Genomic DNA, 115,343 nt, shown 5'->3' with positions numbered 1-115,343 from the left:
ACTCCACCTCGGAGCTCCCGGCCCGGTAGCCGACCGCGTAGCGGTGCGCCTGCCCCGGTTCCGTGGGCACGTCCATGACGACGCGGTGGATGTAGTGGTCCTCGGGGCGGCTCACCCCGGGGATCACCAGCCGCTCCACGACCGCGTACACCGTGTCGTTGGTGGCGGCGGCGTTGATGACGACGCCGGTCCCCAGATCGAAGAGGTTGACGGTGCCGAAGGCGTCGAGCAGGTCGTACGGCACCTGCCCGTAGGTCCGCACCGCCATCTCCACCTCGAACGCCAGCCGCCCCCCGGCCGGCACGTCGAACCGCCGCACCGACCGGTACATCTGCTTGGCGTTGTTGCGCCGCGGGTCGGTGTCGTGGAAACGGGTGAACGGGTTCACGGTCAGCGTCAGCCGCCCGTCCCCGGTGCGGACCCGGGCGTTGTCGTCCCGGTACTCGTGCCGTACGCCCCCGGCCCCCGTCATCTCCATGACCCGCCAGCGGGCCGGGTCGAGGGCGCCGCGGGTGAAGTCGTCGTAGGTCCACGTGCTCGCCACGGATGCGGAAGTCATACGCCCACCATCGGCGTGCCCGCGCGGCCCGGAACATCCCTGATTCACGCGGTCCGCCCGCCCTCCGACGCCAATTCCCGCCGATGGGGCGGGAGTCAGCCGGTCTCCGGGAAGTGGCAGGCGGCCTCCCGGGTGCCGCCGCCCGCGCGCAGCAGCAGCGGGCGCTCCGTCCGGCACCTGTCCTGGGCCTTGGGGCAGCGCGGGTGGAACGCGCAGCCGCCCGGCGGCGCGGCGGGGCCGGGCAGGTCGCCCTTGAGGACGATGCGTTCGCGGGTGCGCTCCACCGCCGGGTCCGGCACCGGGACCGCGGAGAGCAGCGCGCGGGTGTACGGGTGGGCGGGGCGGGCGTAGACCTCGTCGCGGTCGCCCAGTTCCACGATCCGGCCCAGGTACATCACCGCGACGCGGTCGCAGACCCGCTTGACCACCGACAGGTCGTGGGCGATGAAGAGGTAGGCGAGGCCCAGTTCGCGGCGGAGGCGCTCCATCAGGTTGACGATCTGGGCCTGGATGGAGACGTCGAGCGCGGACACCGGCTCGTCCGCGACGATCAGCCGCGGCCCGGTCGCCAGCGCCCTGGCGATGGCGATGCGCTGCGCCTGGCCGCCGGAGAACTGGTGCGGGTAGCGCTCCAGATGCTCGGCGCCGAGCCCGACCTGCTCCATCAGTTCCGCGGCCCGCAGGCGCGCGGCGCGCGGCTCCGTGCCCTGGACGACCATCGGGTCGGTGAGCGTGCGGAGCACGCGGTGGCGGGGGTTGAGCGAGGAGACGGGGTCCTGGAAGACCATCTGGACGTGGCGGCGCACCGGGCGCAGCGCGCGCTGCCCGAGGTGGGTGATGTCCGTGCCGTCGAACGTCACGGAGCCGCCGGTCGGCTCCAGCAGCCGGACGAGCATCCGGCCGGTGGTGGACTTGCCGCAGCCCGACTCCCCCACCAGGCCCAGGGTTTCGCCCGCCCGCAGGTCGAAGCCGACGTCGTCCACCGCCCGTACGGCGGGGGCGGCGCGGCCGGTGCGGGTGCGCCGGCCGGGGAAGGTCTTGACCAGGTTGCGGGCCGACAGCAGCGGCTCGCCCGCGGCCGGGCGCGGGCCGGGCGCGGTGAGCGCCGCGGGCCCGGCCCCGGGGGTGGACGTCATCGGGTTCCCTCCGGTGCGGGGGTCGGGGCGGGCACGTCGGCGGGGCCGTCCTGGCGCCCGGACGGGGCCGCGGCCAGCGGCAGATGGCAGGACGCCAGCCGCCCCGGCCGCAGCGGTACCAGGTCCGGCCGCGCCCCCGCGCAGCGTGCGCGTACGTCGTCCGCCGCCTCGGCGGCGCGGAAGCAGCGCGGCGCGAACGCGCAGCCCGGGCCCGGGTCGAGCAGCGACGGCGGGCTGCCGGGGATGGTGTGCAGGGGCACGCCCGGGTCGTCGTCGAGCCGCGGCAGCGAGTCGAGGAGCCCGCGCGTGTACGGGTGCGCGGGGCCGGCGAACAGCTCCTCCACCGGCGCCTGTTCCGCCGGCCGGCCCGCGTACATCACCAGGACCTCGTGCGCGACGCGCGCGACCACCCCCAGGTCGTGGGTGATCATCACGACGCCGAGGCCGCGCTCGGCCTGGATCCGGGCGATCAGCTCCAGGATCTGCGCCTGCACGGTGACGTCGAGCGCGGTGGTCGGCTCGTCGGCGATGAGCAGGTCGGGCTCGCACGCCAGCGCCATGGCGATCATGACCCGCTGGCGCATGCCGCCGGAGAACCGGTGCGGGTGGTCCGCGGCCCGGCGCGCGGGCTCGGGGATGCCGACCTCGCCGAGCATCTCCACCGCCCGCCTGCGGGCGGCGCGGCGGCCCGCGCCGAAGTGCACGCGGTACGCCTCGGCGATCTGCTCGCCGACCGTGTAGTAAGGGTGCAGGCTGGACATCGGGTCCTGGAAGATCATCGCCATCCGGCGGCCGCGCAGTCGCGCCAGCTCCCGGTCGGCGAGGCCGCTCAGCTCCCGGCCCGCGAGCGCGACGGACCCGCTGACCTCGGCGCCGCGGTGCAGCCCCATCACGGCCAGGGACGTCACGGACTTCCCGGAGCCGGACTCGCCGACGATGCCGAGGGTGCGGCCGGCCCGTACGGTGAAGTCGATGCCGTCGACGGCCCGCACGGGCCCGGCGGCGGTCGGGAAGGTGACCCTCAGGTCGCGGACGCGCAGCAGCGGCGGCCCGGCGGCGGGGCCGCCGGGGGTGGTGGGGGTGGTGTCCTCAGCGGTCATGTTCAGTACCTCACCCTCGGGTCGACGACCGCGTAGAGGATGTCCACGACGAGGTTCGCCGCCACGATGAAGAAGGCCGCCAGCAGCGTGACCCCGAGGATCACCGGCTGGTCGGAGCGCTGGAGGGCGTCGAAGAAGAGCCTGCCGACGCCCGGGATGCCGAAGATGCTCTCGGTGATCACGGCGCCGGCGAGCAGCCCGCCGAGGTCCATGCCGAAGAGGGTCAGCACCGGCGTCATGCCGGAGCGCAGCCCGTGCTTGACCACGACGACGGACTCGGGCATGCCCTTGGCGCGCGCGGTGCGGATGTAGGGCTGGGCCATGGCCTCGATCATCGAACTGCGGCTCTGCCGGGCGTACATCGCGGCGTAGAGCAGCGCCAGCGCGGTCCACGGGAGCAGCAGGTTCGCGGCCCAGCCGAGCGGGTCGTCGGTCAGGGCGGCGTACTCGGGATACGGCAGCACGCCTGCGACGCGCACCACGCCGTGGATGAGCATGACGGCGGTGAAGTACACCGGCAGCGAGGCGGCGGCCACGGCACCGACCATCAGGGTGCGATCGGTGCGCGTGCCCTTGCGCAGGGCGGCGGCGATGCCCGTGCCGAGGCCGAGGACCAGCCACATGAGCGCGGCGCCGAAGGCCAGCGACGCCGAGACCGGCAGCCGGTCGGTGAGCAGGTCCCACACCGGCAGCGCGTACTCGTAGGAGTAGCCGAAGCAGGGGAAGCCGCACTGGAGCGCCTGCGGTCCCTCGCCCAGTTCGCGGCCCGCGAAGATCCCGGTGAGGTAGTCGGTGAACTGGCGCCACAGCGGCTGGTCGAGCCCCATGGAGTGGCGCACCTCGGCGAGCCGCTCCGGCGTGCAGGTCTTGCCGCAGGCGGCCGCGGCGGGGTCGGCGGGCAGCAGGTAGAAGATGGTGAAGGTGACGAGGCAGATGGCCAGCAGGACGCCGGCGACGCCCACGAGCCGGCGGGCCAGGTAGAGGATCACGCGTGGTCTCCCCGGGGGTCGAGGGTCTCCCGGAGCGTGTCGGCGAGGACGGTGAACGCCAGCACGGCCAGGAAGAGGAAGGCGCTGGGGATGACGAAGTACATGGGGTCGGTCTCGTAGAAGGAGACCGCCTCGGAGATCATCTGCCCCCAGGAGGAGGTCGGCGGCTGCACGCCGACGCCGAGGAAGCTGAGCGCGGCCTCGGTGCTGATCATCCCGGGGATCAGCAGGGTGGTGTACGCGATGACGGGCCCCGAGACGTTCGGCAGGATCTCCCGGGTGACGATCCGCCAGGCCCCGAACCCGCCGGCGCGGGCGGCGTCGACGTACTCGCGGTGCCTGACCGACAGCGTCTCGCCGCGCACCACGCGGGCGATGCCGGGCCAGCCGAAGATGCCGATGACGCCGGTCATCAGCAGCACCCGGTTGACGTCCTGGGCCACCGACATCATCGCGATCATGAAGATGAGCGAGGGGAAGGACATCGTGAGGTCCATCAGCCGGCTGAGCACGGTGTCGGTCCGGCCGCCGAAGTAGCCCGCCGCGATGCCCGCGGCGGTGCCGACGACGACCACGATGGCGGTGGCCGCGAAGGAGATGAAGAGCGAGACCTGGCCGCCGTGGACGACCCGGGCGAACAGGTCCCGGCCGGTGACCGGCTCCACGCCCAGCCAGTGCTCCGCACCGATCCCGCCGAGCGGGCCCTTGGGCAGGCCGCCGAGGTACGGGTCGACGGCGGTCTTGTCGAACTCGGTCGGTGACCAGCCGCCGAGCGTGCTGAGCAGCGGCGCGGCGGCGGCCATGACGACGAGCAGGGCGACGACGACGAGGGCCGCGAAGGCGCCGCGGTCGCCGCGTACCGCGTGCCACGCCAGCCGCCAGGGGCCCCGGCCGGCGTCCTCCTCCGGACCGGGCCGCGCCCCGGCGCGCTCGGTCTGCGTCCGCCCGGAACCCTTGCGGAGTGCCGTCATGACTTCCCCGGGTCCTTCAGCCCGATGACCGCGTAGTCGAACTGCCCGGTCCAGACCGGGTGCCCGAACGCGCCGGCGATGTTGTCGCCGACGAGCAGCGGCTTGCGCTCCCAGAGCAGCGGGACCGAGGGCGCCTTCTTCATGATCCCGGCGTCCAGCGCGGTCCACGCCTCGTTCGCCTCGCCGACGTCGGTCAGGGTGGCGATGCGGTCCATCTCCCGCATCACCTCCTCGTCGCGGAACTGGGCGTAGTTGCCCTTGTTGCCGGTCTCCTGGATGGTGCGGCCGTCGAAGACGAACGGCAGGAAGGTGGCGCCCGAGGGGTAGTCGGGGCACCAGCCGCTGATCGCCATGTCGGGCGCGTTCCTCGTGTCGCCGATGGTGTCGTAGAAGACGGACGGGTCGGCGGTCCGGATCTTCACGGTGACGCCGGCCCGGTCCAGGCTCTGCTGCAGCGCCTCGGCCCTGGTCTTGTCGCCGGTGGAGACGGTGAGGGTGGCGGTGAAGCCGTCGGACTTGCCGGCGTCCGCGAGCAGTTGCCTCGCCTTCTCCACGTCGCCGGCGGGCGGGATGCCGAGCACGTCGCTCTTCTCGCCGCCGGCCAGCGCGGGCGGCAGGTAGGCGGTGGCGACCTCGTTGAGCGCGGGGCCGCCGTTGGCGGTGACCTGGGCCTCGCGGTCGACGGCGGCCATCATCGCCTGCCGCACCACGGGGTCGTCGAAGGGCGCGCGCGAGGTGTTGAGGTGCAGCATGTCGGTGCAGCCGGTGATCTCCGCGGCGAGCCGGGCCCGTACGCCCTCCTTGGAGAGCACCTTGGCGACGCTCTCGGGGCGCATGTCGGCCCACTCCACGGCGGAGGCGTCGCCGCCGCCGCTCGCGATGAGCCGGTCGTCGATCTGGTCGCCGCCGAGGCCCATCTTGACCACGATCCGGTCGGGGTACGCCTTGCGCACGGGGTCGGTGGCGGCGCGCCAGTGCTCGTTGCGTACGAGCACCAGCTCCTTGCCGCGGTCGTAGCGGTCGATCTTGTACGGGCCGGAGGAGAACGGCCGCTGGTCGTACTGGACGCCCTTGTCCCGGGCCGCGGGCACCGGCGCGAACGTCGGCAGGGTGGCGGTGTAGGAGAACTCGGCGATCGGCCGCTTGAGACGGAAGACGATGGTCCGTTCGTCCGGCACCTCGATGGAGTCCAGGTGCTCGCCGTCCAGCGGGCCCGCGTAGCCCTCGGTGCCGGCGAGGTACTGCTGCGCGTAGTCCGGGCCGCCGGTGAGGTCGGCGGCGAAGGACCGCTCGACGTTGTACTTCACGTCCGCGGCGGTGATCGGGCTGCCGTCCTCGTACGTGAGCCCCTTCTTCAGCGTGAACGTCCACACCTTGCCGCCCTCGGTGGGCGTGCCGAGGTCGGTGGCCAGGTCGGGGACGATCTCGGTGCCCTTCTCGCCGGGCTCGGCCCGGAAGGTGGTGAGGGTCCGGTAGAGCAGCCGGATGCCGAAGTCCATGTCGGGCATGGTCCAGTTGCGGGCCGGGTCGAGGTGGGCGAAGTCCTGGTTGGAGAGCACGGTCAGGGTGCCGCCGCGCTTGGGGGTACCGCCGATCACGCCGGTGGCGCCGGGGTTTCGCCCCTTGCCGCCGGAGTCACCCGAGTCGGCCGAGCAGGCGGCCGCGCCTGCGGTGAGGGCTGCCGCGAGAGACGCCGCGAGGGCGGCGCGCACACTTCTGCTGATCATGTTCCACTCCGTCGTGGGTGGGTCCGGGGGGCTGGATCCGAGATCACCGAGGGCAGTTGGGCCGTACGGACCGCTTCCCTCCCCTGGCGCGCTGTGTAACATAATAATGTGCAATTTTATTGGCAAGGGATCAGCGGACTCGTTACGCACCCGTGTCCGGCACCCCCCGCTCACCAGGAGCCGCCCCGATGGACAAGCCCCTCGCCCGCCCGCACACCGGCAGCCACGACCTCGACGTCCCGCCCGCCCTGCAGAGGTTCATGAGCAGCGCGTGGGCGCCCAGCCCGCTGCCGTCAGGCCGCCGCGTCCCCGGGTACGACGCGCTCGCCGGCCGCCGCGCGCGGCTGTCCGCGCGCTTCCCCGGCGAGCGGCTGGTGGTGCCGGCGGGAGCACTCAAGGTCCGTTCCCACGACTGCGATCACCGCTTCCGGCCGCACAGCGCGTACGCCTGGCTGACCGGGCTGGCCGGCGAGGACCAGGCGGGACACGTCCTCGTCCTGGAGCCCGCCGGGGCCGAGGGGCACGAGGCGGTGCTGTACCTGCGGCCGCGCTCGGCCCGGGACACCGACGAGTTCTACCGGGACCGCCGCTACGGCGAGTTCTGGGTCGGCCGCCGCCCCGACCTCGACGAGGCCGCCGAACTGACCGGTGTCGCCTGCCGCGACCTCGAAGGACTCGCCAAGCTCACCGCGGGGCCTCGGCCCGAGGCCCGGGTGCTCTCCGGGCTCGACGCCCGCGTCGACGGCCTCTTCGACCGCGGCCCGCACAGCGCGGCGGAGCCGGACCGGGACGCCGAACTGGGGGCGTATCTGGCGGAGTTGCGGCTGGTCAAGGACGCCTGGGAGGTCGGGCAGCTCCAACTCGCCGTCGACCACACCGCGGCCGGCTTCGAGGACGTCGTACGCGCCCTGCCCACGGCCCTGCGCCACCCGCGCGGCGAACGCTGGCTGGAGGGCGTCTTCCAGACCCGCGCCCGCGCCGAGGGCAACGGCACCGGGTACGAGACCATCGCCGCCTCCGGCGAACACGCCTGCGTGCTGCACTGGATCCGCAACGACGGCCGGCTCGACCCGGAGCGCCTGCTGCTCCTCGACGCCGGGGTGGAGACCGACACCCTCTACACCGCCGACGTCACCCGCACCCTCCCGCTGTCCGGGCGCTTCTCACCGGTGCAGCGGCAGGTGTACCGACTCGTCCTCGACGCCCAGGACGCCGGCATCGCGGCCCTGCGACCGGGCGCCCGCTTCCGCGACTTCCACCAGGCGGCGATGGCGGTGATCGCCGAAGGGCTCTACGACTGGGGCGTGCTGCGCGTCACCCCCGAGGAGGCGCTCGCACCCGACAGCGGCCTGTACCGGCGCTACACGCTGTGCAGCAGCGGGCACATGCTCGGTCTGGACGTGCACGACTGCGCCAAGGCGCGGGCGAGCGCGTATCTCGACGGGGTGCTCGCGGCGGGCCAGGTCCTCACCGTGGAACCCGGGCTCTACCTCCAGCCCGACGACGAGACGCTGCCGCTCGAACTGCGCGGCATCGGCGTGCGGATCGAGGACGACCTCGTGATCACCGAGGACGGCGCCCGGCTGATGTCGGACGGGCTGCCACGGGACCCGGACGCCGTCGAGGAGTGGATGGGGACTCTGCTCGACGGCGGCCGCCGGGCGGTCTGAGCGGGGGGCCGGGCGGTGCGCCGTCCTCGCCCGCGTCCGGCCCCGCCCGCCGGGCCGTCCCACCGCCCGCGGCGCCGCACGGCGCCGCGGGCGGCTCCGCGTTTCGCGCCGCCGCCGGTGCCGCTGGTCAGCCCTCGCCGAGGCGCAGTGCGCTCGCGCGCTTCGCGGCGCTGCGCCGGCCGGCCGCCCACAGGGTGCGGATGTGGCCGAGGTGTCCCGCCATCAGCTCCTGGGCCGCGGTGGCGTTGCCGGCGATCATCAGGTCGAGCAGGGTGAGGTGCTCCTGCGCGGAGTCGACGAGCACGCCGGCGCGGTCGAGGTCGGTCAGGCCGTACAGCCGGGAGCGGTTGCGCAGTTCGGCGACGACGGTGACCAGGTGGTCGTTGCCGGCCAGCGCGAGCAGGTCGAGGTGGAAGCGGCGGTCGGCCTCCAGGTAGCCGATGAGGTCGTGGTCGCGGGTGGCCTTGACGATGTCCTCCGCGAGCGGGCGCAGCGCCTCCAACTGCTCCTCGGTGGCCACTTCCGTCACCCGGCCCACGGTGGGGATCTCGATCAGCTCGCGGATCTCCGTGTAGTTGTCGAGGTCGCCCTCGGTCATCTCGGTGACGCGGAAGCCCTTGTTGCGCACGGCCTCGACCAGGCCCTCGCGGGCGAGGTCGAGCATGGCCTCGCGCACGGGCGTGGCCGAGACGCCGAACTCCGTGGCCAGCGCGGGCGCGGAGTAGATGACGCCGGGCCGCAGCTCGCCCGCTATCAGCGCGGCCCGCAGGGCGTTGGCGACCTGGTCGCGCAGGTGCTTCTGCACCGAGATGAGCGTGCCCCGCTTCGCCTCAGCCATGGTGTTCCCTCCGGGAGCGGCAGGGGCCGGATGCGCGATGTGACATTGTTGTAGCGTACCCCGCCCTTCCGCCCCGGCGGCCGGGGACCGGGACGGAAGGCGGCTGCGGATCCGTACGGGGAGGCGATCCGTACGCGGGTATGGTCCCGACGCGGTCTGGATCCCCTCCCTACGCGGCGGGGCGGCCGGTCAGCCCAGGCCCTCGGCGAGCAGCTTCTCCGTGATGCCCCTCACCACCGCGGCCTGTTCGTCCGCCAGCGGCGAGCGCGGCGGGCGGCAGGGGCCGCCGTGCAGCCCGGCGACGTCCATGGACAGCTTGATCGCCTGGACGAACTCCGGCTTGGAGTCCCAGCGGAGCAGCGGGTGCAGGGCCCGGTAGAGCGGCTTGGCCAGCGCCAGGTCGCCGCCGGTGGCGGCGCGGTAGAGGGTGGCGCAGGCGTCGGGCAGCGCGTTGGGGAAGCCGGCGATCCAGCCGACGGCGCCGGCGACGGCCAGCTCCAGCAGGACGTCGTCCGCGCCCACGAGCAGGTCGAGTCCGGGCGCCAGCTCGGCGAGTTCGTAGGCGCGGCGGACGTCGCCGGTGAACTCCTTGACGGCGACGATGCTCTCCTCGCCGTGCATGGCGGCGAGCAGCGCGGGGGTGAGGTCGGTGCGGGTGTCGTACGGGTTGTTGTACGCCACCACCGGCAGCCCGACCTTCGCCACCTCCGCGTAGTGCGCGCGCACCGCCGCCTCGTCCGCCCGGTACGCGGTGGGCGGGAGCAGCAGGACCGAGCCGACGCCGGCCTCCGCGGCCCGCTCGGTCCAGCCGCGCGCCTCCGCGCTGCCGTACGCCGCCGCGCCCACCATGACCCGGTCGCCGTCGCCGGCCGCGGCCACGGCGGTGTGCACCAGGCGGATGCGCTCGTCGTCGGTGAGGGTCTGGTACTCGCCCAGGGAGCCGTTGGTCACGACCCCGTCGCAGCCGGCGTCGAGGAGCCGGCGTACGTGCTCGGCGTAGGCGTCGAAGTCCACGGTCAGGTCGGTGCGCAGCGGGAGCGCGGTGGCGACCATGAGGCCGTGCCAGGGGCGGGACCGTTCCTGTGGGGCAGAGGTCATGGAGTACTCCGGGTGAGTCGCGGCAGGCAGGCGCGGGCCGCGCGGTCGCGGGCCCTCGGACAACAGTACAATGTCACATGGTTCTCTGGGTACCGGCACCGGCGGACGATCCCCCCGCGCCCGCGCGCCGGGCGCGCGGACGGCCCGGGTGGCGGCGGTGGTGCGCTCCGCTCGCCACCCGGGCTCCCCCGGGTTCCTCCCTCCTACCGTCGTGTCCCTGTGTCCCTACCCGGTCAGTACTCGGTGGTGACCGTGGCTCCGCCGAAGTCCGCGGCGGCGGCGAGGGTGAGGTAGTGGTAGCCGGCCTGCGGGTTGCTCACCGTCAGCGTCTCGCCGTTGCCGGGTCCCGTCGACCTGCTGGTGTAACTGCCGGTCGTGGCCCAGGTGCTGCTGTTGTAGTAGAGGTCCGCGTTGCCGGTGCCGCCCTCGGTGGTGATCTTCAGTTGCCGGGTGCCGGCCGGGAGGTAGACGTAGAAGTACGCGTGGTCCCCCGCCCTCGCGGTGACGCCGCTGCGCCGGCAGTTGCGGTCCATCTGGCGGGTGTCGGCGCCGGTGCACTCGGTGATGCCGCCGCCCCCGCCGCCTCCGCCGCACTCGCCGGCGGCGCACGCGGTCAGCCACGTGTACCAGTCGCCGTCGTAGCGCGAGCCGATGCTGCCGGTCAGATAGCTGCGGGCGGCGCTCCAGTTGCCGCCGCGGTAGTAGCCGAGGACGGTGTCCATCTCGGGCCTGTGGGACTGGAGCATGTACCGGACGGCCAGGTAGCCCCACCGGTAGACGCGCGTCTGGTCATGGCTGTACGTGGTGTCGAACAGCGTGCTGAGCGCGTAGGTGCGCCGGCCCGCCTCGGTGACGGCGGCGTCGTAGCGCAGATTGCGGTACGAGTAGGACACGTACTCCGCGAAGCCCTCGATCCACCAGATCGTCGGGGTGGAGACGTTGGCGGTGAAGTCGCCGTACATGTTGAAGCGGCCGTCGAGGTAGTGCGTGTACTCGTGGTTGAGGTTCCAGATCTCGAACGCGGGCCGCACCCACTCGGCCTCGTAGGCGATGAACCGGGGCTGGTTGCCGGCGGCGGACGGGTCCCCTTCCAGATACATGCCGCCGTTGTTGGTGTCGATGCCGAACATCGCGCCCGCGTAGGTCTGGTAGTCGGTGCTGGAGTCGAACGCGACCACCTCCAGGGTGGTGTTGCGGTCCCCGGCGACCGGCCCGCTGTCGCGCGCGATGCCGTGGAAGTACGCGTCCTGGCCGGCCAGGCTGGCGCACGACTCGCCGAGCTGGGCCGCGGTCATGTCCTGGGCGCGGATGCGCAGGCTGCCGCCGCAGGTGTGGTTGACCGGCAGCACGGCGGCGGCCAGCCGCTCCTGGAGGTTGCAGGTGCCGTAGTAGCCGCAGTTGGCCTTGTCGTAGAAGTCGGCCATCTCGGCGAAGCCGACCCACAGCGGCGCGGTCCTGCCGGTCATGGAGCTCTGGCCGAGCAGCCCCGCGCCCTTCGGGCGCACGTCGGGCCGGAGCGCGGAGTGCTGGAGGAACCGGCCCAGTTCGCGGCCGGCGTTGGAGGTCAGGTAGGCACGGTCGGTGCCGAGCAGGCCGAGGTGGCCGGAGGCGAAGTCGTACAGCGTGGTGAGCACGCTCCGGTCGGAGGTGACCGCGCTGACGAACTCGGGCACCTGGTGGCCGCGGAAGAGCACCGTGTAGACGCTGTTGACCGCGTTGAGCATCCACCAGGAGCCGTCGTACGAGCTGTTGTAGCCGGTCAGCAGCCGCTTGACGACGTGCAGATAGCGGGCGTTCTCCTCGGCGCTGTCGATGAGGATCACCGCCTCGGCGAGCGTCTCGCCGTTGGCGTCGCTGACGTCGAAGGCGTGGCCGCTCGCGAAGAACGCGTCCAGACCCGACCGGATCGCGGTCTTCAGGCCCTGGCCGTACGGGCCGACGGCGGACTCGTTGTACCAGTGCACGTAGTAGCCCGCGCGCAGGTAGAGCACCAACTGCGGCATGCCCGTACTGCTGTTGCCCGGATAGGCGGAGGAGCCGTCGCGCAGCGCATACGCGACGCTCGTCATCTGCGCCTCGCGGAAGGCGTGGTAGGCGTCGCCGCCGGTCAGGCTGAACAGCGTGTTGACGCAGTCCGTGGTCGACGCCTTGATCTGGGCGACCAGGGCGCTGCCGGTGCGGCTGGTGAAGTCGGCGGTGCTGCACGCGGCGGCGGCCGCGTCGGCGCCGGCCCCGCCCTTCCCGGCCGCGCCCTTCCCCGCGGCGCTCCTGCCGGGCGCGTTCTTCCCGGCCGCCTTCATCGACGGCCGGGCGCGCTCGGCAGGGGTCGCCGGGCCGTCGTAGTCGCGCTTCAGCTCGTCCTTCGACGCGGACAGCGGGGCACGCTGCCGCGGCTTGAGCGGGTCCTTCCCGACGTGCCCGGGCTCGTCGCCGTCCTGCGCGACGGCCGCGGACCGCGGGGGTGGCTGCGCCTTTCCGTGCCGCTCCCGCGCTTGCGCCCCCGGCCGGGGCTGCTCCTGCAACTGCGCCTGCGCCGCGGGGCGTTCGGGTGCCGTGCGGGCCTGCGCCTGTGTGGCGAGCAGCCCCGTGCCCAGGCTGAGGGTCACCGCCAGGACGATGAGTCCTGATCCCCGCCGTCTCACCGGTCTCGGTCTCACTTGCCGCCTCCCGGGTTACGAGATTCTTGGCATGAACACGTGCATGACGGTGCAGTAATATGTCACACATCACATGTCCGAGGAAGACGTCGCGCAGGAAGTCGTCGCTCACCTCTTCTTCCGGGCGTCGAGTTCGATGGCGAGCGGGGTGGCGGTGAAGACGGAGGAGTACGTGCCCGCGGCGATGCCGACGAGGAGCGCGAGCGCGAAGTCGGTGAGGGCGCCGCCGCCGAGCAGCGCCAGCGCGGCGAGGATGAAGACGGCGCCCGTGCCGGTGTTCACCGTGCGCGGCAGGGTCTGCAGGATCGCCGTGTTCGCGGCGGTGCGGAACGGCTTGCGGCGGTCGGCGGCGACGAGTTCGCGGACGCGGTCGTACAGGACGACGGAGTCGTTGACGGAGTAGCCGATGACGGTGAGCAGGGCGGCGAGGAAGATGCCGTCGATGGGCTTGCCGAGCCAGGCGAAGACGCCGACGAGGATCACCGCGTCGTGGACGAGCGCCGCGACCGCGGAGGAGGCGTACGTCCAGCGGAAGCGGATCGCGAGATAGACCAGTTGGGCGGCCAGGGCGACGCCGAGCGCGATGAGCGCACCGGTGCGCAGCTCCTCGCCGAGGCTGGGCCCGATCATCTCGTCGCGGACCGTCTCCGCGCCGCCGCCCAGCTCCGCCACCGCGGCGGTGACCTCGGCCGCCTCGTCGTCGGAGAGTTCTTCCGTACGGACGCTCAGCTCGCCGTCGCCCGAGGTGTTGACGACGGCGCGCGGCTGGCCCGCGTCGGCGAGCGCGGCGCGGGCCTCGTCGGCGTCGACGGGCTGCGTGGTGGCGTACTCGATGAGCCGGCCGCCGGTGAACTCCACGCCGAAGTCCAGCCCGCGGACCACGATGCCGCTGCCGGCCAGCAGCAGGGCGACGCCGGAGAGCGCGAGCCAGCGGCGCGAGTGGCGCATGAGCGTCGGGTCGCGCCGGACCAGCCAGGCGCGTACCCGGCCGTGGCCCGCGATCCCGGAGCGGCCGGGGCGTACCCGCAGCGCGCGCCGGCCCGCGGCGTACTCGGCGAGGACCCGGGTGACGACCAGCGCGCTGAACATCGAGGCCAGCACGCCGATGGCGAGCGTGACGCCGAAGCCGCGCACGGGCCCGGAGGCCAGGAAGAAGAGCAGTCCCGCGGCGATGAGCGTCGTGACGTTGGAGTCGGCGATGGCGCTGAACGCCTTGCGGAACCCGCCGGCCAGGGCGGTGCGTACGGTGGGCCGCCGGCCGGCGGCGTACTCCTCCCTGGCCCGCTCGAAGACCAGCACGTTCGCGTCCACGGCCATGCCGATCGCCAGCACGAAGCCGGCGAGCCCGGGCAGCGTGAGGGTGGCGCCGAGGGCGGCCAGGGCGGCGTACGAGATCAGCGCGTAGCAGGCGAGGGCGACGGTGGCCAGGAAGCCCAGCAGCCGGTAGACGACGATGATGAACACCGAAGTGAGGGCGGCGCCGATGAGCGCGGCCCAGGCGCTGGCGGAGATCGCGTCGGCGCCGAGGGTCGGCCCGACGGTGCGCTGCTCGACGGTCTCCAGCGGCATGGGCAGGGCGCCGCCGTTGACGAGCAGGGCGAGTTCGCGCGCCTCGTCCCGGCCGAAGTCGCCGGTGATCTGGGTGGAGCCGCCGGTGATGCCGGTGCGGCAGCCGACGCCGGGGTCGACCTGCGGCGAGGAGATGACCTTGCCGTCGAGGACGATGGCGATGCGCCGCGCCGGATCGCCGGGGGGCGCGCAGGCGGCGGCGCCGGTCAGGCCGGCCCACCCGGAGCCGCCGTCGCCGTCGAAGCCGACGGTGACGAACCAGCCGCGGGCCTGCTGGGTGTCGAAGAGCGCCTCGGCGTCGGCGACGTCGGCGCCGGTGAGCGCGGCGGGCCCGAGGCGCAGCGGCTGCCCGGCCTCGTCGCGCAGCACCTTGCCGTCGGCTGCCTTGCCGTCGGCTGCCTTGCCGTCCGCTCCCTTGCCGGCTGCGCCTTCTCCGTCCGCCGCGGCGCCGAGGACGGGGTGGAAGGTGAGCTGGGCGGTACGGCCGAGGAGGTCGGCGGCCTCGCGGGGGTCCTGGACGCCGGGCAGGTCGACGATGATGCGGTCGTCGCCGGAGCGGGTCAGGGTGGGCTCGGTGACGCCGAGGGCGTCGACGCGGTTGCGCAGCACTTCGAGGGTGTGGTCGGTGGTGTCCGCGTCGGCTTCCGCGGCGTCGGAGTCGCGGGCCTCCAGGACGATCTGGGTGCCGCCGCGCAGGTCGAGTCCCAGGTGTACGGGCACGAGGACGGCGACGGTGACGGACAGGGCGAGCACGGCAAGGGCCAGCACGGCCCGCACGCGGGTGGCGCGTGTCATGGGGTTTGCTCCAGCCAGGCATGGCGCGGTGGCCCGCGTGCGCGGGGCGCGCCGGGGTGGATGAAAAAGGGGGTGGTGTCAGATGCCTGGAGCGGGCGGAGGTGCGCGTTCCCCGCCGGGAGCGGGGCTGAAGCCGGGGAGGGTGCCGCCGTCCGGCGGGGCCGGAGCGGGGACCGAGGGGGTACGGGGGAGGTCGTACGGCGGCCTGGGTGCGGCGAGGAACGGCGCGGAGGGCCGCTCCGCGGGGGCGCCGCGCTGGCCCTGCTGGGGCGCGGCGTGGTCCTCGGGCCCGGCCCCCGGGGCGCCGGCGAGGTGCTGATCGGCGCTCGGGGCGGGCTCGCCGACCACGTCGAAGGCGGCCCCGTACGACGACGGCCCGCCGTGCACCGCCGCCCCGCCCTGCCCGGCGCCGGCCCCGAGCACTCCGGCGACGGCGAGCACGACGGCGAGGACGGCACCCCGCCACCGGCCCCCACCGCGGGAGCCGGGCTGGACCGCGCGCGCGTACCTGCTCATACGCGGTCTCCTAGGTAGCCGGACGGGGCCCGCAGAGCGAGCACGAACAGGCCACCATACTCACCCCCACCCCGCAAAGACACCCGCCCCCTCCGGACCCGGGAGCGGGAACCGGCCCGGCGGACGCGGCGGCGCATGGGCGAGAGATGGCATGGGCATGTCTATACGCGTAGACGCGGCGGGCTGTTCGAACCTGCGTCAACCGTAGAGCAGTTCGGCACCGGCGGACTCCGCCGGCGCTCCGCTCCGTCGCAGACGCTCCTCCTCACCCCCCTGGAGGCCCTGTTGCCCGGATCCCCGGCGATATCCCCGCGCGGCTGGATCGCCGCGCTCGCCCTGCTGGCCCTCGCCCTCGGTGTCGCGCTCGGCGCGGCGCCGCCGGCGGCGGCGTTTCCGCCCGACGTGCCGCCCAAGGCCCAAGTGCAAACCGAGCTCAACAGCCTGACCGTGGCCGCGGAAGGCTCGATGAGCGGCTACTCCCGTGATCTGTTCCCCCACTGGACCACCGTCTCCGGCACCTGCAACACCCGCGAGACGGTCCTCAAACGCGACGGCACCAACGTCACCACCGGCGCCGACTGCTACCCCACCGGCGGCTCCTGGTACAGCTACTTCGACGGCGTCACCCGCAGCTCGCCCGCGCAGATCTCCATCGACCACGTCGTGGCCCTGGCCGAGGCCTGGCGCTCAGGCGCCAGTTCCTGGACCACCGCCCGCCGCCAGCAGTTCGCCAACGACGTCACCGGCCCGCAGCTCATCGCGGTGACCACCGAGGTCAACAGCTCCAAGGGCGACCGCGACCCGGCCGACTGGAAGCCCCCGCGCACCGCGTCCTGGTGCGGATACGCCAAGTTCTGGATCCACACCAAGTACCGCTGGAACCTGAAGATCGACTCCGCGGAGAAGTCCGCGGTGCAGAGCATGCTCAACGGCTGCTCGTACTAGAGCCGCCCACCTGGCAGAGCCGCCCGCCGGGCACCCCGGCCCACGGCCGGGGCGCCCCGGGCGGTGTCAGTTGAGCGCGCGCAGTACGGCCCGTACGGCTGCCGAGATCCCCCGGCCGATCCACCCGAGCACTCCCAGCGACACGGCCACGTCCGCGCCTTCCACGGCCACGTCCGCCCGGCTCGACCCGGCCTTGCACGCCGGGCAGGAACGGGGCCAGCGGCGTTTCCGCGCACCGCACTTCCTGCATGTCGCCACGAACTCGATCTCCCCGCTGCTCCCGGCCCGAGGCCCCCTACGGGCGCCCGGCTCACCCTACACAGCGGGGGGCGGGCCCTCCCGGGTCAGGTCGCGCCGGTACCACGTGCCCGGCTTGCCGCCGAGGTGGGCGGGATCCGCCGGTCCCGCGTCCGTGAAGCCCGCCTTGATCAGCACCCGCCGGGACGCCTCGTTCCCGTGCACGATGGCCGCCCGCAGGGTGTGCAGGCCGTACGCGGCCGGCGCCCGGCGGCACAGCTCGCGGACGGCCGCCGTGGCCAGCCCGCGGCCGGTGACGTGCTCCGCGACCCGGTAGCCGAGTTCCGCGTTGCCGTCCTCCAGGTCGATCAGGTTGAACCTGCCGAGCACCGCGCCGTCCTCTTCGACGAGCACGTGGAAGGCGCAGACGCCGGTCTCCTGCTCCGCGAGCAGCGCGCCGAACCGGTCGGGGAAACGGTCGAAGAAGGCGTCACCGCGGTCGGGGACCGCGGCCGCGAAGTAGGCGCGGTTCGCCAACTCGAAGGCCAGCACCGCCGGCCCATGTCCGGCACGCAGCCGCTCCAGCTCGGGCATCACCCGACTCTATCCACGCACCCGCCCGAAAGCCCCCGGTTTTCCGCCGGACCAAGCGCCGTTCGGCGACCTCGCGGCCCGAGGACGGAGACGCCCCTTCCACGACGGCGTCACGGGCGGGGCGGGAGGCCGAGGAGGGTCAGGTGGTACTGCTCTACCTGGGGGAGGCGTTGTTCCGTCAGGGTCCTGAGCATCTCCCGGTACGCCTCCGGCAAGTTGTCGTGGAGGTCCCGCGGGAGGCTCGTCAGCGTGTGGGAGGCCGCGATGCGGGTGCCCGGGTGGCGGGTCTCCAGGTCCGCCGGGGCCGCGCAGGCCCACCGCATCCGGGCCTCGACCCTGCTCAGCGCGTCATGCGACTCCTGCGCGCCCACGATCCCCGGCCCCGCGGTGTCCAGCGCCAGCAGGGAACCGGGGAAGCGCGCGGCCATCAGCTCCACCACCCCGTGCGCCTCCCGCTCGGTGAGGAACGGCAGTACCGCCTCGGCGGCGAGGAAGTACGGGCCCCCGCCGCCCAGCGCCACCGCCTCGTCCGCCCAGGACGTGCCGGTCACCGAGGCCGCCGCCGTCCTGCGGCGGGCGGTGCCGGCGACGAGTGCCCGGCGCAGGGCGATCACGTCCGGCAGGTCGAACTCCAGCCAGCGCGCGGTGCCGTTGTCGACGCGCTCGAAGCGCGTGTTGAGGCCCGCGCCGATCTCGACCACCGTGCCGTCCGGGTGCGCGGTGAGGAAGTCCCGTACCCACGCGTCGAACAGCGCCGTGCGCAGCACCGTGCCGGCCAGGCTGGGCAGGCCGTCGAAGCGGGCGAAGTCGTAGTCGAGCGAGGCGACGATCTCCTCGGCCCGCGGGTCCCGCAGGGCGGGTTCGGCTTTGCGGCTTTCCACGGCGCGTCCGTACAGCGGGATCAGCAGCGTCTCCTGGACGGTGCCCAGTGCCACGCGGTGCCGGGTCACGAGTGCCTCCCGCCACGGTCCCCGAAGTTCAGCAGGCCGCGTGCGCAGGCCCGTACCAGGTGCCGCGGTACGCGGTGGGTGACGCCGTCGACCGTCACCGGCACCAGCGCCGGGGGCGTCGCCTTCCACTGCGCGCGGCGGTGGCGGGTGCGGCTGCGGGAGAGTTTGCGCTTGGGTGCGGCCATCTCCGGCCTCCTTCACCAGCTCGACTTGCGGACGCCCGGCAGGTTGCCGGCGTGCGCGTGGGTGCGGACGTTGATGCGGGACAGGCCGAAGGCGCGCAGGTAGCCCCGGGGGCGGCCGTCGGTGCTGTCGCGGTTGCGCACCCGCACCGGGCTGGCGTCGCGCGGCTGGGCGCGCAGCTCACGCTGTGCCGCCGCGCGCAGGGAGGGCTCGGTGGTGGGCTTGCGGATGAGTTCCTTCAGCTCCGCGCGGCGCGCGGCGTAGCGGGCGACGACGGCCCGGCGGCGCTCGTTCTTCGCGATCTTGCCGGTCCTCGCCATCAGATCCGCTCCCCCCGGGCGCGCATCCGCGCCACCGCGCTCTCGATGCCCATGGCGTCGACGGCCTTGATCCCCTTGGCGCTCAGCGTGAGGCGGACGTAGCGGCCCTCGCTCGGCAGCCAGTAGCGCTTGCGCTGGACGTTGGGGTCGAAGCGCCGGCGGGTGCGGCGGTGGGAGTGGGAGATGCGGTTGCCGAAGCCGGGTGTACGGCCGGTGAGCGGGCATCGGGCGGACATGGACGGTCCTTTCGGTCGGTGGTCCTCCGGTCACGTGACGGGACCCTACATGGAAATGAAAACCGTTACGATGTACACTGCGGGCATGGCCGGCAACGAACTCCGCCCGGTGATCAAGCTCCGCTCCACGGCGGGCACTGGGTACACCTACGTCACCCGCAAGAACCGCCGGAACGACCCCGACCGGCTGCACCTGCGCAAGTACGACCCCGTCGCACGCCGCCACGTGACGTTCCGCGAAGAGCGCTGAGCAGAGCGCGCAGAAAGGAGCCGATCAGCATGAAGCCCGGCATCCACCCCTCCTACGGCCCCGTGGTCTTCCGCGACCGGGCGGCAGGGTTCGCCTTCCTCACGCGGTCCACCGCGACCGGCGGGCAAACCGTCGTCTGGGAGGACGGCCACACCTACCCCGTCGTCGACGTGGAGGTCTCCGCCGCCAGCCACCCCTTCTACACCGGCAGGACCAAGGTGCTGGACACCGCCGGCCGCGTCGAACGGTTCCGCCGCCGCTACGCCCCCCGGGAGCGGTGAGATGGCGGAGGATCCCTCCCCGCTTCCGGTGGTCGTGGTCGCCGGCGGGTGGCCGGTCGTGTGTGTGGGTCGAGCCCCGGTGCGTGGTGGGGCGGGAGTGGGATGTTCGCGGCGCCGGGGGCGGCGGCGTGGTGGGGGCCGGCCCTTCTCGCCGGGGTGGCCGGTGTCGTGGGGGAGGCGGGCGTCGGGGTGGGCGGTGTCGTAGGCGAAAGGCCCGACGTGGGTTTTGGAGCATCGGGCCCCCCACGCCGGAGCCCAGCCGCATCCCCGAAGGAACCCGCTCCGGCCGCAGCGGCGATCACACGCAACAACCCGCGCCCGCCGGCACCCGGAACCCGCCCACCCGGGGAAGCGACCAGCAACGAGGCCACCCCCGCCGTGTGCACCACCGGAACAACGCCACGGCACGCCGGGGCTCTGTCCGTGGCGCGATAGGGGAGAGATTGAGTCGTAACTCGCGGTAACACCCCCGGGTGAGGCCCGAATCGGCCCTTCCGGGCGGACTTTCGCCCGCCCGGACGCACCCACCCGGCCATCCGCCGCTCCAGGCGGCTCGGAATGCACGTGGCGGGTGAACTCGCGGCAACCCACCCGGAGAACCAGCCCAAATCGCCCATCGGCCTCGACTTTCGCCCACGCGCGTGCACTTGCCGACCTCGGGCGGTCCTGCGGGAGCAAGGGTCGCTCCGATTGGAGGTGATCGAGCGAAACTCGCGGCATCCCTCCCGATGAACTGGGGCAAATCGCCCCTGTGGGTCGACATTCGCCCATCGACACGCACGCAGCCGCTTCGAGACCGGGCAACCGCCAGCGGCGGGGGTGGCCTCGTTGCCGGTCGCTTCCCCGGGTGGGCGGGTTCCGGGTGCCGGCGGGCGCGGGTTGTTGCGTGTGATCGCCGCTGCGGCCGGAGCGGGTTCCTTCGGGGATGCGGCTGGGCTCCGGCGTGGGGGGCCCGATGCTCCAAAACCCACGTCGGGCCCTTCGCGCCTACGACACCGCCCACCCCGACGCCCGCCTCCCCCACGACACCGCCCACCCCGACGCCCGCCTCCCCCACGACACCGGCCACCCCGACGCCCGTCTCCCCCACGACACCGGCCACCCCGGCGAGAAGGGCCGGCCCCCACCGCGCCGCCGCCCCCGGCGCCGCGAACATCCCACCCCCGCCCCACCACACACCAGCCCCCCGCCGCACGGCCAGTCGCCGGCCGCCACAACGCCAGTCGCCCCCGCCCCGCCACGCACCTGCCCCCCGCCGCACCGCCACCCGCCGGAGCGCCGGTCGCCCGTCAACCCGGCTGTACGAGGCGGGTCTCGTAGGCGAAGATCGCGGCCTGGGTGCGGTCCCGCAGCCCCAGCTTCTCCAGGACGCGGCCCACATGAGTCTTGACGGTGGACTCGGCGACGACGAGATGAGCCGCGATCTCGGCGTTGGACAGCCCCTGCGCGATGAGGGCGAGGACCTCGGTCTCGCGGCCGGTGAGGCCGGCCACGCGGGCTTCCGCGGGGAGGTTCAGCACCGGCTTGCGCTCGGCGAAGACGGTGATCAGGCGCTTGGTGACGGTGGGTGCCAGCAGGGCCTCGCCGGCGGCGACGACGCGGACGCCCTCGGCGAGCTGGCGGGCGGAGGCGTCCTTGAGGAGGAAGCCGCTCGCGCCGGCGCGCAGTGCCTCGTAGACGTACTCGTCGAGGTGGTACGTGGTGAGGATCAGGACCTTGGTGCCGAGCCCGGTTCCGGCGATCCTGCGGGTGGCCTCCAGCCCGTTGACCTCCGGCATCCGGATGTCCATCAGCACGACGTCGGGTGCGAGCAGGCGCACCTGGTCCACCGCCGCGCCGCCGTCGGCGGCCTCGCCGACGACCTCGATGCCGGGCTGGGCGTCGAGCAGCACGGTGAAGCCCTCGCGCACCATCGACTGGTCGTCGGTGATGAGCACCCGGATGGTCACGTGCCGACCGCCTTCTCACGGACGGCGTCGGCTGGTTCGGCCACGGCGGCGTCCGCGGAGGTGCCGGCGGGGCCTTCGAGGGGGTCGTCCGCCGGTTCGTCGGTGAGGAGCAGCACCGCCACCTCGTAGCCGCCGTCCGCGGTCTCGCCCGCGGTCATCCGGCCGCCCAGCATCGCGACGCGCTCGCGCATCCCCGCGACGCCCTGCCCGGCGCCGGGCGACGACGGCCGCTCACCGGCCGGCGCCTCGTTGACGATGCGCAGGGCGAGACCGCCCAGCACGTACGACAGCTCGACCTTCGCGGCGGCGCCCGGGGCATGCCGCAGGACGTTGCTCAGGGCCTCCTGGACGATGCGGTAGGCCGACAGCTCGACGCCCTGCGGGAGTTCACGCCGCGCGCCGGTGACGGTCTTCCCGACCGTCAGGCCCGCGTCGCGGACGTTGCCGAGCAGCCGGTCCAGGTCGGCGAGGGTGGGCTGGGGCGCGGACGGCGCCTCGTAGTCCTCGGTGCGCACGACGCCCAGGACGCGGCGGAGTTCGGCGAGCGCGGCGATGGCGTTCTCCCGGATCGTCGCGAAGGACGCGGTCAGTTCGGGCGGCGGGTTCTCCACCCGGTAGGGGGCGGCCTCCGCCTGGATCGCGATGACGGACATGTGGTGCGCCACGACGTCGTGCAGCTCGTGCGCGATGGACGTGCGCTTCTCCAGCCGCGTACGCCGGGAGCGCTCCTGGGCGGTGAGCGCGCCGCTCGCCTGGGCGCGGAGGCTGGCGACGGTCCAGCCGCGTATCGAGACGGCGACGGCGATCACGACGGCCGAGGCGACGGTCATCTGGAGGACGTTCACCTCTTCGGCGGGCCGCAGGCTCAGCCAGAACGCGACGAGACCGCTCAGAGCGGTGAGGAGCCACATCGCGATGGCGGCGCCGATGCTGCGGTGCAGTGCGGCGATCGTCAGCACGACAAGGTGCGAGACGAACGTCGGGTCCGCCCAGGGCCAGTCGTCCGCCGAACTGTTCGTCACCGCGATGGCGAAGCACACCACCATGGACAGCCACCAGGCGCCGACCGGCCGGAAGAGGACCAGCAGCAGAGGGAGCGCCGCGGCCAGGCTGACGGGCAGCCCGATGTTGCCGCCTTCGAGGGTCAGGTAGTGCGGCTCGTAGGACCCGAACTCGTCGTAGTACTCGCTGTCGCTGATCCCGTACCAGCCGCTGCCCCAGCCGAACAGGTACAGGGCCAGCGCGACGATCGCCATGTGCGGAAGCCAGACGACCACGCGCCTGACGGCGGGGGGCATGTCTCTCACCATCGGCGCGTCCGAGGACAGCGCGGGCAGTGGCATCAGCGCGAACGCTTCCTTGAACAGCTCGCGGCGCGCCCTGGCCGTCCGGAGGCCGAGCAGCCGCCAGCCGTCCCGGATCACGTCGAACTCGCCGCGGACGCGGGGGGCTTTGCGCGTGGACTCGATCACCCGCACACCGTACGGGCGTGCGGGGCGCGGTGGCGTCCTCCGGGATACGGATCCGGGCGGGTCCTCCTCAGGTACTACGCGGGGTCGCACCGGCCGGGCCGGGCGTAGACGGTGACGCGCGCGCCGTGGACTTCCGTGCTGCCGCAGACGCGGAAGTGCGTCCGCAGGACGTCCCGTTTCGCCTTCTCCCGCGCGGTGTCGTCGACCGGCTCACCGGCCGGCTCGCGCAGCGCGACGATGCGGTCGGCCGCGAGCATCCGCCCATGGATGGCCGCGGGCGGGAGCTCCACCCCGTAGAGGGTGTCGGACGAGCGCGGGTCGGTCCGTTCCGCGAGGTCTACCAGGCCGGTGAACGCCTCGGGCTCCGCCGCCTGCCAGATACGGAGCTTGCCCGGCATGAAGAGCAGTCCGTCGCCGGGCCGCCCCTGGGTCCCGACGGCGCGGGCGATGCCGCTCAGGTCGTCCTTGCGGCCCTCCGGGCTGCGGAGATGCTGCCCGACCTGGGTCAGCGCCACCACCGCCGACGCGGCGACGAGGAGGGCGAGCGGCAGCCGGTGCCACCGGCGGCGCCAGAGGTGGTCGAGGGCCGCGCCGAGGAGCAGCGCCAGGCCGGCCTCCTCGTAGAGGACGTAGCGGGAGATGTAGAGCGGGTGGAGCGCGGTGGCCAGCAGCAGGACGCCGCCGGGCAGGATCAGCAGCGGCAGGGCGAGGACCCGCAACTGCCGCCGGGCCGCCGGGAGGAGGGCGGCGCAGAGCAGGCCGGCGAGGGCGGGCACGAGGTAGCCGAGAAGCGCGCCGGGGCCGGGCGGGCCGATCCAGGCCACCTGCTCCGACTGGAGCGAGCTGACCACGGCGAGCGGGGCCAGCACCGCCGCCACGGCGGCCGCCGTCCACGTCCAGGCACGCCGGTCCTCGCGGGAGTGCGGTGAGAGGCACAGCGTGACCCCGTGCGCGGCGACGGCGAGCACCGCGAACTCGTGCAGCAGACAGGCGGTCAGCGCCAGGGCCCCGTAGCCCAGCCACAGCCGCAGCCGGCGTTCTTCCAGGGCGCGTACGAAGAGCCAGGTCGCCCAGGTGACGGCGGCGCAGACGAGCGCGTACGAGCGGCCCTCCTGCGCGTAGCGCTGCACCGCGGGCAGCAGCGTGAACGCCAGACCCGCGAGCAGCCCGGCACGGGGACCCGCCAGCCGGCCGCCGAGCACCGCGACGCCGGCCGTCGCGGCGGACATGGCGAGCAGCGAGGGCAGACGCAGCGCGTACAGGCTGTCGCCGAACAGGGCGAACACGGCGTGCATCAGGAGGTAGTAGAGGCCGTGGACCGCGTCCACGCTGCCGAGCGTGTGCAGGAGTTCCGGCAGGGTGCGCCTCGCCATGTCGTACGTGGCGGCCTCGTCGCGCCACATCGACCCGCCGCGCTCCAGCCCCCACAGTCCGAGGACGAGGGCGACGAGCGCGGGGATCAGGGCGAACGCCCGTGGCGGCCGGGCGGAGGGGACGGGTGGGCCGGCGGTCTCCGGCCGGAGGTCGGGGGCGGGCCGGGTGAGGGTCATGTCGGTCTCCTGTACGGGGGCCACCCGTACACCGCCCGCCGTTGCCGGCTACCGGCCCGCGCGGCCCGGCCGTTTCAGGGCAGGGGGCGGTAGGGCAGCGGCGGAGCAGGGGTGCGGGTGAGGCGGTGGCGGAGGACGGGCGGCGGGCGCTCCCACTCGGGAAGTGAGGGCCGCGGCGCGTCTCTTCGGTACGAATGCTCGGGTTTCGGTCCCGCCACAACCTAGGACGGCGGCGGCCCCGGGCACCTCCCCCTCGATGCGGAACCCCGAAGGTCCGCCTCAGGTGCCGGACGTGAACGTGATCTCCGCAGATCTCAGCCTTTCAGGTGCTTATGCGCTCTTGACATGTGATCTGCCGCCTTCACCTCCCTAATCTGAGCCGCGACTACTCAGCTCGGCGGCCCTGGAGGGGCGTATGGGTGAGGGGCAGAACGGTGCCGCGCCGGTGGCAGGCGACCGGGCGGCGGGCGGCCAGGAGGCCGGGGAACCGCGGGAGTTGCCGGCGCTGTCGCTGCCCGTGGCCGGCGGCGCGCTCCGGGGCATGGGAGAGAAGTTCACGACCGATCCGGTGACCGGCACCCCCGCCCTCTCCGTGCCGCTCGCCGTCTCGCCGGCCCGCGGCGCCGAGCCCGCGCTCACCCTCGGCTACGACTCCGGGGCGGGCAACTCGCCCTTCGGCCTCGGCTGGTCGCTCGACGTGCCGTCCATCTCCCGCCGCACCGACAAAGGGCTGCCGCGGTATCTCGACGCGGACGTCTTCCAGTTGTCCGGTACGGAGGACCTGGTGCCGGCCGCCTTTCCCGCCCCCCGCACCGCCGGCGCGTACGACGTCAGCGCGTACCGGCCGCGCACCGAGGGCGCGTTCGTGCGGATCGAGCAGTGGCGCCACCGCGGCAGCGGCGACCTGCACTGGCGGGTGACGTCGAGGGACAACGTCACCAGCGTCTACGGCCGCGACGAGGAGGCCCGCGTCGCCGACCCCGCGGACCCCGGGCGCCGCGTGTACCGGTGGCTGCTCCAGCGGACCGAGGACGACCGCGGCAACGTCACCGTGTACGAGTACAAGGCGGAGGACCGCGCCGGCGTCGACACCTCCGCCCCCGAGGAGCGCAACCGCGCCCAGGTCGCGAACCGGCACCTGAAGCGCATCCGGTACGGGAACACCGAGCCCGGCGCCGCCGCCGGCTTCTGCTTCGAGGTGGTCCTCGACTACGGGGAGCACGACGAGGACGCGCCCGCCCCCGGCGAGGTCCGGCCGTGGCCGGTGCGCGCCGATCCGTGGTCCACCCGGCGGCCCGGCTTCGAGGTGCGCACGTACCGGCTCTGCCGCCGCGTGCTGACGTTCCACCGGATCCCCGAACTCGGGCCCCGGCCACGGCTGGTAAGCGCCCTGCTGCTCGGGTACGCCGAGGACCCGGCCGCCACCAGGCTGGTCTCCCTCACCCACCGCGGCTACGTGCCCGACGGGCAGGGCTACGCATACGCGGAGCTGCCCCGGCTCACCTTCGGGTACACCGAGCGGACCGTGTCGGCGGCGGTGGGCACCCTGACGTCCGACGACGGCGACGTACGGCTCGACGGGCCCTACCAGTGGGCGGACCTCGACGGCGAGGGGATCGCCGGGATCCTCGCCGAGCAGGGCGGCGCCTGGTACTACCGGCGCAACCTGGGCGGCGGGCGGGTCGGCCCGCCACGGCCCGTCGACCCGCTGCCGAACGGGGCGGCGGGGGCGGCCGGGACCGCCGGAGCGGCCGGGGCCGCCGGGGGGCAACTGCTCGACCTCGACGGCGACGGGCGGCCCGCGGTCGTCCGCCTCGGCGGCGGCCCCGGCGGCTCCGGGCCGGCCGGCGGCACCGCGGACCCCGGCTACCACGAGCGGACCGCCGACCGCGGCTGGGCCGGTTTCGCGACCTTCCGCCACCTGCCGTCGCTGGACTGGGACGACGCCAACCTGCGGTTCGCCGACCTCACCGGCGACGGCCTCGCCGACGTGCTCGTCACCGCCGACGACGGCCTCACCTGGTACCCGTCCGAAGGCGCCGACGGGTTCCGCGACGGCGAGACGATCGCCGCGGGGCGCACCGAAGAGCACGGCCCCCGGCTGCTGTTCGCCGACGCCGAGCAGAGCGTGTACCTCGCCGACATGACCGGCGACGGCCTCACCGACCTGGTGCGGATCGGCAACGGCGAGATCGCGTACTGGCCGAGCCTCGGCCACGGCCGCTTCGGGCCCAAGGTCGCCATGTCCCACGCGCCCGTCTTCGACCACCCGGACCGCTTCGACCAGCGGCGGATCCGGCTCGCCGACGTCGACGGCAGCGCGCCCGCCGACGTCCTCTACCTCGGCCCGGACGGCGTGCGGCTGTGGTTCAACCAGGCGGGCAACTCCTTCGGCCCGCCCGAGCACGTCGACGGCGTACGGCACACAGGACCCCTCGCGCTGGCCTCGGTCGCGGACGTGCTGGGCCAGGGCACGGCCTGCCTCGTCGTCGCCGAACCCCGTCCCGACGGCGAGCCGCAGGTGCGCTACGTGGACCTGATGGCCGGCGGCAAGCCGCACCTGCTGAACCGGACCGACAACGGGACGGGCCGGGTCACCACCGTCCGGTACGCCTCCTCCACCTCCTTCCACCTGGCCGACGAGGCGCGCGGCGAGCCCTGGCTGACCCGGCTGCCGTTCCCCGTGCAGGTCGTCGCCGGGACCGTCACGTACGACGCCGTCGCGGACACCGAGCTGGCCGCGGCGTACCGCTACCGGCACGGCTACTTCGACGGCGCGGAGCGGGAGTTCCGCGGCTTCGGGTACGTCGAGCAGCGCGACGCGCTCACCACCGCCACCGGCGAGCTGCACCAGCCGCCCGCCGTGGTGCGGCGGTGGCAGCACACCGGCTGGTATCCGGGCCCTGACCGGCTCGGCACCCCGTACGCGGACGAGTACGGCGGCCCGCTGCTGCCGGGCACCCCGCTGCCGCCCGGGCTCACCCCGGCCGAGGAGCGGGAGGCGGCGCGGGCGCTGCGCGGGCAGGTGCTGCGCGCGGAGACGTACGCGGAGGACGGCACGGCGGCGCAGGAACGCCCGTACGCCGTGGTCGAGTCGAGCCCCCGGGTACGTCTCGTGCAGCCCGCGGGCGCGGCCGGGCACGCGGTGGTGTTCGCCCACGCCGGCGAGGCGATGACCGTGTACACCGAGCGGCGGGCGGACGATCCGCGCACCGTCCACGAGGTCACCCTCGAGGTCGACGCGTGGGGCAACGTCCTGAAGTCGGCGCGGATCGCCTATCCGCGCACGTCCCCGGCCGATCCCGAGCAGGGGCGGCTGCGGCTCGCCCTGACCGAGCGGTCCTTCGCCGACGACACGGAGGCGGCGGACCGCTGGCGGATCGGCGTGCCGGTGGAGAGCCGCGACTACGAGGTCGGCGGGGTCGCGCCGCGCACCGCGGGCGAACCGTTCACGGCGGACGACCTCCTCGCCGGCCTCGCGGAGGCGGCGCGCCACGAGGTCCCGTACCAGGAGGAGCTGTCGGGCGCCGGGCCGCAGCGGCGGCTGGTGGCGCGCACCCTCACCACGTACACCGCCGACGACCTCGCCGCCGAACTCCCGCTCGGCTCCCCCGGGCTGCGCGCCCTGCCGTGGCGCAGTTACCGGCTGGCCTTCGCGCCCGGCCAGACCACCGCCCTGTACGGCGGCCGCCTCGCCGACGCGGAGCTGCGCGAGGCCGGCTACGTGCGGCGGGCCGAGGGCGCCGGCTGGTGGGCGCCTTCCGGGCGGCAGGTGCCCGACCCGGGCGAGTTCTACCTGCCGACGCTCTACGTCGACCCGTTCGGCGCCGAGTGGGAGACCGAGTACGACGAGCACCACCTGCTGCCCGTCCGGGTGTACGACCCGCTGCGCAACATGTCCGAGGCGCAGCCGCACTACCGCGTGCTGCGGCCGTGGCTGCTGACCGACCCCAACGGCAACCGCAGCGGCGTGCGCTACGACGCGCTCGGCCTGGTCGTCGCGACCGCGGTGCTGGGCAAGGAGGGCGGCGCCGACGGCGACGTGCTCGACACGTCGGTCCCGGAGGCGGCCCGCGGCGACGACCCGACCGCCAGGGTGACGTACGACCTGACCCGTACCCCCGTGCGCTTCCACGTCTCCGCCCGCGAGCGGCACCGCGACCCGGACTCGCCCCGGCAGGACACCTGGACCTACCTTGACGGCAGCGGGCGCGTCATCCTGACGAAGGGCCGCGCGGAGCCCGCGCCGGGTACGGGCGCGGAACGCTGGGTGGGCACCGGGCGCACGGTGTACGACAACAAGGGCAACCCCATCCGCCAGTACGAGCCGTACTTCGCGCCCGACAGCGGCTTCGACACCGAGGACGAGCTGGTCCGCCGCGGCGTCACCCCCGTGCTGCGCTACGACCCGCTCGGCCGCCTGGTCCGCACCGACTTCCCCGACGGCAGCAGGGCCGAGACGGTGTTCACGCCGTGGGAGCGGCAGGACTGGGACCGCAACGACACCGTGCGGGACAGCCGCTGGTACGCGGAACGGGCCGGGCTGCCGGACACCGATCCGCAGGGGCGGGCCGCCCGGCAGGCACTGGCGCACGCGGGCACGTACACCGCGATCCACTCCGACACGCTCGGCCACCCCCACCTCACCGTCCAGGACAACGGCGGCGGCCATCTGCTCACCACGGAGGTACGGCGCGACGTCCAGGGCCGGGAGCGGGCCGTCGTGGACGCCCGCGGACTCCTCGCTCTCACCCAGGACTTCAGCATGCTGGGCCACGCCGCCCACACCGCCGGCGCCGACGCGGGCGAGCGGTGGAGCCTGGCCGACGTGCTGGGCAAGCCGGTGCGCGGCTGGGACGGCCGCGGCGGCGAGATGTGGTGGGCGTACGACGAGCTGCGGCGGCCTGCCTACTCCAGCGCCACCGCGCCGGGTGAGGAGACCGAGCGGCTGCGGCTGCGCTACTACTACGGCGAGTCGCTGGCCGACGGCCGGGCCCGCAACCTGCTCACCCGGCTGTGCCTGGTGTTCGACGGGGCCGGGGCGGTGCGCACCGAGGACGCCGACTTCAAGGGCAACGTGCTGGCCACCGAGCGCCGGCTGGCCGCAGAACCCGCGGGCGAGCCCGACTGGGCCGCGCTGGCAGCGATCGACGACCCGGTGGCGGCGCTGGCGCGGGCCGCCCCGCTGCTGGAGTCCGCCGCCCACCGGTCCGTGACCGCGTACGACGCCCTCGACCGGCCCACGGTGGCGACCGGCCCGGACGGCAGCCGCACCCTGCCCGCGTACAACGTGGCGGGGCTGCTGGAGCGGGTCGAGGTGGCGGTGCGGGGCGCCGGCACGCCGACCCGGATCGTGGCGGGCGTCGACTACGACGAGCGGGGGCGGCGGACGCTGGTCGAGTACGGCTGCGGCGCCCGTACGGCCTTCGGCTACGAGCGCGACACGTTCCGGCTCGCGACCGCCGACACCACGGCGGCGGACGGCGCGGCGTGGCAGCGGCTGGCGTACGCGTACGACCCCGAGGGCAACGTGGTGGTCGTCGACGACCCGGCCCGGGACACCGTCTTCTTCCGGAACACGGCCGTGGGCGCCCGCCGCACCTACGTCTACGACCCGGTGTACCGCCTGGTGGCGGCGACCGGCCGCGAGCACGTCGGGCAGACGGCGCAACCGGGCCCGGCGGACGTGCCGTTCGCGCCCGTACCGCACGCCAACGACAGCGGGGCGCTGCGCCCGTACACCGAGACGTACCTCTACGACGACGCCGGCAACGTCCGCACCGTCACGCACACCGCGAGTGGCGGAAGCTGGACCCGCCACCACGACACCGCGCCCGACGCGGACCGCCTGCGCGCCAGCAGCCTGCCCGGCGACCCGGAGGGCACCTACTCCGCGGTCTACGCGTACGACGCGAACGGCAACGTCACGGCGATGCCGCACCTGGCGGCGCTCGGCTGGGACGTGGAGAACCGGCTCGCGCACGTGTCGCTCGGCGGGGGCGGCGACGCCTTCTACCAGTACGACGCGGCCGGGCGGCGGGTGCGCGCCATGGTCCGGCGCGGCGGCACCGCCGAGACGCGGACGTATCTGGGGAGCACCGAGACGTACCGCAGGACGGCGGCCGGGCGGACCGTCGAGGAGCGCGAGACGCTGCACGTCACGGACGGCGCGGGGCGGGTGGCACTGGTGGAGACGGTCACGGTGCGCGACGGCCGGGCCGTGCCGGAGCCGCGCCCGGTGGTGCGCTACCAGTTCGCCGACCACCTCGGCGGTGCCGTGCTGGAGGCGGACCAGGACGGGGCGGTGCTCAGCTACGAGGAGTACCACCCGTACGGGACCACGTCCTTCCACGCGGAGACCGGGGCGGTGAGCCGCAAGCGCTACCGGTTCACGGGGAAGGAGCGGGACGAGGAGACGGGGTTCGCCTACCACGGGGCGCGCTACCTCGCGCCGTGGCTGGGGCGGTGGACGAGCCCGGACCCGGCCGGCTTCGCGGACGGGCCGAACGTGTACGCGTACGCGCGGAACAACCCGGCGGTGCTCTCCGACCCGTCCGGCACCCAGTCGCGCCGCGAGACGCAGCCGCAGGGGCCGCGGACGGGGTCGACGACGGAGGCACCGCCGGGCGTCCACGTCATCCCGGAGGTGGTGATCGTCGGCCATCCGGACTGGTCCGGCGAAGTGCTCACCGACAGACCCGCACCCTCCGGGCCCATGGAGGTCCGGGAGGAGGGTCTTACCGAGCGGCTCACCTCGCTGCCCCTGGTCGAGGTCAGGACGGGCACTCGCACCCAGCTCATCTCCCTGGAGACCGCGAGGCTCATGAAGTCCCTGGGGGTGCTCCAGGGCAGCCAGGTGACCGTCCGCGAACCGCAGGTGTCGGAGGCCGAACTCGAAGGCATCGAGGAGGAGAGCGAGAAGCTGCGGGCGGAGTGGACCGCCAGGGCCGCGCTCCAGGACACGTACCGGGAAAAGATCCGGCAGTCCCTGAACGAGATGACGGGCGGACGCTTCCCGGTCACACCGCCCCGCGAGATCGATCTCGGCGCCTTCGTGCTGGAAGCCCTGGAGCTGCCCGCGCAGGAGAAGGGGCGGACCGACGCGCTGACCACCAACGGCGTAAGGACCGACCACACGGCGAAGACGCCCGGCTCCCTGGAGGTCTACAACATCGCCCAGGGGCTGGCCGGTTACCGGCTGCGCTCCCAGGGCCCCAGGGACTTCGGGGTGCCCGGCAGCGCCGACGCCTCGCACGCGGAGAAGAAGGCCGCGCTGTTCGCGCCGCTGACCCTCAACCCGATCACCGGCCTCGTGCACCAGACGGAGATCCGGGTCAGCCGCGACGCCTGCCCGTCGTGCCAGGGGTACTTCAGCGCGCTCGCCCGGCAGACGGGCATCGGCTACCGGGTGCGCGGCCCGGCGGCGACCTTCGTCTTCAACCCCGGCCTGACGCTGGAGCTGCGGGCGGTTCCGGAGTTCCGCGGCATGCCCGCGGCGAACGTACAGCGATGACGGCGGGGAAGCGGGGCCCGGCGCCGCAACCGGCGGGAGGGACAGAGCAGATGGGGAAGACACATGTCCGCTACGCACACTGACGCCGGCGGGTCCTGCGGGCCCGCGCCGTACGTCCTCACCGGGGCGGTGACGCGGCACGACGGCTCGCCCGCCGCCGGGGTGGCGGTGACCGCCGTGCTCCGCCGGCTGCGGTCCGAGTCGCCGGCCGGGCACGCCGTCACCGGCGCCGACGGCGCGTACCGCCTCACCTATCCGGCTCCCGGCGGCCCCGCGGACCTGCTCGTCCGCGCCGCCGCGCCGCGCCCCGGCGGCGGCGAGCAGAGCGCGGAGCTGCTGCGGACCGCGCCGGGTCCGCGCGAGCGGGTGGAGCTGGCACTGCCGCCCGACGGCACCACGGAGTACGAGCGGCTGCTGGCCGAACTGACGCCGCTGCTCGACGGTTTGACGCTGGCGGATATCGGCCCGCGCGGCACCCCGCGGGACCTCGGCTATCTGGCGCGCGCGACGGGCCGCAGCGCCGCCCAGATCGGATACGCGGCCACCGCCGCCCGGCACGCCGCCGCCACCGGGTTACCCGCCGGACTCTTCTACGGGCTCCTCCGGTTCGGCCTGCCGCCGGAGTTGCCGGCGCTGGCGCGGACCGCCCCGGCCGGGCTGCGGGCCACGCTGCGCGCGGCCGGCGACGCGGGCGTGATCCGCGCGCCGGGACCGGCCGCCGCGGACTTCGCCCGCGGGCTGCGGGACCGGGAGGTGGCCGCGGTCGCCGCGCCGGCACCGGGATCCGGCACGCCGGTCGCGGAGCTGTTCGCGCTCGCGGTGCCCGCCTCGGACCGGCGCGCGGAGGTCTACCGCGGCTGGCTCGACCGGGCGGACGGGCCGGCGTTCTGGTCCTGGCTGCCGCCCGCGGAGGCGGACCGGCTGCGGCTCACGCTGCAACTCGGCGCGGCCACCGGGGGCAACGTGCCGCTCGTCCGGGCGCTGCTGGACCGGTTCGGCCCGGACGAGCCCGCGGACCCGGCCCGGCTGGTCCGGCTCGGCGGCGCGGACTGGGCCGCGCTGGCCGCCGAGGCGGGCGTCCCCGACTCCGTACGGACGCTGCTCGGCCCCGCCGGCGACGGCACCGCCGCCGAGGGCGCGTACGGCGAACTCGTCGCCGAACTCGTCGCCGAGGCGCACCCCGGGGCGCACCTCGCCCACGCCCTGACCACCGCCGCGGCCGGCTCGCCGGCCGCGCGGTTCCTCGCCGGGCACCCCGGCTTCGACCTGACGGCCACCCGCGTCGACGCCGTCACCGTGCCCGACGAGCGCGCGCGCGACGAACTCGCCGGCATCCAGCGCCTGGCCGCCCTCACCCCCCGGTACGACGCCGTGCGCGCCCTACGCGAGAAGGGCTATCAGTCCGCGTACGAGGTGGCGAAGGCCGGCCGGGACACCTTCGTGCGGGACCTCGCCGACGACCTCGGCGAGGATCGCGCCCGCGCCGTGCACGCCCGCGCCGGGCAGGTGCACGCCGCGTCGGTCACGCTCGTCGCCGACCTGCGCACCGCCGCCCACTTCGACCTGCCGTGGCTCTCCTCCCCGGGGGACTCCGCCGCGCTCACCGCGCGGATCCCCGACTGGGAGGAGCTGTTCGGCTCGGTGGACTACTGCGCCTGCTCCGACTGCCGGTCGGTGCACGGCCAGGCCGCGTACCTCGTCGACCTGCTCCTCTCGCTGCGCGACATCGGCATCCGGGGCGACCCCGGGCCCCCCGGCGACGAGGGCCACGTCGCCAACGAGCTGTACCGGCGCCGGCCCGACCTCTGGGACACCGAGCTGACCTGCGACAACACCAATCTGCAACTCCCGTACGTCGACCTGGTGAACGAGCTGCTGGAAGACGTCGTCTCCCCCGTCCACATCCCGGCGACCGCGCGGCAGACCAGCGGCGACCCGGCCCAGTTGCGGGCGCAGCCGCAGCACGTGAACGCGGGCGCGTACGAGGTGCTGCGCCGGGCCGTGTACCCGTTCGGCCTGCCCTTCGACCTGTGGCGCGAGCAGACCCGGGTCTCGCTGGCCCATCTCGGCGTACCGCGCGAGGAGTTGCTGGCCGCGCTGCGCCCCGCCACCGCGACCGGGACCGCCGTTGCCGTCGAGCGCGCCGGGCTGCCGCCGGTGGCCGGGCGGATCGTGACCGGCGAGCCGCTGGATCCGGCCCGTACGCTCGCGGAGTTCTACGGGCGGCCGGCCACCACCGACCCCGAGGCGCTGGTCCTCGACCTGACCGTGGTGCGGCGGATGCTGGACGCGACCGGCCTTCTCCACGCCGAGCTGGTCGCGCTTCTCGACACCCGGTTCGTCAACCCGAACGGGACCGTGCACATCATCGGCAGCGACGGCGGCCCGGCCTGCGACACCAACAACCTGTTCCTGGCCGGTCTCGACCCGGCCGTGCTCGACCGCCTCCACCGGTTCGTCCGCCTGCGGCGGGTACTCGGCTGGCCCATCCCCGACCTCGACCTCGTGCTGATGTCCGCCGGCACCGGGGGCCGGCTCGACGCCACCGCGCTGCGGGGCGCCGTCGCCGTGCGGCGGCTCGCCGACCGGCTTCGGCTCACCCGCGAGCAGGTGCTCGTCTTCTACGGGCCGCTGCCCACCCACCTCTACGCGACCGCGGACCGGCCGCCGCTGTACGACCGGCTGTTCCTCGACCCGAGCGTCGTGCAGCTCGAACCCGGGCAGGTCGGCCCGTTCGCGCTGAACGCCGCCCGCACCGAGCTGGCCGTCGTCGGCGACCTGCTCGCGCCCGCCGTCACCTCCGCGCTGCTGGCCGTCCTGGAGGTCACCGACGCCGAGCTGGCCGAGCTGACCACGGGACCGCGCTCGGTCGCCCCGAACCGGCTGCTGACGCTGGCGAACCTGTCCGCCCTGTACCGGACCGTCGTCCTCGCCCGCGCGCTGGACATGTCCATCGCCGACCTGCTGCGGCTGATCGAGCTGTACGGGGGCGGCGGCCCGTTCCCGGTACCGCCGGACCGGTTCGGCGGCGGGGAGCCGGAGCTGAGTTCCGGGCTGCCGATGGCGCACCCGGCGCACCCCCTGCTGCCCGTACCCGGCGGCGACGAGCCCGAACTCGCCACCGGCCGGGCCCTCACCAGGCCGGGCCACCCCGATGCGCCCGCCGCCGCGCTGCCGCCGGTCGACGCGCTCGTCTTCGCCACCGAGCGGTTCCTGGACGCGGTGGACGCGCTGGCCGCCCGCGGCTTCACCGTGCCCGAGGCCGACGCGGTGCTCACCGCCACCGTGCCCGCCCACGACAGCCCGGTCCCGGCCGCGGACGCCATGTCGGCGACGCTCACCGCGCTGCGCGGCGCCCTCCAGGCCGTCTACCGGCAGACCGCGCAGACCGACGACGAGAAGGGCGAGCTGACCAAGAAGGACCTGGCGCTGCTCGGCTGGGACACCGCCCTCGTCCAGGAGGCCCTCTCCACCCTGCTCGGCACGCTCGCGTACACGGTCTCCGTCGACGCCGTGCCGGACGCGCTGTACGGGCTCTCCGGCTTCCCCGTCCGCTACGACGCCGAGACCGGGCTGCTGGTGTTCACCGGGCCGATGACCGACGCCCAGCGGGACACCCTGACCGGGCTGCCCGGCGCGACCCCCGCCTGGCGCGCCGCGGTGCGGACCCTCTACGACGCGCCCCGCACCTTCGCCGCCACCCGGATGAAGGCGCTGCGCCCGCCGCTGTACGCCGCGCCCCTGGACACCGAGCCGCCCGCGCTGCGGCTCCCCGAGCGGCTGTCCGGCACGGTCTTCTACGACGTGTCCCGCCGGGCCCTGTGCACGCGGGCCTACCTGCCGCCGGACGACCTCGCCGCGGTCCGCGCCGCCTGGGACGACGACGCGTACCGGCAGGCCGTCGACACCCTGGCGCGGGTCCAGGACGAACCGCCCGCGCCCGCCGACGTGTTCCTCACCGCCGCCGACCGACACGCCCTCTTCGACGGCCGGACCTCGCCCGCCGCCAGGTTCCAGCTCGTGCTGGAGCGGCTGAACCCGTATCTGCGGCGGGTGCTGAGCGAGATCACGGTGAAGCAGCAGGTGGGCCAGGCCGCGGGCCTGGACGCGGCGAGCGCCGACGCGCTGCTCGGCACGTATCTGCGGTCGCCGTCGAAGCCGACCGCGCTGCAGGACTTCCTCGCACCGCGGTTCGTCGGCAGCGACCCGGCGGTGGCGGTGACGCCGGAGGGCTTCCCCGAGCAGTTCACCACGCTGGAGCTGGTGCACCGGGTGGCGCTGCTGCTGTCCCGGCTGTCGGTGACCGCCGAGGAGATCCCATGGGTCTTCGGCTACGCGGCGTCCGCCGGCTGGCTGGACCCGAACGCGCTGCCGACGGAGGTGCTGCCCGGCCCCTCGCCGCTGTTCGCACGGTTCGTACGGCTGCTGGGCCTGGCCCGGCTCCGCGACCGCGTGCCCGGCCGGGCGCCCACCCTGCGGGCCGTGTTCGCCGCGGCCCGCGTCCCGGGCGCCACCACCGCGGACGTACTCGCCGAACTGGCCCGCCAGACGCAGTGGGACCGCGCCGACCTCGACGTGCTCACCGGCGCCGGCCTGCTGGGGCTCACCGCCCCCGCCGACTTCTACGGCGAGGAGGGGCTGCTGCAGTTGCTCGCCGCGATCACGCTGGTGCACAAGCTCGGCGTGTCCGCGGAGCGGGCGGCCGAGTGGCTGCCGCCCGATCTCGCCCCGGAGGCCGCGCAGTCGGCCTGGCAGGCGGCGAAGGCCCGGCACAGCCTGCGCGACTGGCCCGCGGCCGGCGGGACGCTGCGCGACGCGCTGCGCGAGAAGCAGCGGGCGGCGCTCGTCGGCCACCTGATCGCCAACCCCCTCCTCGACCACGAGGACGAGCCCTACTGGCACGACACCAACACGCTCTTCGACTACTTCCTCATCGACGTGGAGATGGGCCCGGCCCAGCTCACCACCCGGATCGCGCAGGCGATCTTCAGCGTGCAGCTCTACATCCAGCGCATCCAGCTCAACCTGGAGGACCTGTTCCTCTTCCCGGACGCGGAGTACTGGCGGCGCTGGGAGTGGATGAAGGCGTACCGGCTGTGGGAGGCGAACCAGAAGGTCTTCCTCTATCCCGAGAACTACTTCGAGCCGGATCTGCGTCCCGGCAAGTCGCCCCAGTTCGCGGAGCTGGAGAACGAGCTGATGCAGAAGGAACTGACCGAGGCGCACGCGGAGAAGGCGTTCCTGCACTACCTGGAGAAGCTCGACGCCCTCGCGCACCTGCGGCCCATCGGCTCGTACCGGCACACGCGGCCCGACGGCGAGACCGTGTACGTCTTCGCCCGCACCGAGTCGTCGCCGGGCGGCTACTACTTCCGCCGCTGGGAGGACCGCACCACGTGGTCCGCGTGGGAGAAGGTCGACCTGGACTTCGAGACCGACGCGCTCGTCCCGATCGTGTGGAACGGCCACCTGTACCTGTTCTGGACCACGCTGACCGAGCAGCAGGAGAAGGTCCCCTTCAAGCTCGACCAGGGCGCGGAGCTGCCGGACCCGCTGAAGTACTGGAAGATCCAGCTCCACTGGAGCCGGTACGCGGACGGCGGCTGGGAGGCCAAGAAGCTCGCCGACGGCGCACTGTTCACGCAGCTCAGCTTCGGCCTGCCGGCGGCCGCCAACATCGACACGTACGTGCTGCTGCCCGAGATCGACGCCGGGACCGGGGACCTGCTGCTGTGGCTGGTGTACAGCGACACGATCTCCCCGAACCCCACGCACCACATCTCCGGGAACTTCCGCTTCAGCCTGCGCAACAGCATCTACGGCTACCCGATCGAGCTGAGGCCGAGGGAGACGTACACCGGCCCGATGCCCGTGCCGCGCACGGACTTCAGCAGCATCTCCTACAACGAGCGCGTCGAGGACGAGATCGTCCCCGGCGTCGCCTGGGGCCACATGTCCGTCATCGACCCGACCGCGCCCCCGGGTGAGCCCAGGAGCGTCTACCTGCTCCAGGCGACCCCCGGGCCGCATCTGTACCGCACCTACGAGTCGCAGCAGTTCGGCGACCCGGGCCAGCGCTACCTCCAGTACTTCTCCGACGGCAGGCGCACCTACCTGCTGGAGGGGCAGGACGTGCCCGGCCCGCCGGCCCTCGGGCCCGGCCCGGCCGGGGGCGGGGAGGCGCTGGGGGACGGCGCCTTCGGCGCCGCGCTGGCGACGCAGGTCGACTTCCGGTTCGTACCGCTGTACCACCCGCACACGAGCGCGTTCCTCTACGAGTACGCGCGCCACGGGCTCACCGGCGTGTACGACCGGAACCTCCAGCTCCACCCGGACCGGTGGACGGGTCCCTTCGACTTCGCCTCGCCGGACATGTACGACCCGCACACCGGCGACCGGGACCGGATCGTCAAGCCGTACCCCACCGAGCCCGTCGCGTTCGAGCTGGGCGACTCCTACGCCGAGTACAACTGGGAGCTGTTCTTCCACGTGCCGCTGCTGATCGCCGAGCGGCTGTCGGCCGGCCAGCGCTTCGACGAGGCGCTGAAGTGGTTCCACCGGATCTTCGACCCCACCAACCGGGACACCGACGCCGACCGGCCGCAGCGCTTCTGGATCACCAAGCCCTTCTTCGAGGCGGGCGGCGACACCTACTACGAGCAGCGCATCGAACAGGTCCTGGAGAGGGTCGCGGGCGGCGACGAGGAGACGCTGAAGGCGGTGCGGAACTGGCTGGAGAACCCGTTCCAGCCGGACGTGGTCGCCCGCACCCGTACCACCGCCTACCAGAAGGCCGTGGTCATGAAGTACCTCGACAACCTGATCGCCTGGGGCGACCGGCTGTTCCGGCAGGACACCCTGGAGACCATCAACCAGGCCACCCAGCTCTACGTCCTGGCCGCCGAACTGCTGGGCCGCCGCCCGGAGGAGATCACCCGCCGCACCCCGGCCCCGCAGAGCTACCGGCAGCTCCTCAACAACGACCGGCCGCTCGCCGACGCGGTCGTGGCCGTCGAGAACCTGCTCGCCGGCGGCGCCGCCGGCGCGTCCGGCACCCCCGGCGAGGTGGCGCCGAACCTGCTGCCCGGCGTCAACCTCCGCTGGCTGCAGTACTTCTGCCTCCCCCGCAACGAGAAGCTCGCCGGCTACTGGGACACGGTCGCCGACCGGCTCTTCAAGATCCGCAACTCGCTGGACATCGACGGCGTACGGCGCGACGCGGCCCTCTTCGGCCCGCCGATCGATCCCTCCCTGCTGGCCCGCGCCGCGGCCGCCGGCGTCGACCTGGGCCAGGTCCTCGACGACATCAGCGCCCCCCTGCCGTACTACCGGTTCGCGAGGGTGGCCGCCCAGGCGAAGGAACTCACCGCCCAGGTACGGGAGTTCGGCGCCCGGCTGCTCGAAGCGCTGGAGAAGCGGGACGGCGAGGCGCTCCAGCGGCTGCGCGCCGGGCACGAGATCGCGCTTCTCGACGCGGCCCGCGCGGTGCGCGAGCAGCAGGTGCGCGAGGCGAACGAGGCGTACGACGCGGCGGTACGGGCCCGGGCCGTCGCCGAGCACCGGCGCGAGTACTACGCGAGCCGGGACTACATGAACGGCTACGAGACCTCTTATGCCGACCTGTCCGCCACCGCCAAGACGTTCCAGTACATCGCGACCGGTGTACAGGCGCTCGGCACCGTCACCAGCCTGCTGGGACAGGCCAAGGTGGGCTCCCCGTTCACGACGGGCTTCGAGTTCGGCGGCAGCAACCTCACGAGCGCCCTCAACAGCTCGTCGGGATCGCTCAGCTCGTACGCCTCGAACCTGACCACCCAGGCGGCGGTGGCCCAGACCCAGGGCGGCTTCCAGCGCCGCGCCGAGGACTGGGCCTTCCAGGCGGACCAGGCGCGGCTGGAGGGCGCCCAGCTCGACAAGGAGACCGCCGCGGCCGAGATCCGGCACGCGATCGCCGAACGCGAGCTGGAGAACCACGACCGGCAGCGGGAGCAGGCGCGGGAGGTCGCGGACTTCCTGAAGGGCAAGTTCACCGGCACCGAGCTGTACGACTGGCTGGCCGGGCAGCTCTCCACCACGTACTTCCAGGCGTACCAGCTCGCCTACGACGTGGCGAAGCGCGCCGAGCGCTCGTGGCGGCACGAACTGGGCGCCGCGGACTCGGACTTCATCACCTTCGGCTACTGGGACAGCCTGCACAAGGGGCTGCTGGCCGGCGACCGGCTGGCCGCCGACCTGAGCCGGATGGACGCCGCGTACCTGGAGGCCGACGCCCGCGAGTTCGAGCTGACCAAGCGGGTCTCGCTGGCGCAGTTCGACCCCGGCGCGCTGCTGCGGCTCAGGGAGACCGGCCGCTGCTACGTCTCGCTGCCCGAGGCGCTCTTCGACGTCGACGGGCCGGGCCACTACCAGCGGCGCATCAAGAGCGTCGCCCTGACGGTGCCGTGCGTGGCCGGCCCGTACACCTCGGTCAACCTGACCGCCCGGCTGCTGCACAGCAGCGTCAGGACCGACCCGCGGATCGCCGAAGGGCAGCCGTACGGCCGCGACAAGGAGGCCGACCCGCGCTTCCGCGACCACACGGGCCCCGTCCAGTCCATCGTCACCAGCACCGGCCAGGACGACACCGGGCTCTTCGAGACCGACCTGCACGACGAGCGGTACCTGCCCTTCGAGGGGGAGGGCGTGATCAGCGAGTGGCAGCTCGAACTGCCCGCGAAGTTCCGCCAGTTCGACTACGCCTCCGTCACCGACGTGGTGCTGCACGTGCGCTACACCGCCCGCGACGGCGGGCCTGCGCTGGCCGAGGCCGCCGAGGACGACCTGCGCGACGGGCTCACCCGCTGGGTGCACGCGGGCGGCGGCAAGGGCCTGTTCCGCACGTTCAGCGGGCGGCGGGAGTACGCGGACCGCTGGGCCCGCTTCCTCTCCCCCGCCGGTACGGAGCCCGCCGCGCTGGAGTTCGCCGTCACGAAGGACCGCTTCCCGTACCTCTTCCGGGACTTCGGCATCCGCGTCGGCCGGGCCGAGGTGGTGCTGGTGCTGTCGCGGGACACCGCGCCGGGCACCGACACCCCGTACCTCCGGCTCTTCGCGGGTCCGCTGCCGGTCCTGGTCACCACCTCGGCGGGCGGCAGGGGCGACGGCGGGCTGGCCGCCGACCCGGCCCTGGACGGCCAGCCGCACGCCGTGCTCACCGGGGTGACGCTCCAGGTACGCGACGACGCGACGGTGACGGTGACCGTGGCCCGCGAGGCGATCGAGGCGCTGCCCGAGGCGCTGCGCAGCGGCGACCGGCTCAACCCGGAGGCGGTCACCGACCTGGTGCTGGTGTGCCCGTACGAGATCGCAGAACCCCCGCCCGCCGCCCGACCCGAGGAGACCTCCCCGTGAGCACCCACCGTTCCCTGGCCGCGGGGCAGACCCCGGCCGCCGACGCCGCCGCGGCCGCCGGCACCTGGACCGCGGCCGGCGAACTGCCCGGCGAGGTCTACTGGGCCGGCGCGCAGAGCGGCGCCGTCCCGCTCGCCGACGGGACCGTCCTGATGGCGGGCGGCGAGGACCGCGGCCGCAACGCGCAGGACACCGCCGTCCTCTTCGACCCCGCGGCCCGGGAGTGGCGGCCCACCGCCGCGCTGTCGGTCACCCGCAGACTGCACACCCTGACGAAGCTGGCCGACGGGCGGATCCTCGCCGCGGGCGGCCTCAGCGGCCCGTACGGCGGCGTGTCCCAGACGGGCGTCGCCTCCGCCGAGGTCTACGACCCGGCCACCCGCGGCTGGACCGCCACCGGCGCGATGCACGAGAGCCGGTTCGCGCACTCCGCGACGCTGCTCGCCGACGGCCGGGTGCTCGCCACCGGCGGCATCGCGCCCCGCTCGGCGCTCTCCCAGAAGGTGCTCGCCTCGGCGGAGGTCTACGACCCCGCCACCGGCGAGTGGACGCCCACCGCGGAGCCGATGAACGACGCGCGCGGCGGCCACCCCGCGGTGCTCCTGCGCAACGGCACCGTCCTGCTCGCCGGCGGCATGGTCCCGATCGGCCGCGGGCTGTACGCGGGCCAGTCCTTCTGCGAGGTGTACGACCCGGCCGCCGGCACCTGGACGCCCACCGGCGACCTCGGCTCCGTACGCAAGAGCCACCAGGCGACCCTGCTCAGGGACGGCACGGTGCTGGTCACCGGCGGCGACAGCCCCGGGCTCCAGGACGACTGGACGTACAACCCCTACAGCCAGTGGACCGCAGAGCGGTACGACCCGGCGACCGGCGCGTGGAGCGCCGCCGAGGGGATGACCACGGGCCGCAGCCACCACCGCGCGGTCCTGCTGCGCTCGGGACGGCTCCTCGTGATCGGCGGCACCGACGACTCCACCTTCGACGTCGGCTACCAGAACGCGGAGGTCTACGACCCGCAGGCGCGGACCTGGACCCCGACCGGCGGCATGGTCGAGGGCCGGTGGGCCTTCGCCGCCGCCGAACTCGCCGACGGCGGGGTGCTGGTGGCGGGCGGGCTGGTCCGGTCGGGCGCGGCGGTGCCGGACAGCGGGGACGTGGTGACCGCAGGCACGGAGGTCTTCACCGCCTGACTGGCGGACGGCGGGACGGTACGGGCGGACAGGACGGGCAGGGGCAGGACGGGCAGGAGACGGAGACGGAGACGGAGCGATGACACGACGTACGAACCTCACCGCGGGCCTGCACCGGGCGGCGCCGGACGGGGCCGCGGTCCCGCCGCCGCCGGGCGCCTGGTTCCCGGCGGGCGAACTGCCCTCGCCGCGGCGGTGGTCCGGCCCCGCGGAGGGCGCGGTGCCGCTGGCGGACGGCGGGGCGCTGGTCGCCGGCGGCGCTCTCGCGGGCGGCGAACCCACGGCCGAGGCGCTGCTCTTCGATCCGGTGGCCGCCACCTGGACGGGCACCGGAGCCCTCGGCACCGCCCGGCACGGCCACAGCACCACCGTGCTCGCGGACGGCACGGTCCTGGTCGCCGGCGGGATCGGCACGGGCGGGCCTGAGGCCGGGCGGCTGGCGTCGGCGGAGGTGTACGACCCCGCCACCGGCGTCTGGACCGCCACGGCCGGCGAGATGGCCGCGGCCCGGTCGTTGCACGCGGCCGCGCTGCTGCCCGACGGGCGGGTCCTGGTCGCCGGCGGCGAGGGCGACCGCGCCCCGCGGGCGCCGGGGCGCAGCCTGTCCGCCGCCGAACTCTTCGACCCGGCCACCGGCGAGTGGTCCCCCGCCGCGCCCATGGCCGACTCCCGCATCGCCCATCCCCTGGTGCCGCTCCAGGACGGCCGGGTGCTCGCCGTCGGCGGCCGGCGGAGCATCGGCAGCGGCCGGGGCATCGGGCAGGGGTTCTGCGAGCTGTACGACCCGGAGGCCGACGTCTGGACGCGCACCGGCAGCCTGGCCGCCGCCCGCGCGGGCCACCAGGCGACGCCACTGGCCGACGGCACGGTGCTGGTCACGGGCGGCGACAGCCCCGGCATCCGGTTCGAGCGCGGCTTCGTGCCCTTCAGCCAGTGGCGCACCGAGCGGTACGACCCGGCGACCGGCGCCTGGACCGCGGGCGAGAACATGCCGGACGGCCGCACCTGCCACCGCGCCGTGCCCCTGCCCTCCGGCCGGGTACTGGTGCTCGGCGGCACCGACAGCGCCACCCGCACCACCGGCTACGCCTCCGCGGCGCTGTACGACCCCCGCACCCGCGAGTGGACGCCCACCGGGGGGATGACCACGAGCCGGTACCTGTGCACCGCCACGCCGCTGCCCGACGGCTCGGTGCTCGCCACGGGCGGCACGGTCTGCTCCGGCCGCGCCACCCCCGCGCCCGGCGCGGACGAACTGACCGCCACCACCGAGGTCTTCTGGATCTGACCCGACGCGCCGCACGGGAGCGGGGCCCGGGCGTACGGACCGAGTACGGCCCAGGTGTATCGATCACGAGCGTTGTCAACGGTCGTGATCAATACACCTGGCGCACGGGCGGCGCGCCCGTGCCGCCGCCTGCGGGCCCCGGGCCGGCCGCTCCGGCCGGATCCCCGGCCCGGGTCTCGGCCAGCGCCTCGGCCAGGGCGCGGACGCCGCGGCGGATCCGGCTCTCGTTGACGTTCCCGAAGCCGAGCACCAGCGCCGGTCCGAGCGGGCCCGGCGGCCGGTCGCCGGGTCGTCCGGCAGGGACGAGGTAGTCGCCGAGTCCCCGCACCACCACGGACCGGCGCCGCGCCGCCGCCACGACGGCGGCTTCGCGGGTTCCGGGCGGCAGCCGCAGCAGCGCGTGACACCCGGCCGCGAGCCCGGTGAGCGGCAGTCCCGGCAGTGCGCCGCCCAGGGCCTCGGCGAGCGCGTCGCGGCGCGCGGCGTAGAGCGTGCGCATGCGGCGCAGATGGCGGTCGAAACGGCCCGACTCGACGAGCCGGGCGAGGGCCAGTTGGTCGAGTACGGGCACGCCGCGGCTGGTGAGGCGCTTCTCCTCCAGCACCGCCGGCACGTACTCCGGGGGCGCCAGCACCCACCCGATCTTGATGGCCGGCGCGAGGGTCTTGCTCACCGAGCCCAGCGCGACGACCCGGTCAGGCGCGAGCCCCTGCAGCGATCCGACCGGCCGGCGGTCGTACCTGAACTCCGCGTCGTAGTCGTCCTCCAGGATCAGCCCGTCGACCTCCTCCGCCCACGCGACCAGCTCCCGGCGGCGCTCCGGCGAGAGCAGCGCCCCGGTCGGGCACTGGTGCGCCGGCGTCACCAGCACGGCACGGGCCGGCGAGGCGCGCAGCCGGGCCACGTCGAGGCCGTGGTCGTCGACCGGCACCGGGACGACCCCGAGGCCGGCGCGCAGGGCGATCCGGTCGTGCTCGCGCGGGCCCGGGTCCTCCAGGGCGAGGTGGGTGATCCCGCGGCGCGCGAGGGTGGCGACGACGACGGTCAGCCCGTGCCGGAACCCGCCGACGACGACGGCGTCGGCCGGTGCGGCGCACCCGGCGCGCAGCCGGCGGTGGTACGAAGTGACCACCTCGCGCAGCCACGGCGACCCCGCGTCGGCGTCGTCGCCGAGATGGGCCGCGGGCACCGTACGGGCGGCCTCCGCCAGCGCCCACGTCCAGTCCCCCATCGGGAACGAGGCGAGGTCGGGAATCCCGTACGCGAACTCCACCGGGTCCGGCGCGCCGCCGCCGGGCCGCGCCCCGCCCGGCCGCGGGAGGGGGCGCCGCCGGGCCGCCGTGACGCTGGCCGCCACCCGGGTCCCGGCCCCCTTCTCCGCGGCGAGGTAGCCCTCGGCGCCGAGTTGCTCGTAGGCACCCACCACCAGGCCCCGGGAGATGCCGAGTTGCTGCGCCAGCCGGCGCGAGGACGGCAGCCGCTCGCCCGGCCGCAGCCTGCCGGAGCGCACCGCCGCCCGGAGCTGCTCCTGCAACTGCCGGCCGAGCGTCTCCGGCGCCGCCCGGTCCAGGTCCATCAGGAAGCCGGGCCCGTCGCGCCCCCACCGCACCGTCACGGAGCCACCGTACGAAAACGTCCGGTGCGCCGCCGGGTGGTCCACGGATCCGCGCGCCGAGTGGACCTTCAGCCGGGGCCGCGGCTGCCCGAGGCTGGGAGCCCAACCGTTCCTCCGGCCAAGGATCCGAGCATGCGTAAGATCATCAACTCCAGTTACGTGACCCTCGACGGCGTCGTCGACGGACCGCACACCTGGCCGGCGCTGCCGGGCGGCGCCGCTAAGGAGCACGAGGAGATCCAACTCGCCCTCCTGGAGCAGTGCGACACCCTGCTGATGGGCCGCAGGACGTACGACGTGTTCGCCGGCGCGTGGCCGGAGCGCAGCGGCGATCCCGTCGCCGACCGCCTCAACTCCATGCGGAAGCTGGTGGCTTCCACCACGCTCCAGGACGCGGCCTGGGAGAACACCGAGGTGGTCGCCGACGGGCTGGCCGGGCGGATCGCCGCGCTCAAGGCGGAGAGCGGCGGGCACATCGTCCAGTACGGCATCGGCCCGGTCACCCACCTGATGGTGCGCGAGGGCCTGCTGGACGAGCTGCATCTGTGGCTGTATCCGCAGTTCGTCCGGGCGGGCACCGGCGACCTGGTCTTCGATCCGGAGAGCCGGGCGGACTTCGACCTCCTGGGTTCCCGGACCCTCGGCAACGGCGTGGTCGTCCTCCGCTACGCCGTCCTTCCCTCCTGACCCGTACCGCCTCCGGCCTGCAGTTTCCGCACCGGCCCCCGCCTCGGCGGGGGCCGGTTTCCGCTTCCGCCACCTGGCCGGGAAAGCCGAGGCTTCCCCTTCCCGCCCCGGTGTGGCATCTTGTACGTACAACAGATACGTACAAGTTCGGCGCCCGCGCCGTTCCTGATGCCGACGAGGAGGTTGGCGTGAGCGGTCCAGAGAAGTCCAGGGTCCCCCTGTTCGCCACCATGCAGCGCATACCTGGCGGACTGATGCTGATCCCGCTGATCCTCGGCGCGATCTTCGGCACCTTCGCGCCGGGCGCCCTCGGGATCGGGAGCTTCACCACGGCGCTCTTCGAGGACAGCGCGCTGCCGCTGATCGCCCTGCTGATCTTCGCGACGGGTACCCAGGTCTCCCTCCGTACCGGCGGCCCGATCCTGGCCCACGCGGGCACGGTGCTGCTGATGAAGAGCCTGATCCCGGCCACGCTGGTGGTGCTGCTCGGGCTCGGCGTCGGCCTCGACGGGCTGCTCGGCGTCTCGCTGCTCGCCCTGCTCGCCTCGATGGACAACAGCAACGGCGGGCTCTGGCTCGCCTTCTCCGGCCAGTACGGCGACGAGCGGGACCGCGGGGCGTACGTCGCCAGCGCCGTCAACGACGGACCCTTCCTGACGCTGCTCTTCCTCGGCGCCTCCGGCCTCGGCGACATCCCGTTCCTCGCCCTGCTCGGCGCGATCGTCCCGTTCCTGCTGGGCGTGCTGGTGGGCAACATCGACGCCGAGTGGCGCCGGGTCGTCCAGCCGGTGCCGAACATCGTCATCCCGTTCTTCGCGTTCTCCCTCGGCACCGGCATCGACCTCGGCGACATCGTCACCGGCGGCGTGACCGGCCTGCTCCTCGGCCTGGTCATCGCGCCCTTCACGGGCTACCTGGTCTACGTCGGCTACCGGTACATCCTGCGCCGGGGCACCATGTCCGGCCTCGGCTTCGCCGCCGGCACCACCGCGGGCAACGCCATCGCCACCCCCGCCGTCGTGGCCGCCGCCGACCCCCGGTTCGAGGAGTACGTCGGCACCGCCACCGCACAGGTGGCGGCGTCGGCCCTGGTCACGGCGATCGTCGCACCGCTGCTCGCGGCGTACATGCTGAAGCGGAAGGGCGCCCTGCGGCAGGGCGGCGTCCCCGACGAAACGGGAGACACGACCGGCACGGCCGGGACCGACGATGCGGCCGCCTCCCCGGACGGCTCCCGGGACGGCTCCCCGGGCGGCTCCCCGGACGAGACCGTGCGCGGCTCCGCGGGCGGCCTCGCGGACCGCCCGGAGCAGGAGCAGCGCGCATGACGTACGAGGTGGCGATCGTCGCCGACGACCTCACCGGCGCCGGCGACACCGCCGTGCAGTTCGCCGCGGCGGGCTGGCCCACCCTGCTGCGGCTGGGCGGCGACCGGCCCGGGGACGCCGACGGCGGCGGCGGTGACGTCTCCGTCGTGGCGATCACCACGGACTCCCGGGCCCGGCCGGACGCCGGGGCGGCGGACCTCGTCCGCGCCGCGACCGCCGGGCTGCTGCGCGGCGGCGTGACCCACCTGTTCAAGAAGGTGGACTCGACGCTGCGCGGGCCCGTCCGCGCCGAGATCGACGCCATGCTCGACGCGCTCGCCCCGGGCACCGTCGCGCTGGTCTGCCCCGCCTTCCCGGCCGTGGGCCGCACCGTCGTGGACGGCGTCCTGCTGGTCGAAGGACGCCCGGTCAGTGAGACCGCGGCCGGCCGCGACCCGGTGACGCCCGTGACGGTCAGCCATCTGCCGACGCTGCTCGACGCGCCGCTCGTACGCCTCGACCCGCGGGGAACGCCCGCCGCCTGGGCCGCGGAGGTCCGCGCGGCGGGCAGCCGGATCGTCGTGCTCGACGCCGCGAGCGACGGGGACCTGGACCGCATCGCCCGTACGGTCGCGGACCTCGGCGAGCAGGCGCTCCCCGTCGGCTCCGCGGGGCTCGCGGGCCCGCTGGCCGCCCGGTGGCGGCCGCGGGCGGCGCAGCCGCCCGGCACCGCGCCGGAGGCCCGCCCGGGCGCCGTACCCGCCGGGGACCCCGCCGGCACCGCCCTCGTGGTGGTGACGAGCCTGCACGACGCCTCCCGCGCCCAGGCCGAAGCCCTCGCCGCGCACTCCGCGGAGCACCTGCGGCCCACCGCGCGGGACCTCACCGAGGACGACGCGTGGGCCGGGTTCCTCGACCGGGTGCGGACGGCGGCGGCCGGCCGGCCGGCCACGCTGCTGCTGAGCACCCCGGACCGGGGCGCCACGGCCGTCGACCCGGAGCTGGTCGCCCGCCGGCTCTCGGACGCCGCCGCGCACGCGGTGGCCGCGGGCGCGGTCACCGGCCTCGTCGCCACCGGAGGCGACGGCGCCCGCGCGGTCCTGGAGCGCCTCGGCGGGACCGGAATCAGGCTGCACGACACCGTCGAGCCGGGCGTACCGCTCGGCGTCGTCGTCGGCGGCCCGGCCGCCGGGCTGCCCGTGGCCACCAAGGCCGGGGGCTTCGGCAGCCCCGATGTACTGATCAAGGCCGCGCAAGCGGTGCGAACGGAGAGGAGTCACCGGTGAACGACCCGCAGGTGCCCACGCTTGCCCTCACCCTGGGCGACGTGGCCGGAATCGGACCGGAGATCACGGCCCGTACCCTGCTGCACCACGACGAGCTGCGCGGCGTCAGCCGCCCGGTCGTGATCGGCGACGCCGACGCAGTCCGCGGAGCCGTCGAGCTGATCGGCGAGGACCCGGCCGCGGTGCGCGTCGTGGACTCGCCCCGCGACGCCCGGAACGAGCCGGGGACCATCGACCTGGTGCAGGACGGTCCTTCCCTGGGCGCGGTCCCGTACGGCGAACTCAGCGCGGCGGCCGGCGACGGCTCCGCCCGCTTCGTCAAGCGCGCCTGCGCGCTGGCCCGCGACGGACTCGTCGACGGCATCGTCACCGCGCCGCTGAACAAGGCCGCCATGCACGCCGGCGGCCACCTCTGGCCCGGGCACACCGAGCTGCTGGCGCACGAGTTCGGCGTCGAGAACTTCAGCCTCGTGCTCTCCGCCGGCGAGCTGTACTTCTTCCACCTCACCACCCACGTGTCCCTCACCGAGGCCATCGCCGGGGTCTCCCCCGCGCGTACGGACAACGTCCTCGGCCTCGTGGGTTCGTTCGCCCGCGCCCTCGGCCTGCCCGAGGAGCCCATCGGCGTCGCCGGACTCAACCCGCACGCGGGCGAGAACCGCCTCTTCGGCGACGAGGACGCCGACGTGCTGGCGCCCGCGGTGGAACGGGCGAACGCCGCCGGGATCCGCGCGGTCGGGCCGCTGCCCGCCGACGCGCTCATCCCGGCCGCGGTCAGGGGCAAGTGGAAGTTCGTCGTCGTCTGCTACCACGACCAGGGCCACGCCCCGTTCAAGGCGGTGTACGGCGACGACGGCGTGAACATCACCGTCGGCCTGCCCGTCGTGCGGGTCTCCGTCGACCACGGCACCGCCTTCGACATCGCGGGCAAGGGCGTCGCCCGGGAGGCGAGCCTGGTGCTGGCCACCCGGCGCGCCGCGGAACTGGCGCCGGGCTGGGGCCAGGTGTGGCGGACCGCGCAGGAGGGCGAGTCGGCCGCCGCGGCCGCGGCGGCCGCCGTGGGGCGGCCGGGGACGGCCTCGTAGACTCCGGGCGATATGGCAGTCGACAGAAATGACCCGCGGCCCCTGCACCAGCAGGTCGCCCAGTCCCTGCGCCAGCAGATCCTGGGCCACGACCTGCCGCCGGGGGCTCCTCTGCCGAGCGAGGCCGAGCTGTGCGCCACCTTCGGCGTGGGGCGCAGCGTCGTGCGCCAGGCGGTGGCGGGACTGGCCGCCGACGGCCTGGTCATCCGCCGCCAGGGGCGGCCGACGCTGGTGGCGTCGCCGGCAGAGTACCGGCGGCTGGTGCAGCGGGCGACCGGGCTTTCCGACCAGTTCGCCGTCGCCGGGCAGGAGTTGCACACCGTCGTCCGCACGCTGGGCCCCGGCACCCCGCCGCCGCGCGCGCAGGCATTCCTGCACACGGCGGACGCGCTGCGGCTGGAGCGCCTCCGCCTCGTCGGCGGCGATCCCCTGGCGTACGTACGCACCTGGCTGCCCGCCGCGAAGGTCCCCGGGCTGCGCGCCGCGGACCTGACGGACGCCTCGCTGCACCGGCTGCTCACCCGGAACTACGGGCTGCGGCCGGTCAGCGGACGGCGGCAGGTCCGCGCGGTCGCGGCCGACGACATGCTCGCGGAGGCGCTGCGCACCGAGCCGGGCGGCCCGCTGCTGATGCTCGAAGGGGAGACCACCGACCAGCACGGGCACGCGCTGGAGTGGTTCACCACCTGGCACCGCGCCGACCGCGTGGTCTTCGACATCGACGTCTCCGAGACCACCGAGACCGTACGGCTGAGCGCCCTCGACGCCGAAGGCACCGAGGCTCCGGAGATCGGCCCTGCCACCGGCGGTACGGGCGCGCCGGCGCCCGCCGACCTGGAGCGGGCGCGCGAACTCGCCGGGGAACTGCGGCGGCTGCTCGGCTGACCGGCCCGGCGGCCCCGCGGCCCGGCGGCCCCGGGTCAGTACCGCCGGCGGGTGGCGTCGACGGTCTCGGCCCGGGTGCGGCCGGCGAAGAGACCGTCCTCCGCCTCGCGCACCGCGAGCAGCGCGTCGAAGAGGTGGTCCCCCATCGCCTTGCGCAGCACCACCGAACCCCTGAGGTGCCGTACCGCGTCCGCCAGACCGGCCGGGAGCCGCTCGATGCCCTGCTGCGCGAGTTCGGCGGGGTCGGCGTGGGCCGGGTCGTCGGTGAACTCCCCGGGCAGGCGCAGCGCGTCCTCGCGGCCCGCGAGCCCCGCGGCGATGACCGAGCCCACCACGAGGTACGGATTGGCCGCCTGGTCGAAGCACTTGAGCTCGGCGTTCGCGCGCTGGGCCGCCTCGCCCGCGGGCCCGGTGATGAAGCGCAGCGCCGCCTCCCGGTTCTCCCAGCCCCAGCAGCGGTAGGCGCCGGACCACGAGGACGGTGCCAGCCGCAGATAGCTGGCCGGGGACGGGCAGCCGACGCCGGTCAGGGCGGGCAGCGACCGCAGCAGCCCGGCGAGGAACGCCTCGGCGTCCGGCGTCATGCCGCGCGGGCCCGTACCGCCGTGCATCAGGTTCTTCTCGCCGCGCCACACGCTCAGGTGCACGTGCCCGCCGTTGCCGATGCCGGAGTGTCCCGGCAGCGGCGCGAAGGAGGCACGCAGCCCGTGGGCGTGGGAGACGGCCCGCACCGTGTGCCGGACGAGGACGGCGGTGTCGGCGGCGTCCAGCGGGGCTTCGGGGACGGTGGAGATCTCGAACTGCCCCGGCTCGTACTCCGGGTGGATCTGGAGGACCTCCACGCCCTGCGCGGTGAGCGCGTCGACGATGTCCAGGAGGTACGCGCCGGAGTCCGCCAGCCGGGCCAGCCCGTACGCCGGTCCTTCGCCGAGGGCGCCGGGGCCGACGCTCCACTCGGTCTCGAACCCCATCCGCAGGCTCAGCCCCTGGCCGGCCGCGGCGCGCACCATGCGGTTGACGAAGGACCGGTGGCACCCCGGGTACGGCTCGCCGTCCTGGCTGTACCGGTCCGCGGGCGCCCACGCCCAGCCGGGCTGTGCGGCGAGCCGGGTGAGCCGGTTCAGGTCCGGCAGCAGGAGCAGGTCGCCGACGGGGCCGCCGTAGCCGTCGGTGCGGGCCATCGAGTCGTCCACGAGGAAGGTGTCGAACACCGGGGACATCCCGACGCCGTGCACCGCGAGTCGGGGAAGCCGGGCGAGCGGCACGGTCTTGACCCGGCCGATGCCCGCGTTGTCGACCCAGCTCAACGCGATGAGTCTGACGCCGGCCTCGGACATCGCGGCCATCGCCCGGTCCACCGATGCCGCTCCGTCAGCGGTACGCACAGTCATGCCCACATGATTGGGCCGGACGGGTCACCGCTCGTCCCGCCACTCCGACAGCGGACACGGCGTTCACCCGATCGGCGGCAGCGGCCGTTCCGCGCCGGCGGGTCAACCCGGGGGCCCGGCGGGCTCGTTCAGCCCGGCAGGTCCTCGGGGCGCTTCTTCGCGAAGTGGCCTTCCAGCATGCCGGTGGCCTGGCCCACCTCGATCAGGTAGCCGTCGGGGTCGCGCAGGTAGCAGCGCTTCTCCGCGCCGCGGTCGATGGGCGGGGTGACGAAGGTGGCCCCCTTGGCGCTCCACTCCCGGTAGACCGCGTCGATGTCGGCGACGCGGAGGTTCATGAAGCTGGAGACGGTGTCGCCGGGCTCGTAGTCCACCACCGTGATATCCGGCTTGTCGGGGGTCGGGCCGCCACCCGGATTCATGATCACCCACGAGTTGGCGAGCTTGACGATGCAGGGGTTCTCCTCGAGGACGACCTCCCCGCCCAGGACCTCGCTGTAGAAGGCCCGGGAGCGGGCGATGCGCCGGACGGTCAGGAAGAGCGTCACGACCATCCCGGTCTCGGGAGCGGGCAGGTTCTCCAGGTCGACGGCCGGCTTCTGGTCGGTCATGGCTCTCCTCTGTCAGCGCGGGCCCGCCCGGCGGGCGGGGTCGTCCTCCAGTGCGGCGCGGTCCCAGTCGCCGTGGAGGGCGGCCGCCTCGTACGTGGACTGCAGGAAGCCCAGCAGCAGGGCGTCGGGGTCGGGGGCGGTGCGGACGGTCTCGTACGGCAGGAGGAACTGCTTCCACTCCTGGGAATAGGCGCCTGCCGGGACCGGGTGGTCGCTGAAGCCCGGCGGCTCCGGATAGGCGTACGCGTAGAACATGCCCTCGCCGTCGCCGCCCGGCCAGAAGCCGGCACTGCTCAGCTCGTGCGAGTAGCCCTCGGTCATCACCCAGTCCGGGCAGTTGGGGGTGCCGCCGGCGTGGACGGGCGCGGCGCGTCCCGAGAACCGGGTGACGGCCATGTCCATCCCGCCCCAGAAGAAGTGCACGGGGCTGACCTTGCCGATGAAGCGCGAGCGGAACTCGCTCAGCACCCGCGACGCCTGCACCAACTGCCCCCAGAAGGCGTGCGCGTGCCCGGGATCGTACGCGGTGTGGGTACGGTCCTCGGCGAACGGGATCGCCACCTCCACCTCGACCGGGCGGGCCAGGATGGAGACGTCGACCCCGGCCCGCTCCAGGGCCGCCATCGTCTCCCGGTAGAAGTCGGCGACCGGCTTCGCCTCCAGCGCGACGGTCTCCACGGCGCCGGCCGTGGTGCGCAGCCGCAACTGGTGGTCGACGAAGTCGAATTCCATGTCGAACGTGCGGCGGCCGGGAATCGCGGACGTCGTCAGGCCGCGGGCGGAGACGTAGAACGCCACCTGCCACCAGTGGTTGACCATCGGCGCCAGCGCCAGCCGGACCTTCCCGACGATCTGGGTCCACATGTGCAGGGACTCGCGGGTGTCCGCCCAGTCCGCGACGCGCAGCGCCGGCCAGGGGTCGGCGGTGGGAAGCACATTCGTCATCGACAGCTCCAGGACGCGTCAGTTGAGGTGCTGCTGCCAGTCCGGCGGAACCTTCCCCGCGGGCCCCGGCACCGGCTGCTCGTCGGGGTGCGCGTGCGGCGGGCTCATCGCGGGCCCGTCGACGAACTGCCCGGTGTCGGCGTTCCAGAACCAGTCCTCGCCGGGCTCGAAACTGGTCAGCACCGGATGCCCGCTCTCCCGCGCGTGCCGGCTGGCGTGCTGCGAGGGCGAGGAGTCACAACACCCGATGCGCCCGCAGGCGGCACACCGCCGCAGGTGGAACCACCACCCGGGCCCCTCCCCGGCCGCACACCCGGCACACCCTTCCCCACTGGGGCTGGAGGCAGGATCGATCCCAGACATCCGCTCGGCATCCATACCCCCATGCTGGGCGCCCGGACCCACGGCAGCCTCCCGGCAGACCCATTCGGGTACCGCAGCCCGCGCGGCGGTGCCCCACTCCCGTCGCGAAGTCGCGGCTCGGACCGCCGGTGTGGGGGTACGGACCGGCAGTCCTTACCCCCACACGGCTACGCGTCGTGCCGCTCCCGGAGCGGGCCTACGGCGTGCCTCCCCGGGTTCCCAGGGAGAGGCGGTCGAGGTCCGGGGCGGAGTCCGAGGTGTTGCCGATCCTGATGGTGTTGGTGCCCGGTCGGAGGGTGACCGGGAGCGACGTCGTGCGGGGGGTGTTGTTGCCGATGTCCGTCACCGTCGCCTCCGCCGGCGGGCCGCCGTTGACGCTCACCTCGAACGTGCGCGTGCCGTTCACCGTGTAGTCGACGTACAGCGTCCGCTCACCGCCCTCGGCCACCTCCACGTCCGGGAAGACCACCGACGCCCCCGCGCTGCCGCCGATGTTGCGGATCTTCTCGTCGCCCGAGCAGGGGCCGCACCCGGTGATCCCCGTCGTGCCGAGGTCGTTCGCCGAGTCCTCCGCCTCGCGCATCCACGCCCGGTCGCCCGGCAGCGTCCGCAGCGACACCTCGTCCGACACGCTGTTGCCGCGCCCGAGCACGTCGAAGTCCGCCGCCACCGGGATGTCCGCCGAGCCGGCGTCCTGCCCGGGGGGTGAGGTGACCGTCCAGCTCGCCTCCAGCGTCTGGCCCAGCCGCAGCGACGAGGCCGTGGCCGGCCCGCCCGCCGCCGTCCAGCCGGCCGGCAGCCGCGGCGCGAGGCGGACGTCGGTGAGCTGCTCGTCGTCGTCCAGCCGGAGCTGCGCGGTGACCGTGGTCGAGCGCTGCCCGGGGCCGGCCCACTGCAGGCCGTGCGGGCGGACCGTCAGCGTCGTCTTCGGCCGGTACGAGGCCGGGGGCAGCGGGCCGACCGAGATCCGGTCCAGGCCGGGGCCCCGGCGGTCGGTGCTGAAGACCTTCACCGTGTTCGCCCCGGCCTTCAGCGGCACGGAGACCGCCGTGCTCTCCGGCACCTCCACGTTGCTGCCGGCGACGGAGACGACGGCCGGCGCCGCGCCGTTGACGCTCACCGAGAGCGACGAGTCGCCGCGGGCGGTGTGGTCGAGCTGGAGGCGGTAGTCGCCGTCCGCGGGCGCACGGACGTCGCGGTACGTGACGGAGCTGCGCTCCCCGCCGCCGAGCCCGGCGACGTGCCGGGCGCCGGAGCAGGCCCCGCACCCGGTCGCGCGCGCCCCGCCCTGGAGCCGGTTGTCCCGTGCCTCGGCCTCCAGCGGCAGCGCGGTGCGGGTGGCCGCGGGGCGGCCGTGGGCCACCTGGATCTCGTCGACCCGCAGTTGCCCGAAGAACTCCGGTGCCTGCGGGCCGCCCCAGAGGCTGCGTACCTCCAGCCTGAGGTAACGGGCCTTCTGGTCGCCGATGTCGACGACCTGCACCCCGCGGGCGCTGCGCATCGCCCCGGCGCGTACCTGCCTGAAGTGCTTGCCGTCGTCGCTGGCGTAGACGCGGTAGTCCTTGATGCGCGCGGAGTCCTCGGGGCGGCCGAAGGTCGTACGGGCGTGCGTCGGGGACCACTCGCGCTGGTTGACCGCCAGCGCCGTGGCGGGCTTGCGCGCGCCGAGGTCCAGGGTGACGGAGGCCGGCAGTCGGCCGTCGCTGTCCCAGTACGTCTCGTAGTCGCCGTCGGTGAGGTCGGCGGCCGGGTGGCCGGCGCGCGCGGAGGAGGCGGTGGCGGTCACTCCCGCGGCGTCGTAGTAGGGCTGCCCGCCGTCGGTGGTGACCTTGAAGACGGTGTCGTACGGGTCCCAGTCGCGGATGTCCAGGATCGACAGGTGGCCGCCGGACTGGCTGAAGCGCATCTCCTCGCCGGTGCGCAGGTCGGTCACCGCGGTCGCGCGATAGCCGTTGTCCCGCAGCCGGACGGAGTCGGTGCGGGGCCGGGTGAGCACGTGGACGTACTGGGTGCGGGTGCCGCCGTCGCCCCGGCCGACGGTGACCACGCCGTGGGCGCCGTCGTTCCAGAAGCCGGGCTGCATGCCGCCGTACATGTAGCCGCCGCCCTCGACGCCGTAGACCGACTCCCTGACGGGCTCGACCCACCGGCCCATGAAGTCGTTGAACGCCTCCTGCTGCGGCGGCATCTTGCCGTTCACCATCGGGGTCTCGGCCATGAGCGACTTCATCGAGGCGCCGGCGTTGGTGATGTAGCGGCCGGTGCTCAGCCGCGCGTCGACCTCGTGGTCGCCGCCGTCGTACCACCAGCTACCCGTCGTGGGCAGCTTGTAGTCCGCCTCGGTCAGCCGCGGCATGGGCACGGTCACGGCGGACGGGTAGTCGTACGAGGGGGTCATGCCGGTCTTCTGCTCGTTGCTGACGGTGTCCATGATCGGCGTGTCTTCGTTGTTGTTGCTCAGCAGCCAGTCGGGACGCCGCTCGCGGATCTGCTCGTAGAGGTCGTTCTCCTCCCAGTACTCGTTGTCGTTGTCGATCCAGAAGCCGGCCAGGCCGGGGTAGTTCTCCATCAGCTCGAAGAACAGGTCGTAGCTGTACATGCCGAACCCGGCGCGGGTGGTCAGGTCCACGTCCCGGCCCTTGTGGGCGGAGTACGCGGCCGAGTCGAGCGTCTCGACGCCCTGCTCGTTGTGCCACTGCGGGTCGTCGGTCATATACATGATGATCTTGACGTCCTTCTCCTGCCCGGCCGCGACGAGTTCGCCGAGCAGGTCGCGCTCCGTGGCGCAACTGCCCGGGATCTCCGACGGCCACGGGCGGGCGTAGCCGAGCCGGCTGTGGAAGGTCGCCAGCACGATGTACGAGGCGCCGAGCTTCTTCGCCTCGTCCACCCAGTAGTCAGCCGACCAGCCGCCCCCGGTGACGTCGCGCTCCCACTCCTCGCAGTCGAGGTGCCTGGGCGCGGTGAACATGCCCCAGTGCAGGAAGAGGCCGGCGGTGGAGTCGCGCAGCCACTCCTGCCGCGGATGCTGAACCTCCGCCTGGGTGGCGGGAGCGGCAAGGAGGCCGGCGGCGAGCGCCAGGACGAGCGCCGCGAACAGGGCGCGCCAGCGGGAAAGCGGTGCTCTTCGCCGGCCGCGGTGCGAAAGCCGTGCTGCCATGTGTGTCACTCCTCGGGTCCTCGGTCCCCGGCCTCGACTTCGGGTGGTTCCCGGTGTCGAAGGTGCGGCAGGCAGGGTGGTCACCGCCGGGACGGCCGTGCCGGGCGTGGTCAGGGAGGTGCGCTTGTGCCTGTTCACGGGGGCCTCCTCGTCGGTGGTGTGGCGTGGCGTCAGGAGTCCCACGCGATCGCCGAGCGGGTCACGAACTCCGCGGTCAGCGGCCGGTCGACGGCGAGCTTGAGGATCATGTCCGGCGTGGACTTGGTGAACGTACGCAGATCGAGAAGCAGATCGCCCTTCTCGTCCTCGGTGTACGGCACGGCCCGTCCGTCGAAGGTCCTGACGGACCGCACCCGGGCGTTGAGGCGGGGCAGCCGCAGCCTGGCGGGCCCGAGGTCGTCGGTGAGGTGTACGTAGACCGTGCTGCCGCGGTACGTCGACCCGCCGATGGCGCTCGCCCGGAACGGCCCACCGTGCGTCCCGACGATCGCCTCGCGCCCGTACTCCGCCATCCAGCCGCCGACCTCGCGCAGCGTCGCGGTGACGCCGTCCTCCAGGTAACCGGTCTTCGTGGGCGGTACGTTGAGCAGCAGGTTGCCGTCGCCGACGGCCGTCGCGACGAGGGTCTCGACCACGGTCGCGAAGTCGGAGTGCGGCCGGCCCGGCTGCCAGGACCAGTGCGGCGGGGTGATCGTGATGCACGACTCCCACGGCCGGATCGGGTCGAACGCCCCGACGCGGTGCTCGGGGGTGCTGTAGTCCCCGGCGAGGGTGGCCGGCTTCGGCTCGAAGCCCATGGTGGCGTAGCCGCGGTCGTTGACCAGCAGGCCGGGCTGCAGCTCCCGGGGGTCCGTGAGCAGCAGCGGGGGGCGGAACGGCGCCATGTCGGCATAGGGGATGTGGTCGTACCAGAGGAAGTCGATCTCCCCGTACCGCGTCAGCAACTGCTCGACGTGCTCGCGCATGTAGGCGTAGTACGCCGCGTAGTCGCCGGCGGCGTAGTCGGGCTGGGTCCAGTCGCGGGCCGAGTAGTAGAAGCCGACCTTCAGGCCCGCGGCCCTGGCGGCCTTCGCCACCTCGCGGGTGAGGTCGCGTCCCGACCGCCCCATCGGGGTCGCCGCGTAGTCGGGGTAGAAGGACCGTGTGACGTTGGCGGTGCGGAAGTTCGGGTATCCGTCGTGGTGCTTGGTCGTGAAGACCAGGTAGGTCATCCCCGCCGCCCTGGCCGTGGCGGCGAGCCTGGCCGCCCAGTCCGCCTCGGGCAGGAAGTCGCGGTAGGCGACGTCGTACACCGGGTCGTCCGTCACCGACGGATCCTCGTACTGGTTGCCCGGCGGCTCGCCCGGCCGGTAGGCGTTGCGGCCCCAGCCGATCTCCCTGCCGACCACGGCCGACGGGTTGAAGTGCACGAACATGCCGAACCGCAGGGAGGCGAGCTTGTCGCCCGCCCTCCGCGGATCCAGGCCCGCGACCGGGCCGTGCGCCGCCCGCGGCCCGCGGCCGGCCGCTCCCGCGGCGGAGCCGGCCGTGACGACGAGGGGCACGCCGAGCGCGGTCGCGAGCACCCCGCGCCGCCCGAACGCTGCAGACATCCGACTCTCCTGTCAGGGGATCGCGGAGGAACGTAAATGCGGGTTCATCGGATGTCAATGGGCTGCGCCGTCATCAAGTACGGGGCAAACAGCCCGACTTGGGACGCATTAATCGGAGGTCTGACCCACGCGGCGTGCACGGATCACCCATCCAGATATCCCACAGAAGCAATCAGAAAACAACAAGAGGGCTCGCGAACCTATTGACTTGAACATGACCGAATGGCAGTCTGCGCATGGCTGCGGGCCTGGCCGCCACTCCCTCCTCCCGAAGGGACACGGCACACCATGACCAGCGATGTGCAACCCCCCAGCAGACGGTCCTTCCTTGCCCGTTCGGCGGCCGTCGCCGGCGCCGCCGCGGGCGTGCCACTGCTCCAGCCCGTACGGCAGGCCGCGGGCGCCGGCGCACCGCCGGTGGCCCCACCGCAGGGCGTGTCCGGCGTCTATCCGTCACTGGCGATGTTCAACGACGAGGGCGAGTGCGGCACCGGCGCCGTCGTCCCCTGGGCGGGCCGGCTCTGGGCCGTCACGTACGGCCCCCACCTGGTGCGCGGCTCCAGCGACAAGCTGTACGAGATCACCCCGGACCTCCGGCAGGTCGTACGGCCCGAGAGCGTCGGCGGCACCCACGCCAACCGGATGGTCCACGCCGAGTCCCGGCAGTTGTTCATCGGCCCGTACGTGATCGACGGCTCCGGCGGGGTCCGGGTGATCCCCCGCGACGCGATGCCCGGCCGGCTCACGGGAACCGCCCGGAACCTGACGGCTCCCCGGCAGCGCGTCCACTTCGCCACGATGGAGGAGGGCCTGTACTCCGTCGACGTCGACACGCTGGAGGTCTTCGGCCACATCAAGGACGGCAACGGCGGCCTCACGAGCCCGGACCACCCCGCCACCGTCGACTCCGCGCTGCCCGGCTACCACGGCAAGGGGCTGTTCACCGGCCCGTCCGTCCTCGTCTACAGCAACAACGGCGACGCCGCCCCCGAGGCCCTGACCGATCCCCGCACGACCTCGGGCGCCCTCGCCCAGTGGCACGGCCGGGGCGACTGGTCGCTGGTACGCCGCAACCAGTTCACCGAAGTGACCGGGCCCGGCGGCATCGCCGGCGGCAACGCCGGCCCCGACGACCCGGTGTGGGCCGTCGGCTGGGACTACCGCTCGCTGATCCTGATGGTGCTGCACGGCGGCACGTGGCACACGTACCGCCTGCCCAAGGCCAGTCACTGCTACGACGGCGCGCACGGCTGGAACACCGAGTGGCCGCGCATCCGCGACATCGGCGAGCGCACCCTGCTCATGACCATGCACGGCGCCATGTGGCACTTCCCGCCGGGCTTCAAGCCCGGCGAGACGGCCGGGATCGCGCAGCGCTCCACGTATCTGAAGGTCGTCGGGGACTTCTGCCGCTGGGGTGAGGACGTCGTCTTCGGCACCGACGACACCGCCCGCCAGGAGTTCCTCAACAAGCGGCGGCACAAGGGGAACATCGTCGGCCCCGGCCAGTCCCAGTCCAATCTGTGGTTCGTCCGCCCCGACCGGCTCGACCGCCTCGGGGTCCGCCGCGGCCAGGGCGCCGTGTGGGACGACGAGCCGGTCGCGGCCGGCAGCGTCTCCGACCCCTTCCACTTCGCGGGATACGAACGCCGCGCGCTCCACCTCACGCACACCGCACCGGGCCCGGTGCACTTCAGCGTGGAGGCCGACCGGGAGGGCACGGGGTCATGGACCCCCGTCACCCGGGTCACCGTGCCCGCGGGCGGCTACCGGTGGACCGGTTTCCCCGCCGGCCTGCGCGCCGAGTGGGTGCGCCTGCGGACCGACCGCGACTGCCCCACCGTGACCGCGACGTTCGCCATGTCGGACACGGACCGGCGCCCGGGCGCACCGGCCGCCGTCTTCGACGGCCTCGCCGGAGTCGGCGACACCGCGGTCACCGGCGGTCTGGTCCGGGCCCGCGGCGGCGGCCTGCGCACCCTCGCCCTCGTCGCCGACCGTCCGGCGGCCGGTTCCGGCGGGCAGGAGCCGGTCGGGTACTACGAACTCGACGGGGAACTCGCCCTCCGCCGGGTGGACGACCCCGCCTCCGAGCAGTACCACCGCGACAACGTGGCGATCCCCACCGGTGTCCTGACCGTCGACGCCGCGTCCGTGCTGGTCGTCGACGACGCCGGCCGGCGCTGGCGGCTCCCCAAGGGCGACCCGGCCTTCGACGGCGACGGGCCGCTGGGCCCGGAGCGCCTGGACCGCGAAGTGGTCACCGAGCGCGACCTGTTCAACTGCCACGGCACGGCCTACGAACTGCCCGCCGAGAACGCGGGCGGCTTCGCCAAGATGCGCCCAATCGCCACCCACGACCTGCGGATCAAGGACTACTGCTCCTACCGCGGCCTCGTCGTCCTCTCCGGCGTACGGGACGACGCCCCCGCGGGCGCGCACATCCGGCGCTCCGACGACGGCCGGACGGCCCTCTGGGTCGGGGTCGCGGACGACCTGTGGCAGCTCGGCCGCCCGCGCGGAGAGGGCGGCCCGTGGCGGGAGACCCGGGTCGCGGCGGGCGTGCCCTCCGATCCGTACCTGATGACCGGCTACGACGACAAGCGCCTCCGCCTGTCGCACGACGCGGGGGGACCGGTCGACATCGCGGTCCAGGTCGACCTCACCGGAGACGGCAGGTGGTGCACCTACCGGACGTTCACGGTCGGTGCCGGAGCCACCCTCCGGCACTCCTTCCCGGACGACTTCTCCGCCTACTGGGTGCGGTGCGTCGCGCACCGGGACTGCACGGCCACCGCTCTGCTGAGCTACGGGCAGCCCTGACGCCCGCGCCGCCGGCCGCGGTGTGCCCGGACGGATGTGAGGCGGTCCCCGGTCGTCAGTCCGCCCCCGCCTCCCCACCGGGTGCGGTGCGGGGGCGGGGGGCGACCGGGGTGCCGCCGGGGTCCGCCGACTGCGGTGCGGCGGCGGGGCGTTCGTGCCGCGCACGTACGTCGAGCGGGCGGGCCTCCGCGTCGACCCGGGCGCGCAGCAGGGTGGTGAAGGGGGAATCGGGAGAGAGGACGTCCAGCAGGGCGTGTGCGCGGTGGCGCAGTTCGGCCAGGAGCCGGTTGCACGGGCGCAGCACGTCCGGGGACGCGAGGAGTTCCGTCAGCTCGCGGTGGTCGGGTTCCGAGGCGGCGGCCCGGCTGAACAGCAGCCGGGCCCGTTCCCTCTCCGCCCGGTCGGGCCGGTGCAGCAACTGCGCGAGGCGGTAGGTGGCGGTCCCGTTCCGCAGGTCCGCGCCGGTGCCGTCGCGCAGGTCGTCGTGGTCGTTGCGGAGCTGCGCCAGGATCCCCAGGACCTCGCCGAACTCGCCCCACGCCGCGGCCTGGTCCGCTTCCGGCCCCGGCCCGGCCGACCCGGCGCCGTGCGCCACCCGGGCGGCCAGCACGCAGGCCATGGCGTAGACCGCGCCGCTCTTCTTCCGGTAGACCTCGCGCACCTCGTCGGGGCCCACCTCGTGCGGTTCGTTGAGCAGGTCGCCGAGCTGCCCGTCGGTGGCGGCGGTCCAGCTTTCGAGGTAGTCGGCGGTCAGGGCGCGGCGCAGCGGCTCGGGCGCGGGCAGGGTGGCGAGCACGCGCAGCGGCAGTCCGTAGCCGCACTCCAGGGCGGCGGTCAGCGCGGCGCTCCCGTCCATCCCGTACGTCCGCGGGCCCGCGTCCCCGTCGACGACGTCGTCGAGCGCGTTGGCCGCGCGCCACCACAGCGCGTGCACCGCGGCGACCGGCTCGGCGGGGCCGGTGCCGCCGCGGATCGCCGCGTGCACGAGGAGGGGGAGGGAGAACTCCTGGGGGTCGCGCCGGCCGCGGGCGACGAGCATCTTCAGCGAGGCGTGGAGCGTCGGGTGCGGGACCGCGTAGGAGCGGTCGATCAGCTCGTCGAGGTACTGCCGTACGCGCGGAAAGGCGGCCCGGAGGAGACTCTCCGGGCCCGGCCGGGCCTGGACGGCCGGGCCGTCGCGGTGGAATTGGCCAGAGGGCGGGTGGGACAACCTGGGCTCCGGGAGTCGAGGGCTGCGGCGGGCATCGCACGCGTCGGCAGCCGGCGTCACTCACGCTGACGGCACGGGCCGGCGGGAGCCGGCGAGCCGTATCGGCCCCTGCGCGGAGAGCGCGCACCCGCAAGGGAACTATCGCCCGGCCGCGCCCGCCCCCGATCCCGGCGGGGGTTGGCCCAACAGGGCTAACGGCGCCACCCCTCCGTACGCACACGACCGGGGCATGGCCACCTCGCCGCTGCCCGGCCGGAGCACGGGACCCGACTTGCCCTCGCCCTGGAGCGGGAAGCACCTGCGTCCCGGCGAGCACCCCGTGGGCAGGGGACGCCGGTCACGGCGCGTCCGCGGCGCGGTGGCGTTGCCTGTCGCGGCAGCGGCGGGCTCTGACGACGCTGCCGCAGGCGCATGCCGCGGCAGCGGGCGGTGCGGTTGCGTGATTCGTCGCAGAAGAGCCACCGGCACTCGGGGGCGTCGCACCCGTCGCACCCGTCGCACCCGCGCCAGGCCGGGCCGCGGGCGCGGACGACGTGATGACCGGCATCGCCCCGGCCTTCCAGGCGGCCCTTCACGGACGTGGCCGCCGCAAGAAGGACCGCCCGGCGATGCGCCGCGCCCTCACCGGCGCCTGACGGCCACCATCGCCCTCGGCAGGGCACGGCGTCAGTTCGGGGCGGACCGAGGCGGCGTGGACAGTCGGTGGGTGAGGCGGGTCAGGGCGCGGTCGGCGTAGCGGGAGCGGATCGTGCCGTTCAGGTGGCGTGCCTGGCGGGCCAGTTCCGTCGCCGCGCCGTGGTCGTGCCGGCGCAGGTGGCTGTGGGCGAGCCACGCGGTGTAGAGCACGGTCTCGCGCACGCGCCGCGGATCGCAGGCGGCCAGCGCCGCGCCGATGCGCTCGCCGCCGCGCCGCGGGCGGCCGAGGGCTACGTCGAGGCGGCCGGCGATGATCTGCATCTCGTCCGGGGTGAGCCAGTACGCCCAGGCCGGGTCCGGGTCGGTGCCCGCGCGGCGTGCGCCGTAGGCGTCCTCGGCGCGGCGGAGCGCCTCGTCGGCGAGTGCGCGTTCGCCCGTCACGGCGTGGGCCCAGGCGGTACGGGCGTGGAGGAGCGCGCGGACGGCCGGCGTCGCCTGCGCCGCCTCCGCGCTGCCGTGGCCCACGGCGTCCAGGCGGGTAAGCGCGGAGCGGGTGACCGTGACTGCGTCGCGGCCGTGGCCGTGCTCGGCCAGGTGGTAGCCGAGGCTGGAGACCAACTGCGCGGCCAGTACGGGCGCGTCCGCCGCGTGTGCGGCCTTGATGCCGTGGACGTGATGGCGCGTGCCGGCCCCCTCGTCCCCCGCGTCCGCGGCCGACCAGCCCGCGAGCTGGCACAGCTCCGCGAGGAGCCGCAGCAGGTCGCGGCCGGTCGCCGCGCTGGACGACGTGGTGCGCAACAGGGCGGCCGTACGGGCGAGTTCGTCGCGGACGGCCGGGTACAGGTCGCCGCCCGCGACGGTGTCGTCCGTCCGGTGGAGATAGCGCAGCCGTGCGCGTACGCCGTCCAGCTCCGTCGCGCCGATGCGGCGGGGGCGTCCGTGCGAGCGGTGGGCGTGGGCCGGCGGGGGCGGGGTGATCAGCCACTGGTGTACGACCTCTACGGCGTGGCCGTGCCCGCCCTCCCCTCCCCCCGGCTCCGGCGCCGTGCCCGGCTCCGGCGGCGCGCCCGCACCGAGGCGTACCGCGAGGTCGTCGCGCTCCGCCGCGCCCCAGATGTCCTTGATCAGCACCGGGTGCTCCTGGTGCACGCCCTGCCGGGCGGCGGGCGGCACGGTGGCGGACGGCGGGCCGAGCAGGGCGGCGAGGCCGTCCAGGGTGACGGCGAGTTCCCCCGCGAGCGCCCGGCGGACACCGGGCGAGGGGGTGGAGATCCCGCGCTCCCAGCGGGCGACGCTGGAGACGTCCACCCCGAGGCGCTGCGCCAGCGACTCCTGCGTGTGGCCGCGGCTGCGGCGCCGGCGCGCGAGGGCGGAGAGGCGAGGCATACCCCGAAGCGTAACCAGCCGCCCGCCGTCGGCCCGGCGCCCGCGGTCCGCGCGGCGGGTGCCGGATGACGGCCAAGTGCCGGGTTGCCGCCCTGGTCGGCGGCGGCCGGAGCGGGTGGACTCGGTGCCGTTCACCCCCCGCCCCGTACGTCCAGGGAAGGAGCCCCATGCCGCTGCCGCGCGACCCCGCGCTCGCCGGGGAGGGCGCCCGGAAGATCGACTTCGCCTACGTCCGGATGCCGGTGCCGCGCGCGCCGACCGCGCGGTGGGCGGAGGAGAAGCCCCTGCCCGGTGCCCGGATCGCCGCCTGTCTGCACGTGACCACCGAGACCGCCAGCCTGTGCCGCGGGCTGGAGGAACTCGGCCCGCGCCGGCGGGACCACCTCGCCTCCTGGCGGACCGGCACATGACGGACGGCGGGATCACCCATGTCGTGTGGGACTGGAACGGCACGCTCTTCGACGACGCGGACGCCCTGATCGCCTCCACCATCGAGGCGTTCGCGCGCCAGGGGCTGCCGCCGGTCACGCCCGAGCGCTACCGGGCGCTGCACACCCAGCCCATCGACACGTTCTACGACCGGCTGCTCGGCCGCGCCGTCCCGGCGCCGCTGCGCGCCGAGTTGCACGCCGCCTTCCACGACGCCTACCTGCGCCGCAGGCCCGGCATCGGCCTCGCCCCCGACGCCCTCGCCGCGCTGCGCACGGCGGCGGAGGCGGGGCTGACGCAGTCCGTCCTGTCCATGCATCCGCACGACGTGCTCACGGAGTTGACCGAGCGCTTCGCGCTGGGCCCGCACCTGGTGCGCGTGGACGGCCAGCGCGGCGCGGACGCGGGCTACAAACGCGATCACCTCGCGGCCCACCTGCGCGCCCTGGACCGTACGCCCGGCGCCGTGCTGCTCGTCGGCGACAGCGTCGACGACGCCCGTGCGGCGGCGGCCGTCGGCACCCGCTGCGTGCTCTACGCCAGCGGGCTGCACTCCGGCGCCGCCCTCCGCGCGGAGGGATTCCCCGTCACCCGCACCCTGGAGGACGCCTTGGCCACCGCTCTCGGACCCGCCCGATGACGGAACCGGAGACCGCGCGGGCCGACGGCCGGCCCCGGGAGGTGCGCGGCGAGCGCCGTCAGCTTCGCCCTCACGGTCTCCGCCGGCGCCGCCGCGCACCCGTCGCCGTAACCGGGGCGCCGTGGCGGACTGTGCGCGCGTCAGCGCCCGTTCGCGACCGGATACGTCAGCGTGACCGCGACCGACGCCTCGGCCGACCCGCTGAAGAGGACGACGTTGCCCTCGCTGGCGATCGTGATGCCGAACTCGATCGACACCGACTCCGGCGCGGTGGCCTGCTCCGCCAGCTCGCCGACGGTGCGGCTGAACCGCTCGGCGACGACGTGGATCGTGTTCTGGACGTGGTCCAGCGCCTCGGTCGCCTTCTGCCCCGCGACCCTGCGCAGGTTCGACGAGGTGGGCTCGGAGCCGGGGAGCCGCTGGACGGCGATGTAGACGTCCCGGCCGTCGATGACGGTGGGCAGGGCTTCCTTCTGGGGGTGCACGAGCCGGCTCACCCCTCTTCCAGCTTGTAGGTGCCGCGGAACAGGAGTTTCCCGTCCGGGTAGAGGTAATAGCCGGTGCCGGCCGGTTCCCTGTCCCACCGCCAGTAGTGCCGCACCGCCGCTCCGGCGATGTTGATCAGCCTGCCGAGCGGGGTCGCGTTCCTGAGGTTCCGCAGGAACCGCGAGTCGAGGAAGGCGTGGATGGCGTCCCGTAGCGGCTCGAAGCTCCGGTCGGCGTGGTCCAGGGCGAACATGTGGCGTACGCCGTGGTCGTCGGTGAGGACGAACGCGAGGATCACTCCGGTCTCGCGGTGTATGTAGGCGTCGCCGGACTCGATCCTGATCGAGTCCGGGGTGCCGTCGTCGAGGACGGCGGGCAGGGGCAGGGGGACGCCGTTGAGTCGGGAGACGTTCATCAGCCAGCGGCCGTAGTCGCTGTCGTGCGGGCTCTTGTCCACCTCGGGTGCCTTCCGGTGACGCGCCGCCGGTCCCCGCGCCGCTCGCGGCCCGGGTGAGCGGCGGCCTACAGGTAGTCCAGGATCCAGCGGGTGACACGCTCCAGCGCGCCCTGGGTCACCTCCTCGACGACGGCGTCCGGCACCGACTCGCCGGACCCCCCGGTCACGGGCACGTCCGCGGCGCCCGTACCGCCTCCGGAGTGTGCGGCGGGCGCCACCGGCTCGCCGGGCTCCCGGCCGGGCGCGGGGGCGGAGTCCGTACGGACCTCGATGACCGGGTCGTCGCGCCGCTTGCGCAGCATGTCCTCGGCCACCGCCGCCGCGGCGCCGCCGCCGGCCGCGGCGGCGGTGGCCGGGAGGCCGGCCCACCGGCTCGCGCCGAGGTCGACGTGGCCCGCGCAGAGGGCGCGCAGGTCGTCGGCGCGCCCCGCCCACACGCTGTTGGCGAGCCAGCCGTCGGCGGTGTTGTAGCGGGCGGAGACGACGCCGACCACGCTGTCGTCGCTCCGCTGCCGTACGGGCGCGCCGCTCATGCCGGGCAGCACGTCCCGCGAGTGGAAGCGCCCGAGGGTGACGTCGTCGGTGCGGCGCACCTCGCCCTGCCACTCGCCGAGTGCCTCCACCCACACGACCGGTGGCGTGCCGGCCACCTCGTACATCAGGGCGTGGCCCACCACCGTGACGGGCTCGGCGTACGCGACCGACCGGGAGCCGCGCAGCAGCCGCGCGCTCCCGGGGAAGGCGGCGTCCGCCGCGAGCAGCGCCAGATCCGCCTTGCGGTCCTCTGCCAGGACGCGCGCGGTGATCCGGTCGGCACCGGGGTCGCGTAATCGGTCGACCGCCAGCACCTCGTCGTCGCCGAGCGCCAGCGTGCCCTGGACGACGTGCCAGGCGGTCACCAGAAATCCCGGCGCCAGTTGGAAGCAGGTGCCCTGGGGCACCCCGGAGGAAGAGAGGATCCGGCCCACGTAGTCCGGTACGGGATGGGTGTTCTTCACGCCTCCACCTACGGGTCGGGCCACGGGCGTGCGTCGGCACGCAACCGGTGGAGGGGGGTGGGCGGAGCGCCGGCCGGTCGCGTGTCCATGGTGAGCCAGTGCGGGACAACTCGTACGCGACTGAGCTAAGTTGTGCGACCTTGTCCGTTCATGTCGCGATGTACGGGGACCGTACGGACCTCAGCGGTGCCCGCCGGCGTCCGGCCCCCGGCGCAGCAGCCGCCGCATCCAGAGCCAGCCCGCGGCGAAGCCCGGTACGGCGGCGCCCCAGGTCACCGGCAGCGGGGAACCGGCCCCCGTGAGCGCGTGGGTGACGGCCGTGGCCGCCAGCCAGCCGCCCGTACCGCCGACGAGCCCTGCCAGCAGTGCGCCGGTGCGGCCGGGACCGCGTTCCTGCGGCGGCGTGGCCACCCAGAGCACGAGCGTCGCCAGCAGCAGGGCCAGCGCGCCGAGCAGCGCGATCAGCGCCGGCACGGCCGGGGGTGCGACGAACGGCAGCTCGTAGGCGAGGGTCTGCACCGCCGCCAGCACCATCAGGACCGCGCCGAGGAACGCGCTCTGGAAGAGATTGACCCTGCTCTGCCGGCGCTGCGCCAGTTCCTCCGCGCGCAGGGTGGCCTCCCGGCGCTCCTGGAGGGCGAACTCCGCCTCGGCGGTGAGCGCGGCCAGCGCGTCCCGGGCGCGCTCCCGGTCCGCCTCCAGATAGAGCAGGCCGTCGGTCAGCCGCTGCGAGAACCACGCGGTGAGTGCGGCGTCGTCGGCGAAGGGCCCTTGCCCGCCGTCCGGCAGACCGGTCTCCTCCCGCCGCGCCCGCATGTTGGCCTCGGCGATACGCACCGTGGCCCGCATCTCCGTCAGCCTGGTGATCCACTGCGTGAGCCCGGCGGGGCCGGAGACCAGCATGAGGAGGCGGCTGCGCCAGTCCGGCAGCTCCCGGCCGCGTACCTGCGCGCCCTCGCCCGCCGCGGCGACGCTCCGCTCCAGCGCGGCCAGGGCGCCGGCCACGGCGGGGCCGGCCGGGGAGCCGAGGTCGCTGTCGTGCGCGGCGTGCACCCGCATCTCGTAGCGCACCTTCGCCGCGTCCGCGAGGTAGCGCGCGAACGGGGGCGGGGTGCCGGTGCCCTGGGTCCACAGCCAGCGTTCGGCGGCCGCCGGTTCCGCGCCCCGGTCCGCCGCCACGGCGACGAAGCGGCGCGTCCGCCCGGCGGCGTACGGGCCGGACGGTGCCTGCCGCGCCGGGTGACCGCCCGGCTCCCGCGGCGGGACCGCCTCCCAGAGCACGACCGGCGGGTGCGGCACCGCCGCGGGTGCGCCGAGCCGTAACGGCAGGGCGCTCCCCGGTGCTTGGGGCACGTCAGGCAGCAACGGCCGTACGGTGGCGGCGAGGCGCGCCGCTCGGCCGTCCCGGTCTCCGGGGTCCGCGGGGTCCTCGAGGTCCGCATGTCCGCCGTGCGGGCCGGGGGCCGCCTCGTACGCGACGTACACCCTGGCCTCTCCCAGGGCCCACTCCCCGCCGCTTCCCACGGCCTCCGCCCACGCCCGGTCGAAGGCCGCCCACGACCCCTGGCCGCCCGGCGCGGGCGACAGCGCCACGGAGAGGAACAGCAGGTCGTGCCGCCGCCGCACGATCGCCTGGCGGTAACCGGACGGGTCGCACCGCGCCGCCAGCCCGCCGCCGTCCGGCAGCGCCGGAGCCTGCTGCGGCAGCGCCACCCGCAGGCCGGTCGCGGGCACGGGCCGCGTCATGCCGAGACGCCGCCCGCAGGCCGCCCACACGGCGCGCAGCCGGCGGTACGCCGTGGCGCGGTGCGGCCCGGTGGTGCTGACGAACAGGTGGACGACGAGCGACTGGTCGGTCAGCGGTACGGGGTCAGTCCCGGCCACCGGCGTCCGGCCCGGCCCCGGTTGCGTCGGCGGCACCGGGCTCGGCGGTGAGCGCGTGCACGGTCCGGTTGAGCAACTCCCGCAGTTCGGCGGGGGCGGTCCCGGCCGCCGCGTCCGCGTCGCCCGGCTCCTCGCCGCCGGCCGCGCCGGTGCGGATGCGGGCGGGTTCGACCAGCTCCAGTTCGCCCGTCGCGTCCCGCAGGGCGCCGGTGTCCCGGTCGCGCAGCGCCGCGTTCACCGCCTCCACCGCGCGCCGCGCCTCGGCCCAGCCCTCGGCGGGCAGTCGCAGCCCCGCCGCCACCCGCAGCGCCGTCAGCGCCTCGGCCCGCGCCTCCGCGTCTTCCCCGGTCCGCGCCTCCGGTGTGTTCATGTCGTCACCCTATGACCGCCCGAGGGGGACGATGACCGAAATCACATGGTTCGCCCACGACCTGCTACCGCAGGAGGCGTAACCCGGGGTGAACTTCCCGCCCCGGCGGCTGATTTCGCCCGCGGGCAGGAACCCGTATGCAGGAGGCTCGACGCGGCCGGGGCCGGGCCGGCGGCGGCCGATGCGCGGTGGGGCGGTGCCGGCGGTACGAGGGGGGAGCCGGAGTGCGGGACGAACTCGCCGCGGTGGACGCGCGGGTCAGGCGTGTCGAAGCGGGCCGGGACCTCGCCCCGGCCGTGGAGGCCGCCGCGGCCCGGGAGGCCGCGGCGCTGCGGGCGGTGATCGGCTCCGGGGAGGGCGACGACCGGTGCCTGGTCGCGCTGGGCTGGCTCCACTGGTACCGGTTTCTGGCGTACCGGAGCGACGGGGCGGACGGCGGGGGCGGTGCGGCGGGGGACGCCGAACTGGAGGCCGCGGTCGGGCTGTTCGTCCCCTGCTTCCTCGTCGACCGGGACGGCATACCCGAGGAGCTGAAGCCGGCCGTCGCCGCCGCGGCCGTCCCGCACGTCGCCCGGATGTACGAGGCCGCCGAGGCCGACGCCGGACCGCGGCCCGCCGTCGCCACCGCCGCGCTGCTCCGCCGTATCACCGACGCGCTGTCCCCGGCGGCGGGAGCGCAGTGGCAACCGGTGCGGGCGCAGCTCCTGTCCGACCTCGCGGCCGTCCACCAACTCGTCTTCGAACGCACCGGCAACACCGCCGACCTGACCGCCGCCGTCGACACCGCCCGCCAGGCCCTGGCCGACACCCCGGAGAACGGCCCCGACCGCGCCATGTGCCTCTCCAACCTCGGCACCGGACTGCGCCGGCGCTTCGCGCACACCGGCGACCACGGGGACCTGGACGCGGCGGTGAGCTGCCTCAGGCAGGCCGTCGACGGCCTGCCTGAGGACCACCAGGACCACGCCGGGGCGCTGTCCAACCTCGGCAACGCCCTGCACACGCGCTTCCAGCACACCGGGGCGCTGGCCGACCTGGAGACCGCCCTGCGGCTCCAGATCCGCGCCGTCGAACTGCTGCCCGCCGGGCACCCGGCCCGGTCGGCCACGCTTTCCTGTCTGGGGACCGTGCACCAGACCAGGTACGTACGCACCGGTGACGAGGCCGACCTGACCGCCGCCGTGGGCGCGCTGCGGCGGGCGGTGGACGCGCTGCCGCCCGGGCACCCGCAGCGCGCGGGCATGCTCTCCAACCTCGCCTCCGCGCTGCACGACCGCTTCGTACGCTCCGGCGCCGCGGCCGACCTGGACGCCGCCGTGGACACCGCGCGGCAGGCGGTGACCGCCACCCCGGCCGGGCACGGCGACCGCGCGACGTATCTGTCCAACCTCGGCACGGTGCTGCGGGCCCGGGCCGAACACACCGGCGAACAGCGGGACTTGGACGCGGCCGTCGAGCGGACCCGGGAAGCCGTCGACGCGCTGACCGCTGGGGACCCGGACCGGGCCCGCTGCCTGTTCAACCTGGGGAACGTGCTCCAGGACCGGTACGAGCGGTCCCGTACCGGCGGCGAAGGAGGCGACGGCGAAGGGGACGCCCCGGACGGCGGCCCCGCGGGGACCGGCGCGGCGGCCGACCTGGCGGACGCGGTGGCGGCGCGGCGCGCGGCGGCCACCGCCGCGGAGGCGGCGCCCGCCCTGCGGATACGGGCCGCGCGCGCCGGCGCCGTGCTGCTCGCGCGCACGGACGCCGCGGCGGCGGCCGACCTCGCGGAGACCGCCGTACGGCTGCTGCCCCGGGTGCCGTCGCGGCGGCTGGAACGGGCCGACCAGCAGTACGCGCTGGGCACGTTCGCCGGGCTGGCCGCGGAGGCGGCGGCGCTGGCGCTGGCCGCCGGCGGCAGCGCCGGGGACCGCGCGGCCCGTGCGCTGCGGCTGCTGGAGACGGGGCGCGGGGTGCTGCTGTCCCAGGCGCTGGACTCGCGGAGCGACCTGACGGACCTGACCGCCCGGCACCCGCGGCTCGCCGCCCGGTTCACCGCCCTGCGGCGGGAACTCGACCGGCCGGCGGGTCCCGGCGGCGAAGGCGGCGACCGGCACCGCACGGCCGCGGAGTTCGAGGCGCTGCTCGCCGAGATCCGCGCCCTGCCCGGCCTCGCCTCGTTCGCCCTGCCGCCACCGCTGGCGGAGTTGCTGGGAGAGGCGGCGGAGGGCCCGGTGGTCGTCTTCAACGTCTGCCGCTACCGCAGCGACGCGCTCCTGCTCACCACGGACGTCGTCACCCCGCTGGAACTCCCCGGTCTCACCGTGCGCGCCCTGCTGGAACGGCAGGACGTCTTCGCGACGGCGCTCGCCCGGCCGGCGGGTGCGGCGGCGCAGCGGACCGTGTCCGCCGTCCTGGAGTGGCTGTGGGACACCGCCGCCGGCCCGGTCCTGGAGGCCCTGGGCCACGGCACGGCCCGTACGGACGGCGGGAACGGCCCCGGGCCTGGGGTGTCTTCGCCCTGGCCCCGGGTGTGGTGGGCGCCCGGCGGGCTCCTGGGCAGGCTTCCGCTGCACGCCGCCGGCCACCACGGCGACGAGTCCGGCGACCCCGGGCGCCGTACGGTGCTGGACCGGGTCGTCTCCTCGTACACCCCCACCGTGCGGGCGCTGCGCCACGCCCGCGAACGCACCCGCCGCGACGGACCCGCGAGCGGCGGTACCGGGGCGCCGCTGGTCGTCGCGATGCCGACGACCCCCGGGCTGCCCGGCGGCGGCCGGCTCCACGCCGTACCTGCCGAGACCGCGGTCCTGCTGCGGCACTGGCCGGACGCCGTCCTGCTCACCGAGCCGGACCGGGATGGCGCGGACACGGCGGGAACGCCCCGCCCGTACGGTACGCACCCGGCGGGTGCCGCGAACGGCCCGCGGACCGCCGCGACCGCCGGCGGCGACCGGCCCGTACCGGCCGCCGCGCCGCCCACCAAGGCCGCGGTGCTGGCAGCGCTGCCGCACCACCGCATCGTCCACTTCGCCTGCCACGCCGAGACCGACCCGGGCGACCCGTCGCGCAGCCGCCTGCTGCTGCACGACGCGGACACCGACCCGCTCACCGTCGCCTCGTTGTCACCCGTCGACCTCGAACGGGCCGAACTCGCCTACCTCTCCGCCTGCCGGACCGCGGGCACCAGCGGGATCAAGCTCTTCGACGAGTCGATCCACCTCGCCTCCGCCTTCCAGCTCGGCGGCTTCCCCCGGGTCATCGCCACCCTGTGGGAGATCAACGACAGCGCGGCGGCCCGTATCGCCGAAGCCTTCTACACCCACCTGCACGCCGACGACGGCCGCCCGGACCCGGCCCGTGCCGCGTACGCCCTGCACACCGCCGTCCACCGCGAGCGCACCCGCCGCCCCCACGCCCCGCTCCTCTGGTCGGCCCACCTCCACACCGGTGCCTGACCCCGCCGCACGGGGACCGTCGAGAACCGCACTCCTCCGCCGCCCTCCCCGGCGGACGCGATCAGCTCCTCCTCCGGGTCCGCGTCCGTGAATCCGTATGCCGACGCGACGAACCACCGACAAGCCGGCGCTCCCGGACTCCACGGCGACCTGCCCCGGGCCGGCGGGGCAATCCGCGGAGACGTGTCCGGGTGGGGGGCCGGGGTCCTACGCTGTGGTCTCGTTGTTGCCGTGGGGGACTTGGGGAGGGACGGCGTGGTGCAGGTGATCGAGTTTCCGCTGGCCGGGGACGGGGCCGGCAGTGTCCGGGTCGAGGCGGACGAGGAGGCGGACGGCATCGTCCGTGCCTCCCGGCCCGGGGAGGTCGCGGCGAGCGCGGGGCGGACGCTGCAGGACGCCCTCGACGGCATCCGCCCCGTGGCGGCGGCCGTGCACGAGCGGTTGCGCGCGCTGCCGGCGGCGCCGGACCGGGTGACCGTCGAGTTCGGCGTCAAGCTTTCGGCGGAGGCCGGGGTGATCGTGGCCCGGGGCACGGCGGAGGCGAACTTCACCGTGACGCTGGAGTGGGAATCCGGGCAGGGCCCGCGGGACCGGGAGCCGGACGGCGATCCCGGCACGTGACCTCCCGTACGTTCCGCCGCGCGCTGGCGCAAAACCACTCGGTGGCGCCCCGGGCGCGCGACGCCCTCTGTTCTGCCCGCCGCTGACGGCGCATCATAGCCTCAGGGCACGTGTCGGCTTGAGGACAGGGGGTACCGCGCAGTGGAGCGGTACGAAGAGTTCATCGAGACGGAACTGGTGGACGTGGCCGGACTGGCGCTGGATGAGGTCCTCCTGTGCGATAACGCCGCACTGGAGAGTTCCACCAGGCGCGTCCTGCTCCAGGTCGACCTGCCGAAACCGCTGGTGGCCAGCAATCAAGTGGGATGCTGAGGCCCGGCCGATCGCCGAAGGCTCCGGAGACTCCCGTGGTGCCGAGTCCCGCACCGCCGTCGTCCACGAACCGGCCGACGGCCCCGTTGCATGCCCCGGCCGGCGAAGGGCTCGGCACACATCTGCTTCCTGCGCGCATGTACGCGCAACTCGCCGCCGGAGGCGGTGACCGCGAGACCGCGCGACTCCTCGGCCGCGCCCAGCGCAGCAAGAGGCTGCTCCTGTTGCGCATGGTGCACGACGCGATCGCTGAAGATCCCGCGGTCACGGGGCGATTACCGGCGCCCGCGGCCGCGTGGGAGTTGCTGACCGGAGCCCAGCGCGCCGACGCCGCCGCCTTCGACGCCGTCCTGATGCATCCGTCCACCGGCGTGTGGGCGTCCGGGCTGCTGCGCCGGCTGCGCGGTGTCGCACCGGACGACGTGCCGCTGTGGGTCGAGGCCGGGCACCTGCACACGCTCGCCGCCGCGGCGGCGATCAGGGCCGGAACGGATTTCGAGATCAAGGTGCCGGTACGGGACGGCCGTTGCGTCCATCTGCCCTCGCTGGGCACCGTAACCCTTCCCGGCGACCTCCCCAACTCCGCCCGGCGGGAGGAGGGTCCGGGCAGCCCGGGCATCGCCGGCGTACGGCGGGCCGGTGGCAGCGTCGCGGTGATCACCCCCCGGCTGGCGTGTGTCCTGCTGCCGGACGACGTACGTGCCGAGGCCCGCGGCTGGCGGCCCACACCGGCGGTCCAGGCGACCGCCGGGACGCGGCAGTGGTCGGTCGGGCTGGACGACGCGGACCCGTACGGCCCGTTCACCCGCGGCCGGGAGGTGCCGCGGCTGAGTCCACAGCGGCTGCGTAGCTGGCGGTCGTTGCTGGACGCGGCCTGGGAGTTGCTGTCCCGGGACCAGCCCGAGCTGGCCGGCAGCCTCGCCGAGACGATGCGCTCCCTCGTACCGCTGGCGCCCGCGGTGCGCGGCGAGCCGTACAGCGCGAGTTCGCCCGAGTCGTACGGCAGCGCCATGGTCGGCCTGCCGCGTACGCCGACGAGCCTGGCCGTCGCCCTCGTCCACGAGTTCCAGCACGTCAAGCTGGGCGCCCTGCTCGATCTGGCGAGCCTGTGCCGTCGGCACGGCGAAGAGGTGCTGTACGCGCCGTGGCGCACGGACCCCCGGCCCGCGGCCGGCGTGCTGCAGGGCGTGTACGCGCACGTGGGCATCACCGCCTTCTGGCGCGGCCGGCGGCGGACGGCACCGGAGGGGGCGGCGAGCCTCGCGCACTTCGAGTTCGCGCTGTGGCGCAAGGGCACCCTGCGGGCCCTCGACGAACTGGACGCCGGAGACGAACTGACGGACCTCGGGCGGGACTTCGTGGCACGGCTGCGCGCGGTCGTGGCGCCCTGGTGCGAGGAGTCCGTACCGGAGCGGGAGGCGGCGGACGCGTGGCTGCTCGCTACGGACCACCGGGCCATGTGGCGCCTGCGCAACGCCGAACCGCCGGCCGATGCCGTCGGGAGGCTGGCGCGGGCCTGGGCAGGGGGCCGGGAAGGACCGGGAGCAGCGGCTCCCGAACTGGCCGCCTTCCCGATCCGTGCCGGGGTGCTGCCGGGCGAACAGTCCCATCGGGCACGGCTGGTGAAGTCGCGCTGGCACGATCCGGACGAGTTCGCGTGGTGGAGCGCGCGGCCCGAGCGGTCCGGGGCGCCGGCCGCGGACGTCGCCCTGGTGGAGCGCGCGTACGCGGCGGCGGCGCTCGGCTACACGGAGGAAGTGCGGCAGCGGCCCGAGGCGTCGAGCCCGTGGGTCGGCCTCGGCCTGGCCCTGGCCGGCCTCGGCGAGGAACGGGCCGCCGCCGCGCTGCTCACCCGCCCCGAACTCGTACGGGCCGTCTGGCTGCACGACGACTCCCGAACCGGGTCCGGGGCAGGAGCATCGCCGGTGTCCCTGGCGGAATGGCTCGGCGCCGCAGGCTGAACGCAAAGCGGCGGAGGAAGACTTCTCCCTCCGCCACACCATGCCGGCGTAGCCGGAACACTCACCTCCGTAGCGGAGAGCGTGCCCCGGCCCGCCTTCAGATCACCATGACCTCCGCGTCGCAGTCGGCACGGTCGCCGCGCGTGGCCGCGGTCGTCGCGGGGTGCGCCTGCCCCAGGCTCTGCCGCATGCTGGAGAGCGCGGCGGCGTAGAGCGTCTCGGCCCGCTTGCTCTTGCCGAGCGTACGCAGATCGGCGGCGAGGTTCAGGGCGCAGGCGAGCGTCGTCGGGTGACTCGCGCCGAGCGCCTGGTGGGTACGCCGGTAGGTGTCCTCGTCCAGCTCGGCCGCCGCCTGGTCCTGCCCCTGGCGGGACAGGTCGCTGGCGAGGTTGATGGCCGCGGCCAGCGTGTAGGGGTGCTCGGGGCCCAGGGTGGAGCTCAGCCCGTCGACCGCCTCCTGGTCGAGCGCGAGCGCCTGCTCGGTCTCCCCGAGGTGGCGCAGCGCGACGGCGAGGTTGGTGCCGACCGCGTAGGTGTACGGGTGCGTGTCGCCGAGGTTCCGGCGCAGCCGCTCCAGCAGCTCCTGCCCACTCCTGCGGGCCTCTTCGACCTCGCCGGCCTGGCGCTGGGCGATGGCGAGGCTGGACGCCGCGCACTGGGTGTCGAAGTGGTCGTCGCCGTAGCGGCGCCGGTAGCGCTGCCACGCCTCGTGGCAGGCTTCGAGCGCGCCTTCGTGGTCGCCGGCCTTGCGCCGCGCGACGCCGAGGTGCCGCAGCGCGAGCAGGGTGGCGGGTGTCTCGATGCCCGCCAGTTGCTCGAACCGCGTCGAGTTGATCTCCTGCACCTCGCTGGCCCCGACGTAGTCACCGCACTCCCGCAGGTCGACCGCGAGCAGGCTGCCGAGGAGCAGGGTGAGGAGCGCGTTCTCCCCCAGCACCTCGACGGCGAGCTGGAGGGTCACGGCGTCGAGGTCGCGGGCCGTCTGGAAGTCGCCGACGGTGCGCAGCGCCGTGCCGTAGTCGACGGCGCTGCCCAGGGTGTACGGGTCACGCTCGCCGAAGGAGCGCATGGCGCGGTCGTAGGCGTCCTTGTTGAGCTTCACCGACGACTCGAAGTCACCGGCGGCACGCAGGTCGACGGCCACCGCGCGGGCGGCGAGCAGGGTGTCCTCGTGCGACTCGCCGGCGATCCGGCGGAGCCGGTCCAGGCTGTCCTTGTTCAGTTCCGCGGCTTCGGCGTACCGGCCCAGGGAGCGCAGCGCATGGCCGACATGGCGGGCCACGGACAGCGCCTGCGAGTCGTCGGGGCCGTGCGTCTGCCGCCATGTCGTCAGCGCCTCTGTGCCGAGTTCGCGGCACGCCTCGTGGTCTCCCCAGGTGTAGAGGTACACGACGGTGTTGGCCACGAGGCCGCGGACCCAGCGGTCCTCGCTCTTGACCGCGTCGGACGCCCGGATGTGCGGCAGCAGTTCCGCGTACCTGGCCCAGTTCGCGGTGACGCCGGGCTCCCTCGGGTCGCCGCCGGCCATCAGCAGGTGCGCGGCGTCGCGCATGGAGACGCGCTCGTCCTCGGTCATCTGGTCGATGAGCACCGCCTGGACCAGCCGGTGGAGCTGGATGCTGTTGGTGCGGTGGTCGATACGGGCGAGGGCGTACCGGTTGACCTCGCGGAGTGCGTGGCCGAGCCGGATCGGGTCGCTCAGCACGTCGCCGAGCAGGCCCGGCAGGGAGGCGTTGCGCCCCGCCATGAACAGGGTCCTGGAGACGGGCTCCGGCGCGAAGTAGGCGCACACCTGGAGAAGCTGGAGGGCGGCGGGGTTGGTGTCGCGGAGGCGGTCGAGCGATACGTTCCACGCGGCCGCCACCGGGAGCTGGTAGTCCATCGGCGGGGCGAGTTCGAGGAGTTCGCTGCGGCGGTTCACGAACTCCGCCCGCTTGCCCTGGAAGAGTTCGAGATATTCCTCGGCCGGCATGCCGGTCTCGGCAAGCCAGACCGCGGCCTGCTCGATCGCCAGCGGCAGGTCGCCGAGTTCCTCTGACAGGTGGTCGGCCTGCCGGTCGGTCAGCTCGGGACCGCGGCGCCGCAGCAGCGCGACGCTCTCGTCACGGGCGAAAACGTCCACCTCGATAGTCCGCGCCATGTTGACCCATTGTCCGTTCCGGGAAGTGACGAGAATCCGGCCCGTACCGCCCTGGGGGAAGAAGGGGAGCACGGACTCGGGATTTTCGGCGTTGTCGAATACGAGTAGCCAATTGCGGTACGGCTCGCCCAGCCGGAGCGCTTCCAGCACCGCGGGAATCGCGGTGTTGGCCTCCGCCCCGGTCGGAAGTCGCAGCCGCTGCGCCAGGTCCACGTATCCCGCGCGGATCTGAGCAGGCTGCCCGGCCGGAATCCACCAGACGATGTCGTACTCCGAACTGTGCCGGTAGGCATACTCGATCGCAATCTGGGTTTTTCCGACTCCGCCCATCCCGTGCAGCGTCTCCGGCAGCACCGCGGTGGTCCCCTGCGTCAGCCTGTTGTGCAAATCGCGGAGCGCGTCGACGCGGCCGATGAAGTTGACATTGCGGGGCGGCACATTACCCCAGACAGGGGGTGGACTGCCGGACTTGCGCCGGTCGGCGATGGCCCGCTCCACCACTCCCGGCCGCGGCAAGTGCCTTCCCACCGTCGCACCCGATTCGAGATCGGATGCCCCGCTATCGTTCCTGGACAGTGGACTCTCCGCTGCTTCAGCCGGGGTGCCGGGATCAATTAAGGGATTCTCGGGCACAGCAACCGCCTCATATCGTAGCGTAACGGACTTATCAACAGGAGCAGTGCGCGAGCGCGAGTCGCCGCCGGAGCGCGTCACCGGCTCGCCCCCGGAAGCCCGCAGACTGCTCAACCGGCCCGCCCACGGGCGGTAGGGCCCGGACAGCGCGTGCAGCGCCCGGACGACCGGAGCGTAGTAGTCCCAGTGCTCGTCCCCCGCCGGCATGCGCACCTCGCCGGCCACCCGCGAAGGTTCCGCCAGCACTTCGCCCAGCTTCCGCAGCTCGGGCAGCGAGGGCGTGAGGTGGTCGATGACCCGGCGCATCACCTCGGCGGTCTCCGTCCGCCGCCCCGAGGCCAGCAGTTCCTCGGCGACCCCCGGCAGGAACGTGTAGCGCACGGTGTCGAGGGCCGCGTCCCCGGCGGCGGCCGCCTCCGTGGCGACCAGCAGGCCCGACGTGATGACCTCGGCGAGATCGGCGGGGCGGGAGCCCGGTTCTGCGAAGAACTGGACCATCTCCATGACCGGAAGGGACAGCGGTGCGACCGCCAGGTGCCGGGCCAGCCGGAACGCCACCGGTGAGGCGGCGGCGCGGAAGCCGACGACCCGCTCGGCGGGGGTGGGCAGCGAACTCTCCACCTCGTCGTCGTCCGCCTCGGGGACCGCGGACAGCACCCGGGCGCCCGCCCACTCGCCGCGCTCGCCCGTCAGCAACTGCGCCCAGCGGCCGAGCCAGCGCGGCTCCAGGCCGACCACGGGGACGACCGGCTCCTGCGGACCGGCCCCGGTGCCGGGCTCCGCGCCGGTCGCGAGCCAGGGCTCGGCCTGCTCCGCCACGATCCGCAGCCCGGACGCCCGCAGCCGTGCGGGGCGCGTACCGAGCCAGGTTCTGTGCCACGACAGATGTGACAGCAAATGAGTGATGACGACGGGGACGCTTTCGCCCCAACGGGTGACGAGGCGCTGGCCCGCACCCGAGCGCCAGGCAGGCCCTATCCCGTCGGTGAGCACCATGACGATCCGGCGGCCGGCCGCCGCCGGATCGAGAAGGCCGTAAGCCGGCCCGCCGCTGCCCGGGCCGCGCAGGGCGAGCCGCGAGTCCTGCTCCGCGTCGGTGTCCAGCAGCCGGACGGTGACCGTACGGAACGCTCCGATGCTACGCAGCAGGTCGGAGAACTCGGCCACGGTGTGCCGCCACACGGCCATCGACGCACCGGCGTCGACGACCAGCACGAGGTCGAGCCACCGCTCCCGGGCCGGGCGGAACCGGGGCAGCCGCGGCTCGGGCTCGACGAGTGCGTCCGCGGTGGCCTCCTCGTCCAGCTCCGTCGCGTGCACCGAGGGGACCGTCCGGCGTAAAGGGCGTAACGACCGCTCCAGGAGCCGGTGGTCGGTCAGCCCCGGTACGGCCGGCCAGGCGACCGGCGCCTCCTCGGCAGGGACGGGGTCCGCGGACGCGGCGCCGGAGCCGGGGCCGCCGGGGCCCGTGAAGCCGTCGTGCCACGCCCCGGCCCCGCCGGGGCTGCCGTGCCCGCCGTGCCCGCCGCCGAAGCGCTCGCCTTGCGGCGACGTGCGCTGAAGCGGGAGGTGCGACCCTGCGTCGGGCACCAGCCCGCCGGCGTCGTGTCCGGGCTGACGGCCCTCGCCCGGGCGGCGGTCCTGCGCGCGGCTGTGTTCGCCCCGGGGGTGTTCGTCGTGGGGACGGCCGTCGTGGCGGGACTCGCCGGGGCGGGGCTGGTCGTGACGGGGCTGGTCGTGACGGGGCTGGTCGTGGCGGGGCTCCGGGCGGCCGGAGCGGCCGGGCGGCGGTGCGGCCCGGCGCGGGTACGCGGAACCGCCGGGCCACGGGCCCGGCGGCAGCCTGTCCGGCGGACGGGTGCGCCCGGCCAGGCACATGGCGAGCCACAGCGCGTCCGCCACCTCGCTCGGGGAGAGGTCCTCGCTGTGGAGTGGCTCCGGCGGAGGGTCGGGTGCCGTCCGCCCGGTGGTCATCCCGGCCTCGCAGCATCGAAATTGCGCCAGAGCGAGGCCAGCAGCCGCTCCCAGTCGCCGTCCGGGGTGAAGCGGTCGGAGGTCGCCAGATAGACGCTGTTGAGCAGTTGGTCAGCGGGCAGGCCGCCCTCGCGGGCGCTGCGGGCCACGAAGAGACGTACCAGCTCGTCGCCGCGACCGCCTGCTTCGAGACCGAACCTGGCGGCCACCATGGCGGCCAGCTCCTCCTCGTCGGGCACGGGCATCTCCAGGCGCAGACACCGCCGGAGCAGTGCGGGCGGGAATTCCCTCTCCCCGTTGGAGGTGATGATGATCAGCGGGAAGGCACGGCAGCGCACCCGGCCGTCGCGGATACGCGCCGTCACCCCCGGGTCGTCGGTGAGGACGGTCGCCTCGGGCTCGCGGGGAGCGCTCCGGACGAGCTCCGGAATGGTGTACTCGCCTTCCTCGAAGACGTTCAGCAGATCGTTCGGCAGATCGATATCCGATTTATCGAGTTCATCGATGAGAAGCACGCGCGGCAGCCGGTGCGGCAGAAGAGCCGTGCCGAGCGGGCCCAGTTGTATGTAGTCGCCGACCCTGGCCTTGTCCACGATCCGGTCGTCGGCGCTCTCGGCGCCCGCCTCGGCGGCGGCGCGGTAGGTCGCGGCGTCCTGGGCGCGGGCGATGGCGTCGTAGTCGTACAAACCCGACCGGAGAGTCGTTCTCGTCGTCACGGGCCAGCGCAGCACCCGGCCCAGCCGCAGTTCCCGGGTGATCCGGTAGGCGAGAGCGGACTTGCCCGAGCCGGGCCGGCCGGTGATCAGGAGGGGGCGCCTCAGATACAGGGCGGCATTCACCATGTCCGCCTCGTCCACGTTGACCGGGCGGCCGGTGCCGGAGCCCTGGCCGGCGGGGCCGATACGGCGGGTCACCTCTGCCTCGTCCTCGGGCGGACGCGGCTGCAGCGGCTCGCCGTCGAATCTGCGCCACGGCGGCGGGCCCATCAGCACCTCGTCGAGATCACGCGCGGCGAGCTTCCCGCCGTCGCCGCGGTACACCCACCACGCAGGGGGGTTGCCGGCAGGGCCGGTCCCGCCGCCGGTGACCGGATCCGGCCCTTCGCGGGTAGGCCGATCGTCATTCATCGCTCTGTCCTCCCCATGACCCTCGGCGACTGCCGACGCGTCGGCTGCGTATAGATGTTGCCCGGGTCGTCGTGGAGCAAAATCACCCCGCCCCGGATCTGCGAACCCCGCCACTCGTGGACGCGCGCCGGCAGGCCGGCGATCACCCCGCCGTCGAACAGGTGCTCCGCGAGCGCGTGCACGACGTCCCCTTCCGCGCTGTCGTTGTGCCACAGCATCGCGGGGATTCCCTCGCGTAACGCCACGTCGTAGGCGTGCGGTGCGGCGGCGCGGGGCCGGCGCGGCGCATCGGCCAGGGCGACCGCGACGACGCGCGTGTCCGTGTCCTTGTTCAGGATGTCCTGGAGGCCGGCGGCGCCGATTCCCTCCGGGCCGCCGCAGAGTTGCCATCCGCAGTCGCCGGGATTCTCGCTCATCGTCCGCCAGCGGCGGTTCCACACCCGTTGCAGCGTCCGGTCGCGCTGCCGCTCCAGACACCGCAGCACGACGGGGTAGTGCTGGACTATGGGCCGCGGCAGCCCCGACTCGCGGTGGGTGGCCCATTCGTCGACGGGCAGCCAGATCAGCTCCCGGCCGAGCAGGAACTCCACCTGGACCTGGATGTCGAGGCTCGCCAGCGTGTCCTCGCCGGCGGCGATGACCTCCGCAACGGCGCTCTCCAGCTCCTCGCCCGTGCACCGGTAGTGCGCGTAACCGGGGACCGCGGAGGACGACGCGTCCTCCTTCGTCCAGGACGACAGCACGTACTCGTCCGTCTCCACGTCGAACCACTCGACCTGTATGGCGAGATAGGCGGTGGGCTCGCCGGCGGACGGCGGCACCGGAGCCAGGGTGCGGCGCAGTTCCTCCCACGCGGGGAGCAGGCCGAGCGCCGTCGCCACCGCGGCGTTCCAGTCGCGCAGCGGGCGGGCGGGCCCGGCGGGCGCGAACGCGGCGACGTGTTCGACGTAGACCATGCAGGGCAGCAGGCCGTCGGAGCGCGCGTTCGCCTCCAGCAGGTGCTCGAAGGCGCGCAGGACGTCGGGGGGACCGGGGGGCAGCCGCTCGTAGACGCCGCGCGCCGCCCGGTGCAACTCCGCGACAGGCAGCCCCGGGAGCCCGGCCAGCCCGGTCAGCAGCCCGCGGATCTCCGCCAGTTCCTCCGTGGTCAGCACCGGCTGGGCGGGCACCTCGAAGACCAGTTGCCTGAACGCCTCGGTGGACCGGGCCTCGGGGGCCAGGAACTCGATCGAGTCGGCGAGCGCCCTGAGACCGCCCCTGCGGTCCTGCAGATACCGGACCACCTCGTATAACTGCCCGCGCGGTGCCGAGACCGTCCGCAGCACGGCGACAAGGTTGACGCTCAGCCGGTCCCCCGTGATCTCCAGGCACTGCCGGCGCAGTTCAATGTCGCTCATCGGTCTGGTCCGTTCCAGGGCCTCGACGAGTCTGCTCACACGCTGCCAGTCCGACTGCCCACTGAGAGCGTGTGTCATGCGAACCCCCTTTGGCCCTGCGGCCCGAGACGAAACCGATCGCGTCTGAATCCCGCCGCCCGCTCATGCCGGCGCCTCGCCCTTGAAGCGCCGGACGGCATCCGCCACGGACCGCGCGGCCGCCGATCTCCCGACCAGGTCTTCGATGGCCTGTACGAGTTCGTCGACTCCCCCGTCGTAGTCGGTGCTGGTCCGCACGATCTGATACATGTGCGGCACCGGCTCCGCACGCTCGGCGATCAGCAGCCGGATCTCGGGCCGCAGCAGCGACACGAGGTCCTGCCGGCCGGAGAGGGACGCGAAGAGCGGAATCGCCAGGATGAAGTGCGCCAACTGGGTGCACTGGCGCGGCGACAGCTCATACGTGCCGTTCGAGCGCCCTTCGACCGGACTTCCGAGCATCCCCGCGAGCGGGCGCCACTCACGGGCGACAGCGCCCAGGGGGAACATCCAGGAGAGCTGCTCACGCCCGGGCCCGTACACCGCGACGAGCAGCCCCACGACGCTGCGCAGCCGCGGGTCCCACACCCCCGCGCCGCTGAAGCCCTGCTGTACGGGGACGCCGCCCCCGCCCGCGCCGTCGAGCTGCCGCCAGGCGTGGTTCGGCCCACCGGCGCCGGAGACCCGGACGTCGCGCCACACCCCGTCCGCCAGCCCCGGGTTGGGATACCCGTAGACGCTGACTGCCCCCGGCTCCGCCCCCTCCCCCGCGGCCAGCGCCGCCGGCCGGGCGGCGGGCGGCGGCTCACCGGACTCCAGCGCGAGGACGGCGATGTCGCCGGAGCGCGCCGCGGGCGGGAACCAGCCGCCCGGCACCACCCGGGCGGGCCGCGGCTTGAGGTCACCGACGGCGGAGAAGTCGGCGTCGACGGGGCGGCCGGGCACGGAGGGGTCAGCCTCGGACCGCCCGAGGGCGGTGTCGACGACGTGGGCACAGGTCAGGATCAGTCCACCGGGAAGCAGCACCCCGGCACCGCACACGACGTCGCGACCAGGGATGCATAACCTGACCCGCCACTCGCCCGACACCTTTCGCCCCCTCTGCGCCACGTGCACGGCTCCGCCAGTGCCTGCGAACGCCCGTACGCCAGACCTGAGAGCGTAGTGAAAAGGCTACGCACACCAGGGCGGTTAGGCGAGATCCCGACCAACTGATTCGACCGGTACCCGGACAGCAAAAACCTGCGACTACCGGGGGCCGGCCGCACCGGCCCTCCGGGCGTCGGTGGGTCCAGTCCGCTACGGCAAGTCGCAGCCGGGGTCGGGGGCGTCCTCCGACAGCGGTGCACCGTGAGGGAGGACGTAGAGCACGTCCAGGACGACGGGTGTGGTGCCGAGATTGCGCCCGATGTGGACGTTCTGCGCACCGGACGGTTCGGTCAAGGCACTTCCCGCCTCGTAGACGCCGTCGGACTTGCACGCGGAGTCGAAGTGGCTGAGCGTCCCCTCCTCGACGAAGCCGTACAGAGTGCCGTCATGGAAATGCCAGCCGGTGCCCTGACCGGCAGGGATGGTGATTCGACGCAAGATGTGGTCCTTGCCGCCCACCGTCGTCTGCGCAATGGTCTTTCCCGTCACGCCAGGACCACCCGGCGTCGCCCCGGCCGTGGCGACACCCGCCAGCGTTGCCGTCGCGACGGCAGCCGCGACCATTCCCGCTCGCATCCGCTTGCTCATATCGATGTCCTTCTTTCCCGGCGGCCCTCGCCGCCCGCGGAACACGTCATCGCCTGACCTCACGGTCCCGAAACACGGTGCGCGCGGCCTGTGTGCGGGTCCGCCACTCTCGCGGGCGGACGGATTCGAACGTACGAGTCGGGGGTGACGGCCACTCGTTCGGCCGTGAAGGGCCCGTTCGCGCTGTCAAACTCCCCAGAGAGAACGCGCTGTTGGGGACGTGGGCGAGGCGGGAGCGGCGAGCTGGCGCTCCGGACGGGCGGGACCGGGCATGACGGACTACGGCGTCCCGCGCGCACGCGCGGTGACGGAGGACCGGCCGAGCGTGCCGCAGCGCGGTGGCAGACCCGGCGAGCAGCGGCCCCAGGAGAAGGCCACGCGCGCCGGGCCGCGGCACGTGGCCTGCGTGATGGACGGCAACGGCCGCTGGGCGCAGCGGCGTTCGCTGCCCCGTACCGCGGGGCACCGGGCCGCGGTGACCGCCGTCATCGACGTCGTCGAGGCGGCCAGGACCAGCGGTGTGGAGTGGCTCAGCATGTACGCCTTCTCCACCGAGAACTGGAACCGCCCCGGCACCGAGGTCGAGTTCCTGATGCGTCTGGTGCGCCGGGTCGTGCGCAAGCATGCGCCGCTGCTGCTCGCGCGCGGCATCCGCTGCCGTTTCCTCGGGGTCAACGACCCCCGTATCCCCCGTGAACTGGCCCGCGACTTCTACGACGTTGCTGCGCTCACCGCCGGCAACCGCGGCATGACGCTGACCGTCGCCTTCGACCACGGCGGGCGCCGGGACATCGTCGAGGCCGCACGGTCGCTGATCCGCAGCGGGACGCCCGCCGACGAGGTGACCGAGCGGCTCTTCGCGGACCACCTGCCCTTCCCCGACACCCCCGACGTGGACCTGGTCATCCGCACCTCGGGTGAGCAGCGCATCTCCAACTTCATGCTCTGGCAGGTCGCCTACGCCGAGTGGGTGTTCCCCGAGGTCCTCTGGCCGGACTTCCGGGCCCCCGACTTCCTCGCCTCCCTGCACGCCTACCGGCGCCGCGACCGCCGCTTCGGCGACGTGCCCGCCCGGACGAACGGAGAGCCAGTATGACCACCGACACCACGGGAACGGCCGACGGGGCATCCCTGTTCGGCCCGGAATCGCAGTTCAGCGCCTTCTTCGACGACCCGCGCTGGGCCCTGGCCATCATCCGCGCCACCGTGCTGGAGGCCGCCCACCCGCAGGTCGGCGCCGCCCTCGTCGACAACTCCGTCTTCGTCGCCCACCCCTGGCGCCGACTGCGCAACACCTTCCTCAGCATGCGGCGCATGTTCGGCCCCGACCCGGCGGTACGCGCACGGGAGGCCGCCCGGCTCAACCGGCTGCACGCCCGCATGAGCGGTTCCGACTCCCGCGGCCGCGCCTACGACGCGATGGACCGTGCGACCCGCGCCTGGGTGGTCGCCACCCTCTTCGAGAGCGCCGTCACCATGTGCCGGCTCAGCGGCCAGCCGCTCGACCAGGACACGATGGAGCAGATGTACGCCGAGTACCGCGGGTACCTCGCCGCTCTCGACGGCGACGCCGCGGAACTCCCCGAGGACCTGAACGACTTCTGGCCGTACTTCGACCGGGTCGTCGAGAACGAGCTGGAGAACACCGAGGCGACCCGCGTCATCCTCTACCGGCTCTTCGACCACCTGCCCGCCCCCGCGCTGCTCGACGGCGCGCCGACGCTGTGGGCGGCCGGCCGCGCCGTCGCCGGTCCGCTCATCGGCGCCATCACCGTCGCCTCGCTCCCCGAGCCCTACCGGCGCCGGGCCGGCCTGCCCGAGATGCCCGGCGCCCCGACCCTCATGCAGGGCGCCTACCTCGCCGCGGGGCTCACCCGATTCCTGCCCAAGGGCTGGATCGACCCCGAGAACATCATCGAAGCGCTCTCACTCCGGCCCGGCAGCGACGACCCCCGCGCCCGTACGGTCACCGCGCTGCGCACCCGCATGAAGCAGGCATCAGCGCTGCTCCGCCTCCTCACACCACTGAGCGGCGACACCGGCCCCGGCCCGGCACCATCGGCGGCCACGGAGGGGAACCGACGCTCGGCGGAGGAGTTCTTCCGCCGGGTGCTGGACCAGACCGGCGACGGCCACCTCGACTGGCCCGACCTCGCCGCGATGGCACGCGAACTCTCCACCCGCCTCGACCTGGACGAACCCGAGGAGGCCCGACTCTACGACGCCTTCGCCGCCTGGTGGCGCGAGCTCCAGGCCGCCCTGGACACGGACGGCGACGGCCGCGTCAGCGCCGAGGAGTACGCCGCCGCCGTTCCGTCCCTCGCCGGACCGGCGCTGATCCGCGTCGCCGAGGTCCTCTTCGACGCCACCGACAAGGACGGCAGCGGAAGCATCGACGCGGACGAGTACCGCGCCCTCTTCCGCACCGCCTTTCACCGCGACCTGACCACCACCGACGGCGCCTGCGGCCGGAGCGCCTTCGTGGGCGACTTCCTCTCCTTCATGGCGGGCCGCCGCACGAGCACCCCGTACGACCCGCTCCTCGCCGACGCCTGAGGAGCAACCCCGACGTACGCGCGGCCCCCGGGACGGGATGGGGCGAGCCGCGCTCCGGCCCAACCGGCACCCCGGCCGCCGTGACCGCTGCGCCACGGTCCGGCCGGGAGCCGGCGGCGGAACCCGCGGTCAGCGGGCAGGAGTGTCGCCGTGGGATTCGAGCACCGCGGCGAGCGTAGCCGCGAGGCGCCGGCGATCCTCCAGGTCGAGGCCGTGCAGCAGGCGGGCCTCGTTGGCCAGGTGGAGGGGGAGGATCCGGTCGATCACCTCCAGGCCGTTCGGGGTGAGGCGGATCTTGACGGAGCGGCGGTCGATCGCGTCGGGCACGCGGGTGACCAGGTCCTTGGCGGCCATGCGGTCGACCCGCAGGGTGATGGCCCCGGTGGTGACGAGCGAGGACTTGAGGAAGGTCTTCGCGGTCAGCTCGTAGGGCTCCCCCGAGCGGCGCAGCGTGGACAGGATGTCGAACTCGCCCGGTTCGAGGCCGTGTTCGGCGAGGAAGTCCTTGATCTCCTTGTCCCACAGCCGGGACAGCCGCATGATCCGGCCGACGACCGCGATCGGCGTGAAGTCGAGATCGGGGCACTCCCGGTGCCACTGCTCCAGCACTGACTCCACCGCGTCCGCCATGGGGCCTCCAGTCGCGTCGTAGATAGCTTAGCGCTCATTTAATTGACACTCACCTAACCGCCACATATCTTAGCACTCACTTAATCAGCTCTCACCGAAGGAGACGGCTGTGCCGTTCACCGCTGCCCGCAGCTCCCGCGTCCACTACGAAGCCGACGGCCGGGGCCCCGGCCCCGCACTCGCCCTGGTGCACGGCGTCGGCGGCGACGCCGAGAAGGTCTTCGGCAACGTCGTCGGCCACTTCGCCGGCACCCGTACCGTCGTCCGGCCCAACCTCAGCGGCAGCGGCCGGACCGAGGACGACGGTGCGGAGCTGACCGTCGACCTGGTCGCCGACCAGGTCACGGCTGCCGTACGCGACGCCTCCGCCGGTCCCGTCGACCTGCTCGGCTTCTCCCTCGGCGCGGTCGCCGCCGCCGCGGTCGCCGCCGCCCACCCCGGGCTGGTACGCCGGCTCGTGCTCGTCGGCGGCTGGACGCACTCCGGCGGACCACGCGACGCGTACTACTTCGAGACCTGGCGCAAGCTGCTCACCACCGACCGCGAACTGCTCAAGCGGTTCTCGGCGCTGACCGGGTTCAGCCGCGCGACGCTGGACCTCTTCGGCCACGAGGGACTGGCCCAGTCGCTGGCCGACCCCTGGCCGCCGGCGGGCATCGCCCGCCAGATCGACCTCGCCGGACAGGTGGACATCAGGCCGCTGCTCCCCGCGGTCACCGCGCCCACGCTCGTCGTCGGCTTCGGCGGCGACGCCATGATCCCCGTCGAGGGCTCCCGGCAGCTCCACGAGGGCATCGCGGGCAGCCGGCTGGTGGAGATCCCGGACGCGGGCCACATGGACTGGTTCGCCGACCCCACCGAACTCGTCAAGCTCACCCGCGACTTCCTGGACGGCTGACCCCGGCTCCCGACGCTTCCGTCCCGACCTTCCCGTACGCCCCAGGAGTGACCGTGTCCTACCCCGACCCCCGCTACTTCGGTGCACGCGGCGAGACCAACGCCGACTTCCGCCCCGCGACCGCCCCGCCCGACTTCGTCTCCGGGTCCGCCGCCCGGGGCACCGCCTACCACTACCTGTCCACCACCGTCTCCACCGGCGGCGAATACGGCCTGTACCGGGTGGACATGGGTCCGGAGTTCGGCGGGCCCAGCACCCACTTCCACAAGGCCATGTCGGAGTCCTTCTTCATCCTGTCCGGCACCATGCGGCTCTTCGACGGCCGGCGCTGGCTCGACGCCACCCCGGGCGACTACCTGTACGTGCCGGTCGGCGGGCTGCACGCCTTCCGCAACGAGTCCGGCGAACCCGCCTCCATGCTCATGCTCTTCGCCCCGGGCGCGCCCCGCGAGGACTACTTCGAAGGCGTCACCCAGCTCGACGGCCTCAGCGAAGAGGAGCGGGCGGAGTTCTTCGTACGCCACGACAGCTTCTTCGTCTAGTTCCCGTCGATCACGCAAACGGAGACCAACCCCATGACCAACGTGGCCGTTATCTACTACTCCTCCACCGGCAATGTCCACAGCATGGCCCGGGCCGCCGCACAGGCTGCCGAGAAGGCCGGTGCCCGCGAGGTGCGGCTGCTGAGGGCAGCCGAACTCGCCCCCGCCGCGGCCGTCGAGAGCAACCCCGACTGGGCCCGGCACGCCGCCGCCACCGCGGACGTCGCCGAGGCGACCGTGGCCGACGTGGAGTGGGCCGACGTCATCCTCTTCGGCACCCCGACCCGGTTCGGCCTGCCCGCCGCGCAGTTGAAGCAGTTCATCGATTCCACCGGCGGCCTGTGGTTCCAGGGCAGGCTCGTGAACAAGGTCGTCTCCTCGTTCACCTCCACCGCGACGTGCCACGGCGGCCAGGAGAGCACCCTGCTGGCGCTCAACAACACCTTCTACCACTGGGGTTCGATCATCGTCCCGCCCGGCTTCGCCGACCCCGTCCAGTTCGACGCGGCCAACGGCAACCCCTACGGGGCGAGCAGCATCTCCGGCGACAGCCCCGACAACGTCGCCGAGGCGAACCTCGCCGCCGTCGGATTCCAGGCCCGCCGCGCGGTCGAGACCGCCGCCGCGCTGCTGCGCGGCCTCGCCACCGCCGCCTGACCGGCCCAGCCGCACCCAACCCACCCCCGGAAGGCGGATTCCCATGCCACCGACCGCCGGCGCGACCGCGCCGCCCGCCAAGGCCGGTGCCCGGCAGTGGCTGGGCCTGGCCGTGCTCGCCCTGCCCACGATCCTGCTCGCGCTCGACCAGAGCGTGCTCTTCCTGGCCCTGCCGCACCTCGCCGAGTCCCTGCGGCCCACCGGCAGCCAGACCCTGTGGATCATGGATATCTACGGCTTCATGATGGCCGGGTTCCTGGTCACCATGGGCACCCTCGGCGACCGTATCGGCCGCCGCAGGGTGCTGATGATCGGCGCCACCGCGGTCGGCGCCGCGTCCGTCGCGGCCGCCTACGCGCCCAGCACCGAGATGCTGATCGTCACCCGCGCCCTGCTGGGCCTCGCCGCCGCGGGACTCATGCCGTCCACGCTCTCCCTGATCAGCAACATGTTCCCCGACCCGGGGCAACGCGGCCGGGCCATCGCGGTGTGGGCCAGCTCGTTCATGGCGGGCACGGCGCTCGGGCCCGTGATCGGCGGCGTGCTGCTCGAATACTTCTGGTGGGGGTCCGTCTTCCTGCTGGGCGTGCCCGTCATGGTCGCGCTGCTGATCGCCGCGCCCTTCCTGCTCCCCGAATACCGCGACCCCGCGGGCGGCCGGCTCGACCCGGTCAGCGTGGTGCTGTCGCTCGGCGCGATCCTGCCCGTCGTCTACGGGCTCAAGGAGTTCGCCCGCCTCGGCTGGCAGCCGCTGTCCCCCGCGGCCCTCGCCGCCGGCCTCGTGATCGGCACGGTCTTCGTACGGCGCCAGCGGACCCTGGCCCACCCGCTCCTGGACCTGCGGCTGTTCCGCTACCGCGCCTTCACCGTCTCGCTCCTGGTGCTGATGCTCACCATGACCACGATGGGCGGCAGTTACCTCTTCATCACCGGCTTCCTGCAGATGGTCCAGGGCCTGTCGCCGATCGAGGCCGGGCTGTGGATGGTGCCCTCCGCGCTCGCCTCGATCGCGGCGGCCATGACCGCACCCGCGCTGGCGAAGCGGCTGTCGGCGGGCGCGGTGATCGCGGGCGGACTCGGCGTCGCCGCCGCGGGCTACCTGCTGCTCGCCCTCGTCGGCGCCGAGGGCGGACTGCCGCTGCTGGTCACCGGCTTCGTCCTGGCCTTCTTCGGCACGGGCCCGATCGGCGCGCTCAGCCAGAACCTCGTCATCAGCTCCGCGCCGCCGGAGAAGAGCGGCTCGGCCGCGGCCATGTCCGAGACCAGCGGCCAACTGGGCGTGTCCCTCGGCATCGCCGCACTGGGCAGCCTGGGCGCCGCGGTCTACCGGACGGAGATCACCGTGCCGCAGCAGGTGCCCGCGGAGGACGCCGAGGCGGCGCGCGGCGGCCTGGAGAGCGCACTGGCGACGGCGCAGGGCCTGCCCGACCGGCTCGGGGACCAGGTGCTGACCGCCGCGCGTGACGCGTACACCAGCGGCCTCAACGCCGTCGGGATCACCTGCGCCGCGCTTGTCGCGGGCACCGCGGTCCTCACCGCGATGTCCCTGCGCGGTACGGACGCGGCGGAGCCGCCGGAGGCGGGGCGGGCCACCGCGGAGCCGCCGGAGGAAGAGGAGGAGGAGCGGGCCGGAGCCGTCTCCGTACGGCCCGGCCGGCACGCGGCGGCGCGGCGCACCTGAGCAGCACCCACCGACATCGCGAACGTGAAAGGCGTACCCATGCCCTCCGCACCCTCCCAGCCCCGCCTCCGGCGGCCGGGGTGGAGCCTGGCGCTGCTGGCGCTCGGCCACCTGATCATCAGTCTCGACTTCACCATCGTCTACGTGGCGCTGCCCGACATCGCCGCCGACATCGGCTTCACACCGCACTCCCTGCAGTGGGTGGTCACCGCGTACGCGGTCCTCTACGGCGGGTTCCTGCTCCTCGGCGGGCGGCTGTCCGATCTCCTGGGCCGCCGCCGGATGTTCGTGCTCGGCATGACGCTGTACGGCACTTCCTCCCTGCTCGGCGGCCTCGCCACGACGCCGGCGGTGCTGCTCGCGGCCCGCGGGCTGCAGGGCCTCGGCGGAGCGGTGCTCTTCCCCGCGGTGCTGGCCCTCGTCAACACCGCCTTCACCGAGGGCAGACAGCGCGACCGCGCGCTCACGATATGGGCCATGGCCGGCGCCGCCGGGCTCACCGCGGGGTCCCTGGCCGGCGGCGTGCTCACCCAGACGCTGGGCTGGCAGGCCGTGTTCCACGTCAACGTCCCGCTGGCCGCCCTCGGCATCGCCGCCGCCTTCGCGCTGCTGCCCGCCGACGGCCGTGCCACCCGGGGCAGCATCGACGTCCCCGGCACCCTGACCGGCACCGCGGGCGTCACCCTGCTCATCTACGCGGTCGCGCACGGCTCCGAGGCCGGCTGGACGCAGACCGAGGTACCGGCCGCCGCCGCGCTCGCGGTGCTCCTGCTGGCCGCGTTCGTCCGGATCCAGGCGCGCGGCCGGAACCCGCTGATGCCGCTGCGGCTCTTCCGCAACCGGTCGCTGAGCGGTGCCGTCGTCGTCATCCTGGTCTTCGGCCTGACGATGAACGCCGTGCCGTACTTCCTGACCCTCTACTACCAGGACGTGCTCGGCTTCAGCGCGCTGGAGACCGGACTGGCGTTCCTCGGCTCGACCCTGTCCATCACGGCGGGGAGCTTCCTCAGCGAACGGCTGATCCAGCGCACGGGCACCCGGGGCGCGCTGCTGACCGGGATCGCCGTCAACGCCCTGGGCGCCGCACTCCTCGCCCCGGGCCTGCGCGCCGAGGGGTCCGTACTGACCACGCTCGCCGGTGTCGTCGTGGTCGGCCTGGGCATGGGCAGCACCTACACGGCGATGTGGAACGCCGCGGGCACGGGCGTGGCCGAGCACGAACAGGGCCTCGCCTCCGGGGTGGCCTCCACCGCACTGCAGGTCGGTACGGCCGCCGGGCTGGCCCTGCTCGTCGCCGTCGCCAACGACGACCTCGCGGGCCTGAGCGGAGAGGCCCTGCGCGCCGCCTCCGCCGAGGGCATGCGCACAGCCGTCTACACCCTGGGCGCCGTCATGCTGCTGGCCGCCCTGGCCGCGCTGAAACTCCCCCGCCCCCGCGCGCGCCTCACCGCCCGCGGGACCCCCTCCCAGCCGGCCCCGGCCGGCGACACCGCCGAACTGCACCACGCGGACTGAACCGGCCAACGGAATCCGGACGGCGCGGCATCACAGCACGGCACAAGGGCCGCTGATGCCGCGCCGGCCGGGATCCACCACCTCATCGTCCGTGTGCCCGCCGAACTCGGCGACGCGCACCTCGGCATTGTGCTCGTGGAGAGCCACCAGAGCGAACGTCGGCTGACCGTGCCGGTCGTGGCGGTCAGCCAGTGGTGTGGACAGGGCCGGCGGTGTGCCTGCCAGGCGGCACGAGCAAGGGGACCAGAGCGTCCGGACGCGCGGCGACCAGGTGGGTTCCGGCACGGACACCGGCGCGTGCGCCCCATGCGGCGTGCACGCCCCGCGCCCCTGCCGCGCGGGCGCAGCCGAGGTCGACTTCGGCGTCGCCCACGTACGCGGTCGCCTCGGCCGGAACTCCGAGCCTTCGCGCGGCCAGCACCAGCCCGTCCGGCGCCGGCTTGGGCCGGTCGACCTCGTCACCGGCGACGACCACCTCGAACCGCGTGTCGATTCCGGCGGCCGCGAGCATGCTCGCGGCCACTCGCCGCGTGGCCGCCGTGAACACGCCGAGCCGCAGACCCGCGTCGCTGAGGTCGTCGAGCAGGGCGGGGATGCCGGGGAAAGGGCGCAGCCCGGCGACTGCCGGGTCCAGGTACGCGTGGAAGCGTTCGACCCCGGCGGGGCCGCATGCGCGGCCGAGGAAATGTGCCAGTACCAGTTCCGTGTGGCCGACATGCCAGCCGGCGACCACCTCATCCGGCGTCACCTGCGGGCCGCCGAGCGATCGAATCGCGTCGGCGTATGCCCGGGACACCGTGGAGACGCTGTCCAGGAGCGTCCCGTCCATATCGAAGACGACTGCACGCATGGCTCAAGATCCTGACCCCCGTGGCCCGTTGGACGCCAGGGCCGCTTGGCGGACACTGGCCCCTCCGCCTTCCGCACGGATGGTGAGAAGCATCGGCGCGGGCAGCGCGGCGAGTGCGGTCATGGCGCGCACCGCGAACGTGAGGTCATGGCGAAGGTCTGCGGCCCGGAGGATCTGCTCGTGGCCGTGACCGAAGCGGCGTCGGATCCCGCCACCTGTACGGCTCTGGAGGAAGCGGGCGTGTGGGTGGTGCGGACGGACCCGTACACCGTGCGCTGAGCGCGGCCCGGTCTCGCGGCGGGGGTGTGTGACCGGTCGCCCTTGCGGGTGTCCGGCGCGGGTCGGGCATACACAGGAAGACTCCCGTTCCATCCACGATGTCCGGGCCCGGTTCCTGTGACACGGTCGCGACCGCCGTCTCCGGAAGGGCTCGCACCCGGCCGTTGCCTCATGCGCGTGTCGGTCGGCGTGTCCGTCCGTTCATCGGATACGAACGGTGTCACAGACCGAACGCCTAGTCGGTCCTGCCGGATGACGACCCAGGCGAGCGGAGTGGACCGTGGCTCTCACCGAACGACGTCTTTCGACCATGGTGCTGGTGATCGGCACCGGAGGAGCCGGGCTGCGGGCGGCGATCGAGCTGGCCGAGGCCGGTATCGACGTCCTCGCGGTCGGCAAACGCGCCAAAGACGACCCGCACACCGTCCTCGCCGCCGGCGGCATCAACGCCGCCCTGGGCACCATGGACCCCGAGGACTCCTGGCAGCAGCACGCCGCCGACACGCTCAAGGAAAGCTACCTCCTCGCCGACCCACGCACGGTCGAGATCGCCACCCAGGGCGCCGCCCGCGGCATCGACGACCTGGAGCGCTACGGCATGGAGTTCGCCAGGGAAGCGGACGGCCGCATCTCCCAGCGCTACTTCGGCGCCCACACCTTCCGCCGGACCGCCTTCGCGGGCGACTACACCGGCCTGGAGATCCAGCGGACCCTCGTCAGACGCGCGGAGCAACTCCGCATCCCCGTACTCGACGGCGTCTACATCACCCGGCTGCTCACCCACGACGGCGCCGTGTTCGGCGCGTACGGCTTCGCCCTCACCGACGGCACCCCCCACCTCATCCACGCCGACGCCGTCATCCTGGCCACCGGCGGCCACACCCGGATCTGGCGCCGCACCTCCTCACGGCGCGACGAGAACACCGGCGACTCCTTCCGCCTGGCCGCCGAAGCCGGAGCGCGGCTGCGCGACCCGGAGCTGGTGCAGTTCCACCCATCCGGCCTCATCGCGCCAGAGAGCGCGGCAGGCACGCTGGTCAGCGAGGCGGCACGCGGCGAGGGCGGAATCCTGCGCAACGCCTCCGGGGACCGGTTCATGACCCGCTACGACCCCGACCGCATGGAACTGTCCACCCGTGACCGAGTCGCCCTGGCCTCCTATACGGAGATCAAGGAAGGGCGCGGGACGCCCAGGGGAGGCGTGCTGCTCGACGTCACCCATCTGCCGCGGCAGGTCGTCATGTCACGCCTCCCCCGCGTCTACCGGCTGCTCATGGACCTGCAGATGCTGGACATCACCCGCGAACCGATCGAGATCGCACCGACCGCGCACTACTCCATGGGCGGGGTCCTGGTACGCCCCGAGGACCACGGCACCGAGGTACGGGGCCTGTACGCCATCGGCGAAGCCGCCAGCGGACTGCACGGCGCCAACCGGCTCGGCGGCAACAGCCTCATCGAACTGCTGGTCTTCGGCCGAATCACCGCACAGGCCGCCGCGGCCTACTCGCTCTCACTGACCACCCAGACCCGCTCCCCCACCGCCGTCGCGCAGGCCCGCGAGGAAATCGACGACCTCCTCGCGGCGGACGGACCGGAGAACGTACGCGCACTGCAACGCGCCGTCCGCAACACCATGACCGAGCACGCGGGAGTCGTACGGGACGAGGAAGGACTGCGCGCCGGGCTCACCGAACTCGACGGCATCGAGGAGCGGATGCGGTCCGTCGGCATCCACCCCGACATCGCCGGCTACCAGGACCTCGCCCACGCCTTCGACCTCAAGGCCGCCGCCCTCTCCGCACGGGCCACGCTCGAAGCGGCCCTGGAACGACGCGAAACCCGCGGCTGCCACAACCGCAGCGACTACCCCGACACCGACCCGGCACTCCAGGTCAACCTCGTATGGTCCCCCACCGCCGGCATCACCCGGGAGACCGTCCCGGCCATCCCCGCCGAGATCACCGCCCTCATGCAAGAGGTCTCCAGCGAAGGAAAACTCGTCGAATAAGGAAGCCGGGCACGAATCAGCGTCGATCCCGGGGAACCCGCTGCCCAGGCCGGCCGATCTCGGCACTCGGACGCCAGGATGCCGCCCGCACTGCAGACGACGCATCCCGCACCGGGGCCTTCCCAGGCGTTCATCTGGGACCGGTCGATCTCCTGGACGTCCGGCAGCGGCATCCGTCCTTCGGGGTCCGGGACTTGGATGAGGTGCCCGAGGCCCCGTGACCAGCGCAAGCGCTGAGGACGTGTCGGGGCCGGTATGGCCGCATGCTCGACGAGTCTTTCGGTCGGCTTTCGCGTCAGTGCGGGACGCTCTGTCCATCGAGTCGGCCGAACCCCGCGGAGGATGACGTGACCCCGAACCCCGATCGACGTCGCGTACTGCGAGGTACCGCCGCCGGCGCCCTGCTCACCGGAATTTCCACGGCGGGTGCGCTCACTCCCTTCCCGGCTCAAGCGGCGCAGGACCATGTCGGCGCCGATCGGCACCGTGACCGGGTACTGCGGGTAGGGAACGCGGCGATGGACGCCTTCGACCGCGGCTGGCGCACCGGGGTCTGGTCGGGGTTCCTGGCGATGCTGACGGACGACTTCGGCTTCTGGTTTCCGGAGAACCCCGCGCGCGGAAGGTTCGAAGGAAGCGCGGGCCGGCAGGCGGTGGTCGAGTGGACGGCATTCCATGCCGCGAACGGCAATCGCGTCCTCGGTACGCGCCGCCGGACCACCGTGGCCGGAGACAGAGTCTTCTACGAGTACGACTCCGTGGGTGCGTCGGAGAACACCGCGTCATACCGGAACTGGGAGATCATCGTCGTGGAGGTCCGCGGCAACCGGATCTGCGCTCTGCAGGAGTACTGGGGCGACGCCCGCCCCGCCGCCGGCGGGGCCGTCGGGGCCCCATAGGGCCCACCGCACCTCGACGGGACTGGCAGTCGACCACGCACCCGGCAGCGGACTGATCGGTGGCAGCGGCCGAGCAGTCAGGAAAGCAGCAGGTGACCACCGTTAGGGTTGCGCTGCCGCGCCCTCGCTTCCTCCAACCCGCCTGCTGCCTGATCGCCCTCCGGCAACTCAGCTCATTGTGTTGGTCGTTGTCACATCATCGCGGCCAGGGAGGCCCTGCCTTCTGCATCGACCTGCACAGTGAAATTTTCGAGATCCAAGGTGAGCGAATCCCTGAGTTCGGGGGGGATCTCCACCTCGTGCACCGTCTCATCAGGTCCCAGTACGACTCCGACGCTGGTGGGATCCCCGGGCTTCCGCGGTTCCGGCCACAAGGCAGCTACGATCCGACCAGACCAGTTTGTCACCACTTGCAGCTTGGCGTTTCTCGATGCAGTTTCCACTCAAGCCTCCTAGCCAAGACGGACACCACAGAGCACGAATTGACAACTGCTATCGCTGTCGTTGCGCACGGTCACCCAATAGGAGATTTTTTCTGACGGGAAGTCATAAACCCCGATGTTTCGGATACCGTATGCGATGATGTCGAGGCGAATCCCGTGTGAGAACGGCTTGGCCTGGATATACTGCAGCCCTCGCCAGGTGTCACCCCAGCTAACCCAGAAATCCTTGACCTCCCCCGCCCCCAGCGACAACATTGACGTCTGCCACACCATAACGCCCTCCTCGACCGAAAAATTCAGGTGACCGCGTTCTTCTTTCCCGGCAGCCCCTGCTGATGCGGAGGTTGAGCGTTCGGTCCGGTGTGGGAACGTTGCCGTAGACCGTGTGCATGCTGCACATCGGTATCCGGTGGAGTGCAGCAGTCAGGCAGGCAGGACATCGAAGTCGTAATGTGCAGGGAGCGCGGTCTCTTGAGAATGGCCCCACTCGCGGTTGACCTCACCACGCAGTTCGAATTTGAGCGCATCTCCGGAATTATTGTTGAAACCTTGTGATCCGCCTTCGGCGTTCGCCGTTCCGGCCGCTGCTGAGCAGAAGACCAAGAATACCGTTGCAGTGACACCGATGACGCTTCCGGCCTTGCGCATGAACGCTCTCCCCAGGACACTTTGATGAAACCTCTGCGCGTGATTCGCGGGTCAAGGAATGGTCCCACTCATCGACCGTGGAGTCTTTCGCGTGCAGTGACCGGTAGATTGACGTTGCGTCCACAGGGCGGCGGTCACCGTCCATGACCTCGGGTCATACGAGGGCCGGTGTGACGAGCGGCCTCGCTGTCGATGCCGACTCGGGGCCGGCAGCGTCACACACCGCCCCCCAGGGCAGGCGTGCGCGGCGGCGGTTCGACGGGGCTGCGACCGGCCGTGGCCTCATGCGCGGGAGCCCGGAGTGGGCTCTGCGTAGCGCAGGATCCACGCGATGGTGGTCGTCGGCGGCCTGCCGGATGGTCAGGTGGGCGTAGTCGGCGCTCGGCGGGCGTGAGACGCCGAAGTAGCGGTGTTCTACTTGGAGTTGGTTTCCGCGGAGTACGGTGGCGGGTTCGGTACGGCGAGGCGTAAGCACCGCCCCGTACCCGGTGGTGTATAGGACCATCGGACGGTCGGTGGCAGTGTGCAGCAGGGTGAGCCGCTGCTCGAACGTACCGGCCGTACGGTCGGCATGGTCGACCGGCTGGCGCAGTTCCAGGACGAAGAAGCGGTATCCCGGCTCGGCGCCCGGTAGTTCCTCGATCACGCGCAGCCCGGGAAGCGCCCGAAGAGCGTCCTCAATGCCGTCGCCCCTGGGTCCGCTGCTTCCCCGGCGGCCCCCTGCTGCCGCGTACGTCGGTGCTGTGACTGCCGTGGCGGCCAGGCCCACCGCCCCCGCGGTCGTCGACAGCAGCAGATGTCGTCTCGTCCAGGCACGCATGATGATCAACCTCCCGTAGGGCGGCCGGTCTGTCCGTACGTCCAGTACAGCCGCCTCGCGCCTTAGGCAGCTCCCCCCAGCGGGGGGAGCTTCTCCCCCGTATAGGGGAGAGACCCCGGCCAGGCGTCGCCGTCTGGGCCTGAGGGGTTCGAGCGCGGGATCCTGGCCGAGCCCGAACAGGGCCCGTTCACCCGGCCGCGTCCGTACACCACCCGGCATCGCCGAAACCTGCCCGCTCACCCACGACGAGGCGCGAATCCGGCACCTGCTCTCATACCGCCCTCTCAAGGTCAACATCACCGGATAGTCTGCGACGCTGGAGGGCGCAGGCGCTCGCAGCGGGGGGCTCAAGTGATCGAAACGCGGTTTCACACCGACGACCTGGACCCGGCGGACCGGTTCGCCAACTGGCGCGATCTCATGGCGAAGACCATCGTCCCGATGGACACCAGCAGCGAGTTCGCCGACCTGTATGCGGGGCGGATGCGCCTGCTGGACCTGGGTGGACTGGCCGTGTGGTCCACGAGTTTGCTGCCATTACGGTTCGTGCGGACGCCAAGACTGATCCGGCAGTCCGACCCCGGGCTCTACCACCTCACCCTCCCCATGCAAGGCACAGCGAGCATCGCCCAGGAAGGCCGCGAAGACGAGCACGGCCCACGCGAGCTGTACCTCGTCGACACGTCACGGCCCTTCGACTGCGTCGGAGGCAACGGCTCCCGGGGAATCGTCCACGCGATCTCCCTCGAGGTGCCGAAGACCATGCTGCCCCTCCTCCCCCAACGCATCGACCGACTCCTGACCCGGCGAATATCCGGACACGGGCCGGTCGACGCACTCCTGGTGAACCTTCTCATCCAGATGTTCCGCACCAAGGGCACTTACCAGCCCTCCGACGGTCCCCGCCTGAGGACGGTGGTCATCGACCTCCTCTCCGCCGTCATCGCCCAGCACCTGGACGCCGAGAAGGCTCTCGAACCCGAAAGCCGCACCCGGACACTGACCCTGCGCATACGGGACTTCATCCGACACCACCTGCACGACCCGGACCTCACACCCAAGACGATCGCCACCGCACACCACATCTCGGTGAGCTACCTCCACCGCCTCTTCCAGGCACACGGCTCCGGCACCCCGGTCTCCGCATGGATCCGCGCACAACGCCTCGAACGCGCCCACCACGACCTGACCGACCCCGCCCAGGCCACCACCCCGGTCCACGCCATCGCCACCCGTTGGGGCTTCACCCACCACACCTCGTTCACCAGAGCCTTCACCAGCCATTACGGCCACCCCCCAGCCGACTTGCGCCAGCAGATGTCAGAACCACAGCCCGCCTCCCCACCCCGCGAGGCCACAGCCCTCGCGCCCTGACCGACATGCCCCGGCCTCGACGCCGGCCGAGGAGAACAGGCTCATCGGTGGGCGGAACGAAATGGAGAGCCCGCTCACCTTCCATGCGTTCGGCACGTGCCGGTAGAACTTGGGTGGGACGACAGTGCCCAGTGGCATCCCCATGCACTGCGCCGGCCGGAACTCGACCTCATCTGCCGCGCCACCGCCCTCGCCAACCCGGACGCCGGGTATCCCGGGCCCCACTTCGCACTGATAAGCCGGTTCGCTCCCGTGTGCACCGAAGCCGACGCTGCGGTGGCCGACCCGCTCCTGCACGAGGCGTTCGCCGCACTGCCTGGCCTGGACGCCTACCAGCGCCGCACCTACGCCGCGCGAAGCGACCTCCATGCCTGGGGTGTGCGCTGGAGAAGGGACGCAACCTCCGCCTGGTGGTACCCAGAACAAGACGGAGGAGTCGACCCCGATTGCAGCCTGGTGCCGGACGACCCGGACACTGAGGACTACTTCACCGGTTGCTTCTATTCCTCACATACGCTGGAAAACACGGACTTCCCCTCGCCGAATTGGCCACAACGGTGAGCCAGGCCCGCCTCCGCATAGAAACGCTTCGCAAGCAGCCCTAGGCGGTGGCTGAGACGGTTCAGATAGCAACCGAAACGTTCGGTGACAACCCCTCTGGCACACACCGCGCGCTCGTGGCCCACGCCCGGCAAGCCGCCAACTGCACGGACCAGGCTGTGCTTCGCGCACTGGCGCCCGATGCCCACCGGCGGGGCACGCGCCGGCCGGGAGTGACGGTCCCTGCTCACCCCCGGCCGGATGAGGTCATTCCAGGTAGGGGGCGGAAGCGCAGTGCCGGCCCGAGGGATTGGTGCCCGCGCCGTCCAGAAGGTTGATGCCCCAGGGGTTGCCGCCTTGGCCGGAGGTGTTGCTGCACCGGCCGTAGGGGGTGTCTCGTGGGTCGCCGCCGGGGAAGCTGCCCGGGTAGGGATTGGAGAAGGACACGAAGTCTCCCTCGCGGATCGGCCGGGAAGAGCCGGTGTACTCGCCGTCCAGGCCGATGGCGTAGCCGTTGCGGTAGAGGTACTGGCTGGGCATGAAGCTGGACCGGAACAGGCTGTAGCCGCTGGGCGCCCGCAGCGTGCCGTCCGCGCAGGACCAGAAATGCAGCTCCTGCCAGATGGGGGGTGCGTTGCGGAAGAGCGCCGCCAGGCCGTTGCTGAAGAAGTTCTCGTAGATCTCCGTCGAGAGTCTGGCCACGGCATCGGGGACGCCCTTCTCGGCGCCGCTGCTGCCGTGGAACTGCGCCTGCCAGACCGCGGCCGCAGTCTCCACGCCGGTATCGCCGCTGATTGCGGGGCGGTACCCGATGGAGCCGCCCGACGTGGTCTGGACGGCCACGCACTCGGCCGGGACGTTGTCCGAGGCCGGCTGGCCGTTCGCGTCGATGGCGATCGGGCCCGAAGAGACGGGCTCGTACGCTCGCCCTGGCAGGACACCGGTGGCGTTGGTGCTGGTGGTGGTGGTCCGCCCATCGTGCTCGTTGAGGTCTACCGCCGAGTAGTCCAGGTTCGGTGGGTGAATGCCGTAGTCGAGTTCGGCGGCCGCGAAGAAGTCCCGCATGAACTGCGGCAGGTGGGTGTCCCCTGTGCGGTCGTCGAAGTCGGCCGTCTCCGTGCCCTGGATGATCTCCCCGGTGTCCGCGTAGCTGACGTGCGAGACGGTGGCACTGGAGCGGATCTTGTAGGCGCCGTCGTCAGTCTGGAAGTGGTCGGGCATGGTCTGGTAGGTGGGCCGCTGGGTGTGGGAGTTGGAGAAGCGCAGCCAGGCTGGGATGGACTTGCCGGCGGGGTGGTCGACCGGGTCGGTGCCCGCGGCTTCCACCTCCGCGAGCCAGTCGGCCATGGCCGCTCTGGTGCGGGGCATCGAGCAGCCGCCGAACGGCCCGCCGCCCTCGGGGCAGTGCGGCAGGTCAAGGACGGAGCCGGCGAGGGCGGTGGCCCAGTCGTAGAGCTCCTGACGGCCGGCGAACGGGGTGCCGAGGAAGTCGGCTGACCCGTGCGCGTCGATGTTCTGGTTCTCGTCGAAGTACGCGACTGCATCCACGGTGTCCTCGGTGTACTCGCCGTCGAAGGGGATGACCATCGCCGCGTCGAAGGCGACGTTGTCGTCCCCGGCGCCGCCCGGGACCATGTTGTCCAGGCGGAGCTCGGGCTGCCCGTCGAAGAGATAGGCCCCGAGGACGACCCAGCGGTTGCCCGCTCCGTGCTGCCGGATGACGCGCTCACGCGTACCGGTGGCGGTGTCGATCTCGTAGCGGGCGTAGGTGGTGCGGGCGCCGTGGTCGGGCAGGTGGACGGCGACGAGCGCCGGACCGTCGACCGAGCGGTTGAAGTGCCAGGTGCCCTCCACGCGCAGCCGCTGGCCCTGCGTGCCGGGGTCGCGGCCGTGGGCGAAGAAGAAGTTCGCCCCGAAGCCCGCGCCGAGTTGATGAAAGTCCACCTTGCCCGGCCACACTTGCCGGCTCGGCTCGCCGGTGCCGGGGTCGCCGCCGGTTGCCTCGCCCACGCCGAAGTCCGCTGTGAACGTTCCCGCGTCCGTCCACGACTTGGTGCAGCCGGGACGGGCAGACGGGGAGGAGCGTGGCACGTTGTCGACGATCAGTGCGTTGACCGGGAGATCGCCGATGCCGCAGTTGGGCGGGTACGCGGTGCCGTCGGCCTCCTCCGGATAGCTGGCGTTGAACCGCACCAGCTCGTTGCCGCAGGAGTAGGAGCAGTCGTCCTTCCAGGTGGCCGACTCGTTCCACCAGCATTTCGAGTCGGAGCGCCCGCACGGCCCGGACGCCGATTCGATCTGGCCTGGGTCGCAGTCGTTGTCCGCGAGAGTGCAGAACTGGTCGATCGGGGGCCGGACCTGGGCTCGGTGCCATTTGGCGCTGCCTTCGACCGTGGCGTCGCCCTCGGTGCCGTTCCACCACGCAGCGCGGAAGCCGGCGACGGTCACGCCAGGCGACTCGAGGGACTCCAGCGGGTGGGCGGCGAAGCCGAGCACCTTCTCGGGGTAGGGCCAGTCCTGCGGGTGGGCGGCGTCCGCATACTGGGGGTTGCCGTACCGGTCCTCCATGAAGTTGTCGCGTGCCGGGTTCCATTCGGGGTTGGCGGGGTTGTTGAACCAGCCCACGCCCCAGGCGCCGCCGTTGGACGGCGCCTGGCTCTGCGGGTAGAAGCCGGAATTGTAGGCCCACAGGGCGAAGAACCAGTTCTCCAGCTTCGCCGGGTTGCCGTTGTTGAGGACCATTCCGGCGTCGTACGTCTGATTCCACTTCTCGGTGAGGATCTGCAGGCCGGCGGAGATGTTGGCCGTGTAGTCGAGGGCTGCGGCCCGCTGCTTGTCGTACGGCCAGGCCGCGGGTGCGCCATCCTCCCGCCCGGCCAGCCGCATGTGGTCGGTGACCTGCATGATGCCGTAGCCGCAGTCGGCCTCCACCCAGTCGATGTCCCAGTCGTTGGCGGTGTTTCCGTCGTAGTAGTCGATGCCGTAGTAGTTGCCGATCAGCGGATTGCCGGTGACGCCCGGCACCGTGTAGCGGGACGCCTGCCAGAGGTTGGACTCCTGGGCGGCCACGCCCAGGAGTATCTGGGCCGGGACCCGCCCGCCGCCGGAGAGTGCCCGGAGGGGGAACATCGTCTGCGACTGCGGCTGGTAGGCCGGCATGCCGAGGTTCTTCCAGTTCGCGGGGCGGGAGACGTGGGTGTTGAGGGTGCCGTTGATGGCCTGGTCGACGGCCCACTCCACCTGGCGGGGTTTGGGCTGCATCGTCTGGTTCGAGGCGCTGTTGCGTGGCACCGAGCAGACCCGTTCGCTCTCGACCAGTTCGTCGCGGGCAGCCAGTGTTGCCGCTTCCCCGCCGTCCCCGGATGCGGTCCGGCCGCCGTCGGCGGGCGGGGGCTGAGGAGCCACGGTGAAGGACAGTTCCTCGTCGGTGTCCGTGGCGGTCAGCTCGATCGTCACCGGCCGGGTGGCGCCCGGTTCGGGGGCGGCCGTCCGCGAGTCGCCGCCGTCGGCCCACCGTACTCCGGTGAGCAGGGCCTTCCCCCGGGTGGAGACGCGGGCATCGAACGCCACGCCGGGTAGTACTCGTACGGCCGCGGGCAACTCGCCGCCCGCCGGCTCCGTCTTGCCGGTCACCCAGACCTGGCCGGCGGCCGTGCGAGTGAGCCCGGTTGCGGTCAACGGACCCTCGGCCAGTACCCGGGGGGTGTCCACCGGACCCGCAGAGGATATCTGGCGGGCAGTCAAGCGCTTCGCACGCGTCGTACCGTCGCCGGAGCGGTCGAGGAAGACCAGGCCCCCGTCGTCATCGGGCATCAGCCGGTAGGGCACGGTGTCCGTGCGGGCGACCGTGGTCGGTTTGCCGTTCTCGGCGATGCGCACCACTCGACCGCCGGCGGCGCCGAGCAGCCGGTCTCCGACGGGCACCGCGGAGGTCACCTGGCCGGGCACCTGGATCGGCTCGGCGATCGGCTTGGCGTTGGGTACGTCCAGCACGGTAAGGCGGGTGGCGTCGAGGTCCTCACCGCCGGACTGGGTCAAGACGGCAGTCTCATCGTCCTGCGAGACGCCGCAGCCTGGGTTGTAGTACGACAGCGAAGAACGCGTGGCGAGGCGGGTCGTCTCGCCAGAGGCGAGGTTGACCACGGCGGTGAACGCGCCCCGGGACATCAGCACCGGATCGTTGGTGAAGGTGCGCGGGGCGTAGACCACGACGGCCCAGTCGCCGGAGCCGGTCACGCAAGCGTTGCCGATCCAGGAGTCGGCGTCGAAGCCGGGCTCGGAGAGCGTGGCCGCGGTCCGCCAGGCGTAACCGTCCCGCTCGTCGGCGACCAGGATATGGAAGCCGGTACTGTCGCCGGTGGCGGTCCAGGCCCGGTCGGCGGACGATGCCCAGTCCGTGCCGAGTAATTCGGTGCGCCGGCTGCGGTCGACGGAGTCGTCCGGCGGGGCGGTGTCGGATGTCCGGCCGGGGACGGCTGGTTCGAGGGCATCCGACAGGTCGTAGACGGAGGTGAGGCGGTCGTCGGGTTCGTCGGCTCTGGCCGAGGTGCCCGGTGCCTGGAACAGGCCGGCGAGGAGGAGCATGGCGAGGCCGCCGGTGACCCAGGCGCGGCGGCGTCGGTGTCTGGAACCGTGTGGACGTTGCATTGCTGCCTCTCCATGACACAGCCAGAGCCCCCCGGCATATCGCCGGAGGGCTCCTGGCACGGGTGGTTACTCGATGGCTTCGGCAGCCGCGACGACGGCGACGTTGTGCTGGGCTTCCTGCTCCAGTGCGGTCCGGTGCTCCGCGATCAGGTCCTGCTGGATCTCCGATTCCACGCGGTACCAGATCCCGACGAGATCCGTGCTCTCCTTGCAACCGATGTCCGCCACGGCGACCTCTTGGGTGGAGGCCGTGGTGATGTTGGCGGCGTTGTAGGGGTGATCTGTCTCGTAGCCCTGGTCGGCCATGCAGGCCGACCAGGCGGCGACGGCGGCGACGACATCAGGGTGGGCCTCGGAGGTGTTCAGAGACTGCCCGGCGAGTTCCCCGGCCAGTGAGTCGCCGAGGTCGCCCACGTCCTCGGCGGAAACCCCCCTGCAGCCGCCGTCCGGTACGTCGATCCCCGCTACCTCGGCAACCGGCTTTCCGGCGGCATCGTGGCCCTTGAGGACCGCAGCTTCGACATCGGTCGGGGTCGCCTCCTCCCCCGAGGAGAAACTGCTGGGCAGCGGGAGATCGTAGCCGTGCTGCTTCGCCTCCGACGCGATCGTGATGCCGTAGCGGCGCGGGGTGTTCATGGCGTTGTACGAGAAGGACGGGTCGACGAAGAGGACCGGGGGCGTCCAAGCAAGGCCGAGACCTGTCATGCAGTCCTTCTCGACCTCCCGCCTCGCGGTGTCCACTGCCACCATTTCCCGATAGGAGGGCAGATATTTCTCCAACGGCAACGACAGATCCCTGGCCAGGCCCGAATCGGCGACGGCGCTCGGCCACCCCTCGTTGAGCAGCCGGACCGCCGGGACGTCGTCAGCCACCGGTTCACTGCGGTCTCCGGAGGTCGCCCCGGCAACCGTGCCGGCCGCCAGCACCAAGACCAATCCGCTCGGCAGAGCCAGACGAGCCAGGGTGCCGAATCGGGGACGCGAGAGACTGTTCATGAGCACGTCCCCCTGCGGTAGTGAGACTCGTTGGTGTTCAGTACCGAGGAGTTGAGAGGCCCCTTGCTTCCTGAGCTCAGGATATGGGAGCCGCCCTGGCCACTGGTGCCGGAGTAGACCTGGTACCGGACGCAGTCGTCGTTGAAATAGGACGCGGCGTCGTTGACGAGGGCGACTCCGCTTCCGGATGCATAGTTGCAGTAGGACGTGGCGTTGTAGGTCCGAAACACGTACCGCACAATCTCCGTGCCCTGCACAACGCCCCAGTGATTCGTCATGGTGCGGGAGCTCATGTGGCAGGCTCCCCGAGGACGCAGATAGGTTGGATCGTACGAGTTGTAGTGCAGGTACAGGCAGCTCTTGTTGTCGGAGTACGAGCACGTATCACCCACGTAAGAGGTGGCCAGTGCCCCCGCATCGCCGCTGCGCTCGTCGGCTGCGCTGCTCTGCGGCGCCTGGATGAGCGCAAGGGCAACGACCGCCGCCCCCATCAGTCCCAGCCCAGGTAAAGATCTCTTGCCGGTTGCCATGAGTTCCCCTCAGGAAGGTCTTGGATTCACGGTGATGAGACACCGCCGGCCGCAAGGGAGGGTTCAGGAGCCCACTGTGCAGCGAGGCAGGCGCTGACGACTCGGTGCCAGGCGGGGGGCCGCTGAGGACGTCCGGGCTGGACATGCCCGCCCCCTGGCCCGATCGGCCCGCTACTTGCAGTACGCGTCGACCAAGGTCTTACTGGCTCCGTCAATCCGCCCGCTGTAGTCGACGCACTGCCCGCGCGCGTAGGTGTACACCGGCCCGGCATACGAGGTGTACTTACCTTCGTCTTCGACCCAGGAGCCGGCCGAGCTCCGCTTGATTCCCGCCGACATCGTCACGGGGTGCCCGACGTCGCTGACAGTGACAGCGCACTTGTATCCGGTGGAGTCGTTGTAAGTAAGGAACAACCTCCCCATGGAACTGCCCGACATGCCGGTGATCGGGGTCGACTGAACCTGTTGGTACCCGCTGCCGCACGCCCCGTTGTACGTGGCTGCCGACGCCGCTGGCGCGGTCGCCAGAACCCCGGCAACGGCGAGAGCAACCGCGGCGACACCCGCCGCGGCGGTACTCACCGGGGCGTCCCATGCCATTCTTCGAACCATAGCCATCCGTCTCCGTAGGGGAGCCGCCGGAAGGCGGCGTCCGATCAGGAAGTCCGTTCGAAGGATGCCCTGGATTTACCTGCGATGTCTTTGGCCCTCCGTGGCAGGCCACTTGACAATCCGTCTACAAGAACCTCGACAGGCCCGGCACGTAGTTCACAGACCCGGCACGAAGCCTCGCCGCGAGGCTTCCCGAATTGCGCAGCAGAGTCATGCGCGATGAGGGCATTCTGGGCGACGAGGAACAACGGCTCACACAAGAGGCGGAGTTGCCGCAGAGTGATGCCGAGGCAGCAGGCGAGTTTGACGAAGCCTCGCGGATGTCGGCCCAGCGTTCCCAGCGGATGCGTAGGCGCCGCAAGCCGTGGAGCCGGGCGAAGGTCCGCTCGACCACCCACCGGTAGGTGCCCAGTCCGGTGCCATGCTTGGTACTCGCCGGTATGTCCGCGTCCCGTATTCCTCACGTGGGCCGGCCCCGGCCATTGCCATGGGACGATCAGTCTCATGGAGGGCACCGGCCTGCGGAGGACAGCATGAGTGACGGCACCGGGCATCTGTCCGAACTCGTCTGGTCGGTGGCCGACGTGCTGCGCGGCGACTTCAAGTCTTCCGAGTAGGGGCGGGTGATCCTACCGTTCACGGTGCTGCGCCGACCGCTCCGGACGCCTGGATTGACGACAGCAGGACAGGGGTGGGTTGTGAGATCCCATCCGCGCTCCGCTGCTCGGGCCCGGCGTACGAGGCGAGGGCGCAGATGAGGGCGTTGTGGGCGAGCTGTTCGGTGATGTGCGCCGTCAAACCGGTGATGCGGCTCATCACGAAGATCGGGGTGACGGCGGAGATGTCGAAGCCCGTCAGGTGGTAGGCGAGTCCTGCGGGGTAGTCGAGGTTGGGGTGGATGTCCTTGCGGGTGAGCGCGGCCGAGGCCGCAACGAGTTGCTCTAGGTCCGACGACATAGGAGGAGCTGAGACAGCAGGCACGGTCTCCGGTTGGGTTCACTTGAACTCGACACTCACGGGATCAACGAAATCGTTCCTGTACCTGCATCCGGAACTGCCTGCCGTGACTGGCCATCACCGGGTGATCCCATCCAACCCATCAGATCATCGTCGACAACGACCTGCCCGAACTGCCCAGGCGGCTACTCGATCAGATGCACACCATCGAGTTGAGCAGGGACAACCTGCTCGTACCCTGAAGGCCGCGAGTAGACTGGCCTTGGCACCCCGAGGCGGGTGCAGTCGCCTCCACGGCCGATCGGCGAGGGGGCCGGCGCCGCCCACCCCCTCCCCTCTTGGAGAGAGGACCCGCCGGAGGCACGGGCCGTTCCGCCCCGCGTACGACCGGCCGACCGCACCCGTTTCGCGCAAGTCGAGTCCGGGCCGGCCCGTCGTACGCTTCCCCTCCCCCGGCCGTACGGCACGTCACCGCCGGTGCGCCGCGGTCCCGCTCAGCGCCCCGAGGCCGCCCCCGGCCAGGCAGCGGGGAGCCGCCCGACGGCGTGCGCGCCCCGCGGTGCGTCGGTGAAGTGCAGGGTGCCGCCGTGGTGATCCGCGATCTCCCGGGCGATGGCCAGCCCGAGACCGGCTCCGCCGGACTTGCGGGCACGCGCGTCCTCCAGCCGGCTGAACCGCTCGAACACCCGCTCCCGGTCGGCGGCCGGTATCCCTGGGCCGTCGTCGCGGACGTCGATCCGTACCGTCGCGGCGCCCTCGTACCGCTCGGTGCGGACGGCCACCTCGACCTCCTTCTCGGCGTAGCGGCAGGCGTTGCTCAGCACGTTGCGCAGCATGCGCTCCAGTTGGATGCCGCTGCCCGTCACGCACGCCGGCGGCCCCCACGCGGCCAGGCGGATCTCCAGCGGGTGCGAGCGGCGCAGATGGCGGTGCTCCTCGACCAGGTCGTGGGCGAGGTCGGTGAGGTTGACGGGGTCGCGGGGGACGGCCGCGGTGCCGTCCAGCCGGGCCAGCAGCAGCAGGTCCTCGCTGAGGTCCTGCAGCCGCTCCAGCTCCGTCAGTGCGCTGCGGACGGCGGTCGGCCAGTCGACCCGCTCCGGGTGCGCCAGCAGCGATTCGAGCGACGCCCGCACCGCCGCCACCGGGCTGCGCAGCTCGTGCGAGGCGTCGCCGATGAACTGCTGCTGGAGTTCGGTCGAACGCTCCAAGCGTACGAGGATCGCGTTCGTCGTCAGCGCCAGCCGGGTCAGCTCGTCCCCGCCCTTGGGCACGGGCACGCGCCGGTCCAGCGAGCGAAGGTTGATGTCCTCCAGCTCCTGGCGGATGGCCTCCACGGGACGAAGCGCCCGCCCGGCCGTCACCCAGGCGACGGTACCGATCACGACGGCGGCGGCCTGCGCCAGGTAGAGCAGCTCCCCTTCGAGCCGGGCCAGATCCCACCCGGCGGACCCGCCTTTGCCCTCCGCGATCTCAGAGGTGATCCAGAGCACGGCGGAGAAGGCGGCCAAAGTGGTGAGGTACGCGACGAGCGCGAAGCGCGCCCGCAGCGGCATCCCCCGGCCTGAGGGCGCCGTGAACACCCAGACCGTGAAGCCGACCGTGAGTCCGAGGAGAGGGCTCACGAAGGGCGGAGTCTCAAGCACTCCCAGGACGGATTTGTTCGTGTCGTAGGTGTAGTAGGCGTCGAGGGGATCGCCGAGTCTGCCTCCGACGGCGAACTGGACCGCCGTCATCCCGCCCGCAGCGACGGCACCCCACAGCCGCAGCCACGGGGAGCCGCACCCTCCCGCCGCCCAGGCGACCAGCGCCACGAGGCACGCGCCCGGCAGACCACGGGCCTGCAGCAGCGAGGGGAGGAAGACCACTGCCCCCGCCGCGAGTCCGGCGGCGACGGCCGCGCGCTCCCGGGGGTCGCCCGCCGCGCGGCGCAGCAGGTCCTGCGGCCGGAGCCGCGGCGTGATCCCGGTGGCGGCGGGGGGTCCGGGCACGGCGCCGGGGTCAGCGGGCGGCGGCATGGCCGGAGATCAGGTAGCCGCAGCCGCGCACCGTCGTGATCGAGCGGCGGGCGAACGGGATGTCGATCTTCCGGCGCAGGGCGCTGACGTATACCTCGACGATGTTCAGGTCGCCGTCGAAGTCCGCCGACCACACCTGCTCGGCGATCTCCGATTTCGACACGACCTCGTCGCACCGGCGGGCCAGGCACTCCAGCACGGCGAACTCCTTCGCCGTCAGCGCGACCCCGGTCTCCCCGCGCCCGCACGTGCGGCCCGCCGGGTCGATCCACAGGTCACCGATGCGCAGCACCGCCCGCGTGCGGGAGCCGCCCCGGCGCAGCAGCGCGCGCAGCCGGGCTTCCAGCACCACGTACGAGAAGGGCTTCGCCAGGTAGTCGTCGGCGCCCGTGTCCAGTCCCTCGGCCTCGTCGTACTCGCCGCTCTTGGCCGTCAGCATGAGGATGGGCGTGTCGATGCCCTCCGCCCGCAGCCGGGCGCACACGCGGTAGCCGTTCAGCCCGGGGAGCATGATGTCGAGCACGATCGCCTGGTACGGGTACTCCCGCGCCAGGTACAGGCCGGTGTGCCCGTCGTGGGCCACGTCCACGGCGTAACCGGCCGCCTCCAGGCCCCGCTTGAGCGATGCCGCGAGCCCTTCCTCGTCGTCGACGACCAGTAACCGCATATGTCCAGTATCCCCGAGGCCGCGTTTCGTTCCTGAAGGAACTCTTCAGGTCTGAAGCGGTGTTCAGGGTGCTTCAGCGTCCTCACAGCGGCCACCGGCGAACATCCGGTCCCATGACGGCTTTCCCATGTACGGACCCGGCACCTCCGGTCCCCCGGCGGCCGCGGCTGACGCCGCGCGCCGTCCCGCCCGCGGTAACGGCGGCGGCACCCGCGCTGGCGGCCTACGCGGCGGTGCGGCTCACCGGGCTGCTCCTCCTCTGCGCGGGCGCCGCGCTGCGGGATGAGGATCCCCTGCGCCGGCTCAACGGCCGCTGGGACGCGGTCTGGTACCGGCGCATCGCGGAGAACGGCTACGGCTACGAGGCCCGCCTGCCGGACGGCAGCGTCCACCCGGACCTCGCCTTCTTCCCGCTCCTGCCCGGGCTGGAGCGGCTGCTGGCGGCGGCCACGCCAATCGGGGCCGCGGACGCCGGGCTGCTGGTGGCGGGGGTCTCCTCGCTCGTGGCCGCGTGGGGCATCTACGCAGTGGGCGCCCACGTCGCCGGGCACCGCACTGGGGTCCTGCTGGCCGCCTTGTGGGGTGCGCTGCCGACGGGGTTCGTGCAGTGGATGGCGTACACCGAGTCCCTCTTCACCGCGCTCACGGCATGGTCCCTCCACGCCGCCCTGACCGGCCGCTGGCGGACGGCGGGCCTGCTGGCCGCGGCGGCGGGGCTGTGCCGCCCGACGGCCGCCGCGCTGCTCGCCGCGCTCGCCGCCGCCGGGGCGGCCAACCTGGTGGCACAGGCCCGCGGGGGCACGCCGGTCGGCGCGCTCCTGTGCCGGAACGGGCGGCTGCTCACGGGGATGCTTCTCGCGCCGCTAGGCTGGCTCGGATACCTGGCCTACGTCGGCGTGCGCGAGGGAAGCCCCTTCGGCTACTTCCACGTTCAGGCGGACTGGGGCAACCACATCGACGGCGGCGCGGCGCTGGCGGGCTTCATCCGCGACCTCCTCACCGGCCCCTGGCCCTCCCCACTGGGCGGCGTCGGGGTGTGCGCCGCGCTGGGCCTGGTCGGCGGACTCCTTGTCGCCGCCGCCCGCCGGCGCCAGCCGCTCGCCCTGTTCACGTACACCTGCGCCGTCGTCGCCCTCTCCCTCGTCGGAGCCGCCTACTTCGGCTCCCGCCCTCGCCTGATGACCCCGGCCTTCCCCCTCCTGCTCCCCCTGGCGGCCGCCATGGCCCGCTGGCCCGTGACAAGAACCGTGGCGGTGGCAGCCGCGGCGGCCCTGACCTCGGGCATCTACGGCGCGGTGACCCTCCTGGGCGACGGACCACCATGAGCGGCGCCGCGCCGCTGACAACACCGCCGCCCGCTGATGTACAGCGCCGGCACGGGGCCGGCGCTACGGGCGGTGAACGCGCCGATATCCCGGGTCGGTGGCGTCCAGGGCGGCGTCTTTCAGTGGATGTGTCCGGGTTGATCACGTGATGCCGAGGGTGGTGAGTGGGCGGGTGGTGTCGCGGGCGTGGTGGCGTAGTCCGGCCGCGATGTTGGTGTGGCCGGCCAGGCGGAGGGCGCCGATGGCGAGGTTGCGCAGGGTGGCCATGGCCCGTGGTGCGGTGCCGGTACGGACGGGGGAGGCGTCCTCGGTGTAGGTGGTGTCCCGGACGTGGTGGACCTCGTTCTCGATGCCCCAGTGGTCGCGGATGCGGCGGGCGATCTCGGTCGCATCGGCCTGCTCGGCCGTCAGATCGGTGACGCCGTAAAGGCGTTCGAGGCTGACCTTGCCGGTGGTGACGGTCCGGCGGCGGCGCACGATCTGCACGGCCTGTGCTGCGTGCGGGAACGTGATGCGGGTGGAGGTCGCGGTCTTCAGACAGCGGATCTCGTTGCGCCCGTGGGCGGTGGCCCGGGACTTGTCGCCCAGCGGGACATCCCGCCACGGCAGGGCCTTGAGCCACCGGTGCAGGGTCGGGTGGTTGCCCTTGATCAGGGCGATGTAGTGGGCGCGGCAGTCCTCGACGAGGAAGCGGGCGTGTTCGGTCTGGGAATGCAGAGCGTCGAAGGTGACGACGACGCCGTCCAGGTCGAGGCCGGCGAGCAAGGGCTGGAAGGCGGTGATCTCGTTGGTCTTGGCGTTGATCTCGCGCTGGGCGGTGACCAGGCCGGTGCCGGTCATCGCGGCGAGCAGGTGAACCCGGGTGCCGTCGGGACGCAGAGCGCCGCGCACGGTCTTGCCGTCCACTGCCAGGGATGGCCGCGGCCGGTCGTCTTGTGTGCCGTCCCCAGCGGTGGTGGTGCGGTCACGCCGGGCGAGCCAGGTTCCGACGGCCGCATCCAGCGCGTCGCCGTCGATGCGTTGGAGCGTGCGGCGCACGGTGGCCTCGGCCGGTGGGAGGGGTCCGTGTCGCGGGTCTCGGCACGGGGCGCCGAGGCGGGACAGGAGACCGGGCGTGGCATCGGCGGCCCACTCCGCTATCGCGGCCAAGGACTTCGCACCGGCCAGAACCGCACACGCGGCCACCGCGAGGACGAAAGCGAGCGGGTGACGGCGCCCCTGGCACCGGCGAGGGTCGGGCACCGCCGACAGACAGGTCAGCAGTCCGGGGAGTTCGTCGGGCGTGGCTGGTGCGGCGTGGGTGAGTTGGCCCGGACCACGGTCTGGATCAGATCGCGGTAGTCCTTCCAGGAGAAGCTCTTGCGGCCGTCGGGGCGGGCGTCCGGGCAGGGCCGGTATATCAGCCGGGAGCGTTCGCCCGGCTTGTAGCAGACCAGGGCTGCCACCGATAAGCGGCGGCGGGATCGGCCCCTGACGCGGACAACGGGGGTGTGGCCGCGGCGGGACCAGGTGCGGGTGGTCGGCGGCGTCATCGAGAATCCGGCTTCGTCTTCGAAGACGAGCCAGGCGTCGAGCGTCGCTGCGGTCCTTCCACGTGTGGCCAGGTCTCCTTCACCCAACCGGCGACCGCCGCTTCGTTGCGTTCCATCGCGCGGCGGGCCGGGACCTGGCA

At 73.3% G+C, this 115,343-nt stretch carries 83 protein-coding genes and 5 pseudogenes (1 of these 88 running past the window's edge); 33 read left to right on the top strand and 55 right to left on the bottom strand.

Features of this window, described 5'->3' with window-relative positions:
• The 6 genes from ACFYVJ_RS27300 to ACFYVJ_RS27275 all read right to left on the bottom strand — a co-directional run.
• Positions 1-559, bottom strand: the 5' portion of a protein-coding gene (locus ACFYVJ_RS27300) for a DUF6081 family protein (RefSeq protein ID WP_388896621.1). The gene continues 182 nt to the left of window position 1, outside the view; 559 of the gene's 741 nt are visible here — the first part of the coding sequence; the start codon lies at positions 557-559; its stop codon lies off the left edge, out of view.
• Between the two features lie 95 nt (positions 560-654).
• Complete coding sequence (locus ACFYVJ_RS27295; protein WP_388896618.1) at positions 655-1,695, bottom strand: ABC transporter ATP-binding protein; 1,041 nt, start codon at positions 1,693-1,695, stop codon at positions 655-657.
• On the bottom strand, positions 1,692-2,795 hold the full coding sequence (locus ACFYVJ_RS27290; protein ID WP_388896616.1) for an ABC transporter ATP-binding protein: 1,104 nt from the start codon (positions 2,793-2,795) through the stop codon (positions 1,692-1,694). The genes ACFYVJ_RS27295 and ACFYVJ_RS27290 overlap by 4 nt, the downstream gene beginning before the upstream one ends.
• A 2-nt stretch (positions 2,796-2,797) precedes the next feature.
• Positions 2,798-3,784, bottom strand: a complete 987-nt coding sequence (locus ACFYVJ_RS27285) for an ABC transporter permease (RefSeq protein WP_388896613.1) — start codon at positions 3,782-3,784, stop codon at positions 2,798-2,800.
• Positions 3,781-4,755, bottom strand: a complete 975-nt coding sequence (locus tag ACFYVJ_RS27280) for an ABC transporter permease (protein ID WP_388896610.1) — start codon at positions 4,753-4,755, stop codon at positions 3,781-3,783. The genes ACFYVJ_RS27285 and ACFYVJ_RS27280 overlap by 4 nt, the downstream gene beginning before the upstream one ends.
• Positions 4,752-6,482, bottom strand: coding sequence for an ABC transporter substrate-binding protein (locus tag ACFYVJ_RS27275; protein WP_388896607.1), 1,731 nt, complete (start codon positions 6,480-6,482; stop codon positions 4,752-4,754). Before ACFYVJ_RS27275 ends, ACFYVJ_RS27280 begins: the two co-directional genes overlap by 4 nt.
• 188 nt (positions 6,483-6,670) lie before the next feature.
• Between ACFYVJ_RS27275 and ACFYVJ_RS27270 the strand changes: the two genes are divergently transcribed.
• Positions 6,671-8,152, top strand: a complete 1,482-nt coding sequence (locus tag ACFYVJ_RS27270) for an aminopeptidase P family protein (RefSeq protein WP_388896604.1) — start codon at positions 6,671-6,673, stop codon at positions 8,150-8,152.
• Between the two features lie 127 nt (positions 8,153-8,279).
• Here the strand turns inward: ACFYVJ_RS27270 and ACFYVJ_RS27265 are convergent, their stop codons facing one another.
• The 5 genes from ACFYVJ_RS27265 to ACFYVJ_RS27245 form a co-directional block, all read right to left on the bottom strand.
• Entirely contained in the window at positions 8,280-8,990 is a 711-nt protein-coding gene (locus tag ACFYVJ_RS27265) for a GntR family transcriptional regulator (protein WP_388896601.1), read from the bottom strand.
• Between the two features lie 189 nt (positions 8,991-9,179).
• Complete coding sequence (locus tag ACFYVJ_RS27260; protein WP_388896700.1) at positions 9,180-10,043, bottom strand: dihydrodipicolinate synthase family protein; 864 nt, start codon at positions 10,041-10,043, stop codon at positions 9,180-9,182.
• 278 nt (positions 10,044-10,321) lie between these two features.
• Positions 10,322-12,730, bottom strand: a complete 2,409-nt coding sequence (locus ACFYVJ_RS27255) for a collagenase (protein WP_388896598.1) — start codon at positions 12,728-12,730, stop codon at positions 10,322-10,324.
• Between the two features lie 123 nt (positions 12,731-12,853).
• On the bottom strand, positions 12,854-15,109 hold the full coding sequence (secD, locus tag ACFYVJ_RS27250) for a protein translocase subunit SecD (protein WP_388896595.1): 2,256 nt from the start codon (positions 15,107-15,109) through the stop codon (positions 12,854-12,856).
• Positions 15,110-15,187: 78 nt separating this feature from the next.
• On the bottom strand, positions 15,188-15,625 hold the full coding sequence (locus ACFYVJ_RS27245; RefSeq protein WP_388896593.1) for a hypothetical protein: 438 nt from the start codon (positions 15,623-15,625) through the stop codon (positions 15,188-15,190).
• A 282-nt stretch (positions 15,626-15,907) separates the two neighbouring features.
• On the opposite strand from ACFYVJ_RS27245, the gene ACFYVJ_RS27240 reads away from it, so the two are divergent.
• Positions 15,908-16,570, top strand: a complete 663-nt coding sequence (locus tag ACFYVJ_RS27240) for an HNH endonuclease family protein (RefSeq protein ID WP_388896697.1) — start codon at positions 15,908-15,910, stop codon at positions 16,568-16,570.
• Positions 16,571-16,885: 315 nt separating this feature from the next.
• Here ACFYVJ_RS27240 and ACFYVJ_RS27235 read toward each other — a convergent pair whose 3' ends face one another.
• The 5 genes from ACFYVJ_RS27235 to rpmB all read right to left on the bottom strand — a co-directional run bounded on the left by ACFYVJ_RS27235 (position 16,886) and on the right by rpmB (position 19,090).
• Positions 16,886-17,401, bottom strand: a complete 516-nt coding sequence (locus tag ACFYVJ_RS27235) for a GNAT family N-acetyltransferase (RefSeq protein WP_388896589.1) — start codon at positions 17,399-17,401, stop codon at positions 16,886-16,888.
• 110 nt (positions 17,402-17,511) lie between these two features.
• Positions 17,512-18,351: a class I SAM-dependent methyltransferase gene (locus ACFYVJ_RS27230; RefSeq protein ID WP_388896586.1), complete on the bottom strand. Its 840-nt coding sequence runs from the start codon at positions 18,349-18,351 to the stop codon at positions 17,512-17,514.
• The gene (rpmF, locus tag ACFYVJ_RS27225; protein ID WP_388896583.1) at positions 18,348-18,536 is read right to left on the bottom strand and encodes a 50S ribosomal protein L32; all 189 of its coding nucleotides are present in this window, start codon (positions 18,534-18,536) and stop codon (positions 18,348-18,350) included. Before rpmF ends, ACFYVJ_RS27230 begins: the two co-directional genes overlap by 4 nt.
• A gap of 12 nt (positions 18,537-18,548) precedes the next feature.
• A complete protein-coding gene (gene rpsN / locus ACFYVJ_RS27220; protein WP_388896580.1) occupies positions 18,549-18,854 on the bottom strand; it encodes a 30S ribosomal protein S14 in 306 nt (101 codons plus the stop codon).
• Positions 18,854-19,090: a 50S ribosomal protein L28 gene (rpmB, locus tag ACFYVJ_RS27215; RefSeq protein WP_388896578.1), complete on the bottom strand. Its 237-nt coding sequence runs from the start codon at positions 19,088-19,090 to the stop codon at positions 18,854-18,856. Before rpmB ends, rpsN begins: the two co-directional genes overlap by 1 nt.
• An 85-nt stretch (positions 19,091-19,175) precedes the next feature.
• Between rpmB and rpmG the strand changes: the two genes are divergently transcribed.
• Positions 19,176-19,340: a 50S ribosomal protein L33 gene (gene rpmG / locus ACFYVJ_RS27210; RefSeq protein ID WP_388896575.1), complete on the top strand. Its 165-nt coding sequence runs from the start codon at positions 19,176-19,178 to the stop codon at positions 19,338-19,340.
• 29 nt (positions 19,341-19,369) lie between these two features.
• Complete coding sequence (locus ACFYVJ_RS27205) at positions 19,370-19,621, top strand: type B 50S ribosomal protein L31 (protein ID WP_388896572.1); 252 nt, start codon at positions 19,370-19,372, stop codon at positions 19,619-19,621.
• 1,289 nt (positions 19,622-20,910) lie between these two features.
• On the opposite strand, the gene ACFYVJ_RS27200 is transcribed toward ACFYVJ_RS27205, so the two are convergent.
• The 3 genes from ACFYVJ_RS27200 to ACFYVJ_RS27190 all read right to left on the bottom strand — a co-directional run bounded on the left by ACFYVJ_RS27200 (position 20,911) and on the right by ACFYVJ_RS27190 (position 24,592).
• Positions 20,911-21,570, bottom strand: coding sequence for a response regulator (locus ACFYVJ_RS27200; RefSeq protein WP_388896568.1), 660 nt, complete (start codon positions 21,568-21,570; stop codon positions 20,911-20,913).
• Entirely contained in the window at positions 21,567-23,048 is a 1,482-nt protein-coding gene (locus ACFYVJ_RS27195; RefSeq protein WP_388896565.1) for a sensor histidine kinase, read from the bottom strand. Before ACFYVJ_RS27195 ends, ACFYVJ_RS27200 begins: the two co-directional genes overlap by 4 nt.
• Before the next feature lie 68 nt (positions 23,049-23,116).
• On the bottom strand, positions 23,117-24,592 hold the full coding sequence (locus ACFYVJ_RS27190) for a glycosyltransferase family 39 protein (RefSeq protein ID WP_388896563.1): 1,476 nt from the start codon (positions 24,590-24,592) through the stop codon (positions 23,117-23,119).
• Positions 24,593-25,007: 415 nt separating this feature from the next.
• On the opposite strand from ACFYVJ_RS27190, the gene ACFYVJ_RS27185 reads away from it, so the two are divergent.
• From ACFYVJ_RS27185 to ACFYVJ_RS27170, 4 genes are all read left to right on the top strand, one after another.
• Entirely contained in the window at positions 25,008-32,105 is a 7,098-nt protein-coding gene (locus ACFYVJ_RS27185; RefSeq protein ID WP_388896560.1) for a SpvB/TcaC N-terminal domain-containing protein, read from the top strand.
• A 63-nt stretch (positions 32,106-32,168) separates the two neighbouring features.
• Positions 32,169-41,495 (top strand): neuraminidase-like domain-containing protein, encoded by a 9,327-nt coding sequence (locus ACFYVJ_RS27180; RefSeq protein WP_388896557.1) that lies wholly within the window; start codon positions 32,169-32,171, stop codon positions 41,493-41,495.
• Positions 41,492-42,688, top strand: a complete 1,197-nt coding sequence (locus tag ACFYVJ_RS27175) for a Kelch repeat-containing protein (protein ID WP_388896554.1) — start codon at positions 41,492-41,494, stop codon at positions 42,686-42,688. Before ACFYVJ_RS27180 ends, ACFYVJ_RS27175 begins: the two co-directional genes overlap by 4 nt.
• 79 nt (positions 42,689-42,767) lie before the next feature.
• Positions 42,768-43,976 carry a Kelch repeat-containing protein gene (locus ACFYVJ_RS27170; protein ID WP_388896551.1) on the top strand — a complete coding sequence of 403 codons (1,209 nt, stop codon included), beginning with the start codon at positions 42,768-42,770 and terminating at the stop codon, positions 43,974-43,976.
• 88 nt (positions 43,977-44,064) lie between these two features.
• Here the strand turns inward: ACFYVJ_RS27170 and ACFYVJ_RS27165 are convergent, their stop codons facing one another.
• Positions 44,065-45,591: a PLP-dependent aminotransferase family protein gene (locus ACFYVJ_RS27165; protein WP_388896548.1), complete on the bottom strand. Its 1,527-nt coding sequence runs from the start codon at positions 45,589-45,591 to the stop codon at positions 44,065-44,067.
• 132 nt (positions 45,592-45,723) lie between these two features.
• Between ACFYVJ_RS27165 and ACFYVJ_RS27160 the strand changes: the two genes are divergently transcribed.
• The 5 genes from ACFYVJ_RS27160 to ACFYVJ_RS27140 all read left to right on the top strand — a co-directional run bounded on the left by ACFYVJ_RS27160 (position 45,724) and on the right by ACFYVJ_RS27140 (position 50,841).
• A complete protein-coding gene (locus ACFYVJ_RS27160) occupies positions 45,724-46,278 on the top strand; it encodes a dihydrofolate reductase family protein (protein ID WP_388896545.1) in 555 nt (184 codons plus the stop codon).
• Between the two features lie 188 nt (positions 46,279-46,466).
• Positions 46,467-47,606, top strand: a complete 1,140-nt coding sequence (locus tag ACFYVJ_RS27155) for a 2-keto-3-deoxygluconate permease (RefSeq protein ID WP_388896543.1) — start codon at positions 46,467-46,469, stop codon at positions 47,604-47,606.
• Positions 47,603-48,871, top strand: a complete 1,269-nt coding sequence (locus ACFYVJ_RS27150) for a four-carbon acid sugar kinase family protein (protein ID WP_388896540.1) — start codon at positions 47,603-47,605, stop codon at positions 48,869-48,871. The genes ACFYVJ_RS27155 and ACFYVJ_RS27150 overlap by 4 nt, the downstream gene beginning before the upstream one ends.
• Entirely contained in the window at positions 48,868-49,956 is a 1,089-nt protein-coding gene (gene pdxA, locus ACFYVJ_RS27145; RefSeq protein WP_388896538.1) for a 4-hydroxythreonine-4-phosphate dehydrogenase PdxA, read from the top strand. The genes ACFYVJ_RS27150 and pdxA overlap by 4 nt, the downstream gene beginning before the upstream one ends.
• Before the next feature lie 12 nt (positions 49,957-49,968).
• The gene (locus ACFYVJ_RS27140; protein WP_388896535.1) at positions 49,969-50,841 is read left to right on the top strand and encodes a GntR family transcriptional regulator; all 873 of its coding nucleotides are present in this window, start codon (positions 49,969-49,971) and stop codon (positions 50,839-50,841) included.
• Positions 50,842-50,876: 35 nt separating this feature from the next.
• On the opposite strand, the gene ACFYVJ_RS27135 is transcribed toward ACFYVJ_RS27140, so the two are convergent.
• From ACFYVJ_RS27135 to ACFYVJ_RS27110, 6 genes are all read right to left on the bottom strand, one after another.
• Positions 50,877-52,232 (bottom strand): glutamine synthetase, encoded by a 1,356-nt coding sequence (locus ACFYVJ_RS27135; RefSeq protein WP_388896532.1) that lies wholly within the window; start codon positions 52,230-52,232, stop codon positions 50,877-50,879.
• Positions 52,233-52,360: 128 nt separating this feature from the next.
• The gene (locus ACFYVJ_RS27130) at positions 52,361-52,840 is read right to left on the bottom strand and encodes a VOC family protein (protein ID WP_388896529.1); all 480 of its coding nucleotides are present in this window, start codon (positions 52,838-52,840) and stop codon (positions 52,361-52,363) included.
• Positions 52,841-52,852: 12 nt separating this feature from the next.
• Positions 52,853-53,785: a DUF5996 family protein gene (locus tag ACFYVJ_RS27125; RefSeq protein ID WP_388896526.1), complete on the bottom strand. Its 933-nt coding sequence runs from the start codon at positions 53,783-53,785 to the stop codon at positions 52,853-52,855.
• Between the two features lie 18 nt (positions 53,786-53,803).
• Positions 53,804-54,163: a UBP-type zinc finger domain-containing protein gene (locus ACFYVJ_RS27120; RefSeq protein ID WP_388896524.1), complete on the bottom strand. Its 360-nt coding sequence runs from the start codon at positions 54,161-54,163 to the stop codon at positions 53,804-53,806.
• Between the two features lie 181 nt (positions 54,164-54,344).
• Positions 54,345-57,308 (bottom strand): alpha-L-fucosidase, encoded by a 2,964-nt coding sequence (locus ACFYVJ_RS27115; RefSeq protein WP_388896522.1) that lies wholly within the window; start codon positions 57,306-57,308, stop codon positions 54,345-54,347.
• Between the two features lie 170 nt (positions 57,309-57,478).
• Positions 57,479-58,900, bottom strand: coding sequence for an alpha-L-fucosidase (locus ACFYVJ_RS27110; protein WP_388896519.1), 1,422 nt, complete (start codon positions 58,898-58,900; stop codon positions 57,479-57,481).
• Positions 58,901-59,188: 288 nt separating this feature from the next.
• Between ACFYVJ_RS27110 and ACFYVJ_RS27105 the strand changes: the two genes are divergently transcribed.
• On the top strand, positions 59,189-61,723 hold the full coding sequence (locus tag ACFYVJ_RS27105) for a hypothetical protein (protein ID WP_388896516.1): 2,535 nt from the start codon (positions 59,189-59,191) through the stop codon (positions 61,721-61,723).
• Positions 61,724-61,778: 55 nt separating this feature from the next.
• Here the strand turns inward: ACFYVJ_RS27105 and ACFYVJ_RS27100 are convergent, their stop codons facing one another.
• Positions 61,779-62,933, bottom strand: a complete 1,155-nt coding sequence (locus tag ACFYVJ_RS27100) for a hypothetical protein (RefSeq protein ID WP_388896514.1) — start codon at positions 62,931-62,933, stop codon at positions 61,779-61,781.
• Positions 62,934-63,599: 666 nt separating this feature from the next.
• On the bottom strand, positions 63,600-64,955 hold the full coding sequence (locus ACFYVJ_RS27095; protein WP_388896511.1) for a multiprotein-bridging factor 1 family protein: 1,356 nt from the start codon (positions 64,953-64,955) through the stop codon (positions 63,600-63,602).
• Between the two features lie 167 nt (positions 64,956-65,122).
• On the opposite strand from ACFYVJ_RS27095, the gene ACFYVJ_RS27090 reads away from it, so the two are divergent.
• Positions 65,123-65,365 carry an adenosylhomocysteinase gene (locus ACFYVJ_RS27090; RefSeq protein ID WP_388896508.1) on the top strand — a complete coding sequence of 81 codons (243 nt, stop codon included), beginning with the start codon at positions 65,123-65,125 and terminating at the stop codon, positions 65,363-65,365.
• Positions 65,362-66,024, top strand: coding sequence for an HAD family hydrolase (locus ACFYVJ_RS27085; protein ID WP_388896506.1), 663 nt, complete (start codon positions 65,362-65,364; stop codon positions 66,022-66,024). The genes ACFYVJ_RS27090 and ACFYVJ_RS27085 overlap by 4 nt, the downstream gene beginning before the upstream one ends.
• A gap of 140 nt (positions 66,025-66,164) precedes the next feature.
• Here the strand turns inward: ACFYVJ_RS27085 and ACFYVJ_RS27080 are convergent, their stop codons facing one another.
• From ACFYVJ_RS27080 to ACFYVJ_RS27060, 5 genes are all read right to left on the bottom strand, one after another.
• Positions 66,165-66,521 (bottom strand): CU044_2847 family protein, encoded by a 357-nt coding sequence (locus ACFYVJ_RS27080; RefSeq protein WP_388896503.1) that lies wholly within the window; start codon positions 66,519-66,521, stop codon positions 66,165-66,167.
• Complete coding sequence (locus ACFYVJ_RS27075; RefSeq protein WP_388896501.1) at positions 66,518-66,967, bottom strand: hypothetical protein; 450 nt, start codon at positions 66,965-66,967, stop codon at positions 66,518-66,520. Before ACFYVJ_RS27075 ends, ACFYVJ_RS27080 begins: the two co-directional genes overlap by 4 nt.
• 65 nt (positions 66,968-67,032) lie before the next feature.
• A complete protein-coding gene (locus ACFYVJ_RS27070) occupies positions 67,033-67,965 on the bottom strand; it encodes a trypsin-like peptidase domain-containing protein (protein ID WP_388896498.1) in 933 nt (310 codons plus the stop codon).
• A gap of 180 nt (positions 67,966-68,145) precedes the next feature.
• The gene (locus ACFYVJ_RS27065; RefSeq protein ID WP_388896495.1) at positions 68,146-69,849 is read right to left on the bottom strand and encodes a CATRA conflict system CASPASE/TPR repeat-associated protein; all 1,704 of its coding nucleotides are present in this window, start codon (positions 69,847-69,849) and stop codon (positions 68,146-68,148) included.
• Positions 69,836-70,219, bottom strand: coding sequence for a CATRA system-associated protein (locus ACFYVJ_RS27060; RefSeq protein WP_388896492.1), 384 nt, complete (start codon positions 70,217-70,219; stop codon positions 69,836-69,838). Before ACFYVJ_RS27060 ends, ACFYVJ_RS27065 begins: the two co-directional genes overlap by 14 nt.
• A 224-nt stretch (positions 70,220-70,443) precedes the next feature.
• Here ACFYVJ_RS27060 and ACFYVJ_RS27055 point away from each other — a divergent pair, with 224 nt between their 5' ends.
• From ACFYVJ_RS27055 to ACFYVJ_RS27040, 4 genes are all read left to right on the top strand, one after another.
• Positions 70,444-73,659, top strand: coding sequence for a CHAT domain-containing protein (locus ACFYVJ_RS27055; protein WP_388896489.1), 3,216 nt, complete (start codon positions 70,444-70,446; stop codon positions 73,657-73,659).
• Between the two features lie 255 nt (positions 73,660-73,914).
• Entirely contained in the window at positions 73,915-74,280 is a 366-nt protein-coding gene (locus tag ACFYVJ_RS27050) for a CU044_2847 family protein (RefSeq protein ID WP_388896487.1), read from the top strand.
• Positions 74,281-74,421: 141 nt separating this feature from the next.
• Positions 74,422-74,592, top strand: coding sequence for a hypothetical protein (locus tag ACFYVJ_RS27045; protein ID WP_388896484.1), 171 nt, complete (start codon positions 74,422-74,424; stop codon positions 74,590-74,592).
• 137 nt (positions 74,593-74,729) lie between these two features.
• Positions 74,730-76,553, top strand: coding sequence for an HEXXH motif domain-containing protein (locus ACFYVJ_RS27040; RefSeq protein ID WP_388896481.1), 1,824 nt, complete (start codon positions 74,730-74,732; stop codon positions 76,551-76,553).
• 97 nt (positions 76,554-76,650) lie between these two features.
• Here the strand turns inward: ACFYVJ_RS27040 and fxsT are convergent, their stop codons facing one another.
• The 5 genes from fxsT to ACFYVJ_RS27015 form a co-directional block, all read right to left on the bottom strand.
• Positions 76,651-81,300, bottom strand: a complete 4,650-nt coding sequence (gene fxsT, locus ACFYVJ_RS27035) for an FxSxx-COOH system tetratricopeptide repeat protein (RefSeq protein ID WP_388896479.1) — start codon at positions 81,298-81,300, stop codon at positions 76,651-76,653.
• Positions 81,297-82,427 (bottom strand): AAA family ATPase, encoded by a 1,131-nt coding sequence (locus tag ACFYVJ_RS27030; protein WP_388896476.1) that lies wholly within the window; start codon positions 82,425-82,427, stop codon positions 81,297-81,299. The genes fxsT and ACFYVJ_RS27030 overlap by 4 nt, the downstream gene beginning before the upstream one ends.
• Positions 82,424-83,902 carry a hypothetical protein gene (locus ACFYVJ_RS27025; RefSeq protein WP_388896473.1) on the bottom strand — a complete coding sequence of 493 codons (1,479 nt, stop codon included), beginning with the start codon at positions 83,900-83,902 and terminating at the stop codon, positions 82,424-82,426. Before ACFYVJ_RS27025 ends, ACFYVJ_RS27030 begins: the two co-directional genes overlap by 4 nt.
• Positions 83,903-83,965: 63 nt before the next feature.
• On the bottom strand, positions 83,966-84,868 hold the full coding sequence (locus ACFYVJ_RS27020) for a trypsin-like peptidase domain-containing protein (RefSeq protein WP_388896470.1): 903 nt from the start codon (positions 84,866-84,868) through the stop codon (positions 83,966-83,968).
• A gap of 273 nt (positions 84,869-85,141) precedes the next feature.
• Positions 85,142-85,579: a cupin domain-containing protein gene (locus ACFYVJ_RS27015; RefSeq protein WP_388896467.1), complete on the bottom strand. Its 438-nt coding sequence runs from the start codon at positions 85,577-85,579 to the stop codon at positions 85,142-85,144.
• Positions 85,580-85,988: 409 nt separating this feature from the next.
• Between ACFYVJ_RS27015 and uppS the strand changes: the two genes are divergently transcribed.
• Positions 85,989-86,675 (top strand): polyprenyl diphosphate synthase, encoded by a 687-nt coding sequence (uppS, locus tag ACFYVJ_RS27010; protein ID WP_388896694.1) that lies wholly within the window; start codon positions 85,989-85,991, stop codon positions 86,673-86,675.
• Positions 86,672-88,135: an oxygenase MpaB family protein gene (locus tag ACFYVJ_RS27005; protein ID WP_388896464.1), complete on the top strand. Its 1,464-nt coding sequence runs from the start codon at positions 86,672-86,674 to the stop codon at positions 88,133-88,135. The genes uppS and ACFYVJ_RS27005 overlap by 4 nt, the downstream gene beginning before the upstream one ends.
• A gap of 129 nt (positions 88,136-88,264) precedes the next feature.
• Here the strand turns inward: ACFYVJ_RS27005 and ACFYVJ_RS27000 are convergent, their stop codons facing one another.
• Complete coding sequence (locus ACFYVJ_RS27000; protein ID WP_388896461.1) at positions 88,265-88,765, bottom strand: MarR family winged helix-turn-helix transcriptional regulator; 501 nt, start codon at positions 88,763-88,765, stop codon at positions 88,265-88,267.
• Positions 88,766-88,874: 109 nt separating this feature from the next.
• Here ACFYVJ_RS27000 and ACFYVJ_RS26995 point away from each other — a divergent pair, with 109 nt between their 5' ends.
• Genes ACFYVJ_RS26995 through ACFYVJ_RS26975 form a run of 5 tightly spaced genes read left to right on the top strand, consistent with a single transcriptional unit; the run spans position 88,875 to position 94,058 of the window.
• The gene (locus tag ACFYVJ_RS26995) at positions 88,875-89,663 is read left to right on the top strand and encodes an alpha/beta fold hydrolase (RefSeq protein ID WP_388896459.1); all 789 of its coding nucleotides are present in this window, start codon (positions 88,875-88,877) and stop codon (positions 89,661-89,663) included.
• Positions 89,664-89,716: 53 nt separating this feature from the next.
• Positions 89,717-90,205, top strand: coding sequence for a cupin domain-containing protein (locus ACFYVJ_RS26990; RefSeq protein WP_388896456.1), 489 nt, complete (start codon positions 89,717-89,719; stop codon positions 90,203-90,205).
• Positions 90,206-90,238: 33 nt separating this feature from the next.
• Complete coding sequence (gene wrbA / locus ACFYVJ_RS26985) at positions 90,239-90,862, top strand: NAD(P)H:quinone oxidoreductase (protein WP_388896453.1); 624 nt, start codon at positions 90,239-90,241, stop codon at positions 90,860-90,862.
• Positions 90,863-90,905: 43 nt separating this feature from the next.
• On the top strand, positions 90,906-92,543 hold the full coding sequence (locus ACFYVJ_RS26980) for an MFS transporter (protein WP_388896451.1): 1,638 nt from the start codon (positions 90,906-90,908) through the stop codon (positions 92,541-92,543).
• A gap of 39 nt (positions 92,544-92,582) precedes the next feature.
• Positions 92,583-94,058, top strand: coding sequence for an MFS transporter (locus ACFYVJ_RS26975; RefSeq protein ID WP_388896448.1), 1,476 nt, complete (start codon positions 92,583-92,585; stop codon positions 94,056-94,058).
• Between the two features lie 184 nt (positions 94,059-94,242).
• On the opposite strand, the gene ACFYVJ_RS26970 is transcribed toward ACFYVJ_RS26975, so the two are convergent.
• The gene (locus tag ACFYVJ_RS26970) at positions 94,243-94,908 is read right to left on the bottom strand and encodes an HAD family hydrolase (protein WP_388896444.1); all 666 of its coding nucleotides are present in this window, start codon (positions 94,906-94,908) and stop codon (positions 94,243-94,245) included.
• Between the two features lie 147 nt (positions 94,909-95,055).
• Here ACFYVJ_RS26970 and ACFYVJ_RS26965 point away from each other — a divergent pair.
• The 3 genes and pseudogenes from ACFYVJ_RS26965 to ACFYVJ_RS26955 form a co-directional block, all read left to right on the top strand.
• A pseudogene (locus ACFYVJ_RS26965) lies at positions 95,056-95,187 on the top strand (ArsR family transcriptional regulator); the annotation flags it as partial.
• A gap of 310 nt (positions 95,188-95,497) precedes the next feature.
• Positions 95,498-97,198, top strand: coding sequence for an L-aspartate oxidase (locus ACFYVJ_RS26960; RefSeq protein WP_388896691.1), 1,701 nt, complete (start codon positions 95,498-95,500; stop codon positions 97,196-97,198).
• Between the two features lie 518 nt (positions 97,199-97,716).
• Positions 97,717-98,097: a nuclear transport factor 2 family protein gene (locus ACFYVJ_RS26955; RefSeq protein ID WP_388896441.1), complete on the top strand. Its 381-nt coding sequence runs from the start codon at positions 97,717-97,719 to the stop codon at positions 98,095-98,097.
• Between the two features lie 191 nt (positions 98,098-98,288).
• Here ACFYVJ_RS26955 and ACFYVJ_RS26950 read toward each other — a convergent pair whose 3' ends face one another.
• From ACFYVJ_RS26950 to ACFYVJ_RS26935, 4 genes are all read right to left on the bottom strand, one after another.
• Entirely contained in the window at positions 98,289-98,540 is a 252-nt protein-coding gene (locus ACFYVJ_RS26950) for a hypothetical protein (RefSeq protein ID WP_388896438.1), read from the bottom strand.
• 9 nt (positions 98,541-98,549) lie between these two features.
• The gene (locus tag ACFYVJ_RS26945; protein WP_388896435.1) at positions 98,550-98,813 is read right to left on the bottom strand and encodes a hypothetical protein; all 264 of its coding nucleotides are present in this window, start codon (positions 98,811-98,813) and stop codon (positions 98,550-98,552) included.
• Between the two features lie 150 nt (positions 98,814-98,963).
• Positions 98,964-99,188, bottom strand: coding sequence for a hypothetical protein (locus ACFYVJ_RS26940; protein ID WP_388896432.1), 225 nt, complete (start codon positions 99,186-99,188; stop codon positions 98,964-98,966).
• A 154-nt stretch (positions 99,189-99,342) separates the two neighbouring features.
• Positions 99,343-99,834, bottom strand: a complete 492-nt coding sequence (locus tag ACFYVJ_RS26935) for a hypothetical protein (protein ID WP_388896688.1) — start codon at positions 99,832-99,834, stop codon at positions 99,343-99,345.
• 525 nt (positions 99,835-100,359) lie between these two features.
• Here ACFYVJ_RS26935 and ACFYVJ_RS26930 point away from each other — a divergent pair.
• Both ACFYVJ_RS26930 and ACFYVJ_RS26925 read left to right on the top strand, forming a co-directional pair.
• On the top strand, positions 100,360-101,382 hold the full coding sequence (locus ACFYVJ_RS26930) for a helix-turn-helix domain-containing protein (protein WP_388896430.1): 1,023 nt from the start codon (positions 100,360-100,362) through the stop codon (positions 101,380-101,382).
• Positions 101,383-101,478: 96 nt separating this feature from the next.
• Complete coding sequence (locus ACFYVJ_RS26925) at positions 101,479-101,943, top strand: hypothetical protein (protein WP_388896427.1); 465 nt, start codon at positions 101,479-101,481, stop codon at positions 101,941-101,943.
• 246 nt (positions 101,944-102,189) lie between these two features.
• Here the strand turns inward: ACFYVJ_RS26925 and ACFYVJ_RS26920 are convergent, their stop codons facing one another.
• The 8 genes and pseudogenes from ACFYVJ_RS26920 to ACFYVJ_RS26885 form a co-directional block, all read right to left on the bottom strand.
• Positions 102,190-106,569: a hypothetical protein gene (locus tag ACFYVJ_RS26920; RefSeq protein WP_388896424.1), complete on the bottom strand. Its 4,380-nt coding sequence runs from the start codon at positions 106,567-106,569 to the stop codon at positions 102,190-102,192.
• A 66-nt stretch (positions 106,570-106,635) separates the two neighbouring features.
• Entirely contained in the window at positions 106,636-107,565 is a 930-nt protein-coding gene (locus tag ACFYVJ_RS26915) for a hypothetical protein (RefSeq protein WP_388896421.1), read from the bottom strand.
• On the bottom strand, positions 107,562-108,095 hold the full coding sequence (locus tag ACFYVJ_RS26910) for a hypothetical protein (RefSeq protein WP_388896418.1): 534 nt from the start codon (positions 108,093-108,095) through the stop codon (positions 107,562-107,564). Before ACFYVJ_RS26910 ends, ACFYVJ_RS26915 begins: the two co-directional genes overlap by 4 nt.
• Positions 108,096-108,266: 171 nt before the next feature.
• A complete protein-coding gene (locus ACFYVJ_RS26905; protein WP_388896415.1) occupies positions 108,267-108,695 on the bottom strand; it encodes a spore-associated protein A in 429 nt (142 codons plus the stop codon).
• Between the two features lie 299 nt (positions 108,696-108,994).
• Positions 108,995-109,137 (bottom strand): annotated as a pseudogene (locus ACFYVJ_RS26900) (transposase); the annotation flags it as partial.
• Positions 109,138-109,343: 206 nt separating this feature from the next.
• A pseudogene (locus ACFYVJ_RS26895) lies at positions 109,344-109,682 on the bottom strand (citrate/2-methylcitrate synthase); the annotation flags it as partial.
• Between the two features lie 476 nt (positions 109,683-110,158).
• Positions 110,159-111,652, bottom strand: coding sequence for a sensor histidine kinase (locus ACFYVJ_RS26890; protein WP_388896412.1), 1,494 nt, complete (start codon positions 111,650-111,652; stop codon positions 110,159-110,161).
• A gap of 10 nt (positions 111,653-111,662) precedes the next feature.
• Positions 111,663-112,346 (bottom strand): response regulator transcription factor, encoded by a 684-nt coding sequence (locus ACFYVJ_RS26885; RefSeq protein ID WP_388896410.1) that lies wholly within the window; start codon positions 112,344-112,346, stop codon positions 111,663-111,665.
• A gap of 113 nt (positions 112,347-112,459) precedes the next feature.
• Here ACFYVJ_RS26885 and ACFYVJ_RS26880 point away from each other — a divergent pair, with 113 nt between their 5' ends.
• The gene (locus ACFYVJ_RS26880; protein WP_388896407.1) at positions 112,460-113,671 is read left to right on the top strand and encodes a hypothetical protein; all 1,212 of its coding nucleotides are present in this window, start codon (positions 112,460-112,462) and stop codon (positions 113,669-113,671) included.
• Positions 113,672-113,812: 141 nt separating this feature from the next.
• Here the strand turns inward: ACFYVJ_RS26880 and ACFYVJ_RS26875 are convergent, their stop codons facing one another.
• The 3 genes and pseudogenes from ACFYVJ_RS26875 to ACFYVJ_RS26865 form a co-directional block, all read right to left on the bottom strand.
• A complete protein-coding gene (locus tag ACFYVJ_RS26875) occupies positions 113,813-114,922 on the bottom strand; it encodes an ISAs1 family transposase (RefSeq protein WP_388896685.1) in 1,110 nt (369 codons plus the stop codon).
• A 68-nt stretch (positions 114,923-114,990) separates the two neighbouring features.
• A pseudogene (locus ACFYVJ_RS26870) lies at positions 114,991-115,203 on the bottom strand (DDE endonuclease); the annotation flags it as partial.
• Positions 115,200-115,343, bottom strand: a pseudogene (locus ACFYVJ_RS26865) (transposase); the annotation flags it as partial. The pseudogenes ACFYVJ_RS26870 and ACFYVJ_RS26865, both read right to left, overlap by 4 nt.

Source organism: Streptomyces sp. NPDC004134 (assembly GCF_042874195.1).
In the GTDB taxonomy this organism is placed as follows: domain Bacteria; phylum Actinomycetota; class Actinomycetes; order Streptomycetales; family Streptomycetaceae; genus Streptomyces.
This window is presented reverse-complemented; position numbering and strand designations above follow the sequence as displayed.

Coding starts and splice junctions, on each gene's coding strand:
- ACFYVJ_RS27295 (WP_388896618.1), bottom strand. CDS start 1,695: ATGACGTCCACCCCCGGGGCCGGGCCCGCGGCGCTCACCGCGCCCGGC.
- ACFYVJ_RS27290 (WP_388896616.1), bottom strand. CDS start 2,795: ATGACCGCTGAGGACACCACCCCCACCACCCCCGGCGGCCCCGCCGCC.
- ACFYVJ_RS27280 (WP_388896610.1), bottom strand. CDS start 4,755: ATGACGGCACTCCGCAAGGGTTCCGGGCGGACGCAGACCGAGCGCGCC.
- ACFYVJ_RS27275 (WP_388896607.1), bottom strand. CDS start 6,482: ATGATCAGCAGAAGTGTGCGCGCCGCCCTCGCGGCGTCTCTCGCGGCA.
- ACFYVJ_RS27270 (WP_388896604.1), top strand. CDS start 6,671: ATGGACAAGCCCCTCGCCCGCCCGCACACCGGCAGCCACGACCTCGAC.
- ACFYVJ_RS27265 (WP_388896601.1), bottom strand. CDS start 8,990: ATGGCTGAGGCGAAGCGGGGCACGCTCATCTCGGTGCAGAAGCACCTG.
- ACFYVJ_RS27260 (WP_388896700.1), bottom strand. CDS start 10,043: ATGGTCGCCACCGCGCTCCCGCTGCGCACCGACCTGACCGTGGACTTC.
- secD (WP_388896595.1), bottom strand. CDS start 15,109: ATGACACGCGCCACCCGCGTGCGGGCCGTGCTGGCCCTTGCCGTGCTC.
- ACFYVJ_RS27245 (WP_388896593.1), bottom strand. CDS start 15,625: ATGAGCAGGTACGCGCGCGCGGTCCAGCCCGGCTCCCGCGGTGGGGGC.
- ACFYVJ_RS27235 (WP_388896589.1), bottom strand. CDS start 17,401: ATGCCCGAGCTGGAGCGGCTGCGTGCCGGACATGGGCCGGCGGTGCTG.
- rpmF (WP_388896583.1), bottom strand. CDS start 18,536: ATGGCCGCACCCAAGCGCAAACTCTCCCGCAGCCGCACCCGCCACCGC.
- rpsN (WP_388896580.1), bottom strand. CDS start 18,854: ATGGCGAGGACCGGCAAGATCGCGAAGAACGAGCGCCGCCGGGCCGTC.
- rpmB (WP_388896578.1), bottom strand. CDS start 19,090: ATGTCCGCCCGATGCCCGCTCACCGGCCGTACACCCGGCTTCGGCAAC.
- rpmG (WP_388896575.1), top strand. CDS start 19,176: ATGGCCGGCAACGAACTCCGCCCGGTGATCAAGCTCCGCTCCACGGCG.
- ACFYVJ_RS27205 (WP_388896572.1), top strand. CDS start 19,370: ATGAAGCCCGGCATCCACCCCTCCTACGGCCCCGTGGTCTTCCGCGAC.
- ACFYVJ_RS27190 (WP_388896563.1), bottom strand. CDS start 24,592: ATGACCCTCACCCGGCCCGCCCCCGACCTCCGGCCGGAGACCGCCGGC.
- ACFYVJ_RS27185 (WP_388896560.1), top strand. CDS start 25,008: ATGGGTGAGGGGCAGAACGGTGCCGCGCCGGTGGCAGGCGACCGGGCG.
- ACFYVJ_RS27180 (WP_388896557.1), top strand. CDS start 32,169: ATGTCCGCTACGCACACTGACGCCGGCGGGTCCTGCGGGCCCGCGCCG.
- ACFYVJ_RS27170 (WP_388896551.1), top strand. CDS start 42,768: ATGACACGACGTACGAACCTCACCGCGGGCCTGCACCGGGCGGCGCCG.
- ACFYVJ_RS27160 (WP_388896545.1), top strand. CDS start 45,724: ATGCGTAAGATCATCAACTCCAGTTACGTGACCCTCGACGGCGTCGTC.
- ACFYVJ_RS27150 (WP_388896540.1), top strand. CDS start 47,603: ATGACGTACGAGGTGGCGATCGTCGCCGACGACCTCACCGGCGCCGGC.
- ACFYVJ_RS27140 (WP_388896535.1), top strand. CDS start 49,969: ATGGCAGTCGACAGAAATGACCCGCGGCCCCTGCACCAGCAGGTCGCC.
- ACFYVJ_RS27135 (WP_388896532.1), bottom strand. CDS start 52,232: ATGACTGTGCGTACCGCTGACGGAGCGGCATCGGTGGACCGGGCGATG.
- ACFYVJ_RS27130 (WP_388896529.1), bottom strand. CDS start 52,840: ATGACCGACCAGAAGCCGGCCGTCGACCTGGAGAACCTGCCCGCTCCC.
- ACFYVJ_RS27125 (WP_388896526.1), bottom strand. CDS start 53,785: ATGACGAATGTGCTTCCCACCGCCGACCCCTGGCCGGCGCTGCGCGTC.
- ACFYVJ_RS27120 (WP_388896524.1), bottom strand. CDS start 54,163: ATGGATGCCGAGCGGATGTCTGGGATCGATCCTGCCTCCAGCCCCAGT.
- ACFYVJ_RS27115 (WP_388896522.1), bottom strand. CDS start 57,308: ATGGCAGCACGGCTTTCGCACCGCGGCCGGCGAAGAGCACCGCTTTCC.
- ACFYVJ_RS27110 (WP_388896519.1), bottom strand. CDS start 58,900: ATGTCTGCAGCGTTCGGGCGGCGCGGGGTGCTCGCGACCGCGCTCGGC.
- ACFYVJ_RS27105 (WP_388896516.1), top strand. CDS start 59,189: ATGACCAGCGATGTGCAACCCCCCAGCAGACGGTCCTTCCTTGCCCGT.
- ACFYVJ_RS27095 (WP_388896511.1), bottom strand. CDS start 64,955: ATGCCTCGCCTCTCCGCCCTCGCGCGCCGGCGCCGCAGCCGCGGCCAC.
- ACFYVJ_RS27090 (WP_388896508.1), top strand. CDS start 65,123: ATGCCGCTGCCGCGCGACCCCGCGCTCGCCGGGGAGGGCGCCCGGAAG.
- ACFYVJ_RS27085 (WP_388896506.1), top strand. CDS start 65,362: ATGACGGACGGCGGGATCACCCATGTCGTGTGGGACTGGAACGGCACG.
- ACFYVJ_RS27060 (WP_388896492.1), bottom strand. CDS start 70,219: ATGAACACACCGGAGGCGCGGACCGGGGAAGACGCGGAGGCGCGGGCC.
- ACFYVJ_RS27040 (WP_388896481.1), top strand. CDS start 74,730: ATGTACGCGCAACTCGCCGCCGGAGGCGGTGACCGCGAGACCGCGCGA.
- fxsT (WP_388896479.1), bottom strand. CDS start 81,300: ATGACCACCGGGCGGACGGCACCCGACCCTCCGCCGGAGCCACTCCAC.
- ACFYVJ_RS27030 (WP_388896476.1), bottom strand. CDS start 82,427: ATGAATGACGATCGGCCTACCCGCGAAGGGCCGGATCCGGTCACCGGC.
- ACFYVJ_RS27025 (WP_388896473.1), bottom strand. CDS start 83,902: ATGACACACGCTCTCAGTGGGCAGTCGGACTGGCAGCGTGTGAGCAGA.
- ACFYVJ_RS27015 (WP_388896467.1), bottom strand. CDS start 85,579: ATGAGCAAGCGGATGCGAGCGGGAATGGTCGCGGCTGCCGTCGCGACG.
- uppS (WP_388896694.1), top strand. CDS start 85,989: ATGGACGGCAACGGCCGCTGGGCGCAGCGGCGTTCGCTGCCCCGTACC.
- ACFYVJ_RS27005 (WP_388896464.1), top strand. CDS start 86,672: ATGACCACCGACACCACGGGAACGGCCGACGGGGCATCCCTGTTCGGC.
- ACFYVJ_RS27000 (WP_388896461.1), bottom strand. CDS start 88,765: ATGGCGGACGCGGTGGAGTCAGTGCTGGAGCAGTGGCACCGGGAGTGC.
- wrbA (WP_388896453.1), top strand. CDS start 90,239: ATGACCAACGTGGCCGTTATCTACTACTCCTCCACCGGCAATGTCCAC.
- ACFYVJ_RS26980 (WP_388896451.1), top strand. CDS start 90,906: ATGCCACCGACCGCCGGCGCGACCGCGCCGCCCGCCAAGGCCGGTGCC.
- ACFYVJ_RS26975 (WP_388896448.1), top strand. CDS start 92,583: ATGCCCTCCGCACCCTCCCAGCCCCGCCTCCGGCGGCCGGGGTGGAGC.
- ACFYVJ_RS26970 (WP_388896444.1), bottom strand. CDS start 94,908: ATGCGTGCAGTCGTCTTCGATATGGACGGGACGCTCCTGGACAGCGTC.
- ACFYVJ_RS26960 (WP_388896691.1), top strand. CDS start 95,498: ATGGTGCTGGTGATCGGCACCGGAGGAGCCGGGCTGCGGGCGGCGATC.
- ACFYVJ_RS26955 (WP_388896441.1), top strand. CDS start 97,717: ATGGACGCCTTCGACCGCGGCTGGCGCACCGGGGTCTGGTCGGGGTTC.
- ACFYVJ_RS26945 (WP_388896435.1), bottom strand. CDS start 98,813: ATGGTGTGGCAGACGTCAATGTTGTCGCTGGGGGCGGGGGAGGTCAAG.
- ACFYVJ_RS26940 (WP_388896432.1), bottom strand. CDS start 99,188: ATGCGCAAGGCCGGAAGCGTCATCGGTGTCACTGCAACGGTATTCTTG.
- ACFYVJ_RS26920 (WP_388896424.1), bottom strand. CDS start 106,569: ATGCAACGTCCACACGGTTCCAGACACCGACGCCGCCGCGCCTGGGTC.
- ACFYVJ_RS26915 (WP_388896421.1), bottom strand. CDS start 107,565: ATGAACAGTCTCTCGCGTCCCCGATTCGGCACCCTGGCTCGTCTGGCT.
- ACFYVJ_RS26910 (WP_388896418.1), bottom strand. CDS start 108,095: ATGGCAACCGGCAAGAGATCTTTACCTGGGCTGGGACTGATGGGGGCG.
- ACFYVJ_RS26905 (WP_388896415.1), bottom strand. CDS start 108,695: ATGGCATGGGACGCCCCGGTGAGTACCGCCGCGGCGGGTGTCGCCGCG.
- ACFYVJ_RS26885 (WP_388896410.1), bottom strand. CDS start 112,346: ATGCGGTTACTGGTCGTCGACGACGAGGAAGGGCTCGCGGCATCGCTC.
- ACFYVJ_RS26880 (WP_388896407.1), top strand. CDS start 112,460: ATGACGGCTTTCCCATGTACGGACCCGGCACCTCCGGTCCCCCGGCGG.